We start from the raw sequence: 113,501 nt of genomic DNA on the forward strand, positions 1-113,501 counted from the left end.
GGTTTCACGGGCAATGCGGCGACGTTTGTCCGGGCGAAGTGAGCCCAGCGTGCGCATGTTGTGGGTACGGTCGGCGAGTTTGATGAGTATGACGCGGATATCCTGCACCATCGCCATAATCATCTTGCGGAAGTTTTCGGCTTGCGCCTCTTTCTTGTCGCGGAATTTCAGCTTATCAAGCTTAGACACCCCTTCTACCAGTTCGGCAACGCTTTTGCCAAACAGCTGTTCCATGTCCTGGTAGGTGGCGGGGGTATCTTCGATCACGTCATGCAGCAGCGCGGCCATCAGCGTTTCATAGTCGAGTTTCATCTCGGCCAGAATACAGGCCACCGCTACCGGGTGCGTGATATAGGGTTCACCGCTTGAACGTGTCTGGCCCTCGTGAGCGTCACGTGCAACGAGATACGCCTGCTGGAGACGCTTAATCTGGTCTTCCGGCAGGTAGTGTTGAATCAGTTGATTCAGGCTTTCAAACAGATACAAGGGCGACCCGCAGGTTTAATTAACGACGACCTTCAGCAATGGCGGTTACGGCCTGCAGTTCTGCGGCTTCCTGCTCTTGCTGCTCCTGGCGCTCACGCACGTCGAGGATCTGGTTGTTGATCAGACCTTCTTCGATTTCGCGAAGTGCAATAACGGTGGTTTTATCGTTTTCTTCCGGTACCAGCGGATCTTTGCCGCCTACCTGCATCTGACGAGCGCGACGCGCGGCGACCAGCACCAGGTCAAAACGGTTACCAATTTTCTCTACAGCGTCCTGAACAGTTACGCGTGCCATACTTAAAATGCTCCACAGGTGAAGAAATGACTGGGCATGATACTGAAAGTGGGTTCAGTCTGCCAACAGTTTGGTGATTAATGCGTCATGTCGCTGCTTCTGGCGGCTCATACGCAGACGTTCTGCGCGAAGAATGGTTTTGAGATCGCTCAGCGCGGCATCAAAATCATCATTCACAATAAGGTAATCATATTCCGCGTAATGGCTCATTTCTGCAACTGCCTGTGCCATACGCTTTGCGATCACTTCTTCGCTGTCCTGGCCACGGCCACGCAGGCGGCGATCCAGTTCATCTTTCGATGGCGGTAAAATAAAGATGCTGCGCGAATCAGGCATTTTCTTGCGGATTTGCGCTGCGCCCTGCCAGTCGATATCGAGGAACACATTCACGCCAGTCGCCAGAACCTGCTCAATAGTTTCACGCGACGTGCCGTAGTAGTTACCGAAAACTTCTGCATGTTCAAGAAACGCATCTCTGCCAATCATCGCTCTGAATTCGTCGTGATCTACAAAGAAATAGTGTTCACCGTGCACTTCACCCGGACGCGGTTGGCGTGTGGTGTGAGAAACAGAAACCTGTGTGTCGTACAACGGTTGGGTTTTTAACAGTGCCTGAATAAGGCTGGATTTACCCGCGCCACTAGGGGCAGAAACAATATAAAGCGTGCCTTGAGCCATGAGAGTCTTTTGTATGTGTTAGCGAAGAAGTCCTACATACGGGCTTATTATACACGTCACCGCCCTGTGACGTAGCCTTTGTCACACTTTTTCACCAGGTTTATTGAATTTTGCGTAACGATTTCCGGTTTTACATACGGTTTGCTGCAACGGCAATAAATCCTGGATAACGCCTCGCAGGTTGATGTTTTGACGTTAGTACCCTGACACGTATCGCGTTATACCTCTGATCATTCAATGGAGGGGTAGCGATGTGGCGATGGATAAGCGGGATGATGTTGTTGTGGTGCGGATATGGCGTGGCGGTATGCCCGGTTTGGCCGCCAGCAAAGGCAGACAAAGAAATAGCGACGCTCAGTGCGCAGCTTAAACGCTGGAACGATGCGTACTGGCAACAAGGCAGCAGCCCGGTCAGCGATGAAGTGTACGATCAGCTCACCGCACGGCTAAAACAGTGGCAGCGTTGTTTTGGCAGCGAGCCTGCGGACCTGGCGATCCCCGTGCTTGCGGGGAATATACAGCATCCAGTTTCCCATACTGGGGTGCAAAAAGTGGCGCACAAAGCGGCACTTCGGCAGTGGATGCAGTCGCGCGGCGATCTCTGGGTGCAGCCAAAAGTCGACGGAGTGGCGGTGACGCTGGTCTATCGCAACGGGGGGTTAACCCAGGCGATTAGCCGTGGGGACGGCAACAAAGGGGAAGACTGGACTGAGCAGGTTCGCGCAATACCCTCGGTTCCCGGTCACCTGCAAGGCGCACTGGCGAACAGCGTGTTGCAGGGCGAATTATTCCTTCTGAGCGACAGTCATATCCAGAAGCAGATGGGTGGTATGAATGCCCGAGCGAAGGTCGCGGGTGCACTGATGCGAAAAACGGACAAACTGCAATTAAGCCGCATTGGCGTGTTTGTCTGGGCCTGGCCGGATGGCCCGGCAACCATGCCGCAGCGTCTTGCGGCGTTAACAGAGGCCGGATTCCCCCTTACGGCACGCTATACGCTGCCCGTCCGCTCAGTGGATGAAGTCGAGAAGCAGCGTGCGCAGTGGCTCACTTCCCCGCTCCCGTTTGCCACTGATGGCATTGTCGTTCGTTCTGCGAATGAACCACCGGGTGAGCGCTGGCTACCCGGAGAAGGGCATTGGGTGGTTGCATGGAAATATGCACCGGTTTCGCAGGTTGCGGAGGTAAGGGATATCCGTTTCACCGTAGGAAGAACAGGCAAGATTTCGGTTATTGCCGCGCTGGAGCCTGTGCAACTGGATGACAAACGTGTTCAACGGGTTAACCTGGGCTCTGTTGCTCGCTGGCAGGAACTGGATATTGCGCCAGGGGATCAGATCCTCATAAGCCTTGCCGGGCAGGGCATTCCCCGGATTGATAAGGTCGTCTGGCGGGGCCCGCTTCGACAGAAACCCAATCCGCCACCCTCAAAATTCCATTCGCTGACCTGCTTCTACGCATCCCCGGAATGTATGGAACAGTTTATAGCCCGGCTGACGTGGTTAAGTTCGAAACCGGTGCTGGATATTGAAGGTGTAGGGGAGTCTGCCTGGAGAACGCTTTATCAGACCCACCATTTTGACCATATTTTTTCGTGGCTTTCATTAACCCAGCCAGAGTTGCAGGCGACGCCGGGGTTCTCTGCCGCGCGCGGGTTAGCGGTATGGCACCGGTTTAACCTGACACGCGAACGGTCATTTATTCGTTGGGTTATGGCGATGGGGGCTCCACTGCCTCAGGCGTCACTGAAAGCGGCCACAAGTGTGACGTGGCAGGAAATGAGTCTGCGGAATAGTTCAGAGTGGCGAGCTTTACCGGGGACGGGGGAAGAAAAAGCGCGGCAAATCGTTAACTGGCTGCACCAGCCCGATGTTGCTGCGCTGGCAAAGTGGCTTGCAGAGCAGCACATCAACGGGTTTTAAGTCAGTGTGCGTTGTGCTTGTAATGAAAAACGGGCAGGCCGAGTTTCAGGCGCAACGCCAGCATCCGGGCGGTAAAGCCAAACAGTAGTGTGGAGATAACCACCACGTCGTGATTAGAAACGTAATGCTGCAACGCAACATAGAGCACTGCTGCGGCAAAGGATATCCCGGCATACAGCTCTTTCTGGAACACTAACGGAATGCGTTTGCAGAACATATCGCGCAACACGCCGCCGAACACCCCCGTGACCACGGCAGCGATAATGGCAATAACCGGGCCTTCACCCATATCCAGCGCGATTTGTGCGCCGATAATAGAAAAGACGATAAGCCCAAGCGCATCCAGTACCAGAAACAGGCGGCGCAAATGAGGCATGACGGGGGCAACAATTGTGGTTAATACTGCGGCCGTTGCCACAATAATCACGTATTCAGGGTTTTTCACCCAGCCGAGCGGGTAATGGCCCAGCAGAATATCGCGCACGGAACCGCCGCCAAGTGCGGTTGCGGTGGCGATAATAATCACGCCGAAAGTGTCCATGCGGCGACGCCCCGCCGCGAGCGCGCCGGTCATGGCTTCTGCGGTGATCCCGATAAGATAAAGAATGTGAAGCAGCATATAACCTCCGGTGTGAAGGCGTGGAGGTTAGCGATTTGTGCGCAGGATCACGATTGAGATTTTCTAAGGTGAATCATTTTTGATAATTTTTAGTAATGATTGATTGCCGAATGTTAATAATTTAATTGTCTGTTTTATAAGAATTATATACCCATTATCAGCCTGATCTTACTGAGTGTTTATTTTATTTTTTACCTATAAAAACTAATCCTATAAAGTGATGCGCAGTACCAGTTATTCAGGTAAGCACTTTCCTGATTTTAGCTTCGTGGCTAATCAACCATTCTTTACGCGCAATACCCCCGCCGTAGCCGGTCATTGAGCCATCTTTTCCAATAATGCGATGACACGGGATAACAATCGCGACACGATTCGCGCCATTCGCTGAGGCAACAGCACGCACGGCAGTCGGTTTGCCAATCTCCGTCGCAAGGGCCTGATAATGTGCGGTATCACCAAACGAAATGCCCTGTAATCCCTGCCAGACGCTTCGCTGGAACTCGCTGCCGGGTGTATCAAGTGCCACATCGAATGATTGTCGCAGGCCGGCAAAGTATTCCCCAATTTCTTTCTCAGCCTGGCGGATATGGGCGTTTTCCCCTGCGATGATGTTCGCCCTGAACAGATGTTGCAGATCCCTGAATTCGGTTTCCAGCGCCCGACGGTCGACAAATTCCAGCAGACAAACCCCGCGCTCAGTGGCGCAAACAAACATTGGGCCTAATGGGGTGGTAAAGCGATGAATGAGGATTATCTCTTTGCGTGTACCGGGCGAGGAGCCCGTCAGTTTTTTGCAGGTGTAGCCAAATCCGCTCAGGGATCCGTAACCATTGTCGAACGCGACGTCGGTCGTTGAGCGGCCGGTTTTTAGCTCCTGTAGCGCCACGTTAACCCGCTGCATCCGCTGAAAGGCCTGAAACGTTATCCCGTGGTTTAGCAGGAACCAGCGCCGTACTCGCTCCGGGCTGATGCCGTTCTGACGCAGTTCAGTATCGCTGACGCGTTCTTTGGGTTGTTCGCGCAGAAGCCTTAGCGCGTGTTCAATGAAATCAGGCGCAGAACTGGCGTTCTCTGTTGGGCGACACACCTTGCACGGGCGGAACCCGGCATCCAGAGCGGATTTAAAGTCAGTATAAAATTCAACGTTCTCTCGTTTGGGTTTTCGCGCACGGCATACCGAAATGCAAAAAACGCCGGTGGTTTTAACGCCCACGAAAAAAACGCCGGTAAATTCTTCTGCGCGGTTGAGTAACGCCTGATACCAGATATCGCACTGGGTATTATCGGTTATTTTCATGGCCAAAAATGTCCGAGAAAGAGTGGGTTGCCTGAATCTTACAGAGTAAATCTGTGAGCCGCGCTTGCAGGGTAGCATGGATAAAATTACCCATCGAAATGCGCTTTACACCCAGCGTGGCCAGAGTATTGAAATCTGGCAGGGCAGGCATACACATCACGTTTAAGGGTACAGTTATTTTGCTGGCAAGGGCGGCAATAGCGGCGCTGGACGTACCCAGTGCGTGATATCCCGACTGTTCGGCGGCGAGAGCACTGCTGGCATCCCAGACGTTGGCGATAAGCAATGGCTGGGGCTGATGGTGAAGCGCGTTGAAGTCCATGATTTTCTCCTGTTGTGATGTGCAGTATGAATGTGCCGCGTCAGGCACAACTCTCACAACCGAAAATCGGACGAGCATTTTTTCGTGGGCGCAAAATGAAAAAAGCCACTGTTTCCAGTGGCCTTTTCTCACGGTACTGCGGGAGATTATTCGATGTTCTGGATCTGCTCGCGCATCTGCTCAATAAGCACTTTCAGCTCAATGGCAGAATTAGTCACGTCGGAATTGATGGATTTAGACGCCAGGGTGTTCGACTCGCGGTTAAACTCCTGCATCATAAAATCGAGGCGACGACCTACGGCTTCTTTTTTCTTCAGAATGTTGTAGGTTTCTTTCACGTGCGCTTCCAGACGGTCCAGCTCTTCTGCAACGTCCACACGCTGCGCCATCAGCACCAGCTCTTGTTCCAGACGGTTGTTTTCTAACTGAACTTCGGCTTCTTCCAGCTTCGCTACCAGGCGTTCGCGCTGCCATTGCAGCACTTCTGGCATATGGGCACGGACTTTGGTGACTTCGGTGCTGACACCTTCAAGGCGTTGCTCAATCAGGGCTTTCAGCGCCTGGCCTTCGGTTTCACGGGCAACGATAAAGTCATCCAGAGTGCCATCGAGGGCGGCAAGGATTTCCACAGCGATAGCATCCAGATCCTGTTCACCGGCGGCCATGACGCCAGGCCAGCGCAGAATATCAACCGGATTGATTTCGCCTTCATCGCTTTGCATTTTGACCCAGTTCGCCGCATTGACGAGCTGTTTGGCCAGTTTTTCGTTGAGGATCAGTTCACCCTGTGCGCTGGCATCAGGCTCAAAACGCAGGTTACATTCTACTTTACCGCGCGTCAGGCGAGAGCGGATACGCTCACGCACAACAGGCTCAAGGCTGCGGAACTGCTCCGGCATACGGAAATAAGTTTCCAGGTAGCGCTGGTTTACCGAGCGCATTTCCCAGGTCGCACTGCCCCAGCTGCCCTTGATTTCACGCCGGGCGTAGGCGGTCATACTGCGGATCATAGACATTCCCGTTTTTAAAGGAGAGATGGGGGGATTATAGCTTTCAGGACTTTGTCAGGATAGGAATAAGCGCGTTTAATCCGTATAATGCGCAGCCACATTCGTTTCAAGCCGGAGAATTCATCATGCGTCCAGCAGGTCGTAGCGCCAATCAGGTACGCCCCGTCACCCTGACCCGTAACTATACAAAACACGCTGAAGGCTCTGTGCTGGTTGAATTTGGTGATACCAAAGTTCTGTGCACCGCGTCCATCGAAGAAGGTGTACCGCGTTTCCTGAAAGGTCAGGGCCAGGGCTGGATCACCGCTGAATACGGCATGTTGCCGCGTTCAACCCATACCCGTAACGCGCGTGAAGCGGCGAAGGGCAAGCAAGGCGGCCGTACCATGGAAATTCAGCGTCTGATCGCACGTGCGCTGCGCGCCGCTGTTGATCTGAAAACGCTGGGCGAGTTCACCATCACCCTGGACTGCGATGTTATCCAGGCCGACGGCGGTACGCGTACGGCATCCATCACCGGCGCCTGTGTTGCTCTGGCTGATGCCCTGAATAATCTGGTTGCTGCGGGCAAACTGAAAACCAACCCACTGAAAGGGATGGTTGCCGCGGTTTCTGTGGGTATCGTGAATGGCGAAGCGCTCTGCGACCTGGAATATGTTGAAGATTCCGCCGCAGAAACCGATATGAACGTGGTAATGACCGAAGATGGTCGAATTATTGAAGTGCAGGGCACGGCAGAAGGCGAGCCGTTCACTCACGAAGAGCTTCTTACCTTGCTGGCTTTGGCCCGAGGGGGAATCGAATCCATTGTAACGACGCAGAAGGCGGCGTTAGAAAATTGATTTTAAAGGCGACTGATGAGTCGCCTTTTTTTTGTCCGTAGAAAAGCAAAAAGTCATTTGAGGAGTAAGCCCATGAAACCGTATCAGCGCCAGTTTATTGAGTTTGCGCTTAACAAGCAGGTACTTAAGTTTGGCGAATTTACGCTGAAATCCGGGCGTAAAAGCCCCTATTTCTTCAATGCCGGGCTGTTTAATACCGGGCGTGATCTGGCACTGCTAGGCCGTTTCTACGCAGAAGCGCTGGTGGATTCAGGGATTGATTTCGACCTGCTGTTTGGCCCGGCTTACAAAGGCATTCCGATTGCGACGACTACCGCGGTTGCGCTTGCGGAACACCACGACCGCGATGTGCCGTACTGTTTTAACCGTAAAGAGGCCAAAACCCACGGTGAAGGCGGTAACCTGGTAGGCAGTACGTTGCAAGGCCGCGTGATGCTGGTGGACGATGTGATCACTGCCGGTACGGCGATCCGCGAATCAATGGAAATCATCCAGGCTAACGGCGCAACGCTTGCGGGCGTGCTGATCTCTCTGGATCGTCAGGAGCGTGGACGCGGCGAAATTTCGGCGATTCAGGAAGTGGAGCGTGATTACGGCTGCAAAGTGACGTCAATCATCACCCTGAAAGACCTGATTGCGTATCTGGAAGAGAAACCAGAGATGGCGGACCACCTGGCATCGGTGCGTGCGTACCGGGAAGCGTTCGGCGTATAAATATATAGCCCGGTGGCGCAACGCTCACCGGGCCTGGATCCTACTGTAATTGTGCTGCCACTAACGGCCAGCGGGCGTCAAAATCGTCCGTTGGACAGTATTTGAATTCGCTACGCACAAAGCGAGAGAGCATACCCTCGCAAAACGCCAGGATCTGGCTTGCCAGCAGTGTTTCGTCAGTCACATACCCTTCGCCTTCACGCATTTTCTTCTCACGCAGTACCTGGCGCAGCTGCGCTTCGATGCGTTCAAAGAGCTGGTTAATGCGACCCTGGAGTCTGTCCTGTTCAAACATCAGCGCGTGGCCGGTCAGAATGCGGGTTAAGCCTGGGTTACGTTCGCCAAAACCCAGAATCAACAGCACGATCAGACGCAGGCGTGTGGTGGTGTCTTTCTCATCTTTCAGAATCAGGTTGATGCGTGTGATCAGGCTGTCTTCGATAAACTCGATCAGACTGTCAAACATCCGGGTTTTGCTGGGAAAATGACGGTATAGCGCTGCTTCTGACACGCCAACAGAGGCGGCCAGTTTTGCAGTGGTGATGCGTTGACTGCCATCGCTGGATTCAAGCATCAGAGCCAGAGATTGAAGTATTTCTTCGCGACGATTCCTTTTCGCAGTTTGTTTTTCTGCCATGTTACAAAATACCCCTGAAAATAATCACTTGCCAGGCTGGCATCCACGCAGCGACCGCAAACTGGCGTTTGCGGTTTTTTATTGCATTATGGCGCTGTGGGACGCGTATTTATTGGGCGATTATTTCCGCCCGGAATGGCCGAAGCCGCCTTCGCCGCGGTCGGTGGCGTCAAAGTCTTCCACCAGGTTAAATTCTGCCTGCACCACCGGTACAAATACCATCTGCGCGATGCGTTCGCCCGGTTCAATGGTGAAGCTGTCCTGACCACGGTTCCAGACGGAAACCATCAGTTGACCCTGATAGTCAGAGTCGATCAGACCGACCAGGTTACCCAGCACGATACCGTGCTTATGACCCAGGCCAGAGCGAGGCAGGATCACCGCTGCCAACGACGGGTCAGCAATGTGAATCGCCAGCCCGGTCGGGAGCAGGGTGGTGGCACCCGGCGCCAGCTCTACGGCGTCATCGAGACAGGCACGCAGGTCAAGACCGGCAGAGCCGGAGGTGGCATAGGTTGGCAGCGGGAATTGCTGACCAACACGCGGGTCCAGAATCTTAACGTCGATTTTTTTCATCATAACGGGTAACGATCTCGTCCAGTAATTGTTGGCCCAGGAGTTCCTTGCGCTCAAGCGGTAAGACTTTATCTCCATCCTGCCAGAAAAGGTGCAGTGCGTTGCTGTCGCTGTTAAATCCTTGAGTGGCCAGCGATACGTCGTTCGCGCAAATCAAATCGAGGTTTTTGCGGGTACGTTTTTGCCGGGCATATTCTTCCACATTATTCGTTTCTGCGGCAAACCCAACAACGTAAGGGCGAGGATTTTTCAGCGCGGCAACCCCGGCAACGATATCCGGGTTTTTCACCATTTTTATCGTTAATTCATCGCCTTGCTTTTTAATCTTCGCATCAGAAATGGTCTCTGCGCGGTAATCAGCCACCGCCGCACAGCCGATAAAAATCTGCTGGTTGTGCGCGTGAGCTTGCACGGCAGCTTCCATTTCCAGCGCCGTTGTTACATCAATACGCTGTACAAAAGGTGGCGTCGGCAGTGACACCGGGCCACTCACCAGCGTGACGTTTGCCCCGCGTTTTGCCGCGGCCTGAGCAATGGCAAAGCCCATCTTACCGGAGCTGCGATTGGTGATATAGCGCACCGGGTCCAGTGGCTCGCGCGTTGGGCCCGCGGTAATCATGATGTTGAGATGTTGCAGATCGTTGACAGGCGCAAAATGGGCTGCGGCCATATCCACAATCGTCAACGGGTCGAGCATTCGCCCGGGGCCAATATCGCCACAGGCCTGGCTGCCGCTGTCTGGCCCCCAAATCAGCAAACCACGCGCGGCCAGGGTCTCCAGATTATGCTGGGTGGCGGCATTACGGTACATCTGCTGGTTCATGGCGGGAACCACCGCAACAGGCGCAGGCGTTGCCAGGCAAATTGTCGATACCAGGTCGTTTGCCATGCCTGCTGCAACACGCGCAATTAAGTCGGCCGTTGCAGGGGCAAGAATAACCAGGTCTGCCCATTTGCCCAGCTCAATATGGCCCATAGCGGCTTCGGCAGCTGGGTCCAGCAGGCTGTCTGATACCGGGTATCCTGAAACGGCCTGAAGGCTCAGGGGAGTGATAAAGGCTTTACCGCCTTCAGTTATCGCGACCCGCACATCGGCCCCGCGCTCGCGCAAGCGGCGTACCAGCTCCGGCGCTTTATAGGCAGCAATACCGCCGCTCACGCCAAGAACGATTTTTTTACCGGCCAGGCTCATCATGATTCTTTCCTGTTGGGTTTCACCAGAGAGCAGGCATTTTATCACAATCCCAAAAGTGGGGTGCTTTTGTCCTTCGGTCACTTTGCGAGGCGATACGCAAGAATGAAAACTGTGCGTCGAACGCGGGACTGGCCTGTGGCAGCATTGACGGCAACCACAAGGAGACAGGGATATGGAACGTATTTCACCCATGCTACCGCGTGAAAAAATGCTGAATTACGGCATCACGTCGTTAACGGATGATGAACTGCTGGCGCTGTTTTTACGCACCGGCACACCTGGGAAAACAGTTTTTGCTCTGGCGCGAGAGCTGCTGCAACATTTTGGTTCGCTGCACGGCTTGCTCACGGCTGAGCTGGCAGAGTTTAAGGATGTTGAAGGTATTGGCGTGGCGAAATATGCCCAACTGAAAGGCATTGCAGAGCTTGCCCGGCGTTTTTACAGCGTGCGGATGCTGGAAGAAGATTCGCTCTTAACCCCTGACATGACGAGAGAATTCCTGCAAAGCCAGCTGACGGATGCCGAGCGCGAGATCTTTATGGCGATCTTCCTCGACAATAAAAATCGGGTGCTGAAGCACTGCCATCTGTTTTCGGGAACGCTGAACCACGTTGAGGTTCATCCGCGAGAAATTGTGCGGGAAGCGATAAAAGTGAATGCAGCCGCCGTGATCCTCGCGCATAATCACCCTTCAGGCTGTGCGCAACCGAGCAGAGCCGACAAAGAGATCACCGCGCGCATTATCAAATGCTGTCAATTCATGGACATTCGTGTGCTGGACCATCTGATAATTGGTCGCGGAGAGTACGTTTCTTTTGCAGAACATGGTTGGATTTAGACCATTTCACGCGATCCATCGGGATCTTTGTCTGTTCGGGACTTGAGCACATCGCCGAGTCAGCGTATACTACGCCACCTTTGAGAATCTCGGGTTTGGCAATTGGGCCTGGCAATCGAGAGTTCGCTTAGAACTGCGATGACCGGGCTGTAAAGCCTGACGAGGCGCCGATACCCCATACGAAGCTCGAGCTAATTTGATTTTTGGAGAATAGACATGTCCCGAGTCTGCCAAGTTACTGGCAAGCGTCCGGTGACCGGTAACAACCGTTCCCACGCACTGAACGCGACTAAACGCCGTTTCCTGCCGAACCTGCACTCTCACCGTTTCTGGGTTGAGAGCGAGAAGCGTTTTGTCACCCTGCGTGTATCTGCTAAAGGTATGCGTGTTATTGATAAGAAAGGCATCGATACAGTTCTGTCTGAACTGCGTGCCCGTGGCGAAAAGTACTAAGTACTTAACGAGGAACTAAATCATGGCTAAAGGTATTCGCGAGAAAATCAAGCTGGTTTCTTCTGCTGGTACAGGTCACTTCTACACCACCACGAAGAACAAACGTACTAAGCCGGAAAAACTGGAACTGAAAAAATTCGATCCAGTTGTACGCCAGCACGTACTGTACAAAGAAGCTAAAATTAAATAATTTTAGTCTCCTTGTATTGAAAAACCCCGCTCCTGCGGGGTTTTTTGCATTCTGACTCTCAACGGAGGAACCATGCCTGAATTACCTGAGGTAGAGACCAGCCGTCGCGGTATTGAACCCCATCTGGTTGGCGCGACTATTCTTCATGCTGTCGTTCGCAATGGCCGTCTGCGCTGGCCGGTTTCCGATGAGATCCATGCCCTGAGTGATAAACCGATTCTTAGCGTGCAGCGCCGCGCCAAGTATCTGCTGCTGGAGCTGCCGGATGGCTGGATAATCATCCATCTGGGGATGTCCGGGAGCCTGCGGATCTCAGTGAAGAGTTACCTGCCGAAAAACATGACCATGTTGATCTGGTGATGAGCAATGGCAAAGTACTGCGCTACACCGACCCGCGCCGCTTTGGGGCGTGGTTGTGGACCAAAGAGCTTGAAGGGCATAGCGTGCTGGCGCATCTGGGGCCTGAGCCGCTCTCTGACGCCTTTAACGCAGACTACCTGAAAGAGAAGTGCGCGAAGAAGAAAACCCCGATCAAACCCTGGCTGATGGATAACAAGCTGGTGGTGGGCGTGGGCAATATTTACGCCAGTGAATCCCTGTTTGCCGCGGGCATTCATCCCGACCGTCTGGCGTCGTCGCTGTCGGCTCAGGAGTGCGAACTGCTGGTCAGAGTGATTAAAGCGGTACTGCTACGCTCGATTGAGCAGGGTGGAACGACACTGAAGGACTTTCTGCAAAGCGACGGTAAGCCGGGCTATTTTGCGCAGGAGTTGCAGGTATATGGGCGTAAGGGTGAGCCGTGCAGAGTGTGCGGGACACCGATTATTGCCACGAAACACGCTCAGCGCGCCACGTTCTACTGCCGTCAGTGCCAGAAGTAATACAGTTTTAGGCCGGGCAAGCGCAACGCCGCCTGGCAATCAAAAGGGTTACTTCAGCTTCTCCATCAGCGCCTGATGGACATTCACCGGCAGGAAGTGGGTCACATCGCCGTGATGACGGGCGACCTCTTTCACCAGCGTGGAAGAGATAAACGACCACTCTTTTGACGGCATCAGGAATACGCTCTCCAGATCCGGCATCAGATGGCGGTTCATGTGTGCCAGCTGCATCTCATATTCGAAGTCAGCCACCGCGCGTAACCCACGGATCAGGATATTGGCCTGCTGGGTGCGGGCGAAGTTAGCCATCAGGTCACTGAACCCCACCACTTCAACGTTCGACAGGTGTGAAATCGCATCGGTGGCGAGCTGTACGCGCTCGGGCAGATCGAACATCGGCTTCTTACTGGGGCTGGCAGCAATCGCCAGAATCACCTTGTCGAACATGCTCGCTGCACGGGTGATGATATCAAGATGGCCGTTGGTGATCGGATCGAAGGTACCCGGATAAATCGCTTTTGTGCTCATGGCTCACGTTTTCTCTGAGTAGCCGCGGCTAAGCGCCCACAGCTCGGTGTATTTGTTAAATGTATACTGAGCATTCACGACCGCCAGTAACCAGCCCTGTTTTCCGTCCAGCACCCCGCCACGCAGCAGCAAGGTTTTCAGAAATGCTCCGATCGTATGGGTGAAAATACCGGTCAGCGTTGCCTTCTTGCCACGTTGATGGCGTTCCTGTGCCCATGCGGTAGCGTAGTTGAGCTGTTTACGCTGGAAGCTGGCGAAATCGCGGCAGGTCAGGTGCAGTAAATCACCGTTTAAGGCAACTACCGGAGCGTTATCGCAGGCCAGGGATTCATGCACCAGGTTATCGTTGTACTGGTAACGCTCGCGCTCATACAAACGCATCACACGGTCAGGGTACCAGCCGCTGTGGCGCATAAACCGGCCGAGAAAGTAGTTACGACGCGCGATGCTGTACACAGCACCTGGCTGAGGCACGGCGAGCACGCCATGAATCGCCTGCTGGAGCTCTGGCGTAATGCGCTCGTCGGTGTCGATCATCAGCACATAATCGCCGGTCGCGTAAGATTGCGCGCGTTGACGCTGCACGCCATAACCCTGCCAATCTGTATTGGTGTACACCTTCACGCCTGCTGCACGGGCTATCTCTGCCGTGTTGTCCTCACTGCCTGAATCGAGGAGGACAATTTCGTCAGCCCAGGCCACAGAGTCCAGGCAATCGGGAAGCAGGTCGGCGGCGTTTTTGGCGATCATGACGACCGACAGACGCTGAGACATTAATGGCTCCGCTGAGGCAGATAAGGTTGAAGAAGTTGCAGCAGACGGGTCAGTGCGCCCTGGTTCTGATGCAGCACCTCGACGGCATGGCGGCCATACCACAGACGGTAATCTTCGTCAGTCAGAAGGGTCGATACCTCTTTGACCACCGAGTCCGCATCGGTCACGGTAATTAAGCCATCGGCTTGCTGCAATTTAGCGCAGATATCTTTGAAATTAAATGTGTGTGGGCCCATCAGCACCGGAATCGCGTGCGCCGCAGGCTCCAGCGGGTTATGACCGCCGCGCTCGACCAGGCTACCGCCCACAAAGGCGAGGTCGGCAATTCCGTACAGCAGCATCAGTTCGCCCATCGTATCGCCAATCACCACCTGGGTGCTGCTGGACGGGATCTCGCCGCTGCTACGCAGGGTGAAACTGAAACCGCCTTTCTGCACCATCTCGCGGGCGTCTTTGAAACGTTCCGGGTGACGAGGGACCAGAATCAGCAGTAAGTCCGGGAATTTTTCCAGCAGCTTACGGTGCGCTTGCAGGATAATCTCTTCTTCGCCGTCGTGGGTACTGGTGGCAATCCAGACCTGGCGGCGCGGGGCCCACTGGCGACGCAATGTGACTGCGCGTGCGGCGAGCTCGGGCGTGACCGAAATATCGAATTTCAGGCTGCCGGTCACCGCCAGCTGGTTGCGCTTGAGGCCAAGAGAGATAAAGCGTGCGGCGTCTTCTTCGTTCTGTGCGGCAATCAGTGTGATCTTGCCCAGCAGACGACGCATAAATTTACCCAGCTTGCCGTAGCCTTTTGCCGAGCGCTCAGAGAGGCGCGCGTTGGCGATAACCAGCGGGATTTTACGGGCATGAAGGGCGGAAATCATATTCGGCCACAGTTCGGTTTCCATCACGATCACAAGCTTTGGGCGAACGGTATTCAGGAAACGATTCATGGCGCAGGGCAGATCGTAAGGCAGATAGACGTGATGCACGCCTTTGCCAAATGCGGACATAACGCGCTCTGAGCCGGTCGGGGTCATGGTGGTGACGGTTATCGGCAAAGAGGGGTAACGGTGGCGCAGGGCGCGTACCAGCGGAATAGCCGCCAGCGTTTCGCCAACAGAAACGGAATGCAGCAAAATACCGTCCGGGGCGACTTTATTGCGGCAATAGCCATAGCGTTCAGCCCAGCGTTTTCGGTACGCAGGCGCTTTACGGCTACGAAGCAACAGTCGCAGCCACACCAGTGGCTGAATGATGTAGAGCAGAGCGGTATACAACAATTCCAAGCGATTATCCGTTTTTTTTAGTTTCGGCGGGCAAATTCTAAGCATTTAAGCCAGGTAAAGCTATCTCTTATGCCAGATACCGCTTTAAACGGAAATAACGGCGGCCCAGGCGCCAGTGCTGGCGAAGCCCACGGGCGTTTTTCCAGATAAGTGCCCAGATCCCGCGATCGAACAGCTCCTGGATAATTTCACGCTTTTTGGCCGTATCGCCAATGTTGTTAATCGCGTGCAGGATCCCCAGACCCTCTTTCGCGATTTGCCACTGGCAGGCCGGCACGCGGCGCACGGCATCCGGGTAGCGCTGGTTGATAACGTCCAGCATCTCAAGGATTTTCATATAGTGGCGCGCGTTACGCATCCGCGAGTCATCCGTGCCCGGCGTGTGTGATACCGATGCGGAATGGATGAGATAGTCGTAGAAGGTTTCGTCTGTGTACTGAACGCGTTTGGCGGTCAGCAGCACTTCGGTCGTCCACGGGATATCCTGGTGGCGCAGTCCATGCTCGAACGTGAACCCTTGCGCTTTAATAAACGCGTGGCGATAAATATTAAGCCAGGTCACATGCAGGAATTTACGCGATGCCAGCGCGCGCTGAAGCCAGGTTGGGCCATCCAGCACGTCGGTGGATTGCAGTTTGTCGGACGGGAAGATTTTTTTCGCAGGTCTGCCATCATCGTAAATATAGGTGCCGTTACAGGTGGCGACGTCGAGATCGTTTTTCTTCGCCATCTCCAGCAGGCGTGGGTACATGCCCGGGTAAATCACATCGTCGATGTCCGGGAACGCGACATACTCGCCTGTGGCCTCAGCCAGACCGGTGTTACGAGCGGCAGAGACGCCCTGGTTGGTCTGTTCGATGACCTTGTAATACGGGAATTCACTGGCGTATTGCGCAATGATGGCCGCAGAGTTATCGCTTGACCCATCGTCCACAACGACAAGTTCCAGACTGTCCAGATGTTGAGCTTTGATGCTGTCGAAAAATGCACTCAGGAATTTTTCACCGTTATAGACGGCGACCACAAGGCTCAATAAAGGTGTGTCGGACATGCTTTCTCCGTTGTGTTCAGGGCAGGCCACCCATGTTGGTGGTACCATTCGTGCTGTATTATATCTGGTGGATACTAAAAACATATGCCTGGAGGGACAAAGATCCCGTCAGGCGGCAAATTAGCGTCACGCTGGCGAGATTCATAACAGGAAATGTATGCATATTGTTCACACTGAAGCAGACGGTGGTAAAGGCGGGCAGCCTTTGCGCATTATTAACGAATCGTTAGGCATGATTCAGCGTGGCCATCAGGTGACCATTCTTTGCCCGGAAACCGCGCCGCTGCACGCGATGGCGAAAAGCGCCGGGCTAACGGTTGTCACCATGCCGTTAAAGCGTAAGAACCTTAAAAATCTGCAATTGTTACGTCGCTGGCTGAGTGACAGCCGTAAATCGATTGATGTCATCAATAGCCATAACTCAGCTGATACCTGGCTGGTGGCACTGGCAAACCTGACGCTGTCGAACCCTGTGCCGCTGGTGCGCACGCGCCATGCCTCTGGTGTGCCGCGTAATAACTGGACGACCCGCTGGCTGTTCCGTAAAGCCTGTGCCCATATCGTCACAACCGGTGAAGCGCTGCGTCATCAGGTGGCGAATATTGGCGTACCCATGTCCCAGAGCACATCCGTGCCGAGCGGTGTGGATACGCAGCGCTTTCACCCGGCGGATAAACACGACGCCCGCGTGCACTGTGGATTGTCGCAGGAGGATTTCTGGCTGGGGGTGGTGTCGCATCTGCGTCCGAACAAAGGCCACAGTGTGCTGCTGCGCGCCCTGGCGCAAATCGATAACCCACACATCAAGCTGGCGATTGTCGGGGAAGGGCCGCACAAGGCCACGCTGGAGCAGGAAATCGTCGGCCTGGAATTGCAACAGCGCGTAGTGATGGCGGGGCATCAAAGCGACCCTGAGCGCTGGTTCCCGGCGTTTGATATTGCGCTGAGTCCTTCACACGATATGGAAGGTGTTCCTCAGGGCGTTCTGCAATCGCTGGCGTCTCGTATTGCCACCATCGCGACCGATGCTGGCGGGACGGCGGATGCGGTGATTGATGGTCAGACGGGGATTCTGATCGCCCAGCGTGATGAAAAAGCGCTGCACGATGCCATTGTGAAACTGTATGACGACGCAGCTCTTCGCGAAAAGCTGGCACAGCAGGGTTATGATTACCTGAGCACCCACTTTACCCGCGAATGTATGCTGGACGCGATGGAGAAAGTCTTCTCTGAAGCGGCTCAGCGCAGCAGGTCGCGATAAAGCGCCTGGAGCTCTTTTGCCATTCTGTCCAGGGTGTAGGGTTCAGCGGTTGCGCGCGCAGCCGCTGAATAATCAACGCCCTGACCACGGCCTTGCAGCCAGTGGGCGATAGCCTGCTGATAGCCTTCACTGTCGAGCGCGTCGCGCACCCAGCCGTTTTGACCTTCAGTTATCCATTCTGCCGCGCCGCAGCCGTGGCTGGTGAGCAGCGGCAGACCACAGGCCAGCGCTTCCACGCAGACATTCGGGAACGGATCGTAGAGCGTAGGCAGGATCAGCGCGTCCGCCGTGCCGTAAACTTCCCGCACATCTGCAACCGGCCCCAGGAAACGCACGCGTGATGCCACGCCGAGCGTCTGTGCCAGCTTTTCAAATTTGCGCGCGTGTTTATCGCGACCGGCAACCAGCAGCCAGACGTCAGAATGCGGGACAATGGCACGTAGCGCGGTGGCCACGCCTTTACGGCTAAAACCAGACCCGACATACGCCAGCACTGGCGCATCTTCGGGGATGCCGAGCGCAGCACGCTGCGACAACGCGCGGACATCCGGGCTAAAATGCGCCGTATCCACACCGTTGTAGATCACGGTCAGTTTGTCATCCGACAAAGCAAAGCGGCGGGCGATGTCATCACGCACCATCTTTGAGTTGCAGATAACGGTGCGCAGTTGCGGATGGGTAAACATCTGCGCTTCAGCCTGCAAAATATAGCGGTGATAACGGCTGAATGACTGCGCCCAGCGTGCCAGCGGCGATAAAATGCGGCCATACTGCTCAAGCCATGTGGCGTGTATGCCATCGCCTGCGCGGAAAATGGTTGCCCCCGGAATTCGCTCATGGCTTTGCACAATATCGAACTGAGCAAAATGCGAGGCTGCTTCCACCGCAAACCCGGACTCGCGGGCAATACGGTTACGGAACGGCGGGTTTACCGTCAGTGTTTTCCAGCCTGAAGCATCTTCCCACTGGCGGGCAATCAGCGTGACATCCAGGGTCGTGTCCTGAGCCAACACGTTCAGCGCGCGGGAAACAAAACGCTCCGCGCCGCCGTTGGGGTTGTAGGTCTGTCGGACGATCGCCAGCTTCATGCAGGATATTCCAGCAGCAGGGTATCAATAGCGCTCAACACCTGTTGCGGGGTAATGGCGGTGATGCAGTCGGAAACGCCACCGTCACCGCAGCCCGCCTTGCCGCAAGGCTGGCAGGTAAATCCGGCGGTGATCACGCGATAATTCACACCCCACGGTGCCCACTTGATTGCCCCGGTTGGGCCAAAGATAGCCACGGTCGGGGTCCCTACGGCACTGGCGAGGTGCATTGGCATGGAGTCAACGCCGAAGTAAATACGCGCGTGCTTCATCAGGGCACCCAGCTCTTTCAGGTTCAACTGACCGCTTAAATCAAACACCGGCTGGGTAAGCGCAGCACGCAGCTCATCCATATACGCGGTTTCTTCTTTTGACGGCGCGGCAGAGAGGATAATCGGCAGGCCACGAGCCGCCAGGTTATCGATTGTTGCCGCCAGCTTTTTGATATCCCAGGCTTTAAACATCCAGCGCGACGTCGGGTGCACCAGAATGTAGGATTTACTCTGTAGACCAAATCCGGCCAGTTTCTCAGCTATGGAGGTTTCCGCCGCGTCACCCGGTACAAACAGGGTATGTTTGTCTTCATCAGACTGCGGGTGGATCCCTACCCGACGCAGGGCGTCCAGATTCACTTCCACCATGTGGCGGCTGTTGTCCTGAATCGCCGGGTAGAGCGTGGTGAAGGATTTCACCCAACGACGACGTGCCAGTCCACCGCGTTTATCCGGTTTAAAGCCGACGGAGACACGCGGCTTCAGCCGACGCGCCAGACGCGCGCCGTGCCAGTGTTCGGTTAGGTTAATCAGCACATCGTACTGACGTCCTTTCAGCGTATTGACCAGAGCACGATACAGGCGGAACTGCTCGAACCAGCCCTTTTTGCGCCAGTTGCGACCAATGGTATGCACCTGATCGATATGCGGATGGCTGGTCAGCATCGCCTGCGTGTCGTCGTAGACCAGCGCGTCGACTTCAACATTCGGCCAGTTCTTTTTCAGCACGGTAAAGACCGGCGAGGTAAGCAGTACGTCACCGTGGTGACGCAGCTTAATGATCAGCACGCGCTTTGGTGGGCGCTCCGCTGAGAAAAAATCAGACATAGGCTCTCTCTGCTGCCAGCAAAGGCTCTAATTGCGCAAATACCGCAGCGGCGCTGAGGTCGCTCAGCTGCGATGAATGTTCCGGACGGCAGATATATTGATTTTTTCCGTAGCCGCCGATAAGACCCGGGTCCGTTGGGCCGTAAAGCGTAATATTAGGTCTATCCAGTGCGGCCGTCAGGTGGCTCAGGCCAGTATCTACCGATACCACTGCCGTCGCGCCCGCCAGCTCTTGTGCCACGCCATCGAGCTTCATGCGTGGCAAGACGTCCACGTAATCAAACCCTTCTGCCAGGCGTTTGGCGCGCGCCTCTTCATGCGGGGCACCCCACGGCAGTTTGATGCGCAAACCTGCGCTACCCAGTAAACCGATCAGCTCACGCCAGTGGGTTTCCGGCCAGTGTTTGTCATCCCGGGTGGTGGCATGGAGGAAAATCAGATAAGGCGCGCTAAGTTGCTGTGAATTATGAAGGAAATGCTGCGAAATGGCGTAATCGCCCTGCATTTCAGGTTTGGTATAACCCAGGCTTTTGGCGAACAGTTCACGGGTACGTTCCACCGCGTGCTGCTGTTTCGCAATATGATGGCGACGGTTAAAGAACAGGCTTGCCAGCGGTTCGCGGGCGCTTTGCCAGTCCATGCCGTGCTTTACGCCGTGCGCCAGTCGCGTCACCAGCGCGGCGCTTTTGACCAGCCCTTGTGCGTCGATGATGGCATCGTAATGCTGAGCCTGCACCGCATCGCGAAACGCTTTGCGCTCGGCTTTAATCGGTGCGGAGAACCACGCCTTACGCCAGCGGCGGATAGCCACCGGGATCACACGGTCGACCGCTTCATGCCAGGTGGGGATCTGCGCGAAACCTTCTTCCACCACCCAGTCAAAACGAATGCCGGGAATGGCTTGCATCGCGTCCGTAAGGGACGGCAGCGTATGCAGTACATCGCCCATCGAAGAGGTTTTAACGATCAATACCCGCATTCGTTATCCTTCTTCGCTCAACAGCAGTTCGTTAAGCTCTTCGAGCACGCGCTCTGGCGTAATGTCGATCAGGCTCTGATGATAGCCTTGTGCCGCATCGCCTTTACGCACTTTGTGGTAGCCGGTGATCAGGCGAATAACACGCGCCTTGTGTGACAGCGGCGGGGTGAAGTCCGGGCTGCTTGGGCCATAAAGGGCAACCAGCGGGCGGTTAAGCGCAGCAGCAACGTGCATCAGGCCAGAATCGTTGGTGACCACGGCTTTACAGGCGGCAATCAGAATAACCGCTTGCTCCAGCTGGGTTTCCCCGGCCAGGTTACGGCACCAGGCCTGCTGTTCTGTGCTCAGTGTGGCAAGGATTTCATTGCCCGCTTCGTGATCTTTCGCCGAGCCGAACAGGACAATCTGGTTGCCTTCGTCGATAAGCTGTTTTGCCAGTTCGGCGTAGTGATAGTGCGGCCAGCGTTTTGCCGGGCCGAACTCTGCGCCAGGGCAGAAACCGATCATTGGGCGTTCGTCCGAAATACCAAACGCGTTGCAGGTCTGGGATTTTTCGCCATCGTTAACCTGCAACTGCGGCCACAACAGCGGCTGCGGCAGGTCTTTCGCACTGCGCATCACGCCTTTGTCGTAGGCCAGCGCAACATAGCGCTCCACCATCAGTGGCCAGGCCGCTTTATCCAGCACGCGGGCGTCGTTCAGCAGGCCGTAACGCATTTCACCGCGCCAGCCGGTGCGATGAGGCACGCCAGCAAAGAAGGGTACTAAGGCGGATTTAAACGAGTTGGGCAGCACGTAAGCGCGATCGTAGCGCTTTTCGCGCAGGCTGTGGCCGAGCTTGCGGCGTTCACCGATTTCCAGCGCCCCGTGGCCCAGCGGCATCGGGATAGCGTCGTTTACTTCAGGCATCCGCGATAACAGCGGACGGCACCATGCAGGTGCCATCACGTCGATTATCGCCTGGGGATAGCGCGCCTTGAGCGTGCGATAGAGACTTTGCGACATCATCATGTCGCCCACCCATGACGGGCCGATCACCAGTATCTTCATGCTTACTTCTTACGCGTCGCGGTTCAGCCAGGCCATATATTCCGTTACGCCTTCGGCAACGGTCTTGAACGGCTTGTCGTAGCCCGCAGCACGCAGGTTGGTCATGTCAGCCTGAGTGAATGCCTGGTAGCGGCCTTTCAGCTTTTCCGGGAACGGAATGTACTCAATGCTGCCTTTTTTGTGATACGCCAGGGTTGCGTCCGCAACGGCCTGGAAGGATTCTGCACGGCCCGTACCCAGGTTGAAGATACCGGACACGCCGTTTTCCCAGAACCACAGGTTCACCGCGGCAACGTCGCCAACATAAACGAAGTCACGCTTGAAGCTATCGCTGCCTTCGAACAGTTTCGGACTTTCGCCATTATTCAGTTGGGTGTTCAGGTGGAACGCAACGCTCGCCATGCTGCCTTTGTGGCCTTCACGCGGCCCGTACACGTTGAAGTAGCGGAAGCCCACGATCTGGGAATTTGCTTCAGGCAGAACCTGACGCACGTATTCGTCGAACAGGAACTTAGAGTAGCCATATACGTTCAGCGGCTGCTCATATTCACGGGATTCGATGAAGTTTGACGTACGGCCGCCGTAGGTTGCCGCAGAAGAGGCATACAGGAACGGAATTTCACGCTCCAGGCAGTAGTGCAGAATCTCTTTGGAGTACTGATAGTTGTTGTCCATCATGTACTTGCCGTCCCACTCGGTGGTGGAAGAGCACGCACCCTCGTGGAAGATAGCTTCGATTTCGCCGAACTCTTCACCTGCCATAATCTGGATAAGGAAGTCTTCTTTATCCATATAGTCAGCAATGTTCAGATCCACCAGGTTTACAAATTTGGTGCCGTCTTTCAGGTTGTCCACCACCAGGATGTCGGTGATGCCTTTGTCATTGAGAGCCTTAACAATATTGCTGCCGATAAAGCCCGCGCCGCCGGTAACGATAATCATAACTGTAACCTTTGAAGTGTGGAGCCCGGGGACAATCCCGGACGCTAATGTTTCTATCATATCATTAGTATGGCGACCCTACAGCCATTCACCGACATCGCGCATGGGTACGCGTGATTTATGCTACAAAAACGAGAAGAGATAATGTGTCATCTCGTCATGAAGTATAGGTTTGGGTAATATGTGCCGAAATTTGCCGAGTCTGGAGAATTGCAATGCGTGGTGATTTTTACAAACAGTTAAACAGCGACCTGGACACCGCACGCGCGGAAGGGTTGTTCAAAGAAGAACGCATCATCACTTCTGCACAGCAGGCGGACATCACCGTCGCCGATGGCAGCCATGTGATCAATTTTTGTGCGAACAACTATTTAGGTCTTGCGAATCACCCTGAGCTGATTGCCGCTGCGAAAAACGGCATGGACACCCATGGTTTCGGTATGGCCTCCGTACGCTTTATCTGCGGTACGCAGGACAGCCACAAGCAGCTTGAGAAAAAGCTGGCGAGCTTCCTCGGAATGGAAGACGCGATCCTGTACTCCTCTTGCTTTGATGCTAACGGCGGCCTGTTTGAAACGCTGCTGGGCGCAGAAGATGCGATTATTTCCGATGCGCTGAACCACGCCTCCATCATCGATGGCGTGCGTCTGTGTAAAGCGAAGCGTTTCCGCTATGCCAACAACGATATGGCTGAACTGGAAGTACGCCTGAAGGAGGCGCGTGAAGCGGGCGCTCGCCATGTGCTGATCGCCACCGACGGCGTGTTCTCAATGGACGGCGTGATCGCCAACCTGAAGGGCGTGTGTGACCTGGCGGATAAATATGATGCGCTGGTGATGGTCGATGACTCTCATGCGGTGGGCTTTGTGGGCGAAAATGGTCGTGGTTCGCACGAATACTGCGACGTGATGGGCCGTGTGGACATCATCACCGGCACGCTCGGTAAAGCACTGGGCGGCGCGTCCGGCGGCTATACCGCAGCGCGTAAAGAAGTGGTCGAGTGGCTGCGTCAGCGTTCCCGTCCGTACCTGTTCTCCAACTCCCTGGCACCAGCCATTGTTTCAGCCTCCATCAAAGTGCTGGAGATGGTGGAATCAGGCGCGGAACTGCGTGACCGTCTGTGGTCCAATGCGCGTCTGTTCCGTGAAAAAATGAGTGCCGCAGGCTTTACCCTGGCCGGTGCTGACCACGCGATCATCCCGGTAATGCTGGGCGATGCGGTTGTGGCGCAGAACTTTGCCCGTGAACTGCAAAAAGAAGGGATTTACGTTACCGGGTTCTTCTTCCCGGTGGTGCCAAAAGGTCAGGCGCGTATTCGCACCCAGATGTCTGCGGCGCATTCGCCTGAACAAATTGAACGTGCGGTTGAAGCCTTTACCCGCATCGGCAAACAACTGGGCGTGATTGCCTGAGGACGTGAGATGAAAGCGTTATCCAAACTGAAAGCAGAAGAAGGGATTTGGATGACCGACGTGCCGGAGCCGGAAGTCGGTCATAACGATCTGCTGATCAAAATCCGTAAAACCGCCATCTGCGGTACTGACGTCCATATTTACAACTGGGACCAGTGGTCGCAGAAAACCATTCCGGTACCTATGGTGGTTGGCCACGAATATGTCGGCGAAGTGGTTGGCATTGGTCAGGAAGTGAAAGGCTTCAAAATTGGCGATCGCGTGTCTGGCGAAGGTCACATCACCTGCGGTCATTGCCGTAACTGCCGCGGTGGTCGTACGCACCTGTGCCGCAATACCGTGGGTGTGGGTGTCAACCGTCCTGGCTGTTTTGCGGAATATCTGGTGATCCCGGCATTCAACGCGTTCAAAATCCCGGACAACATTTCCGACGATCTGGCCTCCATCTTCGACCCGTTCGGTAATGCGGTGCATACGGCGCTGTCGTTCGATCTGGTGGGTGAAGACGTGCTGGTGTCTGGTGCTGGTCCGATCGGCATTATGGCTGCAGCAGTGGCGAAACACGTCGGCGCGCGTAACGTTGTTATCACTGACGTGAATGAATATCGTCTGTCGCTGGCACGCAAAATGGGCGTTACCCGTGCTGTGAATGTCTCTAAAGAGAGCCTGAACGACGTGATGGCTGAGCTGGGCATGACCGAAGGCTTCGACGTGGGCCTGGAGATGTCTGGCGCACCACCGGCGTTCCGTACCATGCTGGATACCATGAACCACGGTGGCCGTATCGCCATGCTGGGTATTCCGCCGTCAGACATGTCTATCGACTGGAACAAGGTGATCTTCAAGGGTTTGTTCATCAAAGGCATCTATGGCCGTGAGATGTTCGAAACCTGGTACAAGATGGCTGCACTGATCCAGTCTGGTCTGGATCTGTCGCCAATCATTACTCATCGCTTCTCCATCGATGAGTTCCAGCAGGGCTTTGACGCAATGCGTTCAGGCCAGTCCGGGAAAGTTATCCTGAACTGGGATTAAGCTGCTCTCAGGCACCCGTTTTACGGGTGCCTGTACACGTTTTAGCGGTTTGACTTTCCAGGGGTTACTTGTTAACTTCTGGCGAATTTTTCTCCACAGAGTCTTCTCCGCGCGTTCATTCTTGCAGTCATAATGATTACGTCAGGAAAGATTTTGCCAGGCTAATCAGGTCATTATGTCCACATTGTTTTCGCAAAAGTTGGTTGATACCCCTTCACGGCTTGCCGCTTTTTTAACTGTAGTTGTTTCCCTGCTAATAGTTATTGGCGTTAATATTGTAAATGCTAAATATAATGCGGTGATTAACCGAACGCTGGTTTTTGTACTGATATTGCTGACGTTAAAGTGCATAAATAACAAATTTATTAAAAACGTACTGGCGGTAGTTTTATTAATTCCAGTCGCGGCTGATCTTACCCTTCAGTTATATGCGTGGAATAACTTCAATTCAGCATTTAGCTATGGGTTTGCGCTCAGCGTATTAAATACCACGCCGGGTGAAGCCAGTTCGATGCTCGGGCTGTACTGGCGTGAATGCATTATCTTTGTGGCGTTTTCCGCGCTGTTTATCTATACCGCCAACACTGGCGGATGGCCTGTTGCACCACGTTTTCGTCGCTGGCCGGTTATTGCGCTGGCATTAACGCTCGCAGCCTTTATCGGCCAGGCCTGGCAGCATCAGCTCAGAAGAAGTAATGTCGAAAGCATGGCGCAGCGCGTTGTGCAAGCCACGCCAGTCAGTACTGCAAAAGTGTTTATGCAGGCGATAGAAGATAACGCGGTGGTCGCTAATATCGGCAATAACATTCCCGATTATAAACTCACGCTGTCGGACACCGGAATTGAAAACTATGTGCTGATCATTGGTGAGTCAGAGCGCACGGCAAACATGGGTATCTATGGTTATCAACGGGATACCACGCCAGAGCTGGAGAAACAAAAATCGCAGCTTTTGCTGTTCCGCAATGCTGTAACTCCCGCACCTGTCACCATTATGGCCGTGCCATTAGCAATGACAGCCGATACCGTGGGCAAGCGCGATCCGCATAAATACAGCGATAATGTCATTAATATCGCCAATAAAGCGGGGTATGACACCTACTGGTTTAGCCGTCAGGGCAAGGGCGGGGCGCATAATAATGTCATTACCGGCATCGCCATGAACACCAGGCAGCATCAGTGGGTAGAAGGGGGCTATGATGAAGACCTGCTTCCGTTACTGAATGATGCGCTGAAAAAACCGGGCAAAAAAATCATCGTTCTGCACCTGTACGGTAGCCACGAGCCAGCCTGTCGACGCTTCCCGGCAAGCCAGGCCGTTCTGAGTGGCGGCAGCGAAGCCGATGATTGTTACGATAACTCGGTGCGTTACACCGATACTCTGATGGGAAATGTATTCCGTACTCTGGAAAACTCGCGTTCATCGGTGATGTATTTTTCCGATCACGGTCTGATTCGTGATCCGCAGCGTTCGGTGGTTTACTCTCACGGCAACGTTAACCCTCCCAGAGAGGCCCTGCAGATCCCGATGTTTATCTGGTACGGGCAACAGGTTGATTCTAAAAATAAACTCATCGGCGACTATGATAAGCCCTGGTCCGCTGATGATGTAAACACGCTCGCGGAGTTGTGGTTAGGCATTCATCGTCAGGGAGAGCCTGAGCAGTCGGTACAGTCCTGGCTTGCCAGTTACGATAAGAATGTGACGGTGCTGGATACGACAGGTAAGTCGTATGAATGGCGCAATATTCGTTAACACAGGTACGTTCAACAAACGTAACGGGATGTGCTAGCCTGTTTTTTACTTTCAGTAAGTGGAATGATGATGAGTAACTTAACATTAGATAAGACCCAATATTATTTATTACAGCTATTATTCGGGCTATGTGCTGTTGCGTTTGGGTGCGTTATTGTTTCACCCAATTTTTCGATAAAAGTATTTAGTGTTGCCGGCATTGTTGCTCTGGTTGCATTTTTACTGGATATCAAAAATTTTAAAAAACATGATGCATTTTGGCTGTGCCTTGTGCTGCTGGTTATTGGTATTTGCGATCTCGTCTGGTATCGCATGTTTAAGGTAGAGAGTAGTCCTGCAATTAACTCTTACCGCGCGTATCTGGAAGTGGGTAAAATTTGCTTATTTGGTGCATTCTCGCTGTTCGTCTTCGCAAACAGAAGCCAGCTCAAAATCGGTAGCAATAAAATTCATGTGTTGCTGGCTGTTCTGCTCCAGGTGATGATTATTGTTTATGCAAGCTATCAGCACTTTTTCCTTGATAGCCAAAGGGTAACGCTTGCACTGAAGGGGGGAACCAATGCGACGGGTGCGGCGTATACCATCGCATTTATCTCCTTCTATACTATCATTGTGATGCAGCACAGCGCTTCCCGCTGGAAAGGATTGGGTATCCTTGGGCACTTCTTTATTACCTTCCTGATTCTGGTTTCTACAGAAACGCGTGCCGCTATTCTGGCGTATCCTGTTATCTTCTTCGGTCTGCTGGTGGTGAAGTTCTACAAAGAAAAGCATATCCCGTGGAAAGGCGTCGGTGTGCTTCTGGTCGCGTTGCTTGCGGGTATGTTTATGATGAAGCACAGCCTGATCCAGCGTTATAACGATTTAAACCACGATATTGTGGCCTATGATAAAGACAACAGCACCACGTCCGTTGGGGCGCGTTTCGCTATGTGGAAAACCGGGTTAATTGCGGCAGAAGATAACTATTTTTGGCAATCCACTGATGTGCGTAATGCCAAAATTACTGAAGTAGTGAAAAAAGATCCTAGCCTGGCAGGTGCGTTAGAACATATGCGTGGTCATTTGCATAATGAAGTGGTTGAGACGCTTTCTTTAAAAGGACCTTCAGGTTTAATACTTTATATTCTGTTTGTAATATCTCTTGCGTGGTATGCATTGCGGAAGCTGAAAAGCGTTATTCTTTGTGCCTTCCTGGTGTCATTAATTATGTTCGGTTTAAGCGGTGTAATGTTCTATTCTAAAACCACGCCGGTTGCCTGGATGCTGACACTTATAATGTCGGTTGTTTTCCTTGAGCAAAACAAGCATCGGGATATCATAAAGTAATCGTTTTGATTCTCCACCGGGAAAAAGGTATTCTCCCGGTGGAAAAATGTCATTTAACAGACGAGCACGCTATGAACGAACTGATTTCAGTAATCATCACCACCTACAACAGAGAGGATTTGCTGGAACGTGCCATTTGCTCAGTAATTGCTCAGACTTACCCTGCTGTAGAATTGATTATTGTTGATGACTGTTCGAACGAAAAAACGGCGCAACTCATTGAACGTATACGATCAGAATGTGACGCGCGTTTTGTGCATTTCACTTATGAACGTAACGAGAAGAACAGCGGCTCTAACTTCAGCCGCAACCGGGGTTACGCACTCTCGCACGGTGTGTTTGTCACCGGTCTGGATGACGACGACTATTTCCTCCCTGAGCGTTTATCAAAGCTGGTTTCGCGCTACGATGAAAACTATGCCTTTGTTACGGATACCCCTGCCCGGCTGGATAAAACTCACCGCACCTATCCAGATACCAACGATAAAAGAATAATTGGGTTACAGGATATCCTCTGTGAAAACGTGGTGGGTAATCAGGTACTGACAACGAAAGAGAAACTGTCAGGCGTGGGGGGGTTTTCCCCTGAGATTAAACAACAGCAGGATCGCGATGTCTGGATTAAATTAATCCTGAAATATGGTCCCGGTATTAAATACAGTTTTAGCACCGCCATGGTGGATGCTGAGCACGGCAGTAACCGAATTACATCGCAAATTAAAAAATACAATGCTTACCGGAAGCTCTATTTTAAATACCGTGAGCACATGTCCGAAGAAACCAAAAGCAATAACCTGTTCCAGCTGATGTCGTTCCGTGGGTTTAAATCTTCGCGCATGAACTGTTTATTACGCGGGCGTAAAAAAGATGCCAAGCTGAGAATGAAACTGCTGCGCCGTACGTTAAAAGAGATGTTCCAGGGTAGATAAGGGCGAAATGATGAATCTCAATCTAATCAATAAACTCATCAAAAAAGCACGGCGCTGGCAGAAGAAAACCGGTTTATCTCTTTTCCAGCGTGCGGCTGCGCATTTTGAGCAGAAGAAAAAAGAGACGCTGTTTGGCGTTATTGATGCGCTGAAAATTCAGCCAGAATCCGCGAGCAACACTGAACCCAGCCAGTCGCGCATTATCTGGATCTGCTGGTTTCAGGGGCTGGAAAGCGCGCCAGAGCTGGTTAAGCGTTGTATCGAATCCGTACAACGTAATACGCCTGACGCTCAGGTTGTTATCCTGACGGATGACAATATCCCTGATTACCTCTCATTACCGGAACACATTAAAACCAAGTATCAGGCCGGGCTTATCAGCAAAGCACAATATTCCGATATTGTTCGCTGCTCATTGCTGTATCAGTACGGCGGGATCTGGATGGATGCCACCGTCTTTATGACGAAAGCCGTGCCCGAGTCTTTCTATGAAAATAGCTTCTCTTCGCTGCGTTTTGACTCACGCGAAAATGCGACAAGCCAGGGATTCTGGACGGCCTATTTTCTTGCCTCGCAAAAGGGCAATACGCTGGTGAAACTGGTTCGGGATATCCTTTATCGTTACTGGCAACATCACGATACCCTGATCGAATATTTCCTGATTGATTACAGCTTCTTGTATGCCCGCGAACGTTATCCTCAGTTTCACGAGGTAATGAATGCGCAGCCGGTGACGGGAAATAATCGCTTTTTGATTCGCCAGTTTATCTCTGCTGCACCTGATGCAGCGGCGATTGATACCCTGAACCGCGATCCCGTGGGGATCTATAAACTCTCCCACAAGGAACAGTATCGTACTGCGGATAACGGGAAGCCGACGCTGTACAGCCAGATCCTCGACGATACCTTCCGTCTGTAATGACAAAAAAGCCACCCTCACAGGTGGCTTTTTGTTATCAGGATTTCTTACCCCATCCCTGCCACTGCTGCTGAACGTATTTCACCAGCGTGCTTTCACTAATGCTATCGCCAATCACTGTGAAGAAGCGGGTCGCGTAGACCGGCGCTGGCGGCTGTTTTGGTTTGCAGCTCTTCACGCCGCGGAACGGATTACGCGGCGCAGATGGCTTAGCGGGTTGTGAAAGATTTGGTGTCGACGTATCTGACTGCGGTTCATTCAGCAGGTCGCTCGGGCGCACCAGCGTGATATCGGAAGGCAAAGTCGGCAGCATCTGTTGCAGGACGCGCACGGTAGACGGATGCGGGTGACCAATGGCAATTGCCGATCCGTTGCGACGCGCCAGCTGCACCGCACGATTGAACTGTACGCGAATATCCGCTTCGTTTTGGGTGTCATCCAGGAACACCTTGCGCTTAATGACTTTCACCCCAGTGCCCTGGGCTGCACGCATGGCCTGGCTGTTGCCGATGGTCATGCTGTCCAGGAAGTAGAGATTGTAGCGCTCCAGCGCCTGCATCACTTTCAGCATGCCGTACAGGTTGGATGTCATCGCGCTGCCCATATGGTTGTTCAGGCCCACGGCAAACGGCACTTTGTTGTAAGCGTCGCGGATGATGCGATCGATCTCATCGCTGCTCATGTCCGGGCGTAGGGTGTCTTTTTCCAGCGGTTGTTTGCTGAGCGGTGCCATCGGCAAATGGATCAGAACCTGATGCCCGCTATTATGGGCTTTGGTTGCCATTTCGCGGGCGTGTGGCGCATTGGGCAGCACGGCGACGGAAATGGCCGACGGCATCGCCAGTACCTGGTTTTCGGTTTGCGGACGATAACCGAAGTCATCAATGACGATGGCAAGTTTGCCTGCGTATACCGGTGCTGCCAGCGCCAGTGCGCTGGCGACGGAGAGAACAATTCGACGAAATTGAAGCAAAACTTATCTTCCCAACCACGGCTGTGGATTGACCGCCTGACCCTGGCGACGAATTTCGAAATAGAGTGACGGGCGGCCCTGACCGCCACTGCTGCCCACAAGGGCGATGGGTTGACCCGCGCGCACCTGAGTGCCGACGCTGACCAGTGCGCTCTGGTTGTAGCCGTAAAGGCTCATATCGCCTTTGCCGTGTTCGACCACCACCACAAGCCCGTAACCCTGTAACCAGTCGGCAAGGATCACGCGGCCATCGGCAATTGCTTTTACTTCGCTACCTTCAGACGCACCGATGACTATCCCTTTCCAACGTAGCTCACCCTGCAACTGTTCGCCATAGCGATGCAGAATAGAGCCGCGAACAGGCCAGTAAGCCTGACCGCGAGGCGCACCCAGACCGCCAGTACGCGACATCAGTGAGCGTTCGCTCTCCGTGGGTTTGTAGGTTGTCCCTTTGCGTGACGCTTCTTGTTGCTTGTCGCGAACGGCCTGCGCATCGCGTGCTTCTTTCTCGGCGCGCGCTTTGGCGGCCGCTTCTGCACGGGCAATGCTGTTACGCAGTTTTGATTCGTTGGCGCGCATTTCGCTTAGCTGGCTCTGGCCTTCCTGAATGGACGACTCAAGACCAGAAAGGGTTTTTTGACGCTCATTACGCGCCTGCTCGAGCTTTGCCTGCTGCGCCTGCTGATCGTAGAGCAGCGTTTGCTGCTGACTCTGTTTCTCTTCCAGCTCGGCTTTTTGTGAGGTGACTTCTTCGCGGGTCTGTTTCAGCTGAGCGATAGTTTCCTGGCGCGCCTGGTTCAGGTAACCGAAGTAGGCCTGCAAACGCTGGCCGCGCTGGGTTTCTTCCCCGCTTAAAATCAGCTGAATGCCGGTATGCTCCCCCTGACGGAAGGCGGCATCAAGCTGAGCCGCGAGATTGCGCTCCTGGCTGGCGCGCTGGCGCTCCAGTTTGGCAATCGAGGCATTCATTTCGTCGATCTGTTTATTCAGCTGCGCGAGGGTGTTTTGTGTTTCACGTAGCTTGCGTGCGGCAGCGGAGATGGCTTCTTCCTGCTGCTTCAGTTGGGCAAGGAGTGATGAACGCTGCTGTTGCTGCTGGCGTACCGCACGCTCTTTGGCGGCGATATCGGCCTGAATAGATTTAAGCTGGTCGCGATCGTCCGCATGTGCGGATGCTGCGCACAGCAATACGCCAGCGCTGAGTGCGCTGGCGCAAAATAGGGCCCTGACTGATAACCGAAGCGGCTTCACGACCCATGTGATTGAAAAAATCGCCTTTCCCCTCATGGGGAGCGATTATTCCACGATGAACAGCGGCTTGCCAGTCATCTCTTTAGGGATTTCCATACCCATCAGCGTCAACATGGTTGGCGCGATGTCGGAAAGCTTGCCGCCTTCCACCGCTTTCAGTGGTTTATCACCGACATAGATCAGCGGAACAGGCAGGTTGGTGTGGGCAGTGTGAGCCTGGCCGGTAGATGGATCGCGCATCTGTTCTGCGTTACCGTGGTCGGCGGTGATCAGCATCTGGCCACCCACGGATTCAATCGCTTTTGTAACCTGCTCAACGCAGTGATCCAGTGCTTCAACGGCTTTGATTGCGGCTTCCATCACGCCGGTATGGCCAACCATGTCGCCATTCGGATAGTTACAGATGATGGTGTCGTACTTACCGCTTTCGATAGCCGCGACCAGTTTTTCAGTCAGCTCGGCAGAGCTCATTTCTGGTTGCAGATCGTAGGTAGCAACTTTCGGCGAGTTGATCAGGATACGGTCTTCGCCTTTGAACGGCTCTTCAACACCACCGTTAAAGAAGAAGGTCACGTGTGCGTATTTCTCTGTTTCAGAGATACGCAGCTGCGTTTTATCGTTTTTCGCCATCCACTCACCGAGGGTGTTTGCCAGTGAGGCCGGTGGGTAAGCGCAGGGTGCTTTGATGTCTGCGGCGTATTCGGTCAGCTGGATGAAATCAAGTTTCACCACTTTCTTACGGGCGAAGCCGTCGAAATCGCTGTTCACGAATGCACGGGTGATTTCACGCGCACGGTCAGCACGGAAGTTCATGAAAATCAACGCATCGCCGTCTTCCATCGCTGCATCGGCCTGGCCTTCAGCGCGGATAACCGTCGCTTTCACGAATTCGTCGTTTTCATCGCGGGCGTAAGCTGCTTCCAGACCTTCTACGGCAGTCGCAAACTGGAACTCGCCTTTTGCCAGGGTCATCAGGTCATAAGCTTGTTCAACGCGATCCCAACGGTTGTCGCGGTCCATTGCGTAGTAACGACCGATGATGGATGCCACACGGCCTTTACCCAGTGCGGCAAATTTGTCTTCGAAGGCTTTCAGGGAACCTTCAGCGCTGCGTGGTGGCGTATCGCGTCCATCAAGGAAAGCGTGCAGATAGATTTTCTCAGCACCGCGTTCTGCTGCCAGCTCAACCATAGCCATGATGTGATCTTCATGGCTATGAACGCCGCCCGCAGAGAGCAGCCCCATGATGTGTACAGCCTTGCCCGCGGCAACGGCTTTATCAACCGCGCCAGACAGCGTTGGGTTAGAGAAGAAAGTACGTTCCTTAATTTCAACGTCCAGACGGGTCAGGTCCTGATACACGATACGACCCGCGCCCAGGTTAACGTGACCGACTTCGGAGTTGCCCATCTGGCGATCCGGCAGACCCACTTCCAGGCCAGATGCATCAATCAGGGTATGGGGACGTTTTGCCCACAGTGCATCCATGACTGGGGTTTTGGCGTTGAAAATGGCGTTATCCTGCTGATCTTCACGGTAGCCATAACCATCCAGAATCACCAGTACCATAGGTTTTTTAGAAACCGACATTGCGACAACCTCATGCTCAAGAGACAAAAAATTTGCGTAATTTTACTACAGCTGAATCGATCAAATAGCCGCAGAAGATCAAAGAATGCGTAGGGGCAAGGCGCTTCCCAGGTCATTTTAAGGCTTTTTTTTCGTGGCATCCCGCAGAAAATGGATTAGCTTATTGTCGCTGGCTGTATTTGCCACAACGCACAGGTATACTCCTGTCCTGGTTTTTTTAATCACTTTTGACGGGAGTTGTTACCCCCCATGCAAGAAATTATGCAATTTGTTAGCCGCCACCCGGTACTGAGCATCGCGTGGATTGGTCTACTGGCCGCAGTGCTGTTCACTACCTTTAAGGGCCTGACGTCCAAAATTCGGGTTATTACCCGTGGTGAAGCGACGCGTCTTATCAATAAAGAAGATGCCGTCGTCGTCGACCTGCGCCAGCGCGATGATTTCCGTAAAGGCCACATTGCAGGTTCTGTTAACCTGCTGCCTGCTGAAATTAAAGCGAACAACGTTGGCGAGCTGGATAAGCATAAAGCCCAGCCTATTATCGTTGTAGACGGTACCGGGATGCAGGCGCAGGAATCTGCGAGCGCACTGCACAAAGCCGGTTTTGAAAACGTATCTGTGCTGAAAGAAGGCATTTCCGGCTGGAGCGGGGAAAACCTTCCTCTGGTTCGCGGTAAATAAGGAGCCCCGTCATGGCCAATATCGAGATCTACACCAAAGCAACCTGCCCGTTCTGCCACCGTGCGAAAGCGCTGCTGAACAGCAAAGGCGTCACCTTCCAGGAACTGCCTATTGATGGTGACGCGACAAAACGCGAAGAGATGATTCAACGTAGTGGCCGTACGACGGTTCCGCAGATTTTTATTGATGCGCAGCACATTGGCGGCTGTGATGACTTGTATGCGCTCGACGCACGTGGTGGACTCGATTCCCTGCTGCGCTAAGAGACTTTAGGACAATTAAAAAGGGTTTTTCCATGTCAGAACAAAACAACACCGAAATGACTTTCCAGATCCAGCGCATCTACACCAAGGATGTCTCTTTCGAAGCGCCAAATGCGCCACACGTTTTCCAGAAAGATTGGCAGCCAGAGGTTAAACTTGATCTTGATACCGCATCCACCCAACTGGCGGATGATGTGTATGAAGTTGTGCTGCGCGTAACCGTAACCGCTTCTCTGGGCGAAGAAACTGCATTCCTGTGCGAAGTACAGCAGGGTGGTATCTTCTCCGTCGGCGGTATCGAAGGTAACCAGATGGCGCATTGCCTGGGTGCATACTGCCCGAACATCCTGTTCCCGTATGCTCGTGAATGCATCACCAGCCTGGTTTCTCGCGGTACATTCCCGCAACTGAACCTTGCGCCAGTTAACTTTGATGCGCTGTTCATGAATTATCTGCAACAGCAGGCTGGCGAAGGTGCTGAACAACATCAGGATGCCTGATGAGCACTGTTAATGCGTCAATGACTGTGATCGGTGCCGGCTCTTACGGCACCGCTCTTGCTATCACGCTGGCAAGAAATGGTCACGATGTGGTTCTGTGGGGCCACGATCCAAAACATATCGCGACGTTGCAACACGACCGCTGCAATGTGGCGTTCCTCCCGGACGTTCCGTTTCCTGATTCCCTGCGCCTCGAAAGCGATCTCGCGACTGCACTCGCGGCCAGCCGCAATATTCTGATTGTGGTGCCAAGCCATGTCTTTGGCGAAGTGCTGCGTCAGATTAAGCCGCTGATGCGCGCAGATGCACGTATTGTGTGGGCGACGAAGGGGCTGGAAGCTGAAACCGGACGCCTGCTCCAGGATGTTGCCCGCGAAGCGCTGGGTGATGACATTCCTCTGGCTGTGATTTCCGGGCCGACGTTCGCGAAAGAGCTGGCCGCAGGTCTGCCAACGGCAATCTCTCTGGCTTCGACCGATGCGACCTTCTCTGACGATCTTCAGCATTTGCTGCACTGCGGCAAGAGCTTCCGTGTCTACAGCAACCCCGATTTTATCGGCGTGCAGCTGGGTGGTGCGGTGAAGAACGTGATTGCTATCGGCGCAGGTATGTCAGACGGCATTGGTTTCGGCGCGAATGCGCGCACGGCGCTTATCACCCGCGGGTTAACCGAAATGTCCCGTCTAGGCGCGGCGCTGGGCGCTGATCCTGCCACCTTTATGGGAATGGCGGGCCTGGGTGATCTGGTACTGACCTGTACCGACAACCAGTCGCGTAACCGCCGCTTTGGCATGATGCTTGGACAGGGCAGCGATGTGAAAGGCGCGCAGGAGAAGATTGGCCAGGTGGTTGAAGGCTATCGCAATACCAAAGAAGTCCGCGAGCTGGCACACCGTTTTGGTGTCGAAATGCCAATAACCGAGGAAATTTATCAGGTATTGTATTGCGGAAAAAATGCGCGCGAGGCAGCATTGACCTTATTAGGTCGTGCGCGCAAGGACGAGCGTAGCAGCAACTAATCGCAGGGAACTGTCGTCACTCAACGATCGGCCAGCAAAGACTGGCCGATCGTACTATTACGTCTGGAGTATGCAATGCCGTGTGAAGAACTGGATATCGTCTGGAATAATATTAAAGCCGAAGCCCGGGCTTTGGCCGACTGCGAGCCTATGCTGGCCAGCTTCTACCACGCGACGCTACTCAAGCACGAAAACCTCGGCAGCGCCCTGAGCTATATGCTCGCCAACAAACTGGCCTCCTCAATTATGCCTGCCATCGCCATTCGCGAAGTGGTGGAAGAGGCCTACGCCGCAGACCCGGAAATGATCGCCTCTGCCGCCTGTGATATCCAGGCTGTGCGCACGCGTGACCCGGCTGTTGATAAATACTCCACGCCACTGCTGTACCTGAAAGGCTTCCATGCGCTTCAGGCTTACCGCATTGGTCACTGGCTGTGGAACGAAGGCCGCCGTGCGCTGGCCATCTTCCTGCAAAACCAGGTGTCGGTCACCTTCCAGGTGGACATCCACCCGGCCGCGAAAATTGGCCGTGGGATCATGCTTGACCATGCCACGGGCATTGTCGTGGGTGAAACCGCGGTCATTGAAGATGATGTGTCGATTCTGCAATCGGTCACGTTGGGTGGTACGGGCAAAACCAGCGGCGATCGCCACCCGAAAATTCGCGAAGGGGTGATGATTGGCGCGGGTGCGAAGATCCTCGGTAATATCGAAGTCGGGCGTGGGGCGAAGATTGGTGCGGGTTCGGTTGTGTTGCAGCCCGTTCCGCCGCACACCACTGCAGCTGGCGTACCGGCGCGTATCGTCGGCAAGCCAGACAGCGATAAACCGTCAATGGATATGGATCAGCACTTCAACGGTATTCACCATACGTTTGAGTATGGAGACGGCATTTAACTTCTGAGAATGGCGCCAGGGTAACCCAGCTGGCGCCAGGCTTCATACACCACCACCGACACCGCATTAGACAGGTTCATGCTGCGGCTGTCCGGCATCATTGGAATACGGATTTTTTGTTCAGCGGGCAGGGCGTCCAGAATGGTTGCGGGCAGGCCACGGGTTTCCGGGCCAAACATCAGATAATCCCCGTCCTGATAGCTCACTGCACTGTGTGCAGGCGTTCCTTTGGTGGTCAGGGCAAACATGCGCTGCGGCTTTTCTGCCTCCAGAAACGCGGCATAGTCGTGATGGCGAACCACGGCAGTAAATTCATGATAATCCAGCCCTGCACGGCGCAGGCGTTTGTCGTCCCACGTGAAGCCCATTGGTTCAATGATATGCAGGCGAAAACCGGTGTTGGCGCACAGGCGGATGATGTTGCCGGTATTGGGTGGGATTTCTGGTTCGAATAAAACGATATTAAGCATGTTGCCCCCTTGAATAGCGGGGGCAGAATAGCACAGAACTAGGCCGCATTCCCCTGCGACAGCGGTGCCAGTGCCGTAGGCAGTTTACTCAGTTCCTGCACCAGAGAATCCTGGCTGATTTCGCTAATCGATTTCGCACCAGTCAGCGTCATCGCCACTTTCATCTCTTTCTCGACCAGGTTCAGCAGATTCGCCACGCCCGCCTGACCGTGGGTAGCCAGTGCATACAGGTAGGCACGACCCAGCAGCACGCTGTCTGCACCCAGTGCAATCATGCGCACCACGTCCAGCCCGCTGCGAATACCGCTGTCGGCCAGAATAGCGATATCGCCTTTTACTGCATCGGCAATGGCAGGCAGTGCGCGGGCAGAAGAGAGCACCCCGTCGAGCTGGCGCCCACCGTGGTTAGACACCACAATGCCGTCGGCACCAAAACGCACGGCGTCGCGCGCATCTTCCGGATCGAGAATGCCTTTGATCACCATCGGGCCGTCCCAGAATTCACGGATCCACTCCAGATCTTTCCAGGAAATTGACGGATCGAAGTTGTTCGCCAGCCAGCCGATGTAATCTTCCAGACCGGTGGGTTTACCGAGATAAGTCGAGATATTGCCCAGATCATGCGGACGACCGTTCAGACCAACGTCCCACGCCCACTGCGGGTGAGTGACAGCCTGCCAGTAGCGGCGCAGGGCGGCATTCGGGCCGCTCATGCCGGAATGGGCATCGCGGTAGCGCGCACCCGGTGTTGGCATATCGACGGTAAAGACCAGCGTCGAGCAGCCTGCGGCTTTGGCACGCTCCAGCGCATTACGCATAAACCCGCGATCGCGCAGGACATACAGCTGGAACCACATCGGGCGTTTAATGGTTGGGGCGACTTCTTCAATCGGGCAGACGGACACGGTGGACAGCGTAAACGGGATGCCTTTAGCATCTGCCGCTGCGGCCGCCTGTACTTCGCCGCGACGGGCGTACATGCCGCACAGGCCGACAGGGGCGAGCGCAACAGGCATTGAGAGCGTTTCATTAAACAGCTTCGTCTCAAGGCTCAGGTCAGACATATTTTTCAGCACGCGCTGGCGCAGGGCCACTTCTGACAGATCTGCCACGTTACGACGCAGTGTGTGCTCTGCATACGCTCCGCCGTCGATATAGTGGAACAGGAATGGCGGTAAAATGCGTTGCGCCGCGGCGCGATAGTCACTGGCTGCTGAAATAATCATGCTTTGTTCTCCCTGGAAATATCGTTGTCGCCAGGCAGACGGGTAATGCGCGCCTGTCGGGCCTGATCTTCATCGAATTGTTTAATGGTGGTGTGCACAAAGCCCAGATGCGCCATCATCGCTTTTCGCGCGGCATCGGCATCACCGGCCAGAATGGCGTTAAGCACCGCCTCGTGCTGCTCGGTCAGTTGAGCAAACACTGGCGGTACCAGATACATGCGCTGGCGGCTCTGCTTGACGGAAGATTGCAGCAGGTCGAAGAAACCGCGCATGGTCTGGAGCAGCACCACGTTATGTGAAGCCTCGGCAATCGCCAGATGAAAACGGACATCAGCCTGCGAAGCGATATCGGGGTCGCTGCTTTGAGTTGCCTCAAAACAGGCCCGCAGTTTCTCTTTATCGGCTTCTGTGGCCCGCATTGCCGCATGCCAGGCGGTGCTGGTTTCGATGGCGTGTCGGGCTTCGAGGATGTCAAAGCTGTAGTCAGGGTCGTTTGCCATCAGCGTTTTGAGGGGCTGAACAATGTTTTGCTCAGACCAGTCATCGTGCTGCCAGCGTACAAAGGTGCCGCCGCCACGACGGCTCAGTAGCACGCCGTCATTAACCAGCGTCGCCAGCGCTTCGCGCAGTGAATTACGCGATACCCCAAGCTGGGCGGCAAGCTGGCGCTCGGCGGGCAATTTCATGCCCGCTTCAAGCTGTTGTTCTTCAATCAGCGCCCGCACGCGAGAAGCAATCTCGTCGGACAGGCGTCTGGGCATCACTATCATGGAATCATCCAGGTTAAGACATAGGCCTGAAGGGTGGTTATCACACCGACCATGCAGGTAAATATCAGGCTGTGTTTGACGGTAAAGCGGAACAGATCCGACTCTTTGCCCACCAGGCCCACCGCAGCACAGGCAATAGCGATGGATTGCGGGGAGATCATCTTGCCGGTGACGCCGCCCGTTGTATTCGCTGCGACCAGCAGCACGTCCGAGACGCCGATTTGCTGCGCGGCAGTTGCCTGAAGCGCGGCGAAGAGGGCGTTAGACGACGTATCTGAACCTGTCAGGAATACCCCCAGCCAGCCAAGGAACGGCGAGAAGAAGGTGAAGGCGTGGCTGGTATGCGCCAGAGCCAGCGCCAGCGTGGATGACAGGCCGGAATAGTTCGAGATGAACGCGAATGCCAGCACCATACCAATGGAGTAAATCGGCAGCGCCAGCTCTTTAATGGTGGTTGCAAAGGTCTGTATAGCTGCGGATGGCTTCATACGCAGCCACACGACAGAAAGGATAGCCGCAAACAGGATGGCTGTGCCGGTCGCGGAGAACCAGTCGAACTTGTATACCGCAGCATAGGGTGTTGCGGCGTGAACAACCGGCGGCATCCGGGCGACCATTTTGTCGAGGAACGGTACGGAGATGTTAATCACCATGTCGTACAGCGCACCGCCTGGGGCAAACAATGCTTTAAACGGCGGCACGCTCCACAGTGTGACGGTTGCCGTCAGGAACAGGAACGGCGACCACGCGCGAATGACCTGACCCGCAGTATATCCGGTGCGCGCCAGTGTTTGATCAACCTGCGAGGCACCCATATCCGCAAAGCGGAAGATGCGTACCGGCTGCCAGCGTTTGAGGAACAGCGTCAGACAAACCAGCGAAACCAGGGAAGAGATAATGTCCGGCAGTTCCGGGCCGAGGAGGTTTGAGCTGAGGAACTGAGCAATGGCGAATGAACCACCTGCCACCATTACCGCAGGCCAGGTTTCTTTCACGCCGCGCCAGCCGTCCATAATCGCCATGATCCAGAACAGCACGATGATGGTCAGGAACGGCAGCTGGCGGCCAACCATCTGGCCGATTTCGAAGCTGTCCAGCCCGGTGACTTGCCCGGCAACCAGAATCGGGATACCCATCGCGCCAAACGCCACCGGCGCAGTGTTAACGATCAGGCACAGGCCCGCGGCATAAAGTGGATTAAAACCAAGACCAACCAGCAGTGCAGCCGTGATCGCAACAGGTGCGCCAAAACCGGCTGCCCCTTCAAGGAATGCGCCGAAGGAGAAACCGACAATCAGCATCTGCAAGCGCTGGTCCGGGGTGATGGAGAGGATTGACGAGCGAATAATGTCGAACTGCCCGGTTTTCACCGAGATTTTATAGACAAAGACCGCGGCAATAATGATCCACGCTATCGGCCACAGTCCGTAGAAGAAGCCGTACACCACAGAGGCCAGCGCATGATCGACCGGCATTTTGTAGAAAAGCAGCGCCACCATCAGGGCGATGGCAACGGTATACGTCGCGGCGAGGTAACCCTTCAGCTTGAGCTTAATCAGCGCAAAGAAGAAGAACAGAATCGGTAGCGATGCGATCAGGCTTGAAAGCCAGATATTCCCGGCCGGATCGTAGTTTTGTTGCCAGAGGCTCATGCAGGTCTCCTGAGGACCACACAGCTAGCAATGCGGGTGAGTCTCCGCTCATCTCTGCGTCACAATCTATGTAAAAGTGGTCCTGCCAATAGTGTGATGTAGGGTGAATGACAATGAATGGTTAATCAGATGTTATCGATGAGCAATGGTTTTGTGAGTAAAGATTATGGAATTGTGAACCAGGGAAGGGATGTTTGATTAATTGGTTGGGCCAATTATGGCTGGAGAGGGAAGTAGGCCGGGTAAGCGCAGCGCCACCCGGCATGAAATCAGAACGCGGTCTTACAAAAACCCGTCATCTCTTTCAGGCCCATTTCGCGGCCGAGTTCAGTCATCGGGTGTACGACGACCAGGCCACGCACGCTTTTCTTCAGCTTGCCCATATCGGCCTGTTCTTTTTTGGTGATCGCGCGACGGTGCGGCATGTCCATCAGCTTTTGCGCTTCTTTACTCAGCTTCTGGCCTTTGACTTCACGCAGACGTTCGATTTCGGTTTCCAGCGTGGCGATCTCTTTTTCCAGCTCAGCGTATTTCTCAGCGGCATCAACCAAAGAGAGATCGGCCTGCTGGTGGCGGATCAGATCCAGACGATCGCTAAGGCGTTTAATTTCGTTCTTTTCGACTTCTTTCATCACAAATGACTCTAAAAACGGGGGATTTACAGGGAAGGATACACCAATGTGCGCAGGCTTACTTCTGAAACGCTTTTTTTAAGCTGATTCGGGAAATCAGCTCAGTCAGGGAAAGCACCATTGTAGAACGGACAACCTGTTGATAACGAAGCTTTTGCATAGCATACAGCTCAGGATCACTGTTATCAAAATGAGGTGCCGGAGGCAACGCGGTGACGCAGTGCAACTCACCGAAGGGTCCCAGAATTTCATCATCGGTGAAGGTGTACTCGTTACCGTCATGATTGAGCTCTTCACGCAGCGCCATCAACAGCTCAGCGTCTTCATACTCTGGCCTGCTGAGCACGCCAAGACCGTAAATCAGCTTCAGGCGCACGGATAAATCGCCCAGCGGTCCGTCTCCGTCCAGTAACGGTTCTACAGCATATTTTACCGCGTAGTCGTCTTTGCGAAACACCTGAAGCACCAGGATATTCACCGCCTCGGTCAATAGCTCGACGGCGGCAATCAGGAAGCTTCGTACGGTTTTGCCAGCATTCAGACGCTCAAGCACACGATTTTCAAAGGCCTGGGTTTGTTCCATTATTGCCTGCATATCTGACAATCTGTTATCTGGGCGCAGGATAACCTGCGCCGCATTCTGCATCATTTGGTTGCGTTATAAGCGTTAATCGCCTCCACAACCACGTTGCTGTTGGCATCCAGGCCTGAAACCTGCGCCAGCGCAGCTTGCGGGCCTTCATCGCCAATCAATTTCGCCAGCTCAAGCGCCTGTGGATCTTGCTCGCTGCGGTAATGCATGGCAGCGGCAATCCCTTTCACCAGGTTGGCGTGCGGCAGACCGTATTCCAGCGTGCCCAGCAGTGGCTTAATCAGACGGTCGCCCGCGCTCAGCTTGCGCAGTGGCTGACGGCCAACGCGCTCAACGTCATCTTTCAAATACGGATTTTCAAAACGACCGAGGATTTTCTGGATGTATGCTGCATGTTTTTCAGCATCAAAACCGTAGCGTTTGATCAGCACCGCGCCGCTCTCTTCCATTGCACCTTTTACCACAGCGCGGATTTTCTCATCGAGAATCGCGTCACGGATGGTCTGATGACCGGCCAATTTTCCGAGGTACGCGGTTATAGCATGACCGGTGTTCAGCGTGAAGAGTTTACGTTCGACAAATGCCATCAGGTTATCAGTTAATTCCATCCCCGGGATGGTTGGCAGCGCGCCTTTAAACTGTGTTTTATCGACAATCCATTCGCTGAAGGTTTCAACGGTCACTTCCAGCGGGTCGTTGGTGGCGGATTCAGACGGCGGAACGATACGGTCGACGGCGGAATCGACAAAGCCGACGTGTGCTTCAACCCAGGCTTTATCTTCGTCGGCGACGGCAGCCAGGACGTGACCTTTCAGCTGGGTGGTGCCACGTACCATGTTTTCACAGGCGATGATGTTCAGCGGGGTATCAATGCCCTGCGCTTTACGTTTTGCCAGGCCTTTTGCCACCGCAGGGGCGATACGCTCAAGCACAACCGGGCCGACCGCCGTGGTCACCAGGTCAACGCTTGCGATCAGATCAACCACGTCATCACCGATGCTGCTTACCGCATTCACGCCAGAAACGGTTTCGACTTGCTCGTTTTCTCCCACTACGTGAACCTGATAGCTATGACGGGCATTCAGGGCGTCTAGTACCACCTGGTTCACATCGGCGAATGTCAGCGTAATGCCCGCGTCTGCCAGCAATTTGCCGATAAAGCCACGACCAATATTACCTGCGCCAAAATGTAATGCTTTCATAGTGTTAACCTTCATTAATGTTTTTACCCGAGAGGGCTGGGGTGAGGAACCGCATAACTTTCCCCTCACCCTAGCCCTCTCCCCAGTGGGGAGAGGGAATAGAACGATATTACTTATTCAGCAGCGCCAGTACTTCTTCCACGCTGGTGGTGCTGGCCAGACGCTCGATGACCGATTCGTCATCCAGGGCGTTGGTCAGGCTGGTAATCACCTGAATGTGCTCGTTGTTGCGAGCGGCGATACCAATCACCAGACGGGCAATGTCGTCTTCTTCTTCACCGAAGCGAACACCCTGTGGATACTGACAGAACACAACACCGGTTTTCAGCACGCGGTCTTTCGCTTCAACCGTACCGTGCGGAACCGCGATGGATTCACCCAGGTAGGTTGGGGTCAGTTTTTCACGTTCCAGCATTGCGTCAACATACTCAGGCTGAACGTAACCGCCTTTCACCAGTTGCTCACCCGCAAAGCGAATCGCTTCTTCTTTGTGGGTCGCAGTACGACCCAGGAAGATGTTTTCCGCACCCAGTTTGAACAGGTGGCTGTCGTTCGCATCGAAACTGTCTTTCAGGCTATCGCGAACTTTCACTTCGTTGTCTTCGTGGCGTTGCGCCGCAACCAGACGCTCAGTCAGGTTGGTGTACAGGCCGCTGTCGAGGAAGTTGGTCAGCGAAATGTGCTGTGCCTGTGGAACCTGACGCATAGCACGTTCGGTCAGATCGCGGTGCGTGATAACCAGGTCAACATCCGGTGGCAGGCTGTTAATCGCGCTGTTGGTCACAGAGATATTGCTCAGACCTGCATCCTGTACTTTCTTACGCAGCACGCCTGCACCCATTGCGCTGGAGCCCATACCGGCGTCGCAGGCAACGATGATTTTACGTACGTGGCTCAGGTCGTTAGACACATCACCTGCGGTCAGCGGCGTAGCGCCTTTGGATTCCGCTTTCATGTCGTGCATACGACGAGTTGCTGCTTCGATATCGTCTTCTTCTTTCACTTTGCTGGTTTTCAGCAGGATAGAAGAGACAACGAAGGAGACCGCCATTGCCGCACAGATAGCGGCGATGTTAGCGAAGTAAGCACCTTTTGGCGTCATCGCCAGCACGGCCAGGATAGAGCCCGGAGAGGCAGGAGAAACCAGACCACCGCCCAGCACGCTCAGAGTGAACACGCCAGTCATACCGCCGAGGATAACGGCCAGGATCAGACGTGGGTTCATCAGCACGTACGGGAAGTAAATTTCGTGGATACCACCCAGGAAGTGAATGATAGCTGCACCGCCCGCAGACTGTTTTGCACTGCCGCGACCAAAGAAGATGTATGCCAGCAGAACACCCATACCTGGGCCTGGGTTCGCTTCAATCAGGAAGAAGATGGACTTGCCAAGTTCATGAGACTGCTGAATACCCAGCGGTGAGAAGATACCGTGGTTGATGGCGTTGTTAAGGAACAGGATTTTCGCTGGTTCTACAAAGATAGACGCCAGCGGCAGCATGTCGTGCGCAACCATGAAGTTAACGCCTGCTGCCAGAATTTTGGACAGCACTTCAACAGCCGGGCCAATGCCGAGGAACGCCAGAATCGCCAGGATCATACCGATGATGCCAGCAGAGAAGTTGTTCACCAGCATTTCAAAGCCGGAACGAATCTTACCGTCAACCCAGTTATCAAAGTGCTTAATTGCCCAGCCGCCCAGAGGACCGGCAATCATCGCACCCAGGAACATCGGCATATCCGCACCGACAATCACACCCATTGTGGTAATGGCACCAACCACACCACCACGGTCACCGCCCACCAGACGACCACCGGTAAAACCGATGAGCAGCGGCAGCAGGTAAGTAATCATTGGGCCAACAAGTTTCGCCAGCGTTTCGTTAGGCAACCACCCTGTCGGAATGAACAATGCAGTGATGATACCCCACGCGATAAACGCGCCGATGTTTGGCATCACCATGTTGCTGAGGAAACGACCAAAGCTTTGTACTTTGATCTTGAAATCGGATGACATAAAACACCCCTTCTTATGTTTACGCTTAGGCTTGCGGCCCGAGGTTTATCGTTAATGTACGGCGGTAGAGGTAGCCGGGCCCTGTTCATGCTGTGAAATCTGGCACTGAATCGTTCAACTGTCCAGACGGTGAAATTTTGTGTGATCTGAGTCACGTAAATGTAGGGGGTGTGGTATTTAATGAGGTGATCTGCATCACAAAAGTGATGTGCAAAAAAAAGTCAACGCGGGTAAATGGCGTAAAAACCACGGTATTTTGTGACTCATATCACATTTGGTGGTCGCCTGTTTGTTTCTATAACGTGACTGAATTCACAAAAAATTTTCATGCAGATTTCTCTGGATGTGATCAACGACAAACTCTGTTTTGCAGTTCACAGCCAGGATGTAATCAAACAGCATCAAAAGCAAAAACTACACATGTGTGAGTGTGTTATGGCGAAAAGTGAAAACCTGGAGTACTCTCATATGTAAGGATAAGTCTATTATTATTCAGGATATATTTTGACACGCTTATAAACTTGCATGGAGATATAATAAAAAACCATACTCTGCGGCTCTGAAAAATAAGTGCACATTATTGCGCTTAAATTGAATTAATTTGGGTGCTTATTATTTTGTTTATTTAATGAGTTCTCGTTGTCTGAGTGAGGGAAATATGTTTCTCAACTACTTTGCGCTGGGTGTCTTAATTTTCGTGTTCCTGGTTCTGTTTTACGGGGTCATCGCCATTCATGATATTCCTTATAATATGGCTAAAAAACGCAACCACCCCCATGCTGATGCAATCCATACAGCCGGGTGGATAAGCCTGTTTACTCTCCATGCCATTTGGCCGTTTTTGTGGATTTGGGCAACGCTGTATCAGGAGGAGCGTGGCTGGGGTATGCAGAATCATATCACAAAGCCTGATGAGGTCCCCGGCATGGATGCTCTGTCCAAACGTGTGGCCGAACTAGAACAAAAACTGGCTGCTGCTCAAGTGCCAGCAGATAAGAATACGTCGGAGCACTGATCATGGATCTGTTGATTATTTTGACCTATGTGGCGTTTGCCTGGGCAATCTTTAAAATATTTCGTATTCCGGTAAACCAGTGGACACTCGCTACCGCGACATTAGGTGGAGTGTTTATTGTTGCGGGACTCATCTTATTAATGAACTATAACCACCCGTATACTTTTACGGCGCAAAAAGCGGTTATTTCGATTCCCATTACGCCGCAGGTTACAGGTGTGGTTAGTGAGGTTACAGATAAAGGTAACCAGCTTATTAAAAAAGGCGAAGTGTTATTTAAACTTGACCCCACCCGCTATCAGGCACGCGTCGACAGACTGCAAGCTGATCTGGTGACCGCCACGCATAATATCGATAATCTGAAAGCACAGCTTTCGGAAGCGGTAGCCAATACCACCCGTGTGTCCGCCGAACGCGACCGTCTGTATAAAGATTATCAGCGTTACCTGAAAGGTAGCCAGGCGAAGGTTAACCCGTTCTCTGAAAGCGATATCGACAACGCACGCCAGAACTATCTGGCACAGGATGCGCTGGTAAAAGGCTCCGTGGCCGAGCAGACGCAGATCCAGAGTCAGTTAGACAGCATGGTTAACGGTGAGCAATCTCAGGTGGCCTCTCTGCGCGCCCAGCTTGCTGAAGCCAGATACAACCTTGAGCAGACCATTGTTCGCGCACCGAGTAATGGTTATGCCACACAGGTGTTAATTCGCCCGGGGACCTATGCTGCGGCGCTGCCTCTGCGTCCGGTGATGGTGTTTATTCCGGAACAGAAACGCATGATTGTTGCTCAATTCCGTCAGAACTCGTTACTGCGTCTGAAACCGGGTGATGAAGCAGAAGTTGTGTTTAATGCACTGCCGGGCCAGGTGTTTTCAGGCAAGCTGCTTGGCATTCAGCCAGTCGTACCTGGGGGGACTTACCAGGCACAGGGTGCGGTGCAGGCACTGACCGTGACACCAGGAACGGATGGTGTTATTGCCAGCATCCTGCTGGATCCGAATGCTGATATCGATGCGCTGCCAGACGGTATTTATGCTCAGGTTGCGGTCTATTCCGACCACTTCTCGCACGTTTCCGTCATGCGTAAAGTGCTGTTGCGTATGACCAGTTGGATGCACTACCTCTACCTCGATCATTAATCCTTCCGGGGCAGGAATGCGATACGCATACCTGCCTTTTTTCATTGCTTGATCCATACTGACCTCTTTGTGGGCATTCAGGATCAGGCAATGAAACTTATCGGCAGCTATACCAGTCCCTTCGTGCGTAAAATCTCGGTTCTCCTGCTGGAGAAAGGGATTGAATTTGAATTCGTCAATGAACAGCCCTACAACGCCGAAAATGGCGTTGCCCGGTTCAACCCACTAGGGAAAGTCCCGGCGCTGGTAACCGATGATGGCGAATGCTGGTTTGATTCCCCTATTATTGCGCAATACATCGAACTGCTGGGCGTCGCACCGGCCATGCTCCCGGCCGATGCTAAAGCGGCACTGGCGGTGAAACAGATTGAAGCCCTGGCTGATGGCATTATGGACGCGGCACTGGCTTCCGTGCGCGAGCAGGCAAGACCCGCCGCGCAGCAATCGGAAACGGAGCTGGTGCGTCAGCGCGAAAAAATCAGCCGTAGCCTGGATATGTGCGAGCAGTTAATCCGGGATGGCATCATCCAGAGTGACAGCCTGAACCTGGCGACGATAGCCATTGCCTGCGCCATCGGTTATCTCAATTTTCGCCGGGTTTCTCCGGGCTGGTGTGTGGAGCGCCCGTTGCTGGTTAAGCTTGCCGAAACACTCTTCCAGCGCGAGAGTTTTGCCCAGACTGAACCGCCTAAGGCTTGATTCGGGTTATAACACTTCGGTTCGGGAGGTTGTACAATCCCTCTTCACATCGACTCCCTCTCCCGTCGGGAGGGGGGATGATAATCCATTGCCAGGCGCTTTCATGACTACTCAACGCTCTCTCTACAGCCACATCCCCGCAACCGATCGTCTGCTTCGTGATCCCCACTTCCTGGTCGTGCTGGAAACGTTCGGCCATCGCGCAACGGTAGATATGCTGCGCACGTTACAGGAAGAGGCCCGGGAACACATTCTGGCCGAAAATGCGTTGCCGGACTGGGCTGCACACTGGGGGCAGGAGGTTGAGCAGCGACTGGCAGCGAATACACAAAACACGTTGCGACCGGTCATTAATCTGACGGGGACGGTTTTGCATACCAATCTGGGGCGCGCCCAGCAGGCTGAAGAGGCCGTCAGTGCGGTGGCGCAGGCCATGCGTTCGCCCGTCACGCTGGAGTATGATCTCGACGGCGCCGGGCGTGGGCATCGGGACAGAGCGCTCGCGGACTTACTTTGCCAGCTCACCGGCGCGGAAGATGCCTGTATTGTGAATAACAACGCGGCGGCAGTGCTACTGATGCTGGCGGCGATAGCAAACGGTAAAGAGGTGGTCGTATCGCGCGGTGAACTGGTCGAGATTGGCGGTGCGTTCCGCATCCCGGATGTGATGCGTCAGGCCGGGTGTACATTGCATGAAGTGGGCACCACCAACCGTACCCACGCGAAGGACTATCGTGCGGCAGTGAATGAAAACACAGCGTTGCTGATGAAAGTGCATACCAGCAACTACCATATCGAAGGCTTTACCCACACAGTTGAAGAAGCCGAACTTGCGGAGATTGGGCGCGAGCTAAACGTGCCGGTGGTGGCGGATCTCGGCAGCGGTTCGCTGGTGGATTTGAGCCAGTACGGCCTGCCAAAAGAGCCGATGCCGCAGGAGATGATCGCCGCGGGCGTCAACCTGGTGAGTTTTTCCGGCGACAAATTGCTGGGCGGGCCGCAGGCGGGGATTATTGTTGGTCAGCGCGAACTGATTGCCCTTTTACAGCAACATCCGCTGAAACGGGCGCTGCGCGCGGATAAAATGACGCTCTCGGCGCTGGAAGCAACGCTGCGGCTCTACCTCCACCCGGAGAAGCTGGCCGAACGCCTGCCGACCCTGCGGATGCTGACGCGAGATGCTGCTTCGATTCGTGCTCAGGGAGAGCTGCTGCTGGCACACGTTGCGCAGCATTACACCGATTTTGACGTGCGTGTAGAATCCTGTCAGTCCCAGATTGGCAGTGGTTCGCTACCGGTAGACAGGTTGCCCAGCGCAGCGCTCACATTCACCCCACGCGACGGGAGAGGCAGCCAGCTTGAGGCGCTTTCTGCACGGTTACGCGCCTTACCTGTGCCGATAATTGGACGTATTTATGATGGCCGAATGTGGCTGGATCTACGCTGTCTTGAAGATGAAGAGCGGTTTCTGGAGATGATGTCGAAATGATTATTGCCACCGCCGGTCACGTTGACCACGGCAAAACCACCTTATTGCAGGCCATTACGGGCGTAAATGCCGATCGTCTGCCTGAAGAGAAAAAACGTGGGATGACCATCGATTTGGGTTATGCCTACTGGCCGCAACCCGATGGCCGAGTGCTGGGCTTTATTGATGTGCCTGGCCATGAAAAGTTTCTTTCCAACATGCTGGCGGGCGTGGGTGGTATTGACCATGCGCTGCTGGTGGTGGCGTGCGATGACGGCGTGATGGCACAAACGCGCGAACACCTGGCGATCCTGCAATTGACCGGAAACCCGCAACTGACGGTTGCGCTGACGAAAGCCGACCGCGTTGATGATGCACGCGTCGATGCTGTGCGCGAAGAAGTGCAGGCCACCCTGCGTGAATACGGTTTTGCCGATGCCTCGCTATTTGTGACGATCGCCACTCAGGGGCGCGGGATTGATGCTCTGCGTGACCACCTGCAACACCTCGCATCCCGCGAGCAGGCCAGCCATCACCGTTTTCGTCTGGCGCTCGACCGTGCATTCACCGTGAAAGGCGCGGGTCTGGTGGTGACGGGAACTGCGCTGAGCGGTGAAGTCAGCGTGGGTGATACCTTATGGCTGACAGGCGTTAACAAGCCAATGCGTGTGCGTGCTCTTCACGCGCAAAATCAACCGGTTGAACATGCTCATGCCGGGCAACGCATCGCACTGAATATCGCGGGTGATGCCGAAAAAGAACAGCTGAAACGTGGTGGCTGGCTGCTCTCTGATGCGCCGCCGGCACCGTCGGAACGCGTCATTGTCGCGCTTCAGACGCATTCACCGCTGACTCAGTGGCAACCGCTGCATATCCACCATGCGGCCAGCCACGTGACCGGGCGCGTATCACTACTGGAAAACGACCTGGCTGAACTGGTGTTTGATACTCCGTTGTGGCTGGCGGATAACGACAGGCTGGTGCTACGGGACATTTCTGCTAAAACCACGCTTGCCGGGGCGCGCGTGGTAACACTGAATCCGCCACGCCGTGGGAAACGTAAGCCAGAATATCTGCAATGGCTTGCAACACTGGCGCAAGCAAAAGGGGATGCTGACGCGCTGGCCGTGCATCTTGACCGTGGCGCCGTAAATCTGGCAGATTTTGCCTGGGCTCGCCAGCTTAGCGGCGAGGGGCTGCGTCAGCTGACGCAAGAGCCGGGCTTTATTCAGGCCGGAAACAGCTTGTTAAATGCGCCGATTGCGGCGCGCTGGCAACGTAAGGTGCTGAGCACGCTCGCCACGTATCATGAACAGCATCAGGACGAACCCGGCCCGGGCCGCGAGCGTTTACGGCGCATGGCGTTGCCAATGGAAGACGACGCGCTGGTGCTGTTACTGATTGAAAAAATGCGTGAAAGCGGAGTGATCAACAGTCATCATGGCTGGCTGCATCTGCCGGATCATAAAGCGGGCTTTACGGCCGAACAGCAGGCGGCGTGGCAGAAAGTTGCCCCACTGTTTGCAGATGAACCATGGTGGGTGCGCGATTTAGCCCATCACACTAATACCGATGAAACACTGATGCGCCAGGTATTGCGCCATGCGGCTCAGCAGGGGCTGATTGTGGCGATCGTGAAAGATCGTTATTACCGTAACGATCGCATTGTGGCGTTCGCGAATCTGATCCGCGAACTGGATCAGGAGCGAGGTTCAACCTGTGCGGCTGATTTCCGCGATCGGCTGAACGTGGGGCGCAAGCTGGCCATTCAGATCCTGGAATATTTCAACCGCATTGGTTTTACCCGTCGTCGTGGTAACGATCATTTATTACGTGATTCATTATTATTTCCTGAAACAAAACCAGGAATTAATACAGAAATAGAATAGATTGAAATAGATATATATATTAATTAACACATTCGCAGGTTTAAATTTATTAAACCTGCGAATGTGCACGCAAAACAGGTTATTGATCATGTTTTTCAAATAATCTTTTCCGTATGCTGCCGATACTTTTTATCTCTTCGAGGAAATATCATGGCTGCATCCGTATTTTATATTCCTTCTGTGAATATTATTGGTTCTGAATCATTGGGTAGCGCAATGGATACCATGCGCGACTACGGCTGGCGTCGCGCGTTGATTGTGACTGATGCCATGCTCAGCAAACTGGGTATGGCGGCGGATATTCAGAACGCGCTGAAAGAACGAAATATTGCCAGCGTAATTTATGACGGGACACACCCTAATCCCACCACGGGAAATGTGGCCGCTGGTCTTAAAGTATTAAAGGAAAATAACTGCGACTGCGTTATTTCTCTCGGTGGTGGCTCGCCGCACGACTGTGCAAAAGGTATTGCGCTGGTGGCCGCTAATGGCGGTGATATTCGCGATTATGAAGGCGTGGATCGTTCTGCAAAACCGCAATTGCCGATGGTGGCCATTAATACCACGGCGGGTACGGCCTCTGAAATGACGCGTTTTTGTATTATTACCGATGAGGCGCGCCATATTAAAATGGCGATTGTCGATAAACACGTTACCCCGGTGCTTTCTGTTAACGACTCATCGCTGATGGCGGGAATGCCTGCCCCACTGACGGCGGCGACAGGTATGGATGCCCTGACCCACGCGATTGAAGCTTATGTTTCCGTTGCCGCAACCCCCATCACAGATGCCTGCGCGTTGAAAGCGATCACCATGATCGCCGAAAACCTTGTTCATGCCGTTGAAGATGGCGGCAATACGGCGGCGCGTGAGGCGATGGCCTACGCGCAGTTCCTTGCTGGAATGGCCTTTAACAATGCCTCGCTGGGTTATGTACATGCGATGGCGCATCAGCTTGGTGGCTTCTACGATCTGCCGCACGGCGTCTGCAATGCGGTGTTATTGCCACACGTTCAGGTCTTTAACTCGCAGGTTGCGGCTGCCCGCCTGCGGGACTGCGCCAACGCAATGGGCGTGGATGTCAGCAAAATGACCGACAACCAGGGCGCGCAGGCCTGTATCGTGGAAATTCGCGCCCTGGCGCGTCAGGTGAAGATCCCGGCGGGTCTGCGTGAGCTAAACGTCAAAGAGGAGGATATTCCGGTGCTGGCAACTAATGCCCTGAAAGATGCCTGTGGGGTAACGAACCCTGTTCAGGCAACCCACGAAGAGATCATGGCGATTTACCGCGCCGCGATGTGACCCCTGTCGTAAACCCAACACTGACTGGCGAGAAAATCGCCAGCCAGAACTACCCTTGTTGTACACCAACAGCAAGGAGACGGTCATGACAAACAATCCTCCCTCATCGCGTATTCAGCCTGGCGAGTATGGTTTCCCCCTCAAGTTAAAGCCCCGTTATGACAACTTTATTGGCGGCGACTGGGTTGCGCCCGCCGACGGTGAGTACTATACGAATCTGACACCAGTTACTGGCCAGCCGCTGTGTGAAATCGCCAGTTCCGGGAAAAGAGATATCGATCTGGCGCTGGATGCGGCACACAAGGTGAAAGACAAATGGGGGCATACCTCTGTGCAGGACAGAGCCGCCATTTTGTTCAAAATAGCCGATCGAATGGAACAAAACCTGGAGCTGCTGGCAACGGCGGAAACCTGGGACAACGGTAAACCTATTCGTGAAACCATGGCGGCGGACGTCCCGCTGGCCATTGACCATTTCCGCTATTTTGCGTCCTGTATCCGTGCGCAGGAGGGGGGAATAAGCGAGGTGGATAGCGAAACGGTCGCTTACCATTTCCACGAGCCGCTGGGGGTGGTCGGGCAAATTATTCCGTGGAACTTCCCGCTGCTGATGGCCAGCTGGAAGATGGCTCCGGCACTGGCGGCAGGCAACTGCGTTGTGCTCAAACCTGCGCGCTTAACCCCGCTGTCGGTGCTGCTGCTGATGGAAGTGATTGGCGATCTGTTGCCACCGGGGGTGATCAACGTGGTGAATGGCGCCGGGGGCGAAATTGGTGAATATCTGGCGACGTCAAAACGTATCGCCAAAGTAGCCTTTACCGGGTCGACGGAAGTGGGTCAACAAATCATGCAATACGCGACCCAGAACATTATCCCGGTAACGCTGGAGCTGGGCGGTAAGTCCCCGAATATTTTCTTTGCCGATGTGATGGATGAAGAAGATGCCTTCTTCGACAAAGCGCTGGAAGGCTTCGCGCTGTTTGCCTTCAACCAGGGGGAAGTGTGCACCTGCCCGAGCCGGGCGCTGGTTCAGGAATCCATTTACGAACGCTTTATGGAGCGAGCGATCCGCCGTGTGGAGTCTATTCGCAGCGGTAACCCGCTGGATAGTGTCACCCAGATGGGCGCGCAGGTGTCGCATGGGCAGCTGGAAACCATCCTCAACTACATTGATATCGGTAAGAAAGAGGGAGCGGATGTCCTCACCGGTGGACGACGTAAGGTGTTGGGTGGCGAGCTGAATGAAGGCTATTACCTTGAGCCCACCATTCTGTTCGGCAAGAACAATATGCGTGTCTTCCAGGAAGAGATTTTTGGCCCTGTGCTGGCGGTGACGACCTTCAAAACAATGGAGGAGGCGCTGGAAATCGCCAACGACACGCAATATGGCTTAGGGGCGGGCGTCTGGAGCCGTAATGGCAATCTGGCCTATAAGATGGGGCGTGGCATTCAGGCTGGCCGCGTATGGACAAACTGTTATCACGCCTATCCGGCACATGCGGCGTTTGGCGGGTACAAACAATCGGGGATTGGCCGCGAAACGCACAAGATGATGCTGGAACATTACCAGCAAACGAAATGCCTGCTGGTCAGCTACTCTGATAAACCGCTCGGGCTGTTTTAATCACCCAGCTCAGGTCGCCCAGTGGCGGCCTGAGCAATTTGTTGGCGAAGGCAGTTCAGTACGCCGTCCAGGACGTATTGCACGCGCCAGGGCTGGTACTCGCGTTTGCGGAATATGGCGGTGAGATCGAGCCACCACTCCTCCTGATGCGGAAAACAGGGGACTAACATGCCATGAGTGAGCTCTTTTCTCAGGCTCTCTTTCGGGGCAAAAACAATGCCGAGATTATTTCTCGCAAGTTCCAGCGCAGTCTGGGTATTATCACAAATATAATTTCCGGTTACTTTATAGTCGCGCGCACCTTCACTGCCGTGAGCCCTGAAACGCCAGATGTTAGCATCGTCAACCAGCATCGAGTCTATTAATATACATGAGTGATTGATTAAATCATCGGGGCCGTTGATAGGGTGGAGTTTTAAATATTCTTTAGAAGCAAATGCCGTAACGGAATATTTTGTTAATATGCTTGCGACTAAACCTTCATCTTTCGGTTGGGCATAGGTGATTAAAATATCGCAATCGTCAGGGAACGAGACTCCCTCGGAAAATTCGTTGCTATCAAGGTTATAGGTTTTTAGCGAAATACGAATGTCGCCGGGATCTTCAATCTTGTGAATAACATAGCGAGCCAGATAGGTGACGATGCCCGTTGGGGCGTAGATCGTTACCTTCCCCCGTTTTTCATGCTTATAATCAGCAATAAAATTAATGAGTTGGCTATTTTTATCCAGTGAAGCATTAACGTAGGGTAACAACGCCTCTCCGAACTGTGTGAGTGACAGCTGGCGTGTGGTGCGCTCAAAAACTTTGAGTCCAACGCGGGTTTCAAAATCAGATAAATATTTACTCACATTGGCCTGCGCCATACCCAATAAGGCGGCAGCATCACCAATGCTGTGCGTTGCGGCGATGACAGAAATAATTTTCAACTCACGCGGCTTCAATTGCAGGTTACTCATCATGCGCACCCATCTATATGATTTTATATATAATATTATATAAACGGCAGCGTTGCATTGGCAAATTTGTAACCATTATTATTCGCCTCGCTTGTTTGGCGTTTAAATGGATTGCATGGAATGACTATTAATAAAAATTTACTCATCGCTGCCACGTTATTTGCATCATCATCCGCGATGGCCGGTGATTTTTCACTAGGGGCGGGGGCTGTATTTAATGAATCGCCTTACAAAGGGTATAACGAAAATACCACCGCAGTACCGTTAATTAGCTACGAAGGCGACCGGTTCTATGTGCGTCAGACCACGGGAGGATGGATCCTGTGGAAAGATGGTAAAAATGAACTGAGCCTGACGGCAACCTGGATGCCGCTGCATTTCGACCCGGATGATAACGACGACCATCAGATGAAACACCTTGATGAGCGTAAAGCATCGGCATTTCTGGGCGGCGCATACTATCGCCACGAAAGCTGGGGTAGCCTGAAATTCGCCGTTTCTGGTGATGCGATGGATGAAAGCGGTGGCGTGATGGGCGAAGTGTCCTATTTCCGCCCGATTCGTATGGAGCGCCTGACGCTGACGCCGTCAGTGGGCGTTTTCTATAGCGATGAAAGTTACAACGATTACTACTACGGCGTGTCCGGCAACGAATCTCGTCGCACCGGGCTGGATGAATACAAGGCTGGTGACAGCTGGACACCGTACGTTGGCCTTGCCGCAAAATACCAACTGACCCAAAGCCTGTTCCTGAATGCCAGCGCGGTGTACACCGTATTACCTGACGATGTGAAGAACAGCCCGATGATCGACCGTGATGACAGTTTCGCGCTGATGACGGGCGTGACCTGGCGTTTCTGATGGCTTAACACTGTCCCCACGGAAGGGGGCAGCCTCTCTGATTGCCTGGTGCTGTTGCGTTTATCTGGTTTGTCAGCCCTATGTTTTGCCGGGTGGCGGCTCCGCCTTACCCGGCCTACGATACGGCTTCAGGCCCGCGCAAGCGCAGCGCCGCCGGGCTTTTTATTGCCTTGATTATCTCCCTCTCCCGTGGGAGAGGGTTGGGGTGAGGGCAACGGGCAGCCAGGAATTAGGCCTCATCCACCCAAATTCGCATTTCCCCTTCACCGCGGTTCGCCCAGCTAAACCATGGAATAAAGGTTAATGTCTGAGGCTGACGCTGCACCGGTGAACGGTCGTATTGCCACAACGCATCTGAATCTGCTGCATGGCAACCGATGCCCTCTGCCTGAATCAGCATCTTATGAGCGAATATCCCTTTCCCTTCAAAGACCCGGAATGTGCTCTCCTCTGGCAGGGAGAGGTTATGCAGATTCGTACCGTTGTCGGCCTCTTCCAGGCAATATACCAACGGCCCGCGTTGCAGGGCGACTTTACCCGCCTGCTGGCGTACCTGTGGATTACCGTACAGACGGCGAACCGGCATGGGTAGCGTCAGCGTGAGGGTATCTCCCTCCTGCCAGCTGTGGGTGAGATAGAGATAACCTCGTGCCACTTCCCCTTTAATGACTTCGCCATTCAGGGCAACGTCCGGGGTCGCGCACCAGTCCGGCAGGCGCAGAGCCAGCGTGTGAGTCACCGGCACCGGAGAGGTAATGTCGATTTTTACCTGCTCATGCCACGGATAGTTACCGCTGATACGCAGCTGTAGCGTGCGATCGCCAACCGGGATAGTGACGTCGTTCCCCACATACAGGTTGATAAACAGCGCATCCTCACGAACGGTATAGATGTAATGACCGAGCGAAGTCAGCACACGAGCGATGTTTGGTGGGCAACACGCGCAGCCAAACCAGCGCTGGCGAACCGGCTTCACGTGATCGTAGATATGGTTGAACGACAACGTCCTGGGATGCACCTCAAGTGGATTCACATAGAAGAAATGCTTCCCGTCCAGCGCCATACCGCCTAATACTGTGTTGTATAACGCCCGCTCCATTACCTCGGCGTACTGGCTGTCTGCCTCCATCTCCAGCATCCGGCGGGCAAACATCATCAGGCCAATCGAGGCGCAGCTTTCGGCATACACCGTGTCATTAGGCAGATCGTAATCACTGCTGAAGGCTTCGCCGCTGCTCTGCGAGCCAATCCCACCGGTAATGTAGAGCTGACGCTGGGCCATATTTTTCCACAACCGCAAACAATCCTGGCGCTTGCCTTCGTCATGACTCAGGCGCGCCAGATGTGCCATACCTGCCATCAGATAGACAAAACGCACCGCATGACCAATTGCCGTTTGTTGCTCCGCAAGCGGCTGATGCGCCTGGCTATAGGCTTTGTCTTTCACCATCCACGCCGGGCCGTGGGTGTTCCAGTGTGACGTTTTGCCGCGCTTCTCGTATTCGATATCGTAAAAATGTGGCTGTGCCCCGCGCTCTTCGATGAAGTATTTCACCAGCGCCAGGTAGCGTGGCTCCTGCGTGACGTCGTACAACCGCATCAACGCCAGTTCAATTTCCGGGTGACCGGGGTAACCGTGCAGTTGGTTAACGCCTGGGCCAAACACAGTGTCGATGTGATCGGCAAGCTTGCACACCACCTCCAGCAAACGGCGTTTCCCCGTTTCCTGGAAATACGCCACGCCAGCTTCAATCATATGTCCGGCGCAGTAAAGCTCGTGGCACTCAGCCAGATTCGACCAGCGCGCTTCGGGGGCTTTCACCGTGAAATAGGTGTTGAGATAGCCATCTTCGCATTGCGCCGCCGCGACCAGCTCAATCACCTCATCGGCTGTTTTTTCCAGTTCTGCGTCGGGCTTCTGGCACAGTGACCACGCCACGGCTTCGAGCCATTTCGCCACGTCGCTGTCCTGAAACACCATGCCGTAGAATTCGCCTTTCTCCAGACCTGCCGCAATGCGGAAGTTAGTGATGGCATGGCTTGGCTCGGCTTCCGTCACGCGATCGTTGAGCGCATCCCACTGGTAAGGAATGACCACATCGCGCACCAGCTGCTGATACTGGCCAAGAAAGGGATCGTTAATTTTAAGCGTGTGCAGGTCGGCTTCCATTATGGACATCTCGTTCTCCTCAGGACTGTACGTGACGCTGACGCAAATCGGTGGAAATGCGCGACATCATTGGATTGTTGAGTCTGCACCAGCGGATAGAGACAGCCAGCAGCAGATGGAAAAGGGCAGGGAGCAACGTCTCCATGGCGGTGATGCCCTGCAGGGACGCCGGTGTCTGGTTACCGGCACCAGGCTGATAGGCCACGGCGATAAACACCAGGCTGATGATCCCGGCGCTGGAGGCCCACGCCAGCTTGATGAAAAACAGGTTGAAGGCGAAGTTCATGCCAGAGGAGCGCACGCCGGTTTTCCATTCACCGTAGTCGTCGGCGAAGGCCATCAGCGAAAAGTGCAGCGGCAGCGTAAAGCCCAGGATGACGCCGTTGCTCAGGATCACAATCAGCCACAGCGTCTGGTCATTCGGCCCACCGGGCAGGAACCACATTCCCGCCGCGAGTACGGCCAGCACCAGGTTGGTGTAATAGTAGAGTTTGACCGTATCAATACGACGGGACAGCGGGTTAACGATCACTGCCCCGAGAATGGCTGCAAAGGTCACCATGGTGAAAAACAGTGAGGTGTAGGCGGTGCTGCCCTGGAGCACGTAGGTGATGAAATACATATATCCGCCGCCGCGAATATTGAACACGTTAATCAGCAGGAAGGACATCACCAGCATCAGCAGCAACTGGTCATTATTACGCAGGCCAGCCAGATGCTCGCGGAGGGTGAATTTGCCCATCAGTGCCAGCGGTACTCGCTCACGCACCCAGAAGAAACAGCACAGGAACATCACCACGGCGATGGCACACAGCACGCCCACTCCAAGCTGATAACCCTTTGCGGCATTGCCCTGGCCTAATGCAGATACCAGCCACGGCAGGCCGACGGACACTAAAAACCCGGCAACGCCGCACAACACAAAGCGCCAGGACTGGCAGGAGATCACCTCGTTGTGGCGCGTTGTCATGGTGTTAATCAGCGCGCAGTAGGGCACGTTGATGGCGGTATAACCCACCGACAGGAGCAAGTATGTTCCGAATGCCCAGGCGATTTTCACCCCCATGCTGGCTTCCGGGACGGTGAAGGTCAGTACGCCGATGATCCCAATCGGTAATGCCACCCACAGCTGCCAGGGGCGAAAGCGTCCCCACCGGCTTTGCGTACGGTCAGCAATCACGCCCATCACTGGGTCGGAGATGGCGTCAAACACGCGAAGTGCAATAAACAGCGTGCCGACGAGAGCAGGCGTCAGACCAAAGATATCGGTATAGAAAAAGGTGAGAAAGTTCATGATAAGACAGGTAATTACCGTGCCGCCCGCGTCACCCAGGCCATAGCCTATTTTTTCGCGAACTGACAGGCGGTCATCCATTACCTGTTGTGCAACGTCAGATTGTGTAATCGGTGTGGAAGTCATGAGGTAACTCCTCGGTAATCGATTTTTATCGTATTTGTGCAAGGTACCCCATTCATTCTGCACTGAACGGAAAGACCAACAAGGGAAGGGAAAAGTATAAAAAGATGACGATTCCGACCTGATGCCAAAAATGTGAGTTGGATCGGGCGGAGAAGTTAATATTTATTAATAATCAATAAATAAACTCAATTTTCACGACGATAAAAGCGGGATAGTGAATACCGATGCTTGAATTATCCATAGCGCTTCCGATTAAAGTACAAAATGGCGGGTTATTCATTTCCCGGGGTGTGGGTCGCCATCCGGCGAGAAAATTGACGTCGTGGGAGATTATTTTTGTCGAAAAAGGGACGTTAACGATCCTCGAGGAAAATACCCTTTTTGAGGTGAAGGCCGGAGAGAGCTTATTGCTTTGGCCGAATCGGCGACACGTTGGCGTGGAGGATTTCCCGGCAGACCTCAAATTCTACTGGCTGCACTTTGAAGTGGAAAACGTTGAAGTGGAAAACGCCGCGCAGAACGCCCCGCCGCTGGCAATAGAACAACATTGCAGCGTCAGGGATGCGCAATATGTCATTTCACTGTTCCGCCAGTTTCTGAGCGAGCAGGAAAAATTACAGCGCAGCATTGCGCTGGAACTCTTGTTGCTCCTGATTTTACAACAGGTTTCGCTCTCTTCCGGATATGAAGACAAAATGGATGAGGCCGGCGCTTCGATGGCCTGGAAGGCGAAACAGCTCATTCGCACACAATTTCATTTACCCCTCTCCACTTCGCAACTTGCCAGGGAATTGCACTGTAATGCCGACTATCTGGGGCGGGTGTTTCGTCGCACCTTCCATTTAACCCTGACAGAGGCGATTCATCGCCAGCGTGTCAGGGCGGCAGAAAAACTGTTACTGAACGACTCCGCATCACTCACCGAAGTGGCAACCCGCTGCGGGTTTAATGACGTGGGCTATTTCCGGCAGATATTCACTAAGCACACGGGCTTAACACCCGCCGTCTGGAAACGGCGGTATTGTAAGGAACATATTAATTCCGGGTAATTACTGCCCGTAATACGCATTCGCCCCGTGCTTGCGCAGGTAGTGTTTGTCCAGCAGATCTTGCTGCATCACCGGTAGCTGGGGGGCCAGCTGGCGCGAGAACAAACCCATATAGGCGCACTCTTCCAGGACCACGGCGTTATGTACGGCATCGGCCGCATCTTTGCCCCAGGCAAACGGGCCGTGGGAATGCACCAGCACCGCCGGGATCTGCATCGGGCTAAGGTCACGCTCCTCGAAGGTTTTGATGATCACTTCACCGGTCTGATACTCATATTCCCCGGCAATTTCTGCTGTGGTCATCAGACGCGTGCAGGGGATTGCCCCGTAGAAGTAGTCTGCGTGAGTGGTTCCCCAGGCTGGTAGATCTTGCCCCGCCTGCGACCAGATGGTTGCGTGGCGGGAATGGGTATGCACGATGCCGCCAATCTCAGGATAACGGCGGTACAACGCAAGATGCGTTGGCGTGTCTGACGAGGGTTTTTTGCTCCCTTCGACAACCGCGCCGGTGGCGATATCTACCACCACCATATCCTTTGCGGTCATCACGTCATACTCCACGCCGGAAGGTTTGATCACCATCAGGCCGCTTTCACGATCGACTGCGCTAACGTTGCCCCAGGTAAATGTCACCAGCTGGTGGGCGGGAAGCGCCAGGTTTGCCGCCAGCACTTCGGCTTTGAGTTGTTCTAACATGCCATGCCTCCTTCCTGCATACGGGCTTCAATCCAGCGACGTGCCTGGATAATTTCAAGTACGGGTTCTTTTGCTTTTTCGGTCCACATTTCAATGAGAAATGCCCCGCGATAGTTCAGCTGATTCAGCGTGTTAAACACGCCAACAAAGTCAACGCACCCTTCGCCAAACGGCACATCGCGGAACTGACCCGGGCTTTGTTCGGTGACGGGTTGGGTATCTTTCAGGTGGATTGCGGCAATACGGTCAATGCCCAGCGTCAGCTCGGCGGTGACATCGTTACCCCACGCGCTCAGGTTGCCGACATCCGGGTAAACGCTAAACCACGGCGAGGCGAGCATGTCGTCCCACTTTTTCCACTTGCTGATGGAGTTCATAAAGGCGGTGTCCATGATCTCCACTGCCAGCATCACCTGAGCGGCAGCGGCTTGTTCAACTGCCCAGGCCAGCCCTTCGGCGAAGCGCTGTTGCGTGCCCTCGTCATGCTCTTCGTAATAAACGTCATAACCTGCAAGCTGAATGGTGCGGATACCCAGGTCACGCGCCAGCCTGATGGCTTTGGTCATGATCTCGCGAGCGCGTTCACGCGCGGTTTCATCGCGGCTGCCAAACGGGAAGCGGCGGTGGGCGGACAAACACATCGACGGGATCGATACACCTGTTTCCAGCATGGCTTCTACCAGAGATGCGCGCTGCGCGGTGCTCCACTCCAGGCGGGATAAACGTTCATCGGTTTCATCGACCGACATTTCAACAAAATCGAACCCGCAGCTTTTTGCCAGAACCAGGCGCTCTGGCCAGGAGAGTGTTTTTGGCAGCGCTTTTTCATAAATACCTAACGGATGCTGACGCATGGTTACTCTCCCCAGATGTCGCGGATTTGCGAATGGAATGCCTGTGCCACCTGCGGTGGATTTTCTGCACCTGCCAGCGCTCGCCCAGCGATAAAGGCTTTAACGTTGATCTGCTTAAACAGCGGCAGGTCGGCAGGGGTGATCCCACCGGTGATTGAAAGCTGCAAACCGATATCGGACAGCGCTTTCATTTTGGCGAGATCCGCTTCGCCCCACTGTTGACCGCTGGCCTGGGCATCACGTCCACGGTGGTAGATGGCTTGCTGTACGCCAGTGCGATACCACGCACGGGCATCGTCCAGTGTCCAGTTACCAAACAGCTCCATCTGGATTTCACCGCCGCAATGTTGTGCAACCTCATGGCCTTTTTCAACAGTTGCCAGCGGCGCGGCGCAGATGATGGTCATCCAGTTGGCTCCTGCGCCAAATGCCTGTTGTGCCAGTGTTTCCCCGGCATCTGCCACCTTCCAGTCGGCCACGATGATTTTATCCGGGCACTGTTCGCGAAGCGCGCGCACGGCGTGTAAACCCTCGGTCAGGCACAGAATGGTGCCCGCTTCGACGATGTCGACATGATCCGCAAGCAAAGCGACATCGCGCTGCGCGGCCTGAAGTGAGGTATGGTCGAGCGCCAGTTGCAGTAATGGACGGCTCATAGGTCAAACTCCTTAACGCGGGCGTGATAGCCCTGTAGTGCGGTAATCAGTAACTGGTATCGGTGGTATTTGCGCTGGTAGGCCGCATGGGCGCGCATGTCGGGTTCAATAATCCGGATGTCATGTCTCAGGGCACGCTGCGCAGCGTGAAAATCGGCATAGATACCCATACCGACGAGTGCCGCAAGCGCGGCGCCGGAACACCCCGTCTCTTCAACCTGCGGCAGCTCTATTGCCAGGCCGCTGACATCTGCCAGCATTTGCATCCACACATCCGAATGGGTTGGGCCACCCGTGACACGCAGTGACGTCACCTGCGTAAAGCGTTCGAGCATCCGGTTCAGGTGGGTCATGTGGCTAAAGACCACGCCTTCATAAACCGCCTGCAACAGATGGGCTCGGGTGTGGAGCGCCTGCATTCCGTAAAAACCACTGCTCATCTCCAGGCCAGCGTTGCTGCCATAGAGAAAAGGCAGGAAAAACACATCGCTTTCCGCTTTCGGTAAGCTTGCGACGGCGTGGTTAATCTCACTGAACGACACGTCACCCCACTGCGCGGTCAGCCATTCCAGGTTGCCGGATGAGGTAGGGCTGGCTTCATGCACGATGTACTGCTGCGGGTGAATATAGCGGCCATACACATAAGGAAAGGGTTCGTTATCGCGAATGCCGTTGGCGATCCCGCTGGTCACGGCCCAGGTTCCCATCACCGCGTTAAGCGTATATTCGTCATGTAATCCGGCGCAGATCGCGGTGGAAACCACATCAAACAGCCCGCCAACGACGGGAGTACCCGCCGCCAGACCGGTAAGCGAGGCTGCCTGAGCGGTGATTTCCCCGCAAATTTCTGCTGACCCGACAATGGGCGGAAGCGCGCCATCAATTTCGCTAATCCCGAGCCAGCGAGTCAGCTGCGGGTCGTACTGGCCGGTGTTCATGTTGTAGAGGTTGGATTCTGAGATGTTGCTCTCTTCGCAGCCTTTTACCCCCGTCAGGCACCAGCGCAGGTAGTCGTGCGCCATCATCACGCAGCCAATCTGCTGATAACGCTGCGGTTCGTTCTCTTTGACCCAGCGCAGGAGCGATGCCGGATGCCCTGTCCACAGCGTCTGGCGCGTGTGCGGGTAGAGTTTTTCGGGGATGCCGTCCTGCTGCCAGCGTTGCACAATCTCCAGTGCCCGACGGTCAGAGGAGAGCATGGCGTTGCCCAGCGGTTGATCCTGTTTATCAAGAAGAAACAGCCCTTTGCCCTGAGCAGAAATACCGATACCTTTGATCTGCTCGCCGTCGACACGGGCGTTTTTCAGCAGCAGCGCGACGGTTGTGTGGCAGTGTTGCCAGAGCTGGTGCATATCCCGTTCGGCATAGCCAGGGCGCGGGCTGAGGGTGGAAACCGAGCGGCGCTCAATACAGACTTCTTTACCCTGGCTGTTGTATAAACCGGCTTTCAGATAAGTACCGCCACAATCGATACCCAGCCAGAAGGGCTCTTTTTCACTCATCTTCATCTCACTTATGCGCCGGGTGGCGCTGCGCTTACCCGGCCTACGGTTTGGTTTAGTGGGTCAGGTGAGGGCATCAGGCCGCACGTTTATGCGGATTCACCGTGGGATTCGTTTCCGATCCGGCATCGCATTTCGCCGGTAACAGCAGGGCCAGCAACGATGCCAGCGCCAGAGATACCGCCAGGCAGTAAACCCCTGCGTCTTTGCTGTACAGCGTGATAAGCACGCCTACCGCATAAGGGCCGCAGAAACCACCGAGGTTGCCCAGGGCGTTAATGACACCGCGCGCACCGCCTGCCATTTCGGCACTGAACAGACGCGCCGGAATGGTCCAGAACACGCCAGCAGCGGATTGCAGGAAGAAGCCGCAGCCGACCAGAGCGGAGTAGGCCAGCCAGGTGTTCTCTTTTAGCGCCACAGAAAGGAACATGCAGAGCGCGAAGCCAATCAGCGGCAGGGAGACAAACAGTTTGCGTTTGCCGGTACGGTCAGAGAGTGAAGAGAACAGGAACATGCCCGCAATAGCACCGATGTAAGGCAGAACGGCGAGCATCCCCACCTGGCCGATGCTGGTGTGTGTCAGCTCTTTCAGGATGGTGGGCAGCCAGAGGGTGTAACCGTAAATCCCGGTCTGGTAGAAGAAGTTCAGGGCGATTAACTGCCACATGGTTTTGTCGGAAAGCACGGCGCTCAGTGAGGCGTTTTTCACCTCTTTACCGGCGATCGCTTGTTGCTCTGCCGCCAGGGTTTGTACCAGGTAGTTTTTTTCAGCCTCGGAAATCCAGCGTGCTTCCTGCGGACGGTCGTAGACGGTGAGCGCCCACAGCACCAGAACCACAATCGACAGCAGGCCTTCAATGATGAACAGCCAGCGCCAGTCGAGTGCAGTGATTATCCAGCCCGACAGCGGCGCGGTGATAATCCCGGCGATGGGTACAAACATGATAACAATGGCGTTTGCCCGACCACGTTCGGCATCCGGGAACCAGTTACTGATCATCGTGAGCACAACAGGCAGCATCCCGCCCTCAGCCACACCGAGTAAGAAGCGCAGCGCCAGCAACTGATACTGGTTCGTGACGAGACCCGTCAGTACTGAGAGCACCGCCCAGGCGACCAGCGACCAGCCGATGAATTTCTTACCACTGCCGTGAACGGCAATTTTGCCGCCAGGCACCTGGAGGAATAGATAGCCAAGGAAGAAGATGCCACCCGCCAGGCCTGCCATGGTGGCAGAAATGCCCAGCTCCTCGTCCATGCCGCCAGGCATCGCAAATGCAATATTCACACGGTCCATATATGAAATAATGCAGGCGATAAGAATGGGAGGGATAATTCTTAGCCAGCGCTGGTGCGGAATATCCGCATGTAGAGCATTAGAAGAAGTGTTCATATTTAATGTCTCAGTTAATGTAACCGATATAGGGATGTTATTTTTATTGTTATTGCGTTGCTTTATTCATAGCGCTAATGCCGTCACGCAAAATGGCAATGCGATGGCTGACGTTAGCATTAGCATTTATTTCCAGTAATTTAATACCGGAGAATTTCAATGTTGCGGTGCTCGCCGCAGTAAACAGTGATTTTGCGTGTTCAGCCGTCATTAAACTTTCGGCGCAGAACGAAGAAAACGGCGCATGGAGATCCTGCCAGTCACCGTACTCGCCGGTTGCTGTTGTGCCGGAGAACATCAGTGCCCCGAGCTTACCGGTCTTGAGTGCCGCCTGAACATGCTCAACAGGTCGCGTGGTATTTCGTCCTTCAATGGCCGAACGCGCCCAGTTAATGCACACGCTGATATCGGTGTCTTTCACGACGTCCAGCACCTGCTCCAGGGGTAAAAACCCCTTACGTGGTGCGCTGCCGGTCATGGCATCGCAGTGTTCCAGAACCAGATCGCATGACCAGTCCCATCCGGCGATTTCGCGGATGGAACGGGCGAAGGCGTCAGTGGCCTGCTCAACCGAGGCGTTGCCTGCCTGTGGGGCGGCCTGCATTTCCAGCGCGATCACTTTGCCCGGGAAACGCGTATTGACGGCATCAATCTTTTGGCGCAAATAACGGTAAAAATTGATGCTGGCTTTTCGCTGATCTTCGTCTGCGGAGGCCAGGCCAAAGGCACCGTTTGTGCCACGCCGGCGCATGGTTTCCATCACTGCTGTGACCACGATTTGCCAGTCGCCAGGCGTATGACGGAACAACCATTCATCGCCATAAGGATGAAGGTCTTCAAGGCAGGGTTGTTCCAGCCCGCGAATGTACGGCGTGTCGGAAAGTTCTCGCCAGAAGGTGTGTTCTTCTTGTTCCCCTTTCTGGTGAAACGAGGGTGCGCAGGGGTACGCACCAATAATAAAACCGGTGTTGGTCATTTCGCGTTCCTGTATTTATCAGAAAATTACGGTAATTCGCTGATTGCCACTTTCACTACAATTTTACGAATTGCAGTTTCCTTGTTTTTAATACAGGCAGGACGATGAACATCCTGCGGGAAAAATATGGCGTAATTGCCTGGAGTCATTTCAATAAACGATTCGTTTTCACTGCCGTGATAAAAAATAATATCCCGTTGTTCCAGCAACGATTCACTTATTTCGTTATTACCTGTATCAATAGCGATACCTATTTTTTCTTCACCCCAGGCGAGAAACTGGATATCCAGGTAACGGCGATGCACTTCAGGACGGTTTTGGTGTTGTTCCTTCGTTTTAAGGTCGAGCACCTGGGCGAAGATGTTCCGTCCGTCAATTTCCACGACGCCAGGCTCCAGGGCGGTGAAGTCTGTGGTGCGCAGAAAATCGAGTGCTTTTTCAATTGCCTGCGGCAGGCGGCACGGGTTTGGCTGTGAAATATGTCCGAATATCATGGCGTCACTCCTTACAGCGACTGGATCTTCGCCCAAACGCTGTCATCAACGGTGATACCGTTACGACGGTTCTCTTCCAGCAGGCGCGTGAATTCATGCCCTGGCAGGCGAACAGCAACGTTTTCGTCTGAGCGCTCGGCCTGGGTGATGAAATCCATAATGCGCTGAAGTTTGGCATCGCGGGTTGGGCCATCGATCAGTTTATCGACCTCAATGGCGATAAAGATCTGCGACACGCCGTACTCGTCGCTGTTGTCCTGGGTGACTTCCGCCACAGAGGAGCCGTTAGAGAGCAGGGTCGCAATCATATCCAGCACGATAGACAGGCCAGAACCTTTCCAATAGCCCATTGGCAGAATGCGGCGGTTTTTCTCAATCACACCCGGCTCTTTGGTCAGATTGCCTTCGTCGTCAAACCCTCCGTCAACCGGCAGTGTGCGCCCGGCCAGGCGGTTCACTTCCAGCATCCCGTAAGAGAACATCGACATCGACATATCCACCATGGTGATGGGGCTGGACGGGATTGCGACGATCAATGGGTTTGTCCCGATGCAGCACTCTTTCGATCCCCACGCAGGCATCACGGCGATGGAGTTAGTCCAGCAAATGCCAATATAGCCTTTCTCCGCAGCCTGCCATCCGTAGCTGCCACCGCGCATCCAGTGGTTAGCGTTCCGCAATGCTACCAGACCGATACCGTGGTCGGAGGCCAGCTCTGTGGCGCGATCCATCATCTTTTTCGCCGTCAGGTTACCAATAGAACGCTGGGCGTCCCACTGTTCGATAGCACCCAGCGTGGTCACGCGCTTTGGCAGCGCATCAGGAATGATGTCGCCCGCGTCAAGCTGCTGGATAAAACGTGGGAAGCGATTCACGCCATGTGAATAGACGCCTGATTCTGTGGTGCGGGCAAACATCTCCGCACATGCCTCTGCGGTATCGGCTTTAATGCCGCGATTGAGCAGAACGCGATTAAATGCCGCTTTCAACTCTTCGAATGTCACTTTCATCCCTGTTCTCCTGTTCTTTTTAGGGGGCGCTATGAGTGCTTTTTTATCTCTAAATTTCACTATGCGAAATCTGATTTCAAATATAGCGATCAATTTTTGCCAGATCAACGACATTCATGATTTTCAAAATCGATTAAAATCAATTGGTTGTGTTTTTTCTGTTGAGATCGTGAACTGAGCCACACTTTGCGCTACCATCAGGGCGCGATAAAAAGGAGCCATTTGATGAGCATGAAAGAGAGCGAAATGACGCAAGAAAAAGAGAGGCCAGCAGGTAGCCAGAGCTTGTTTCGCGGCCTGATGCTAATTGAGATCCTCAGTAACTACCCGAACGGGTGTCCGCTGGCGCATTTATCAGAACTTGCGGGGCTGAATAAGAGCACCGTGCATCGGCTGTTACAGGGTTTACAGTCGTGCGGCTATGTCACACCAGCCCCGGCCGCGGGCAGCTATCGCCTGACTACCAAATTTATTGCCGTCGGACAAAAGGCGCTGTCGTCGCTGAACATCATCCACGTGGCGGCGCCACATCTTGAGACGCTGAACATTGCCACGGGTGAGACGGTGAACTTCTCCAGCCGGGAAGATGACCATGCCATTCTGATTTACAAGCTGGAACCGACGACAGGGATGTTGCGTACGCGCGCCTATATTGGCCAGCATATGCCGCTCTACTGTTCCGCAATGGGTAAGATTTACATGGCGTTTGGCCACCAGGATTATGTGGCGAGCTACTGGGACAGCCATCAGGAGCAGATCCAGCCCCTGACGCGAAACACCATTACTGAACTCAGCGCCATGTACGATGAGCTGGCGGACATTCGCGAACACAGCCTGGCGATGGATAAAGAAGAGAATGAACTGGGCGTGTCGTGTATTGCCGTGCCGGTCTTTGATATTCATGGCCGCGTGCCGTATGCCATCTCCATATCGCTTTCTACCTCGCGTATGAAGCAAGTGGGCGAGAAGAACCTGTTAAAACCCCTGCGTGAAACCGCAGAGGCGATTTCCCGCGAGCTGGGTTTTACCGTGCGCAACTAAACGTCTGGCAAAAAGCCAGATCGGGTGGCAAATGCCACAAATCTGGCTCCTTTCCCCTGTTTGATCAAAGCGCTGTCGCGCACCTCTCTGGCACTCTGCGGTTTTAAGCGCGCAGGCGGAGTGAAGAGATGAACCGGTTTATTGTTGCTGATTCGGCAAAGTGCATTGGCTGTCGTACCTGCGAAGTGGCCTGCGTGGTTTCGCATCAGGACACGCAGGATTGCGCAGCTGTTACTGCCGTGGCGTTTTCTTCGCGTATCCGGGTGATAAAAGGCGGCGCATTTACTACTGCGGTAGCGTGTCATCAGTGCGAAGACGCACCCTGCGCGAATGTGTGCCCAACCCAGGCAATTCGTTCTGAGGCGGGAGTCTGGCGGGTGGAGCAGTCTCGCTGCATTGGCTGCAAGAGCTGTATGGTGGCTTGCCCGTTTGGGGCGATGCAGGTTGCCGTGGTCGCGGAACACGCCCAGGCGCTGAAATGCGATTTGTGCGCGCATCGCGCGGACGGGCCAGCCTGCGTTGCTGCTTGCCCGACTCACGCGCTGAGCTGTGTTGATCCCGCCAGATTACGCGCCGAACGTCTGCGTTATCTGGCATAGGGCGTTACTGGCCGCCTTCGCGCCAGGCGATTTCAATCTCTTCTGCGAGAATTTTCACGCCAGCTTCAATTTTGTCCGGATCGGGAACGTAGTTCATACGCATACACTGGTGCGTGTGCGGCCACGGCTTATCCAGACCCGGGAAGAAGTAGTCCCCTGGCACCATCAGGACGCCGCGTTTTTTCAGGCGCTGATAAAGCAGCTCCGTCGAAATTGGCAGATCCTTAAACCACAGCCAGAGGAATATTGCCCCTTCCGGTTTATGGATCAGGCAGCGTTCTTCCGGTAAATAGCGGCGAAGGATGGCAATCGTGTCCTGAACGCGCTGGTAATAGAACGGTTTAATCACGTCGTTTGACAGACGCAGCAGGTCGTTGCGTTTGATCATTTCGCACATCATCGCCGGGCCGATACCACCAGGTGAAAGGCTAATAATGCCGTTCATATTGGTGATGGCGGTGATGATTTTTTCGTTGGCAACGATGATACCGCAGCGGCTACCCGGCAGGCCGAGCTTGGAAAGGCTCATGCACAGCACAATGTTCGGGTTCCACAGCGGGCGCGCTTCGCTGAAAATGATGCCAGGGAAAGGCACGCCGTAGGCATTATCAATGACCAGCGGGATGCCGTGTTGATTCGCCAGCGCATCGAGCTTCATCAGTTCGTCATCGGTAATCACGTTGCCCGTTGGGTTGGTAGGGCGCGACACGCAGATCATGCCCGTCTCTTCACCAATGTGCAGGTGTTCAAAATCGACGTGATACTTGAACTGGCCTTCCGGCAGCAGCTCGATATTCGGACGTGCAGAAACAAACAGGTCTTCTTCGAGGCCGGAATCGGCGTAGCCGATGTATTCCGGGGCCAGCGGGAACAGCACTTTTTTGGTGGTGCCGTCGGCGCGACGTCCTGCAAAGAGGTTAAACAAGTAGAAAAATGCACTCTGACTGCCGTTTGTCAGTGCAATATTCTGTGGCTCGATATCCCAACCCAGCTCTTCACGCAGCATATCGGCAAGGAGGGTGAGCAGCTCTGTTTTACCCTGAGGGCCATCGTAATTGCAAAGCGCATCAGTCGCTTTACCGTTTTCCAGCATGTTGGCAAGCAGCGTCTGGAAATACTCATTCATCTCCGGAATTTGAGCCGGGTTTCCGCCGCCGAGCATGATTGCGCCCGGTGTGCGCAGCCCGTCGTTGAGATCCTCCATCAGGCGTGTAATGCCTGAATGGCGGGTAAATTTGTCGCCGAAAAGTGAAAACGTCATAGCAGGTGTTCTGTCGGGCTTATTATGAAAGTGGGTAACCATAACGCTAGCATCGGGCGGGTGCAAATCGAGTGAAACGACAGGGTTTATTGTTTTATCCGGCGTGGGCGTATTTATGTGGTGGATTGTTCTGCTGGTTTAACCCCCACCCTTTCGGGAGAGGGTTAAGGAGAGGGTTACTGATTTCCTGCCCACACGACCATGGCTTTATCGCCATTATGCTCACGCACAAAACCGTACCCTTCTTTTAGCGACAGCGTGGTTTGTTTACCTTCGCCAATGGCCGGGTGGCGGGCGCGGAACTGCCCCAGGATCTGCCAGTGAGCAACGGTTAACGCCTCTTTGCCCGTGACATCCTGCCAGTTCATATCCGAACGTGTTCCCTGAAGTGGATCAGATCCTGTCGGGCCAAATGGGCGTTCGGATTCATCCCCGTAGTAGATTTGTACACTTCCTGGTGCCAGCAGGAGCAGCTCTGCGGCACGCTGCCCTCCTTCGCGGAACAGACGGGTATCGTGTGAAGAGAGGTAGCTCAGAACGTTGAATCCCTGGAGCTTTTCGGCCATTTGCTGCCAGGTTAAGTCGATATCGGCCAGGCAATCCACCGCTTTCGCCGCCTGCTCCTGGTAGTCGAAGTTGATCATTGCATCGAAACCGTGGCGGTAATAGTCGCTCTGCATAACCCCGTGCCCCCAGGATTCACCGGTCATCCAGAACGGGGCATCATCGAGCTTTTTGGTGGGGTTTTCTGCTTTCCACGCCTTTAACGCTGCGCTTGTCTGGTCTTTCAGCTGCTGCCATGCGGCAAGTTCGACATGTTTAGCCGTGTCGACACGAAAACCGTCGATGCCGTAATCACGTACCCACTGGCTGAGCCAGTGAGTCAGGTAATCGCGTGGCGTGTAGCCGGCAATCTCTTTGGCGTGGGTGTCTGGCTTGTGTTGATAAAAGTTTGGCAGGCCGGAAGGGACGGTTGATTCTGTTTTCAGGTCAGGTAAAAACGCCAGCGACATGGTTAAGTCGTCATAACCCGGACTGTCGTAATCACCGATATCGGTGCGTATCCATTTTTTACCCCACCATTTTTCCCACGCGGCTTTGTCACTGAAATTAATGTAGTCGTTAAAACTATGCCAGCTCTGGCCAGCGCCCGGTTTCCAGTCGGTCCAGTGTTCGCCCAGGGTCTTTTTCAGCTCGTCGCCTTGCAGATACAATGCGCCAAATTGGCATTCCTGCATATCGGCGAGCGTGGCATAACCCGTGTGGTTCATCACGATATCGAACAGGATGCGGATACCGCGCTTGTGGGCTTCATCAATCAGATGACGTAAGTCGTCTTCCGAGCCCATATTGGCATCAAGCTTTGTCCAGTCCTGCGTGTAGTAGCCGTGGTATGCGTAGTGAGGGAAATCGCCTTTCGTACCGCCGCCCACCCAGCCGTGGATCTGTTCCAGCGGGGAGCTTATCCAGAGCGCGTTAACACCCAGTTGCTGTAAGTAATCGAGTTTACTGGCGAGGCCTTTGAGGTCACCGCCGTGGAACGTGCCAATCTCCTGCATTCCGTCTTTATGGCGACCGTAGCTGTTGTCATTCGTCGGATCGCCATTAACGTAGCGATCGGTCAGTACGAAGTAGACGGCAGCATTTTGCCAGCTAAAAGGGGCAGGTTTGTCGGTTTCGGCACGCTCCAGCAGCAACAAACCGTTGCTGTTAGCTGCGGGCTGAAGTGTGATTTTTCCCTGCTGCACGGTCGCGGTTTGCTTGCTGTAGAAATCGCGCACCACTGAGCCTTCAGGGAAGGTGCTGCTCACGTCGAGGGTTAGCGGTTTTCCGTCCCATTTTGGACACTGACGGATTACGTTTGCCACCGGCTGTTCCGTCACGCTTTGAATCGCCAGCATCAGGGTTGGCGTGCCAGAACGGGTATCGACACGCATCTGGTAGTCGCCATCACGGAACAGACGCCACTGCGGTGGAGTACCTTCGCAGGGTTTAAGCGACAACATCTCGTTGAGTTTTATGGCATCTGTTGGCTGCCAGCACGTGTTGTCAAAACTCAACGTCAAAGGACGAGTACCCTTCGCGAGCTTTGCATGGCTGGTGAATATTCCGGTGCCTTCGGCACTGAACGCGCCAAAACCCGGTGATGTCCAGTCCGCGTGTGCCAGTGCGGGTAACATCAGAAAAGCTAATGCAGTGCGTTTCATTCCATTTTCCTGTCGCGGCATTTTTGACCAGTGTGCCACCAGGTAAAGTCGAGAAACTCATCCCTTTGCGCTTTCTGAGAGGGTGATGCGAAAGGATGAGTGATCCCGCGCAAAATTAAGTAGTTATCTGCGATAACGCACACAATTTTTCAGGAATGATGTTTTAGTGAGCAACTTTTAGGTGACATAGTTTCGGAATTGGACTATTTCTTTAGGTGCTCTGGAAGTCTATTTTTGTTATGATTTGAGATTCCGCTCTCAAATTTGTGAAAAAAATAAGGTGTTGGAATGTCTAAATCCGACCAGGAGACCTAATGATATCGACTCCCATTCGACGATTTGGGGCTACGATACTCATGTTACTCACCGTGTCATTTTCAGGTGAGGTGCTTGCGAAAACGCACACGGATACATCGAGTCATAAAGCCCACGTCATAAAGACGACGAGTAAAAGTAAGGTTAGCAGTAAACAAGAGTATTCTCGCAATAGTGCAAAGAGTAGTTCACTTCCTGATTTGCGAAAATACCCTTCCGGAACACCAAGGAAAAAAGCGTTTCTCCGGACGGTAATGCCTTATATTACAAGTCAAAATTCCGCGATTACTGCGGATCGTAACTGGCTGACATCAAAGCAGTACGATAGCCGCTGGTCGCCATCTGAACGCACGCGTCTGAAAGATATCGCGCAACGCTACAAGATAAGCTGGAACGGTAACACGCGTCGTGTGCCGTGGAATGCGTTGTTAGAGCGTGTGGATATCATCCCAGGCAGCATGGTAGCGACAATGGCCGCAGCCGAAAGTGGCTGGGGTACGTCGAAACTGGCGCGTAGCAACAATAATCTCTTCGGTATGAAGTGTGTCAAAGGCCGTTGTAACAATGCGCCAGGAACGGTGAAAGGGTATTCGCAGTTTGAGTCTGTGAAAGACTCTGTGAACGCCTATGTGGTGAACCTGAACACGCATCCGGCATACTCCTCATTCCGTAAGTCACGCGCTCAGCTGCGTAAAGCGGATCAGGAAGTGACGGCAAGCACGATGATCCACAAGCTGAAAGGTTATTCCACCCAGGGACAGAGTTATAACAACTATCTGTTCGCGATGTACCAGGATAACCAGCGCTTAATTGCCGCACATATGTAATCCTCAAAAAAACGCCTTCCACTGGAAGGCGTTTTTCTTTTCTGCATCAGACTATATCAGCACTTCACTGTGACGCTCCCGATACTCCTTCGGCGTGGTGTCGTATTCTTTCTTGAATACCGAGTAGAAGTATTGCAGCGACGGGTAACCACACATCTGCGATATCTCGTTGATAGATAGCGAGGTAGAGACCAGCAGGCTACGCGCTTTCTCCAGTTTCTCGGCGTGGATGACGGCATGAATGGTTTCGCCAACCTCTTCCTTGAAGCGTTTCTCCAGGTTGGAGCGCGAGATGCCAACTGAATCCAGCACCTGATCGACCTTGATTCCTTTGCAGGCATGGTTGCGAATGTAGTGCATGGCCTGGATTACGGCCGGGTCGTTCAGGGAACGGTAATCGGTTGAACGGCGTTCCACCACACGAACGGGAGGAACCAGCAAACGCTGGAGTGGCAAGGCTTCGTTATCCAGCAACCGGTGGAGTAATTTCGCCGCCTGATATCCCATCTGGCGTGTTCCCTGCGCAACCGACGACAGCGCCACGCGTGACAGATAACGGGTAAGCTCTTCGTTATCGATACCGATGACGCACAGTTTTTCGGGAACAGGAATGTGTAAATGCTCGCAGACCTGTAGCACATGGCGGGCACGCGCATCGGTTACTGCGATAATGCCGGTTTGCGGAGGCAATGTTTGCAGCCAGTCTGCAAGGCGGTTTTGCGCGTGCTGCCAGTTTTCTGGTGCGGTTTCCAGCCCCTGATACACCACCCCGCGATACTTCTCCTGCGCAACCAGTTGGCAGAAGGCGTATTCACGCTCCATTGCCCAGCGTTTACCGCTTGAGGCGGGCAGGCCATAAAATGCAAAGCGGTGAACGCCTTTCTCTTTTAAATGCAAAAAGGCACTTTCGACCAGCGCATGATTATCGGTCGCGATGTAGTTAACCGGCGGGTAATGTTCGGGTGAATGGTAAGAGCCGCCGACACCCACAATCGGGACGTCGACGTCGGTAAGCAACTGTTCGATGACGGGATCGTCATAATCTGCGATCACGCCATCGCCAAGCCAGTCTTTGATATTTTCTATGCGAGCCCGGAAATCTTCTTCGATGAAAATATCCCACTCCGATTGCGACGCCTGCAAATATTCACCTACACCTTCAACCACCTGACGGTCGTAGGCTTTGTTGGCATTGAATAACAACGTAATGCGGTGACGCTTCTCAAACATGGCTTACTTCCCAAATAAGTAACAATGCTGTTATCAGGCCCGTCGCTTGGTTGCAGAGTCCATCCAGACTGCCAACAACAGAATGGCCCCCTTGACGATATACTGCCAAAAGGTCGGGACGTCCATCATGCTCATTCCGTTATCCAGCGAAGCCATAATAAATGCGCCCATCACCGCACCCGCCACGCTGCCGACACCCCCGGCGAGACTGGTGCCACCAATGACGCAGGCCGCGATGGCATCCAGTTCGGCGATGTTCCCTGCAGATGGCGAACCGGCACCCAGACGTGAACTGAGAATCAGCCCGGCGATCGCGACCATCAGGCCGTTGATAGCAAAGACGGCGAGCTTAGTACGTTCTACATTAATGCCCGACAGTCGTGCCGCCTCCAGGTTGCCGCCAATCGCATAAATACGGCGACCAAATGCGGTGCGCGTGGCCATAAACATGCCCGCCAGCAGCAGAAGGGCTAACAGCAACACCGGGGTCGGTACGCCGCGATAGTCGTTCAGAAGCCAAATTGCGCCCAGCACGATCACCGCCGTCAGCGCCTGACGCCCGACAACCGATGTCGATGGGGCAGAGGCCAGCCCCAGCGCCTGACGACGCATACGCCCGCGCCACTGCCAGGCAACGAACGCCATTAACCCTACCACACCGAGCGTGAAGCCTAAGCCACCAGAGAGATAGCTCTGCCCAATTTGTGACATAGATGCGCTGGTAGGCGACACCGTTGTGCCGTTGGTAATACCAATCAAGATGCCCCGGAAGGCCAACATGCCGGCAAGCGTGACAATAAACGAGGGCACTTTGCGATAGGCAACCCACCATCCATTCCATGCGCCGAGCACCAGGCCCATGATCAGCGTGACGGCAACAGTGAGCGGCAGCGGCCAGCCGAACCAGACGTCGAAAATGGCGGCCACACCGCCAAGCAGGCCCATCATTGAGCCAACGGAGAGGTCTATCTCGGCGGAGATAATCACAAATACCATGCCCACGGCCAGGATGCCTGTGATGGCCGTCTGGCGCAGCAGGTTGGAGACGTTACGTGCGCTCAGGTATGAGCCATCGGTCATCCAGGTAAAAAACAGCATGATGACGATAATCGCGGCAATCATGACAAAGACTTGCAGGTTAAGTACCTTAAGTCCCGCGAACGCGCCAGGCGTCGGTGCAGCGACTTTAAGATCAGACGGATTGCTTTTCGACATGGCGTTCGCTCCTTAATGCGGCTTCCATCACCTGTTCTTGCGTCAGGCCTTGGTTAATCAGGTTGGCTTTTAATTTCCCTTCATGCATGACCAGCACGCGGTCGCTCAGACCAAGCACTTCAGGGAGCTCAGAGGAGATGACAATGACGGCAATCCCTTGCTGCACAAGCTGATTAATCAGTTTGTAGATTTCGTATTTTGCACCGATGTCGATCCCGCGCGTCGGCTCATCCAGAATTAATATGCGGGGATTGAGCAGCAGGCAGCGCGCCAGTATCGCTTTTTGTTGATTACCCCCACTCAGACGACCAATGGCCAGTTCCGGGGAGGAGGTTTTTACTTTAAGCCGGGCGAGCGACTGGAGAATGCACTGCTGCTCGGCGGCATCGTCCAGGCTGCTGAGTGCGCCAGAAAACTGGTTGAGGGCGGCAAGTGTGATGTTTTTACCCACGGCCATTACCGGAACGATGCCGTCTTTTTTACGGTCTTCCGGCACCATGGCGATGCCCTGAGCAATGGCCTGCTGGCAGTTTTCGATATGGATTGGCTGGCCATCGATATAAATGCTGCCTTCCCAGCGCCCTGGCCAGACGCCGAACAGACATTGTACGGCTTCGGTGCGTCCGGCGCCGACCAGCCCGGCGATGCCGAGGATCTCACCACGATGAAGTGAGAAGGAGACATTGTTAACCCGCTTAATGTGGCGATTAACGGGGTGCCATGCGGTCAGGTTTTCAACGCGTAAAACTTCATCCCCAATCGTGTGGGGTTCGTTCGGATACAGCGCAGTAAGCTCGCGCCCGACCATCATGGTAATGATGTCGTCTTCGCTCATGCCTGCCGCTTCGCGCGTGCCGATGTGCTGACCATCGCGGATCACGCAGATGGTGTCCGAAATGGCTTTCACTTCATTGAGTTTGTGCGAAATGTAGATACAGGCGATGCCGTGGTGTTGCAGGTCGCGGATGATGTTGAGCAGAACGGCCGTTTCCTGTTCGGTGAGCGATGCCGTCGGTTCATCGAGTATTAACAGCCGTACCTGTTTGTTCAGCGCTTTGGCAATCTCAACCAGCTGCTGTTGGCCCAGCCCTAAATCCCCCACGCGGGTATTGGGTGAAATTGCGAGGCTCACCTGCGCCAGCAGCTTTTCACAGCGCAGCGTCATGGTGTCGTAATCCAGCACGCCGTGACGTGAAATCTCAGCGCCCAGGAAGATATTTTCCAGCACGGTGAGATGCTTAACCAGTGCCAGCTCCTGATGAATGATAGCGATGCCTTTGCGTTCGGTATCGCGGATGTGTGTGGCCTGAATCACCTCTCCGGCAAAGACAATTTCGCCGTCGTAGCTGCCGTGAGGGTAGATCCCGCACAACACTTTCATCAGCGTTGATTTACCCGAACCGTTTTCACCACACAGTGAAACCACCTCTCCGGCGTTGAGCCGCAGGCTGACGTTATCGACGGCTTTCACCGCGCCGAAAGCTTTGGTGATGCTTTTCATTTCTAGTAAATAAGGCATAACTGCTCCACATGACCCGAAGTAAGAACAGCACAAGTCGATGCGCCCCCGCAGGGCAGGGGCAGCGCTGGATTACAGTTCACTCTTTTTGTGGAAACCGTCTTTAATCACGGTGGCGTCAATGTTCTCTTTATTGACTTCGATTGGGGTAAGCAGGCGAGACGGAACATCTTTCAGGCCGTTGTTCAGGCTAGTGTCTGCTTTGGGTTGTTGGTTATTACCTAGCTCAACGGCAATTTCAGCTGCCGTGTTGGCGAGTTCGGTGATGGGTTTGTAGACGGTCATGGTTTGCGTGCCGGCGATAATACGTTTAACGCCCGCGAGATCGGCATCCTGACCTGAAATCGCGACTTTACCGGCAAGGCCCTGTGCACTGAGCGCCTGAATGGCACCGCCAGCTGTCGCATCATTGGATGCAACAACAGCGTCAATTTTGTTGTTATTGGCGGTTAAGGCGTTTTCCATAATTTTCAGCGCATTTTCTGGAAGCCAGCCATCTGCCCATTGATCGCCAACTACTTTAATCTTGCCATCTTCAATATATGGCTTAAGCACTTTCATTTGTCCTTCACGGAACAGTTTGGCGTTGTTATCGACCGGCGAGCCGCCCATCAGGAAATAATTCCCCTGAGGCACTTTATCAACCAGACTTTTTGCCTGTAACTCACCGACTTTTTCATTATCGAATGAAATATAAAAATCAATATCCGCATTATTAATCATGCGATCATAGGCTAAAACTTTTATACCTTCTTGCTTTGCTTCTTTAACTACGTTACTTAACACCTGGCCGTTATAGGGGATAATGACCAGAACATCTACGCCACGGTTAATCATATTTTCGATCTGCGACATTTGGGTTTCTTCGTTGCCGTTAGCCGACTGAACAAACACCTGGGCGCCAAGCGATTCCGCTTTTTTCACAAAAATATCGCGATCTTTTTGCCAGCGTTCAAGGCGCAAATCGTCAATAGCCATGCCGATTTTTACCTCTTTTGCATGGCCAGCAAAGCTTGCAAGCAGGAGAGTAGTGCAGAGAGTAAGGGACAGGTTCTTTATCTTCATAATTATAGGGCCTTTTTGTAGGTGATGTGCTGCTGAGATAAAAGAAACATTCACTGCTGTAGACGCAGCAAATTTTTAACGTGGAATGGCTGGCTGGCAATTACAGATTTTTATCTTCTCGTTATGATATTTGGTTTATTTCTGAATTTATGACCGCGATCTGATTTTAAAAGGTGTAACTTATTAATTACACACAAATCTGGAATAAGCGCCGAAAAAATAGTTTGCCTGCGCATTATTTTGCGAGCCAGCGCACAGTTGTGTATTCTCTCAATAGCAGTGTGAAATAACGTAATTGAGCAAGTGCGAATGTCTATTCACTATTACTCCAGTATCGACTACTCGCCGCATCCCTTGATTATGGAGCTCAATATGCAAGCTTATTTCGACCAACTCGATCGCGTTCGTTACGAAGGCCCGAAAACGTCCAATCCTTTAGCATTTCGTCACTACAACCCGGATGAGCTGGTGCTGGGTAAGCGCATGGAAGACCATCTGCGCTTTGCCGCCTGTTACTGGCACACCTTCTGCTGGAATGGCGCTGATATGTTCGGCGTGGGTTCCTTCGATCGCCCGTGGCAGCAACCCGGCGAGGCCATTGAGCTGGCTAAGCGTAAAGCGGATGTCGCGTTTGAATTCTTCCACAAGCTGAATGTGCCGTATTACTGCTTCCACGATGTGGATGTGTCACCAGAAGGCGCATCGCTGAAAGAGTATCTGAACAACTTTGCACAAATGGTTGACGTGCTGGCGGCAAAACAGCAGCAAAGTGGCGTGAAACTGCTGTGGGGCACAGCAAACTGTTTCACTAACCCGCGTTATGGCGCAGGTGCGGCAACAAACCCTGATCCAGAAGTGTTCAGCTGGGCCGCCACCCAGGTGGTGACAGCAATGAACGCTACCCATCAGCTTGGTGGCGAAAACTATGTTCTCTGGGGTGGCCGCGAGGGTTATGAAACCCTGCTGAACACCGATTTGCGCCAGGAACGTGAGCAGATTGGTCGCTTTATGCAGATGGTTGTCGAGCATAAACACAAAATCGGTTTCCATGGCACGCTGCTGATTGAGCCGAAACCGCAAGAGCCAACCAAACATCAGTACGATTATGACGTTGCCACCGTGTACGGCTTCCTGAAGCAGTTTGGTCTGGAAAAAGAGATCAAAGTGAATATCGAAGCAAACCACGCCACGCTGGCGGGTCACTCTTTCCATCACGAAATCGCTTCTGCCATTGCGCTCGGCATCTTTGGTTCTGTTGATGCGAACCGTGGCGATGCACAGCTGGGCTGGGATACAGACCAGTTCCCGAACAGCGTGGAAGAAAATGCGCTGGTGATGTACGAAATCATCAAAGCGGGCGGCTTCACTACGGGTGGCCTGAACTTCGATGCCAAAGTGCGCCGTCAGAGTACTGACAAATATGACCTGTTCTACGGCCACATTGGCGCGATGGACACCATGGCGCTGGCGCTGAAAATCGCGGCACGTATGATTGAAGACGGTGAGCTGGATAAACGCGTTGCGAAGCGTTATAGCGGCTGGAACAGTGAGCTGGGCCAGCAAATTTTGAAAGGCCAGTTATCGCTTGCCGACATCGCGAAGTACGCTGAACAGCATCATCTGGCGCCGCAGCATCAAAGCGGACATCAGGAATTGCTGGAAAACCTGGTGAATCACTACCTGTTCGATAAGTAACCCCGAGCTGAAGACGTTCATGGGCCCGGTAAGCGTAACGCCACCGGGCATTTCTGTTAAAGGAGTCACCGCAATGTATATCGGGATCGATCTTGGCACATCGGGTGTGAAAGCCATCCTGCTCAGCGAGCAGGGCGAGGTGTTAGCAACACAGACTGAAAAGCTTCAGGTTTCACGCCCGCATCCGCTGTGGTCGGAACAGGACCCGGAGCAATGGTGGCAGGCGACGGATCGTGCAATGAAGGCGCTGGGTGAACAACACAGCTTACGTGATGTAAAAGCGCTCGGCATTGCCGGGCAAATGCATGGCGCCACGCTGCTTGATAGCGAGCACCGTGTGTTGCGCCCGGCTATTCTCTGGAACGATGGCCGTTGCGGTGAAGAGTGCGCCATTCTTGAAGGCCGCGTGCCCACTTCCCGGGTGATAACGGGCAACCTGATGATGCCAGGCTTTACCGCACCAAAACTGCTGTGGGTGCAACGCCATGAACCTGAGGTCTTCCGTCAGGTCGCCAAAGTACTGCTGCCGAAAGATTATCTGCGTTTTCGTATGACGGGTGATTTCGCCAGCGATATGTCTGATGCGGCGGGCACCATGTGGCTCGATGTGGCTAAACGCGACTGGAGCGAGGCAATGCTCGATGCCTGTCATCTGACCCGCGATCATATGCCGGCGCTTTTCGAAGGCAGTGAGATCACGGGGACATTACAGCCCGGCGTAGCCAAAAGCTGGAACATGCCGGCCGTGCCGGTAGTTGCCGGTGGTGGCGATAATGCAGCTGGCGCTGTGGGTGTCGGGATGGTTGACGCGGGGCAGGCTATGCTCTCGCTGGGGACATCCGGCGTCTATTTTGCGGTTAGCGATGGTTATCGCAGCAACCCTGAAAATGCCGTGCACAGTTTCTGTCATGCCCTTCCGGGTAAGTGGCATCTGATGTCGGTGATGTTGAGTGCGGCATCCTGCCTTGACTGGGCGGCAAAACTGACCGGAATGGCAGATGTTCCGACGTTGATTGCGGCTGCGCAACAGGCGGATGAAAATGCGGGTACCGTCTGGTTTTTACCTTATCTTTCCGGCGAGCGTACGCCGCATAACAACCCTGAAGCCAAAGGCGTCTTTTTTGGGCTGACACATCAGCACGGCCCGGCAGAGCTGGCGCGTGCGGTGCTCGAAGGGGTAGGTTATGCACTGGCCGACGGAATGGATGTCGTACACGACTGCGGGCTAAAACCCGGCAGTATCACCCTGATTGGCGGAGGCGCCCGGAGCAGCTACTGGCGACAGATGCTGTCTGATATCAGCGGGTTGCAGCTGGACTACCGGACAGGTGGCGATGTGGGCCCTGCGTTGGGGGCGGCGCGTCTGGCGCAGATTGCCCTGAACCCGAATACTCCGCTTGCACAGCTGTTACCGCAGCTTGCACTTGAACAGGCGCATGTGCCTGATGCTAAACGCCATTTACAGTACGCTGAAAGGCGCGATGTATTCCGCAAAATCTACCAGCAACTGCTGCCGTTAATGTCATAAAAACGGTTGTCTGAAACAGGCATGAGGATGTCCTTTTTTGGTCTGTTCGTGCTCCCATTTCCTCGCCAGAATAAGGATACACCCACTGGCGAGGAGAACTATCATGTCACGTATTGCTTTACTCAATATCGATACCCAACAGTCTTTCCATCATCGGGATTACTGGCAGGAGAAGGATATTCCCGCTTTTCAGCAGGCGATGCTTGGGCTGATTGAAGGCTGCGAATCGCGCAATATTCCCGTTGTTGATATCTTTCATGTAGACGAGGAAGGCCCCTTCTCACTGCAAAGTGGCTCTGTCAAACCGATGGCTTTTTTACGTCATCATCCTGCTGTTGTATTCCAAAAACACGTCCACAATGCATTTACCGATACCGGCCTTGACCATTGGTTGCGAGAGCGCGATATCAACCAGTTGATCATCTGCGGCATTCGTACCGAGCAGTGCTGCGAAACAACCGCCCGGGTGGCCTCCGATCTGGGCTATGCTGTGACCTTTGTTAGCGAGGCAACGCTCACGTTTCCGATGACGCATAAGGGGATCACCCTCAGCGCAGACGAACTGCGCCATCGCACCGAGACGGTGCTGGCCGGGCGATTTGCCGATATTAAAACCGTCGCGCAGGCGCTGGAGTCACTTTAATGAGCATCGATGTCTGGTTCGTCATGCTGTCAGGGGTGTTGTCATTAGACATGACCGGTCCGGCAGAAACCTTCGTGCTGGCAGGCGATGTATTTCGCCTGCATTACATCGGCCCGGAGCCAGAAGTACCAACGTCGATTGGCCTGACGATGGGGGGCATCCAGCCATTACCGGATACCCTGCCTGCGGGGAGTTTGCTGGTGCTGCCCGGCGTCAGTGACTCCCGCTATCAGTTTTCAACGCCGCAAGCGAAGCGTATTCAGAACTGGTTGATGCGCCTGCAACCGCAAATTCACCATCAGGACATCACTGTCATGTGCGTCTGTTCAGGGGCTCTGCTGGCGGCGAAATCCGGTTTGCTGAATGGCAGGCAGTGCACAACGCACCACGATGTTATCGAGCGTTTGCGCAGTGCAGCACCTACGGCGATGATCAAAGAGAATCGCATATTCGTTCAGGATGGGAGTATCTGGACCAGTGCCGGGATCACGTCGGGTATCGATCTGGCACTGCATATGATCAATCGTCTTTGCGGGCCGGAAAAGGCACTGGCGGTGGCGCGTGAGATGGTGGTCTGGTTCCGTCGCTCTGGCGACGACCCGCAGTTATCCCCCTGGTTACGCTATCGCAACCATCTTCACCCGGCCATCCATCGCGCGCAGGATGCGCTCACCGCAGAACCGCAAAAAGCGTGGAGCCTGTCGGACATCGCCGCGCTGGCGCACGTCAGCCCGCGTCATTTGACCCGACTTTTTCAGGTGCATTTAGGCATAAGTGTTCGGGATTACCTGGAACAATTGCGTCTTGCTGTGGCTGAGCAGTGGTTGTTGCAGGGGCGTGGCGTGGAGCACGCGTCACTGGCGGCAGGGTTTTCTTCCCCGCGCCAGTATCACCGCGCCAGACAGCGTATCGTTAACTGACGAAACGGCGAGTATCTATCTTCTGTAGCAGCATCGACAGCAACAAACTCACGGCCAGTGTGGCGGCAAAAATCCAGACAATATCCAGCAGCGGCCAGCTTTTCAGCTCAACTCCTCGGGTTCGCAGGGCGTGGATCACCAGCGCGTGAAACCCGTAAATCCCCAGAGAATGCCGCGAGATAAAGCCAAGCCAGGGAAGGGGACGAGCGTTCAGCGTATTTTTGACCAGCGTCAGCAGGGATACGGCACAGATAAAGACCATCGGCCCGCAGTACAGGTACCACGTATCAGCGAAGTTACCGCGCCATTGCAGTTCGTACAGCGTCCCGCGGGAAATAATTACCACGCCGATGATAAAAACGGCGGCGCATAACCCATTAAGCCCGCGCTTTTGCGTGTCCATCATGCCAATGGCACGCCCTAACATGCCGTAGAGAATGTAGTAGAACGTATCGCCGCTGATATAGAGGTTAACTGGCAACCATTCAAATCCCCCTATTTTTTGCGACACCGTATTGGGGTTGGCCACTACGCCAATCACCACCATCAGCGCCAGCAGCATTTTTCCGCTCACATTTTTTACCTGAATCAGCGGAGAAACCAGATAGATAACGATAATCGCGAAGAAGAACCACAGATGGTAGAACACCGGTTTTTGCAGCAGATACTTGAATGAAAGCCCGGCGTTAATAGGGGTAAAGAGCGTGATATAGAGCAGCGCAATGGCGCTGTAAAACAGCAGGCATGATGCGATGCGCATGAAATGCTTTGGCTGCGCGCTTCGTTCGCCAAAAAAGAGAAAGCCGGAAATCATAAAGAACAGCGGCACGCTGACGCGGGACGCGGAGTTCAGAATATTGGCGATATCCCAGTTAACGTGGCTGATACTGTGGGCGTTAGTGACATACCAGGTGGTGGTATGGATCATCACCACCATCAGACAGGCTATTCCTCGCAGGTTATCAACCCAGTTAATTTTTGACTGCATCAGTTCCTCTGTTGTCCTGTTAAAAAGAGTGTGACTGCCAATATGTGAAAGCCTCTCGTTGGAAAATTCTGAGTTTTATTATGCGGGCTTGTGTGCAAGCCGCGAGATTCGCAGAATGCCAAACCTTAATCTATAAAAGCTTTGATACTAAAAATAACAGCCACAGACCAGGCCGGTAATAAAAATGATGATGAAGCGCGTGGCGTCACTCTTTCTGCTGCTTATGCTGGCAGGATGCAGTTCTTCGCAAGATGCCCCTGTGCAAAAAGCGCAGCAGGGTAAAATGAGCCCTGAACGCTCTCTGAATATGGAGCACCTGTGCAAGGATCAGGCTGCCCACCGCTATAACACGGGCATGGATAAAATCGACGTCACTCGCTTTGAACGGTTTCAGGGCAGTTTCGAGCTGCGGGGACATACCTCACGTAAAGAGGGCTTTGTCTGCTCTTTTGACGCAGACGGCCAGTTTTTACACCTCTCGATGCGCTAACCTGTGCGGATAATCAGTCGCCAGACCGGGCAAGTCTTCTGGCTGAAAGGCTTATTTCCCAATTTTCCCTAAACAAACCCGTTTCGTACTGTATATCTTGCAGTCAGCGGGTATACTGATCCCTTCCATTAAAAACCACACGTATCCAGCACGACATACTATGCAAAAGTTTGATACCAAGACCTTCCAGGGCCTGATCCTGACCTTACAGGATTACTGGGCTCGTCAGGGCTGTACCATTGTTCAACCTTTGGACATGGAAGTAGGCGCAGGCACTTCACACCCGATGACCAGCTTACGCGCGTTGGGGCCAGAACCAATGGCGACGGCATATGTGCAGCCATCCCGCCGCCCTACTGATGGCCGTTACGGCGAAAACCCGAACCGTTTACAGCACTACTATCAGTTCCAGGTTGTGATTAAGCCATCACCGGATAACATTCAGGAGCTGTACCTCGGGTCACTGAAAGAGCTGGGTATGGATCCAACCATCCACGACATTCGTTTCGTGGAAGATAACTGGGAAAACCCAACGCTGGGTGCCTGGGGTCTGGGCTGGGAAGTGTGGCTGAACGGTATGGAAGTGACACAGTTCACTTATTTCCAGCAGGTTGGCGGTCTGGAATGTAAACCGATTACCGGTGAAATCACCTACGGTCTGGAACGTCTGGCTATGTACATTCAGGGCGTAGACAGCGTTTACGACCTGGTCTGGAGCGACGGCCCACTGGGTAAAACGACCTACGGCGACGTGTTCCATCAGAACGAAGTGGAGCAATCCACCTATAACTTCGAATACGCAGATGTGGACTTCCTGTTCACTTGCTTCGAGCAGTATGAGAAAGAAGCCCAGCAGCTGCTGGCGCTGGAGACTCCGCTGCCACTGCCTGCTTACGAGCGTATTCTGAAGGCCGCCCACAGCTTCAACCTGCTGGACGCCCGCAAGGCTATCTCCGTGACTGAACGTCAGCGCTACATTCTGCGAATTCGTACCCTGACCAAAGCCGTTGCAGAAGCTTACTATGCGTCCCGTGAAGCCCTTGGCTTCCCGATGTGCAACCGAAACAAATAAGAGGCGGCCATGTCTGAGAAAACTTTCCTGGTGGAAATCGGCACCGAAGAGCTGCCACCAAAAGCCCTGCGCAGCCTGGCTGAATCTTTTGCTGCGAACGTGACCGCCGAGCTGGATAACGCTGGCCTGGCGCACGGTAAAATTGAATGGTTTGCTGCACCGCGCCGCCTGGCGCTGAAAGTGGCAAATCTGGCGGCGTCTCAGCCCGATCGTGAAGTGGAAAAACGTGGCCCGGCGATTGCTCAGGCGTTCGACGCTGAAGGTAAACCAAGCAAGGCGGCAGAAGGCTGGGCGCGTGGTTGTGGTATCACCGTTGACCAGGCTGAACGCCTTGCCACTGACAAAGGCGAGTGGCTGCTGTATCGCGCCCATGTAAAAGGCGAAAGTGCAGAAGCACTGCTGCCAGACATGATTGCGACTTCCCTGGCTAAACTGCCGATTCCAAAACTGATGCGCTGGGGCGCGTCTGACGTGCACTTCGTGCGTCCGGTTCACACCGTAACTCTGCTGCTGGGCGATACCGTTATTCCTGCCACCATTCTGGGTGTGGCATCCGATCGCGTGATCCGCGGCCACCGCTTTATGGGCGAGCCGGAGTTCACCATCGATAACGCCGATCAGTATCCTCAGATCCTGCTGGAGCGCGGTAAAGTCATTGCTGACTACGAGCTGCGTAAAGCGAAGATCAAAGCTGATGCAGAAGAAGCCGCGCGCAAGATTGGCGGTAACGCTGATCTGAGCGAAAGCCTGCTGGAAGAAGTCACCTCTCTGGTCGAGTGGCCAGTTGTGCTGACGGCGAAATTTGAAGAGAAGTTCCTGGCTGTTCCGGCGGAAGCGCTGGTGTACACCATGAAAGGTGACCAGAAGTACTTCCCGGTCTACGCCAACGACGGCAAACTGCTGCCAAACTTCATCTTCGTTGCGAACATCGAATCTAAAGATCCGATCCAGATTATTTCCGGTAACGAGAAAGTGGTGCGTCCACGTCTGGCGGATGCGGAGTTCTTCTTTAACACCGACCGCAAAAAACGCCTGGAAGACCACCTGCCGCGCCTGCAGACCGTACTGTTCCAGCAACAGCTGGGCACGCTGCGTGACAAAACCGACCGTATTGCAGAGCTGTCCGGCTGGATCGCTCGTGAAATCGGTGCTGACGTGAACCACGCGACCCGCGCGGGCCTGCTGTCTAAATGCGACCTGATGACCAACATGGTGTTCGAATTTACCGACACCCAGGGCGTGATGGGGATGCACTACGCGCGTCACGATGGCGAAGCAGAAGATGTGGCCGTTGCCCTGAACGAGCAGTATCAGCCGCGCTTTGCAGGTGATGACCTGCCGTCTAACCCGGTGGCCTGCGCGGTAGCGATTGCCGACAAAATGGACACCCTGGCGGGTATCTTTGGTATCGGTCAGTATCCGAAAGGTGACAAAGACCCGTTTGCGCTGCGTCGTGCCGCTCTGGGTGTGCTGCGTATCATCGTTGAGAAGAACCTGAACCTTGATCTGCAAACCCTGACCGAAGAAGCTGTTCGTCTGTACGGTGACAAGCTGACCAACGCGAAAGTGGTGGATGACGTTATCGACTTTATGCTCGGCCGTTTCCGCGCCTGGTATCAGGACGAAGGTTATACCGTCGACACCATTCAGGCGGTACTGGCACGTCGTCCGACCCGTCCGGCGGACTTCGATGCGCGTATGAAGGCGGTATCTCACTTCCGTACTCTGGAAGCGGCATCTGCGCTGGCTGCGGCTAATAAACGTGTATCCAACATCCTGGCGAAATCCGACGAAACGCTGAACGAGCGTGTGAACGCCGCGACGCTGAAAGAACCAGAAGAGATCGCCCTGGCGATGCAGGTTGTGGTGCTGCGTGACAAGCTGGAGCCGTTCTTCGCGGAAGGCCGCTACCAGGAAGCACTGGTCGAACTGGCTGAACTGCGTGAAGTGATCGACGCCTTCTTCGAGAAAGTGATGGTGAACGTAGAAGATAAAGATCTGCGTATTAACCGTCTGTCTATGCTCGAAAAACTGCGTGAGCTGTTCCTGCGCGTGGCGGATATTTCGCTGCTCCAGTAACGTGCTGTTGCCCGGTAGTCGGGCCTGGAAATGCTAAAAACCCGCTTCGGCGGGTTTTTTTATGGCGCAGAGTTGTGTTAGCCGATTGCGATCATGCCTTCACTGGTTTTCAGCCAGCGTGGCAGGGAACCGTTCATCAGCATCGGACTACCCCCTCTCCTCTTTGGGGAGAGGGCTGGGGTGAGGGGGAACATACAGCTGAGGCGGTCATTCCGTTCACTTTATGTTCCTTGCTACTCTGTTACTGCATTACCGGTGAACGTGCCAGGGTGGCTCACCGCCACCACCCTGGCGACCCGGGCTCCCGGCAAGAAAATCGCCGCTTCGCGGATTGTTCGCCCCATCCCTGGGGCTCACCCCTTCGGGGCCAGCGCAAGCGCTGTCCAAAATTGCTCCCAGCAATTTTGTCTTCGGCTTATTCCTTACGGCTTATCGGGGACGGGCGGAGGTAACGTCCCTGTAAATACGCCCTCTCGGCGCATCCATGCGCCTCGCCCCGGCCTACAGGAAACGCCTCAGCGATTTTCAGCGGACCATGGAGCCGCGGTAAGTCTTTTATTTCCATGGCGTAATATCATCGCTGAATAAAGACAAAAATTACCGGGGAACCCTCACCCCAAAGAGAGCGTAAGCCTCTTTCGACCAAAAATTAACCTTGAAACGGTCAACAAATTACCGTTATCCTTATGCCGTTAACTTCCTCCCTCTGGAACGCATCCCGAAAATGAACAAACACGACTGATGAATTTCGATCCTTGCTAAACGCGACCGCGTCGGCAGGGGATGTTTTGATTTCATTCAGGAGTGCTTATGGCTCATTTTGCGCAGTCCCCTTCTTTTATTTTGCATCAGGTCACCTGTCAGTTTGCGACGGGCGATACGCTTTTTGGTCCGCTGGATCTCTCTCTTGAGCCGTCGCTGTGCGCACTGGTTGGCCGTAACGGCAGTGGTAAAACGCGCCTGCTGCGTCTGCTGGCCGGGTTTGATGAACCCGCGAGCGGGCATATCGAGCGTTTCGGCACGCACGCCTATGTGGCGCAACAACATGATATTTCCCCACAGACTCTGCTTGCTGAATTGCTCGGGTATGGCGATATTTTTGCAGCCCGCAAGCGTATCGAAAGCGGTGATTACCAGCCAGACTGTCTGGAAACACTCGACGGATACTGGGATTTAACGGAACGGCTGAGCGGGGCGTTTAGCCATGCGAAACTCCCGCCATTTGATCCTGATAAACCTGCCGCAGAGCTTAGCGGTGGCGAACGTATTCGCGCTCTGTTGTGCGCAGCATTTACTGCCGGTGCAGATTATCTTCTGCTGGATGAACCCACCAACCATCTCGACAAGCAAGGCCGTGAGTGGTTTTACGAACAGCTTTCCCGCTATCAGGGGGGCGTGCTGGTGGCCTCTCATGACCGTGAACTCCTGGCGCAGGTTCCGCGTATTCTGGAACTGAGCGCGTCTGGTTTGCGTAGTTACGGCGGGGATTATGCTGATTACCAGCGTCAACGTGATGCCGAGCAGCAATCAGCCCGCGCAGCGTTTGAACATGCCACAACAGAACGTAAGCGTACACGTACGCGGATGAAAAAAGAGCATGACGACAGCCAGCGGCGTTCGGCAAAGACGCTGCGCACTGTCGACAGTCTTAATATCGCCTCGTTCGAGCGGATCAAATATAAAATGGCGGCGAAAGAGCGTATTGGATCGTGGCGAAAACAGCATAACGATCAAAATGATGCGCTGAATATTGCTGTCCACAAAGCGCGTGAACGGGTGGAAGACGATAACCCGGTGATGTTCACCCTGCCGGGAAGCCAGATTGCCGAAGGGAAACAGGTGCTGGTACTCGAGGATCTGGTGCTGGCGTATGTGGATATCCCGCCGACAAACTGGCGGATGGATGGCCCGATGCGCGTGGCGCTGCGTGGGCCAAACGGCTGTGGGAAATCGACACTCCTAAAGACCATACTTGGGGAAACATTACCGCACGCGGGCAGTTGCCGAGTGTCAGTAACCTGCGCTTATCTCGACCAACACCTGTCGCAGCTGGATCTTACGCTGTCGGTGATGGCGCATCTCAACCTGAGCAATACACCTCTGGAAGAAGGAGGGCTACGTACCCGTTTAGCCCAGCTTCAGCTTGGCGCAGATAAGGTCATGCTTCCGCTGGCGGAACTGAGCGGCGGCGAACGTCTGAAAGCCGCGCTGGCCTGTGTGCTCTGGCGAGAAGAGGCCACACAGCTTCTGCTACTTGATGAGCCGACCAACCATCTGGATTTGGCCTCCGTTCAGGCGATTGAAGCGGCGCTGGCGGCTTTCCCCGGCGCGTTGCTGGTGGTATCGCACGATGAAGCATTCCTGAACGGACTGAACCTGACGCATGAAATGGTGTGGCAGAAAGAGGGATGGCGCTGTGAGAGGCTTTAAAACACAAGCCCCCGCAAGGGCGGGGGCTGTCACAATCTGGTATTACGCTATCTGTTTGCTGAGTGCAGTGTTTGCCTGAATCAGGCGCATCAGCTTTATTTCGGTGGCTGTGGGTCTTTCACGTTTTGATTCCCACTCCAGCACCATTGCTACGCTGACACCCATTGCTCTGGCGAATTCATCAGTTTTCAGCCCTGTCCCTTTGCGCAATTGCTCATATTCTGTAAAGGGATTGGATTTTTGTTGCAGGGTAATCGTCTGCGGTACATCTTTAAAAACAATCTGTTCCAGGCTGCTCAGCAGCTCAAACTCAGGATCTTTATATTCCATTGAGAACTCCTCTTAAATCACACAGCGGGATCGTGAACATCAGAGAGCCAATTAAGAATAGTCCCTAAAACAGACGCATGATCACCAGGGTTGTGATTAATCGTGCGGTAGTCGGGGCTTTACGCGTTTCAGCAGAAGGCTTACCCGCGCTAATTGACTGATTATTCATAAACAGCGCGACAGCGTATTTTTTTGTAAATCGTCAGCAAGAAAACGGCAATAGTCGTTTTGTATGAAAAGAGTATCTTGCAAGGCTGACCTGGACTATCCTTGTCAGCGTCGGGCACGCGTGTGCCGGTGTGCGCTTTTTTGGGTGAAAGGAGTAATGAAATGGCGACAGGAAAGTCCTGCTCTCGCTGGTTTGCGCCTGTTGCGGCGTTATTGATGGTAGTTAGCCTGAGTGGGTGTTTCGATAAAGAAGGCGATCAGCGCAAAGCGTTTATCGATTTTCTACAGAATACGGTGATGCGCAGTGGCGAACGTTTACCAACGCTGACTGCGGATCAGAAAAAACAGTTTGGTCCCTTCGTGTCCGATTATGCCATTCTTTATGGTTATTCACAGCAGGTGAGCCAGGCAATGGACTCAGGTCTTCGTCCTGTGCTGGATAGCGTTAACGCGATCCGTGTACCACAGGACTATATGACCCAGCGTGAACCACTGCGCCAGTCTAATGGTGCTCTGGGTGTGCTGAGCCAGCAATTGCAGAATGCAAAAATGCAGGCCGATGCTTCCCATTCTTCGCTCAAGCAAGGCGACGATCTTAAACCTGTCTTTGACAAGGTTTACGAGAAAGTGGTGACCAAACCCGCTGACGCTATGCAACCGCTGATCCCGGCTGCGCAGATTTTCACTCAGCAACTGGTACAGGTTGGGGATTACATCTCCCAGCAGGGAACCCAGGTGAGCTTTGTCTCTAACGGTATCCAGTTCCCGACCTCTCAGCAGGCCAGCCAGTATAACTCGCTGATTGGGCCGCTGGCGTCCCAGCACCAGGCCTTTAGTCAGGCGTGGAGCACGGCAGTCACAGCCACTGAATAAGACAAAAAAACCCCGCGAGAAACGGGGTTTTTTTATCGGCGATGAAAATATTGCTTGTCATTCATGTACCACATAGGTATAACAGTGACGTCGGTTTGTTACACAGACCTAAAGCAGTTTAGTAAAGCAGTCCAGATTGTTATCCATAGATACCCTTCGTAGTGACCCTTCCTTCATCGCTTAAAAATCTGTAACGCAACCTATCGCGCCGGAAGGCACAATATATTTGTTAATAAGGTAATTTCTATGTCTGCTAAAATGACTGGTCTGGTAAAATGGTTCAACGCTGATAAAGGTTTCGGTTTCATCACTCCTGATGATGGCTCTAAAGACGTGTTCGTACACTTCTCTGCTATCCAGAACGATGGCTACAAATCTCTGGACGAAGGTCAGAAAGTTTCCTTCACCATCGAAAGCGGCGCTAAAGGCCCAGCAGCTGGTAACGTTGTAAGCCTGTAAGCTTCCAACCCAGTAGCAAAGAATTTAAAAACCCGCCTTCTGGCGGGTTTTTTCGTTTCTACTGTTGTACCTGCGGGTTAACGCAGTTTTTCTCAACCCTTCCGCCCAGTGCGGCGATAAGGTTGTCCACTGCGGTGGCCGCCATGTTGTAGCGGGTTTCGTGAGTTGCCGATCCAATGTGGGGCAGGGCGACGACGTTTGGCAATGTCAGTAGTGGTGAACTGACCGGCAGTGGCTCTTGCTCAAACACATCAAGACCCGCAGCATGGATCTCACCGTTTTGCAGTGCTTCAATCAGCGCCTTTTCGTCCACCACCGGGCCGCGACCCGCGTTGATGAAGATGGCTGATTTCTTCATTCTCGCGAACTCAGCTTTGCCTATCAGATGATGTGTTTCTTCCGACAGCGGCAGGATCAGGCAGACGTAATCGGCTTCCTGAAGCAAGGTATCCAGTTCGCAGTAGCGCGCGTTAAAGCGCTCTTCAGCTTCCGTGTGATGACGACGCGCGTTGTACAGCACCGGCATGTTAAAGCCGAAATGCGCACGTTGCGCCAGCGCCAGGCCAATACGACCCATGCCGACAATCCCCAGCGTTTTGCCGTGAACATCCACACCGAACCAGTCCGGGCCAATGCTCTTTGTCCATTCGCCCGCTTTCACGCGTTCGGCCACTTCCACCACCCGGCGGGCGGTGCTGAGCACCAGCGCCATCAGCGTGTCGGCCACGGTTTCTGTCAGGGCATACGGGGTATGCATCAGCACAATTTTGCGGGTGTTCAGGGCCTCGACGTCGAAGTTGTCATACCCCACGGAAATCGTAGAGGTAGCACGAAGCTTCGGCATTTTCTCCAGCAATGCGACATCCACTTTTTCGCTTGAACCCAGCAGCCCTTCTGCGCGGGCAAACGCATCAGCGTGCTGCGCGACGGTGTCCGGGCTTAGGTTCTTCACCTGAGTCACGGTGAAGTGTTCTTCCAGGCGCTTTTGCAGATCTTCAGGCAGTGCTTTATACAAAATGACGGACGGCTTCATGCTAATCTCCGTTGATTTTAAAGGGGTCAGGCGTGACGTGCGCCGACGGGAAGCTGTTGATTATTAGCAGGCTTAACAATCAAAGTAAGCCACACTGAGGCAAAAAGTGCTACCCCCATAAATATGTACGAGGTTGACGGGCTGCCGGTTGCGCCGTTCAGATAGCCCACAAACCAGGAGCCGCAGAACGAGCCCAGAGCACCCATGCTGTTGATGAGCGCCATCGCGCCGCCTGCCACATTACGCGGCAGCATCTCCGGGATGATGGCGAAGAACGGGCCATACGGGGCATACATCGCTGCACCGGCAATCACCAGCAGGGTGTAAGATGCCCAGAAGTGGTTGGTACCCACGGCCCAGGAGCCGATAAAGGCAAAGGCAGCAATCAGCAGCAGCGGCCAGACAAACAGTTTACGGTTTTGCAGTTTGTCCGAGGCCCAGGAGGCGATAACCATGGCAATGGTTGCCGCCAGATAAGGCACGGATGACAGCCAGCCCACTTCCACCATGCCGAGGTTTTCGCCGCCGCTGCGGATAATCGATGGCAGCCACAGCACAAAGCCGTACACGCCAATGCTCCAGGTAAAATACTGCGCGCACAGCAAAATGACGTTGCGGGAACGGAAGGCTTCGCCGTAGTTACGTACCGCTTTCAGGCCTTGTTGCTCTTTATCCAGCTGCGCCTGCAAAGCCGCTTTTTCATCCTCAGAGAGCCATTTCGCCTGCGAAGGTTTATCTTTTACCAGCATCCACCAGCAAAATGCCCAGATGACCGCTGGAACCCCTTCGATGATAAACATCTCGCGCCAGCCGAATGACTGGATCAGATAGCCAGATACCACCGACATCCAGAGTACCGTGACCGGGTTACCGAGGATCAAAAAGGTGTTGGCGCGGGAACGCTCAGATTTAGTGAACCAGTTGCTGATATAGATAAGCATTGCTGGCATCACTGCTGCCTCGACCACGCCAAGAATAAAGCGAATGGCGGCCAGGGCAGGAATGTTGTTCACCACGCCGGTCAGCGAAGCGCAGCCGCCCCAGAGGATCAGGCAGATAAAGATAAGCTTACGAACGCTGCGACGTTCGGCGTAGATAGCGCCAGGGATCTGGAAGAAGAAATAGCCGAGGAAGAAAAGGGCACCTAACAGGGAAGAGATACCTTTGGTGATCCCCAGGTCCTCAGTGATGCCCGCGGCGGATGCGAAACTGAAGTTGGCACGATCAAGATACGCCAGGCTGTACGTGATAAACACGATTGGCATGATGTACCACCAGCGTTTTACTGCATTGGTCGAACTGTTCATAGGCTTGCCTCTGTTGTTGAGGTTTGTACCGCCGTTGTATGTAGGGTACACGGTGGTTTGTTTGTTGAGTGCGTTTTCCCCCTCACCCTAAGTGAGGGGGAATGTTTATTCGTTAAGCTGCGCGCGTGTCGGTAGGCCTTCGCTGTCGCCCTGCACCTGAATTGCCAGCGATCCAATTTTATTGCCGCGCGACACCGCCTGATGCAGCGTTTTTCCTTCCAGCAGGGCGCTAATCACCCCCACGGCAAACCCGTCGCCAGCCCCAACGGTGTCGACAACGTTGTCGACTTTTACCGCGGCAACCGCGCCTTGTTCACCTTCGGCAGTTTTAAACCAGGCACCGTCGGCACCGGTTTTCAGCACCACGGCTTTTACCCCTTTGTTCAGATAAAAATCGGCGATCCCTTCCGGCGTTTTTTGGCCGGTGAGGATGATCCCCTCTTTCACACCCGGCAATACCCAGTCAGCCTGGAAAGCCAGATGGTTAAGCTTTTCAACCATTTCGGCTTCACTTTTCCATAGCACCGGACGCAGGTTAGGATCGAAAGAGATCGTTTTCCCCTGCGCTTTCATGGCCGCAGCCGCGTGATCCAGAAGCTCATAAGAGCTGGCGGAGAGCGCTGCCGCCACGCCGCTCAGGTGCAGATGGCGTGAGGAGGCGAAATAGTGGGCGTGATAGTCGTTTACCGACAGATGACTTGCCGCCGAGCCTTTGCGGAAATACTCCACAATGGGATCGGTTCCATTTTCGACTTTAGATTTCAGCTGAAAGCCGGTAGCGAAGCGTGCATCGAGGGTGACACCCGCGGCATCAATCCCCTCTTTCTTCAGCGTATCCAGAACGAAATGGCCAAAACTGTCATCACCCACGCGGCTTACCCAGCCGACGTTCAATCCCAGGCGCGCCAGGCCGGTCGCGACGTTCAGCTCTGCCCCTGCCACGCGTTTGAAAAAGTGCTCTACCGCGCTAAGCTCGCCCGTTTGCGTGGCAACGAACATTGCCATGGCCTCGCCGATGGTGATCACATCCAGCGTCTTGTGCATGATTTACTCCTCGCGCAGCAGATTAACGTAATGACGGGTGACGGCAGCCAGGTCTGGCCCTTCCAGCGGAAACTCGATCCCGCGTGGTGCGTCAGAGGGCAGTTGATTAAGCAATTCCAGCCAGCGTGCGTCGGCGTGGTCCGGCGCAATGGCGCGGAACTGCTGATGATGCGGGACGGCGGCTTTGACATGGATATAACTCACGGCAGGCGCCAGATGGCGGGCGGCTTCTTCTGGCGAATCGCCCACCCACAGCCAGTTGCCCATATCAAATGTCAGCGTCACGGGCAACGACAGCACCCGGCAGGCCGCCTTAAAGCGCTGCATTGGCGCGAGCTGGCCGCAGTCGGTCTGATCGTTTTCGACCACCAGCGCCATGCCACTTTCGTTCAGCAATGTACGCAGCTCCTCAAGCGGCTGCTTATCGCGGAAATGACCCAGTGAAACTTTCAGCCACAAGGCATTGAGCGTGGTGGCCTCGGCGAGATACCGCGAAAGGTCGGGGTTGAGGATCCCGTCAGGCGTGAACAGGGGCGCTGGCGCGGAGTAACAGGCCAGTAAACCCAGCAGCTCAATGGACTCGCCCAGTGCGGGCAGCGCCAGTAATTCTTCGCTGCTGAAAAGCTCACGGCGGACCTCAACGCCGTCGGCACCTGCAGCGGCAATCACCGGAAGCATCGCCCGTTGGCCACCCGCCTGTCGTACCTGATCCGCGCCATATGCGGCGGTGACCACCATTATTTTCCTGCCCATTGCCTGACTCCGTTACAACTCACATCGATAGTATTACGCTAGATGGAACCGGTTCCAAAGAAAAGGGCAGGATGTTGAATTTATGATCGGCATCACGAAGGGGAAATTAACGGGCGGTAGAGCCCCTAATAATCAGCTCGCCAGAGAAGACCTGCTCGTGAATGGCATCGCTAATGCCTTCAATACGGCGGACAACCTGCTCAACCGCGGCATAACCGATTTGCCACGTGGGCTGTTTGAGTGTGGTAATGCCCACGCCAGCCAGCTCAGCCCACTCCAGCTCATCGAACCCCAGCAGGCCAATATCGCTGCCCCAGTGCAGGCCGATACGTTTGAGCGAGCGGGCGACCTGTAGCGTCAGCGCCCCGTTGGCGGAAATCACGGCTTTTCGCATCCCGCGATGGCGGGTGTGGAACTGGCGCAGGATGTTGTCGATCTGTTCGGCTTCGTGCAACGGTGTTTCGGCATTCTCGGCAATCACGCCGGGATAGCGTGCCAGGGTCGCGCGAAATGCCGCCAGCCGATCGCGGCGGGTGTTGACTGTGCCCAGCGGTTCGCTCAGAAACAGAATGGCCTCGAAGCCCTGTTCGACCAGATGCTCGGTAGCTGTGGTGGCTGCCTGAGTGTTATCCAGGCCGACGACATCACAGGCGAATTCCGGGATTTTTCTGTCGATAAGTACCATTGGCAGGGAGGATTGTTGCAGGCGATTGAGGCCTTCTTCACGCATTCCCACGGCATTCACCACAATTCCCTCCACCTGGTAACTGCGCAGCAGATCGAGGTAATGCAGCTCCTGGTCGACTTCGTTATTGGTGTTACACACCAGCGGGGTAAACCCTTTTTCACGGCAGGCCGCTTCAATACCGCTTAACACATTCACGGAGTAGGGGTTGGTGATGTCGGCGATGATAAGCCCGATAAGACGAGTACGGCCATGCTTCAGGCCGCGAGCCATCAGGCTTGGGCGATAATCCAGATCGGCAATGGCTTGCTCAATACGGGCCAGCAGGGCATCAGACAGCAGATGTTTCTCGCCGTTGAGATAGCGTGAAATACTGGTTTTACCGGTTTTGGCGGCTTTTGCTACGTCGCTGATAGTGGCCCGTGCTGATTTGCTCATCGCTGATTTCCCTGAATTGAGTGAGAACACCTTAGCGGGAAAATCTGACGAATCAAGTGATTTGCCCGGTGGCGCTACGCTTACCGGGCCTACATGTCGAACGTAGGCTGGGTAAGGCGAAGCCGCCACCCGGCGCAATGATTACTGCACAGGACTCAGGGTGATCTCTACGCGACGGTTCTGCGCTTTGCCTTCCGCGGTGCTGTTGCTGGCGATAGGATTGGCAGGGCCCATACCTTTGCTGCTGATACGGCTAGCTTCAACGCCCTGGGTAATCAGCGAGCTGGAAACGGCATCGGCACGCTGCTGCGACAGACGGTTGTTGAGATCCAGGCTACCCGTGTTGTCGGTGAAGCCGAACACGTTCACCGCTGTCTTGTTGTACTCTTTCAGCACCATCGCCACGCCGGTCAGGGTGTTTGTACCTGCTGGTTTTAACGTGGAGCTGTTGGAGTCAAAAGTCACGTTGTTTGGCATGTTCAGGATGATGTTATCGCCATTACGCGTCACGCTCACACCGGTTCCCTTCATTTTTTCGCGCAGTTTTGATTCCTGCACATCCATGTAGTAACCCGCGCCGCCACCCAGCGCTGCACCGGCCGCTGCGCCAATCAGCGCACCTTTGCCGCGATCTTTCTTGGATGAGGAGAGTGCGCCAATGCCCGCACCTACCAGCGAACCGAGACCTGCGCCGATGCCCGCTTTTCCTGCTTCGCTTTCACCGGTATAAGGGTTTGTTGTGCAGCCTGAAACAGCCATTGCGCCGCTCACCAGAGCAGCAATTACGAGTACGCGTTTTTTCATCTTATTTCCTTAATCCTTTTTATTCTTTGCCACGACGAGCGTGGCGGTTGATTATGACGTCCAGATACGGAGAAAATTCCGGGTATTACTCTGAAATTTGTGTCAAACCATAAACAGCCTCAATAAGAAGGCCGTAAAACCTGCACGCAACCAGGAGCGCACGCTTGAGCACCTCAACAAAAACGATTCTGACCGCCGCCCACTGGGGCCCGATGCTGGTCGAAACCGATGGCGAAAACGTCTTGTCATCCCGCGGGGCACTGCCTTCGCAACATCCGAACTCGCTTCAGACGGTCGTTCGCGATCAGGTACACAGTAAAACCCGCGTGCGCTGGCCGATGGTCCGCAAAGGGTTTTTGATGTCACCGGATAAACCGCAAGGTATCCGTGGGCAGGATGAGTTTGTGCGTGTGAGCTGGGATGACGCGCTTGCACTGATTCATGCGCAGCATAAACGTATCCGTGAGAGCTATGGTCCATCGTCCATTTTTGCAGGCTCTTATGGCTGGCGTTCGAACGGGGTACTGCACAAAGCCGCTACACTTCTCCAGCGTTATATGAGCCTGGCCGGGGGCTATACCGGGCATCTTGGCGATTATTCGACCGGTGCGGCGCAGGCCATCATGCCGTACGTGGTGGGCGGGAATGAAGTTTACCAGCAGCAGACCAGCTGGCCGCTGGTGCTGGAGCACACCGATGTGGTGGTGCTGTGGAGCGCTAACCCGCTCAATACACTCAAGATTGCGTGGAATGCCACTGACGAGCAGGGCATTCCCTACTTTGATGCGCTGCGTAAAAGCGGTAAGCGCATTATTTGCATCGATCCGATGCGCTCTGAAACCATGGATTTCCTGGGCGACAGCGCCGAATGGATTGCCCCGCACATGGGAACCGATGTGGCGATGATGCTGGGTATTGCGCACACGCTGGTGGAAAACGGCTGGCAGGATGAGGCGTTTCTGGCGCGTTGTACCACCGGTTACGACAAATTCGCAGACTACCTGACGGGCAAAACCGACGGGATCGCCAAAACGGCTGAATGGGCGGCAGATATCTGCGGTGTAAATTCAGAAAAAATCCGCGAGCTTGCGATGTTGTTCCACGAAAATACCACCATGCTGATGTCCGGCTGGGGGATGCAGCGCCAGCAATACGGTGAGCAAAAACACTGGATGCTGGTGACACTCGCCGCAATGCTTGGCCAGATTGGTACGCCGGGTGGCGGTTTTGGGCTCTCTTATCACTTTGCGAACGGCGGAAACCCCACGCGTAAAGCTGCTGTGCTGGCGTCCATGCAGGGTACCGTTCACAACGGCACAGATGCCGTGGATAAAATCCCGGTGGCGCGCATTGTCGAGGCGCTGGAAAACCCAGGCGGGTTTTATCAGCACAACGGCATGGACCGGCACTTCCCGGATATTCGCTTTGTCTGGTGGGCGGGTGGTGCGAACTTTACCCATCATCAGGATACCAACCGTCTTATCCGCGCCTGGCAGAAACCGGAACTGGTGGTGATTTCAGAATGCTTCTGGACTGCTGCCGCCAGGCACGCAGATATCGTTCTGCCTGCCACGACCTCGTTTGAACGTAACGACCTCACCATGACCGGCGATTACAGCAATCAGCATATGGTGCCGATGAAGCGTGTTGTGGCGCCGCGTGATGAAGCGCGCGACGACCTGGATGTCTTTGCCGACCTGAGTGAACTCTGGGAAGAGGGGGGGCGCGAGCGATTCACTGAGGGTAAAACCGATCTGGAATGGCTGGAAACGTTCTACCAGATAGCCAGTCAACGTGGTGCTGCGCAGGGTGTCACATTGCCACCGTTTGCCCGTTTCTGGGAAGCAAATGACATTTTCGAAATGCCGGAGAGCGAGCAGAACGCGCAATTTGTCCGTTTTGCCGATTTCCGTCGTGATCCGCAAAATCATCCGCTTAAGACCGAAAGCGGGAAAATTGAAATCTACAGCCAGCGGATCGCCAGCTTTAATTACGCCGACTGCCCGCCGCATCCTGCATGGCTTGAGCCAGACGAATGGCACGGAAATGCGCAGCCGCAGCAGCTTCAGATACTGTCTGCTCACCCGGCACACCGCTTACACAGCCAGCTTAACTATACCTCGCTGCGTGAACAGTATGCTGTAGCAGGACGCGAGCCGATCACCTTGCATAAAGATGATGCGCAGGCCCGCGGGATTGCGGATGGCGATGTGGTGCGTGTCTGGAATCAGCGCGGGCAAGTGCTGGCGGGTGCCGTGGTAAGTGACGGGATTAGACCTGGTGTTATCTGTATTCACCAGGGAGCCTGGCCAGACCTTGATCTGACCGAAGGCGGTATCTGTAAAAACGGAGCCGTCAACGTGCTCACCAAAGATCTCCCCAGCTCAAAGCTGGGGAATGGGTGCGCCGGAAACACGGCGCTGGCATGGGTTGAGAAATATCAGGGGCCCGAACTTACACTAACGGCGTTTGATCCGCCTGCCAGCTCATGATCCACGTCGGGTGTTGAGTGTCATCCTGCCAGGCGCTGTCTTCAATGCGAAAGCCCTGGGAATGGTAGAAATTCACCGCCCGGACGTTTTTTTGATACACCTCCAGGCTTAGATGCGGGTAGCGCTGCTGAACATAGTTCAGCAGCGCGCGCCCGATGCCTTTCCCGATGAACGCCGGGGCGACAAACAGCGCGCCGACAAACTGCGTCTGCATCACGCTAATGAATCCGCACGGCTGCCCGTCTTCTTCCCAGACCCAGGTTTCTGCCGACGGGAGATAGACGTCACGCACCAGAATTTCATTCTCTTTCCAGTAACCTGGATCAATAAACGGATGCGCCTCGGTGGTGCTTTCAAGCCATAAGCTCAGTAACGGATCTGCATTTTCACTTTGCCATTTGCGGATCATCAACGCCCCCAGGGTGACAGATACAGCCTGTAATATGGTCGTTCACCAGCCCACAGGCCTGCATAAAGGAATAACAGATAGTGGTGCCCACAAATTTAAACCCTCTTTTTTTCAGTGCCTTAGACAGTGCATCTGAAGCGGGGGTCGACGTGGGGATCTCGCCAAGCGTTGCGGCCAGCGTCACTTTTGGGGTGTTGTCCACAAATGACCAGACAAAATCTGAGAACGGCTCGCCGTTTTGCGCCATGGCCAGGTACGCGCGCGCGTTACCGATGATGGCCTGTATTTTGCCGCGATGACGGATAATACCGGCGTCCAGAACCAGCCTTTCTACATCCCCGTCGGTCATTGCCGCGACCTTAACGGGATCAAACTGATGGAAGGCTGCGCGGTAGTTTTCACGCTTCTTCAGAACGGTTATCCAGGAAAGACCGGCTTGCTGGCCTTCCAGACAGATCATCTCAAAGAGTTTTTTGCCGTCTTTTTCCGGCACACCCCATTCCTGATCGTGATAGTCGATATAGAGCTGATCCTGGCTTACCCAGCCGCAACGTTGCATAGGTTATCTCCCTTATTGATACTGAAATCGCAAAAATTTCAATCTTTCAGGCTTGACGTGTCTGCTAAAGAGACAATAGTTAATACAGGGCTTCGCCCTAATACCTCTTCTTAAACAATGATAAATATCGCCGAATTCGGCTCTGTCTGGAGTCGCTTTGATGATGATAAAAAAAATCAGTGGCTGCCGTGCTTTTTTTGGCCTGGCAGGTGTCTCAGCCTGTTTATTTTCCTGTAACACCGTGTTGGCCTGGCAACAGGAATATATCGTTTCAGATACACAAAGCAATACGGCGGAACGCTATACATGGGACGCCGATCACCAACCACGTTATGACGATATTCTCGCTGAGCGTATTAAGACGTCGCAGAATGTGCCTGGGCTCGCCCTGACTCTCCCATCTGACTCGACGTCCGAACCCCCTGGCTCTATGAGCCTGGGATGGCATTTCCCTGTCACCAACCATATCACCACCGGGCCTGTTGTGGCATGGCGTTACGATGGTTCGGCACCCAACATGTACAACGAGTTTGGTGATAGCGCCACAACGCAATCGCTGACCGACCCACTCTGGCACGCAAGCGTCAGCTCGCTTGGCTGGCGAGTGGATACGCAATATGGCGATCTGCGCCCCTGGGCACAGATTAGCTATAACCAGCAGTTTGGTGAAAATCAGTGGAAATCGCAGTTTGGCATGTCTCAGACGCCTGCGCCGATGCAGTACGGCAACTGGGTGGATGTGACTGTCGGTGCCGATGTACTGCTTAACCCGCATATGGCAGCGTATGCCTCGTTATCCCAGGCGGATAACACCACTGCCGGCGAAGACTTTTTGTATACCCTGGGTGTGAGTGCAAAATTTTAGGGTTGTTACTTTTTTCAACGATGCGATAACATCTTTGGCACAATAACGGTCGGGGTTGCAGCGATAGTATGTACTAACACGCTTTCGCTCCAGACCCCGGCAAGGTCATTCATTCCTGATTCCAGGCATTTCATTCCGTCTCTCCTGCATTTCATGCCGTTTTCCCCCAGGTGTTTTAAGGTTTTGTTTATCGTTGTCCCAAGCGTTTTCCCTTAATTTCTCTTGCAGGACAACTGCCATGAACACATCAACATACAACCGCACTCGCTGGCTGACCTTATTTGGCACCATCGTGACTCAGTTTGCGCTGGGTTCGGTCTATACCTGGAGCCTGTTTAACAGTGCTCTTTCCGATAAGCTCGGCGCGCCGGTGAGCCAGGTGGCGTTTTCCTTTGGCTTATTGAGCCTCGGCCTGGCGCTTTCCTCCTCGGTGGCGGGCAAGTTGCAGGAACGTTTTGGTGTTAAGCGTGTCACCATGGCCTCCGGCATTCTGTTAGGCGTGGGCTTTTTCCTGACGGCACACTCCAGCAACCTGATGATGCTGTGGCTGAGCGCCGGGGTGTTGGTGGGGCTGGCAGACGGTGCGGGTTATCTGCTGACGCTGTCAAACTGTGTGAAATGGTTCCCGGAACGCAAGGGGTTAATTTCTGCCTTTGCTATCGGCTCTTATGGCCTGGGCAGCCTCGGCTTCAAGTTTATCGATTCGCATCTGCTGGCCTCTGTGGGTCTTGAGAAAACCTTCATGATCTGGGGCGTTATCGTGCTGGTTATGATTCTGTTCGGGGCAACCCTGATGAAAGATGCGCCTCAGCAGGAAGTGAAATCCGTCAATGGGGTGATGGAAAATGACTTCACCCTGGTACAATCCATGCGTAAACCACAGTACTGGATGCTGGCCGTCATGTTCCTGACGGCCTGTATGAGCGGTCTGTATGTGATTGGCGTGGCGAAAGATATTGCTCAGGGGATGGTGAAACTCGATGCGCTCACCGCCGCTAACGCGGTAACTGTTATCTCTATCGCTAACCTGTCCGGCCGTCTGGTGCTGGGTATTCTGTCCGATAAAATTGCCCGTATCCGCGTGATCACCATTGGTCAGGTGGTATCGCTGGTGGGAATGGCGGCGCTGCTCTTTGCGCCACTGAATGAAGCCACGTTCTTTGCAGCGATTGCCTGTGTTGCGTTCAACTTTGGCGGCACCATCACCGTATTCCCGTCACTGGTGAGTGAGTTCTTTGGCCTGAATAACCTGGCGAAAAACTACGGTGTGATTTACTTAGGGTTTGGTATCGGCAGCATTTGTGGCTCGCTGATTGCCTCACTGTTTGGCGGGTTCTATGTGACCTTCTGTGTCATTTTCGCATTACTGATTATTTCGCTGGCGCTGTCGACAACGATTCGTCAGCCGCAACGCGAAGTATTTACCGAAGCACATGCGTAATGCATAAGAAAAAAGGCCGGTGTTCCGGCCTTTTTATTGCCTGTAAAACCGCGACTTAGACGAAAATGTCTACATTCGTATTTGATTTTTTGTAAATAACTGTTCCGATCACATTCTCTGCTGCCACTTTTTCCTTTCCCTGTGGTCTACTGACCACGCTTGTAGGCGTTTCTGATAACGATTCCCTGAGCGAATATTTAATCTGTTCACATTTAGTTCAAAGGCGGACGGCTTTACTGTCCCTTTTTCCGGGTAGGTTGCATGAAATACATTAAATCGATGGCGCAACAAAAGCTGAGCTTTTTGCTGGCGTTGTACATCGGCCTGTTTATGAATGGCGCAGTGTTTTTCCGTCGGTTTGACGGTTACGCGCAGGATTTTACCGCCTGGAAAGGAATTGCAGCGGTTGTTGAACTGGTCGCTGCTGTACTGGCTACGTTTTGTTTGCTGCGCGTGCTCTCACTGTTTGGGCGGCGTGTGTGGCGGGTTCTGGCATCGTTTGTTGTGCTGTGTTCGGCGGGTGCCAGCTATTACATGACCTTTATGAACGTGGTGATTGGCTACGGCATTATTGCCTCGGTCATGACCACGGACATCGACCTGTCGAAAGAAGTGGTTGGCCTGCACTTTGTGCTCTGGCTGCTGGCGGTTAGTGCATTGCCGTTGCTGCTTATCTGGAGCAACCGCTGCCGCTACACCTTAATACACCAAATTCGCACACCGGGGCAGCGTATCCGTAGCGTCGCGCTGGTGCTGCTGGCGGGGCTGATGGTCTGGGGACCGATTCGCCTGCTGGAAGTGAAACAGAAGTATGACGAGCGTACCTCTGGCGTGGATATGCCAAGCTACGGCGGCGTTGTCGCGAACTCTTATCTGCCTTCTAACTGGATCTCTGCGCTGGGGCTGTATGCCTGGGCACAGGTGGATGAATCCTCCGATAATAAATCGCTGATGAACCCGGCGAAGAAGTTCTCCTATGTAGCGCCGAAAGATATTGATGACACTTATGTCGTCTTTATTATTGGTGAAACGACCCGCTGGGATCATATGGGTCTCCTCGGTTATGACCGCGATACCACGCCGAAACTGGCTCAGGAGAAAAACCTGGTTGCGTATCGTGGCTACTCTTGCGATACGGCGACAAAGCTTTCCCTGCGCTGCATGTTTGTGCGTGAGGGTGGGGCAAGTGATAACCCGCAGCGTACGCTCAAGGAACAGAACGTTTTCTCGGTGCTTCGCCAGCTTGGGTTCTCGTCCGATCTTTATGCGATGCAAAGCGAGATGTGGTTCTACAGCAACACGATGGCGCAGAACATTGCCTACCGTGAGCAGATTGGTGCAGAGCCGCGTAACCGTGGCAAGAATGTCGATGACATGCTGCTGATCGACGAGATGAAAAACTCGCTGAACGGTAATCCTGATGGCAAGCACATGATTATTCTGCATACCAAAGGCTCGCACTTTAACTACACCCAGCGTTATCCGCGTAGCTTTGCGAAGTGGACGCCAGAGTGTGTCGGAGTGGATAAAGACTGTACCAAAGAGCAGTTGATTAACTCCTTCGATAACTCGGTGACCTACGTTGACCACTTTATTGATACCGTGATTGACCAGGTGCGTGATAAGAAAGCGATTGTGTTCTATGCCTCTGACCATGGTGAGTCGATCAATGAGTTCGAGCACCTGCACGGTACGCCGCGCAAGATGGCGCCACCGGAGCAGTTCCGCGTGCCAATGATGGTGTGGATGTCGGATAAGTATCTGGAAGACCCGGAAAAAGCGAAGATGTTTGCGCACCTGAAAACAGAGGCGGAAATGAAAGTGCCGCGTCGTCACGTTGAGCTGTACGACACCATTTTGGGTTGCCTGGGGTATACCTCACCCGACGGTGGCATTAACGAAAATAACAACTGGTGTAAACTCCCCAATAACACCACAAAAGCCGCGCAATAGCTCGACTGGCGAGTTTATCGCCAGTTGAATGGCTTTTTTAATTTAGGGGATTGACGGGGGCGCACCTCAGCAGTAAGATGCGCTCCGCATTCGGCGAGTAGCGCAGCTTGGTAGCGCAACTGGTTTGGGACCAGTGGGTCGGAGGTTCGAATCCTCTCTCGCCGACCACATTCGAAACCCTGCTCTTTGAGCAGGGTTTTTTGCATCTGAAGCTTGTGAGGATGAGAATCTCCGGGGAAGGAGGTTCGACCCGAGCGGGGCGAGGGAACGTTGCTTTAGCAACGGCCCGAAGGGCGAGCCACGCAGTGGCGAGTCATCCTCTCTCGCCGACCACATTCTGAAAAGGGCTAACCGCAAGGTTAGCCCTTTTTGCATTAGCGGGTTATTCATCCCGATTGTCTAAAACGCCCCTTATCCTTGCTTCAACCTGCCTGTTAACGATTTTGTGACATAATCCATTGTATTTTTTTATATATAGATTGATCTTTTTTCGCGTTGCTTATGGATAACCTCAGCATTTTTCGCTGTGCGTTTTAACGTTCGCGGTATTTAGTGCTCAGATAATCACCATTCTGCAAGAAAATTTACCCAATCTGAATAAAAGTTAATCACTGCATGTTGCAGAATATGAAGATATTTGTGCTGCAACATAGCGAGTAGCATAAATTTCCCTGCTGAAAACTGGCGCCTAAAGTTTTTTTAATCTTTGTTTGCGGTTTCGCACACTCAGCGTAAATCCCCGTCACCTGTATTGACGTTTTCACATTCTGTTGACAGATTGTAGGGCACGAGGGGCATTTCAGGGAGGATCTGCGCTGCAACTCAAAGGCTCTTCTGAAAGGATTCTCCATCCCTTTAACGCCTTCGGGCATCACCGACCGGACCGGGTAAAAAATAAATAAAGGTCAGGCGGCGTAACACAACAAAGCAAAACATCACATTGGAGCAGAATAATGAGTATTTCCTTGAAGAAGTCAGGGATGCTGAAGCTTGGTCTGAGCCTGGTGGCTCTGACCGTCGCAGCAAGCGTACAGGCAAAAACCCTGGTTTATTGTTCTGAAGGCTCGCCGGAAGGCTTTAACCCACAGCTCTTTACCTCTGGTACAACGTACGACGCAAGCTCTGTACCTATCTATAACCGTCTGGTTGAATTCAAAACCGGGACTACGGAAGTGATTCCAGGTCTGGCCGAGAAGTGGGAAGTCAGCGAAGACGGCAAAACCTATACCTTCCATTTACGCCAGGGCGTGAAGTGGCAGGACAGCAAAGAATTCAAACCAACGCGCGACTTTAACGCCGATGACGTTGTGTTCTCCTTCGACCGTCAGAAAAACGCTCAGAACCCGTACCACAAAGTGTCTGGCGGCAGCTATGAATACTTCGAAGGGATGGGTCTGCCAGATCTGATCTCTGAAGTGAAAAAAGTTGACGACAAAACTGTTCAGTTCGTGCTGACTCGCCCGGAAGCACCATTCCTGGCTGACCTGGCAATGGACTTCGCATCTATTCTGTCTAAAGAATATGCGGACAACATGCTGAAAGCGGGTACCCCGGAAAAAGTGGACCTGGATCCAATCGGTACTGGCCCATTCCAGCTGCTGCAATACCAGAAAGATTCTCGCATTCTGTATAAAGCGTTCCCTGGATACTGGGGTACTAAACCTCAGATCGACCGCCTGGTGTTCTCCATCACACCTGACGCCTCTGTGCGTTATGCAAAACTGCAGAAAAACGAGTGCCAGGTTATGCCATACCCGAACCCGGCTGATATCGCACGTATGAAGCAGGACAAAAACATCAATCTGCTGGAGCAGGCTGGCCTGAACGTGGGCTATCTCTCCTTCAACACCGAGAAGAAACCGTTTGATGATGTGAAAGTCCGTCAGGCGCTGACTTACGCGGTGAACAAAGAAGCGATCATCAAAGCGGTTTATCAGGGTGCAGGCGTTGCCGCTAAGAACCTGATCCCACCAACAATGTGGGGCTACAATGACGACGTTAAAGACTACACCTACGATCCTGAGAAAGCGAAAGCGCTGCTGAAAGAAGCAGGCCATGAAAAAGGCTTCACCGTTGAGTTGTGGGCGATGCCAGTACAGCGTCCTTACAACCCGAACGCACGCCGTATGGCTGAAATGGTTCAGGCTGACTGGGCTAAGATCGGCGTTCAGGCCAAGATTGTGACCTACGAGTGGGGCGAGTATCTGAAACGCGCCAAAGCAGGCGAGCATCAGGCTGTGATGATGGGCTGGACCGGTGACAATGGGGATCCAGACAACTTCTTCGCAACCCTGTTCAGCTGTGCTGCTGCGAAAGACGGTTCCAACTACTCTCGCTGGTGCTACAAGCCGTTTGAAGATCTGATTCAGCCGGCACGTGCGACCGACGATCACAACAAGCGTATTGAACTGTACAAGCAAGCTCAGGTTGTCATGCACGATCAGGCTCCAGCGCTGATTGTTGCTCACTCCACCGTGTACGAGCCAGTGCGTAAAGAAGTTAAAGGCTACGTGGTTGATCCACTGGGCAAACACCACTTCGAAAACGTATCTGTTGAATAATTAAAAGCAACGCCAGGCGGCGCTGCGCTTGCACTGGCCTACGGTATGTAGGCCGGGTAAGCGTAGCGCCACCCGGCAGCAGTGCTTTATTCCCTCTCTGAAAGGGGAGGGAATAAGATTTGTGAGCAATACAGACGTCACGCTGTTTGTCGTGCGTCATCAGAGAGAATCCGGGTTATGTTGCAGTTCATCCTCCGACGTCTGGGACTTGTTATCCCCACGTTTATCGGTATCACCCTTCTCACTTTTGCCTTCGTTCATATGATCCCCGGCGACCCGGTAATGATTATGGCGGGCGAGCGTGGTATTTCCCCTGAGCGCCATGCACAGTTGCTGGCTGAGCTTGGTCTGAACAAGCCGCTGTGGCAGCAATACCTCAACTATATCTGGGGTGTGTTGCACGGTGACTTAGGTATTTCCCTGAAAAGCCGTCTTCCGGTGTGGGACGAGTTCGTGCCGCGTTTTAAAGCGACGCTGGAACTTGGTGTCTGCGCCATGATTTTTGCCACCGCGGTGGGTATTCCGGTCGGTGTACTGGCTGCCGTTAAGCGTGGTTCTATTTTCGATCATACTGCTGTTGGTCTGGCGCTGACCGGCTACTCCATGCCTATCTTCTGGTGGGGCATGATGCTGATTATGCTGGTGTCGGTGCAGTGGAACCTGACGCCGGTTTCCGGGCGCGTCAGCGATATGGTTTTCCTTGATGACTCCAATCCGTTGACCGGCTTTATGCTGATCGACACGGCCATCTGGGGTGAGCCGGGTAACTTTATCGATGCAGTGGCCCACATGATCCTGCCTGCAATGGTGCTGGGCACTATTCCTCTGGCTGTTATCGTGCGTATGACCCGCTCATCCATGCTGGAAGTGCTGGGCGAGGACTACATCCGTACTGCCCGCGCGAAAGGCCTGACCCGGATGCGCGTCATCATCGTTCACGCGCTGCGTAACGCCATGCTGCCGGTTGTTACCGTTATCGGTTTGCAGGTGGGGACGTTGCTGGCAGGGGCGATCCTGACCGAGACTATCTTCTCCTGGCCGGGGCTTGGACGTTGGCTGATTGATGCGCTACAACGCCGTGACTATCCGGTGGTGCAGGGCGGTGTGCTGCTGGTTGCGACGATGATCATCCTCGTCAACCTGCTGGTCGATTTGCTGTACGGCGTGGTGAACCCGCGTATTCGTCATAAGAAGTAAGGGGCCATCATGTCACAGGTTTCTGAAAACAAAGTTGTCACTGCACCGGTTCCAATGACCCCGTTGCAGGAGTTTTGGCACTACTTCAAGCGCAATAAAGGCGCTGTCGTCGGGCTGGTCTATGTCACCATCATGATCCTGATTGCGGTGTTTGCGAACGTGCTTGCACCGTTTAACCCTGCGGATCAGTTCCGCGATACGCTGCTTGCTCCTCCTGCCTGGCAGGATGGCGGTACCTTGACGCACCTGTTGGGCACTGACGATGTGGGCCGTGATGTGCTGTCGCGTCTGATGTACGGCGCGCGCCTGTCGCTGCTGGTCGGTTGTCTGGTGGTGGTGCTGTCACTGGTCATGGGTGTTGTGCTCGGCCTGGTTGCCGGTTACTTCGGCGGCATCGTCGATAACATCATCATGCGTATTGTCGACATCATGCTGGCACTGCCGAGCCTGCTTCTGGCACTGGTTCTGGTTGCGATATTCGGCCCGTCGATAGGTAACGCAGCGCTTGCGCTGACCTTCGTGGCACTGCCTCACTACGTGCGATTAACGCGCGCGGCGGTGCTGGTGGAAGTGCATCGCGACTACGTGACCGCTTCTCGTGTGGCGGGTGCCGGCGCAATGCGTCAGATGTTCGTTAACATTTTCCCGAACTGCCTTGCGCCGCTGATCGTTCAGGCGTCGCTCGGTTTCTCTAACGCCATTCTCGATATGGCCGCTCTTGGCTTCCTTGGCATGGGTGCGCAGCCGCCTACACCGGAGTGGGGCACTATGCTCTCCGACGTGTTGCAGTTCGCACAAAGCGCCTGGTGGGTCGTCACCTTCCCGGGTCTGGCGATTCTGCTGACGGTGCTGGCATTTAACCTGATGGGTGATGGTCTGCGTGATGCACTTGATCCCAAACTGAAGCAGTAAGAGGCACGAGATGGCGTTATTAAATGTAGATAAATTATCGGTGCACTTCGGCGATGAAGGCACACCGTTTCGCGCCGTGGACCGCATCAGCTACAGCGTAAATCAGGGCGAAGTGGTCGGCATCGTTGGGGAGTCAGGTTCCGGTAAATCGGTCAGCTCGCTGGCGATTATGGGGCTGATTGACTATCCGGGCCGCGTGATGGCCGAAAGTCTGGAGTTTAACGGTCAGGATCTGAAGCGCATTTCCGAAAAACAGCGCCGCCAGTTGGTAGGTGCAGAAGTGGCGATGATCTTCCAGGACCCGATGACCAGCCTTAACCCATGTTACACCGTGGGTTTCCAGATTATGGAAGCGATTAAGGTGCATCAGGGTGGTAACAAGAAAACCCGTCGTCAGCGGGCAATCGACCTGTTAACCCAGGTGGGTATCCCCGATCCGGGTTCACGTCTGGATGTTTATCCGCACCAGCTTTCCGGCGGTATGAGCCAGCGTGTCATGATTGCGATGGCCATTGCCTGTCGACCAAAACTGCTGATTGCCGATGAACCGACAACGGCGCTGGACGTGACCATCCAGGCGCAAATCATCGAACTGCTGTTGGAGTTACAGCAGAAAGAGAACATGGCGCTGGTACTGATCACTCACGACCTGGCGCTGGTGGCTGAAGCTGCACACAAAATTATTGTGATGTATGCCGGGCAGGTTGTGGAAACGGGCGCAGCGAACGACATCTTCCGCGCGCCGCGTCATCCGTATACTCAGGCACTGCTGCGTGCGCTTCCGGAGTTTGCACAGGA

105 protein-coding genes, 1 tRNA gene, 1 other RNA gene and 2 pseudogenes (2 of these 109 only partly in view) are annotated in these 113,501 nt (G+C 53.9%); 52 read left to right on the top strand and 57 right to left on the bottom strand.

Annotated features, from left to right (window positions below):
• The 3 genes in view from spoT to gmk are tightly spaced (at most 54 nt apart) and all read right to left on the bottom strand, a layout consistent with a single transcriptional unit that may run on beyond the window.
• Positions 1-486, bottom strand: partial view of a bifunctional GTP diphosphokinase/guanosine-3',5'-bis pyrophosphate 3'-pyrophosphohydrolase gene (gene spoT, locus ACT9TW_RS05795; protein WP_182063158.1) — the 5' portion only. It extends 1,629 nt beyond the left edge of the window; 486 of the gene's 2,115 nt are visible here — the first part of the coding sequence; its start codon is at positions 484-486; its stop codon lies beyond the left edge, outside the window.
• A 19-nt stretch (positions 487-505) separates the two neighbouring features.
• Positions 506-781, bottom strand: a complete 276-nt coding sequence (rpoZ, locus tag ACT9TW_RS05800) for a DNA-directed RNA polymerase subunit omega (RefSeq protein ID WP_000135058.1) — start codon at positions 779-781, stop codon at positions 506-508.
• 54 nt (positions 782-835) lie between these two features.
• Entirely contained in the window at positions 836-1,459 is a 624-nt protein-coding gene (gene gmk / locus ACT9TW_RS05805) for a guanylate kinase (protein ID WP_182063159.1), read from the bottom strand.
• A gap of 251 nt (positions 1,460-1,710) precedes the next feature.
• On the opposite strand from gmk, the gene ligB reads away from it, so the two are divergent.
• On the top strand, positions 1,711-3,381 hold the full coding sequence (gene ligB, locus ACT9TW_RS05810) for an NAD-dependent DNA ligase LigB (protein ID WP_446491865.1): 1,671 nt from the start codon (positions 1,711-1,713) through the stop codon (positions 3,379-3,381).
• Position 3,382: 1 nt separating this feature from the next.
• On the opposite strand, the gene ACT9TW_RS05815 is transcribed toward ligB, so the two are convergent.
• The 4 genes from ACT9TW_RS05815 to ACT9TW_RS05830 form a co-directional block, all read right to left on the bottom strand.
• Positions 3,383-4,000, bottom strand: coding sequence for a trimeric intracellular cation channel family protein (locus tag ACT9TW_RS05815; protein WP_014068340.1), 618 nt, complete (start codon positions 3,998-4,000; stop codon positions 3,383-3,385).
• Positions 4,001-4,238: 238 nt separating this feature from the next.
• Positions 4,239-5,297: a bifunctional transcriptional activator/DNA repair enzyme AdaA gene (locus ACT9TW_RS05820; RefSeq protein WP_446491866.1), complete on the bottom strand. Its 1,059-nt coding sequence runs from the start codon at positions 5,295-5,297 to the stop codon at positions 4,239-4,241.
• Positions 5,281-5,619 (bottom strand): isocitrate lyase/phosphoenolpyruvate mutase family protein, encoded by a 339-nt coding sequence (locus ACT9TW_RS05825; protein WP_315687479.1) that lies wholly within the window; start codon positions 5,617-5,619, stop codon positions 5,281-5,283. Before ACT9TW_RS05825 ends, ACT9TW_RS05820 begins: the two co-directional genes overlap by 17 nt.
• 146 nt (positions 5,620-5,765) lie before the next feature.
• Positions 5,766-6,629: a YicC/YloC family endoribonuclease gene (locus ACT9TW_RS05830; protein WP_446491867.1), complete on the bottom strand. Its 864-nt coding sequence runs from the start codon at positions 6,627-6,629 to the stop codon at positions 5,766-5,768.
• Positions 6,630-6,754: 125 nt separating this feature from the next.
• On the opposite strand from ACT9TW_RS05830, the gene rph reads away from it, so the two are divergent.
• Positions 6,755-7,471 carry a ribonuclease PH gene (gene rph, locus ACT9TW_RS05835; protein WP_014068346.1) on the top strand — a complete coding sequence of 239 codons (717 nt, stop codon included), beginning with the start codon at positions 6,755-6,757 and terminating at the stop codon, positions 7,469-7,471.
• Positions 7,472-7,543: 72 nt separating this feature from the next.
• Positions 7,544-8,185 (top strand): orotate phosphoribosyltransferase, encoded by a 642-nt coding sequence (gene pyrE, locus ACT9TW_RS05840; protein WP_182063164.1) that lies wholly within the window; start codon positions 7,544-7,546, stop codon positions 8,183-8,185.
• Positions 8,186-8,225: 40 nt separating this feature from the next.
• On the opposite strand, the gene slmA is transcribed toward pyrE, so the two are convergent.
• From slmA to coaBC, 3 genes are all read right to left on the bottom strand, one after another.
• Complete coding sequence (gene slmA / locus ACT9TW_RS05845) at positions 8,226-8,822, bottom strand: nucleoid occlusion factor SlmA (protein WP_446491868.1); 597 nt, start codon at positions 8,820-8,822, stop codon at positions 8,226-8,228.
• 120 nt (positions 8,823-8,942) lie between these two features.
• Positions 8,943-9,401, bottom strand: a complete 459-nt coding sequence (gene dut / locus ACT9TW_RS05850; protein ID WP_014068349.1) for a dUTP diphosphatase — start codon at positions 9,399-9,401, stop codon at positions 8,943-8,945.
• A complete protein-coding gene (gene coaBC / locus ACT9TW_RS05855) occupies positions 9,379-10,590 on the bottom strand; it encodes a bifunctional phosphopantothenoylcysteine decarboxylase/phosphopantothenate--cysteine ligase CoaBC (protein ID WP_446492685.1) in 1,212 nt (403 codons plus the stop codon). The genes dut and coaBC overlap by 23 nt, the downstream gene beginning before the upstream one ends.
• Positions 10,591-10,765: 175 nt before the next feature.
• On the opposite strand from coaBC, the gene radC reads away from it, so the two are divergent.
• The 4 genes and pseudogenes from radC to mutM all read left to right on the top strand — a co-directional run bounded on the left by radC (position 10,766) and on the right by mutM (position 12,955).
• On the top strand, positions 10,766-11,431 hold the full coding sequence (radC, locus tag ACT9TW_RS05860; RefSeq protein ID WP_446491869.1) for a RadC family protein: 666 nt from the start codon (positions 10,766-10,768) through the stop codon (positions 11,429-11,431).
• 216 nt (positions 11,432-11,647) lie between these two features.
• Complete coding sequence (gene rpmB, locus ACT9TW_RS05865) at positions 11,648-11,884, top strand: 50S ribosomal protein L28 (protein ID WP_002436699.1); 237 nt, start codon at positions 11,648-11,650, stop codon at positions 11,882-11,884.
• A 22-nt stretch (positions 11,885-11,906) separates the two neighbouring features.
• Positions 11,907-12,074, top strand: a complete 168-nt coding sequence (gene rpmG / locus ACT9TW_RS05870) for a 50S ribosomal protein L33 (RefSeq protein ID WP_003024094.1) — start codon at positions 11,907-11,909, stop codon at positions 12,072-12,074.
• Positions 12,075-12,146: 72 nt separating this feature from the next.
• Positions 12,147-12,955: pseudogene (gene mutM / locus ACT9TW_RS05875) on the top strand (bifunctional DNA-formamidopyrimidine glycosylase/DNA-(apurinic or apyrimidinic site) lyase).
• Between the two features lie 48 nt (positions 12,956-13,003).
• Here the strand turns inward: mutM and coaD are convergent.
• The 4 genes from coaD to ACT9TW_RS05895 form a co-directional block, all read right to left on the bottom strand.
• A complete protein-coding gene (gene coaD, locus ACT9TW_RS05880) occupies positions 13,004-13,483 on the bottom strand; it encodes a pantetheine-phosphate adenylyltransferase (RefSeq protein ID WP_166718142.1) in 480 nt (159 codons plus the stop codon).
• 3 nt (positions 13,484-13,486) lie between these two features.
• Positions 13,487-14,257, bottom strand: coding sequence for a glycosyltransferase family 2 protein (locus ACT9TW_RS05885; RefSeq protein WP_446491870.1), 771 nt, complete (start codon positions 14,255-14,257; stop codon positions 13,487-13,489).
• Positions 14,257-15,531 carry a lipid IV(A) 3-deoxy-D-manno-octulosonic acid transferase gene (gene waaA / locus ACT9TW_RS05890; protein ID WP_446491871.1) on the bottom strand — a complete coding sequence of 425 codons (1,275 nt, stop codon included), beginning with the start codon at positions 15,529-15,531 and terminating at the stop codon, positions 14,257-14,259. The genes ACT9TW_RS05885 and waaA overlap by 1 nt, the downstream gene beginning before the upstream one ends.
• 67 nt (positions 15,532-15,598) lie before the next feature.
• Positions 15,599-16,582 (bottom strand): glycosyltransferase, encoded by a 984-nt coding sequence (locus ACT9TW_RS05895; RefSeq protein WP_446491872.1) that lies wholly within the window; start codon positions 16,580-16,582, stop codon positions 15,599-15,601.
• A gap of 157 nt (positions 16,583-16,739) precedes the next feature.
• Here ACT9TW_RS05895 and ACT9TW_RS05900 point away from each other — a divergent pair, with 157 nt between their 5' ends.
• Positions 16,740-17,843, top strand: a complete 1,104-nt coding sequence (locus ACT9TW_RS05900; RefSeq protein ID WP_446491873.1) for a glycosyltransferase family 4 protein — start codon at positions 16,740-16,742, stop codon at positions 17,841-17,843.
• Here the strand turns inward: ACT9TW_RS05900 and ACT9TW_RS05905 are convergent.
• The 5 genes from ACT9TW_RS05905 to rfaD are packed head-to-tail and all read right to left on the bottom strand — an operon-like array spanning position 17,822 to position 23,002.
• Positions 17,822-18,931: a glycosyltransferase family 4 protein gene (locus ACT9TW_RS05905; protein WP_446491874.1), complete on the bottom strand. Its 1,110-nt coding sequence runs from the start codon at positions 18,929-18,931 to the stop codon at positions 17,822-17,824. The genes ACT9TW_RS05900 and ACT9TW_RS05905 overlap by 22 nt on opposite strands.
• The gene (gene rfaQ / locus ACT9TW_RS05910; RefSeq protein ID WP_182063173.1) at positions 18,928-20,031 is read right to left on the bottom strand and encodes a putative lipopolysaccharide heptosyltransferase III; all 1,104 of its coding nucleotides are present in this window, start codon (positions 20,029-20,031) and stop codon (positions 18,928-18,930) included. The genes ACT9TW_RS05905 and rfaQ overlap by 4 nt, the downstream gene beginning before the upstream one ends.
• Positions 20,024-21,010 (bottom strand): lipopolysaccharide heptosyltransferase RfaC, encoded by a 987-nt coding sequence (gene rfaC, locus ACT9TW_RS05915; protein ID WP_446491875.1) that lies wholly within the window; start codon positions 21,008-21,010, stop codon positions 20,024-20,026. Before rfaC ends, rfaQ begins: the two co-directional genes overlap by 8 nt.
• Before the next feature lie 3 nt (positions 21,011-21,013).
• On the bottom strand, positions 21,014-22,060 hold the full coding sequence (gene rfaF, locus ACT9TW_RS05920; RefSeq protein WP_182063175.1) for an ADP-heptose--LPS heptosyltransferase RfaF: 1,047 nt from the start codon (positions 22,058-22,060) through the stop codon (positions 21,014-21,016).
• Positions 22,061-22,069: 9 nt separating this feature from the next.
• Complete coding sequence (rfaD, locus tag ACT9TW_RS05925) at positions 22,070-23,002, bottom strand: ADP-glyceromanno-heptose 6-epimerase (RefSeq protein WP_182063176.1); 933 nt, start codon at positions 23,000-23,002, stop codon at positions 22,070-22,072.
• Between the two features lie 215 nt (positions 23,003-23,217).
• On the opposite strand from rfaD, the gene kbl reads away from it, so the two are divergent.
• From kbl to ACT9TW_RS05955, 6 genes are all read left to right on the top strand, one after another.
• On the top strand, positions 23,218-24,414 hold the full coding sequence (gene kbl / locus ACT9TW_RS05930) for a glycine C-acetyltransferase (protein WP_446491876.1): 1,197 nt from the start codon (positions 23,218-23,220) through the stop codon (positions 24,412-24,414).
• 9 nt (positions 24,415-24,423) lie between these two features.
• Entirely contained in the window at positions 24,424-25,449 is a 1,026-nt protein-coding gene (gene tdh, locus ACT9TW_RS05935; protein ID WP_446491877.1) for an L-threonine 3-dehydrogenase, read from the top strand.
• A gap of 175 nt (positions 25,450-25,624) precedes the next feature.
• A complete protein-coding gene (locus ACT9TW_RS05940) occupies positions 25,625-27,205 on the top strand; it encodes a phosphoethanolamine transferase (protein ID WP_182063179.1) in 1,581 nt (526 codons plus the stop codon).
• A gap of 63 nt (positions 27,206-27,268) precedes the next feature.
• The gene (locus ACT9TW_RS05945; protein WP_446491878.1) at positions 27,269-28,534 is read left to right on the top strand and encodes an O-antigen ligase family protein; all 1,266 of its coding nucleotides are present in this window, start codon (positions 27,269-27,271) and stop codon (positions 28,532-28,534) included.
• 71 nt (positions 28,535-28,605) lie between these two features.
• Positions 28,606-29,463 carry a glycosyltransferase gene (locus ACT9TW_RS05950; protein WP_446491879.1) on the top strand — a complete coding sequence of 286 codons (858 nt, stop codon included), beginning with the start codon at positions 28,606-28,608 and terminating at the stop codon, positions 29,461-29,463.
• 7 nt (positions 29,464-29,470) lie between these two features.
• Complete coding sequence (locus ACT9TW_RS05955; RefSeq protein WP_259349693.1) at positions 29,471-30,382, top strand: capsular polysaccharide synthesis protein; 912 nt, start codon at positions 29,471-29,473, stop codon at positions 30,380-30,382.
• A gap of 37 nt (positions 30,383-30,419) precedes the next feature.
• On the opposite strand, the gene ACT9TW_RS05960 is transcribed toward ACT9TW_RS05955, so the two are convergent.
• From ACT9TW_RS05960 to gpmM, 3 genes are read right to left on the bottom strand one after another with little or no spacing between them, the layout of a single operon-like run.
• Positions 30,420-31,355: a divergent polysaccharide deacetylase family protein gene (locus tag ACT9TW_RS05960; protein WP_446491880.1), complete on the bottom strand. Its 936-nt coding sequence runs from the start codon at positions 31,353-31,355 to the stop codon at positions 30,420-30,422.
• Positions 31,356-31,358: 3 nt separating this feature from the next.
• On the bottom strand, positions 31,359-32,618 hold the full coding sequence (gene envC / locus ACT9TW_RS05965) for a murein hydrolase activator EnvC (RefSeq protein WP_315688730.1): 1,260 nt from the start codon (positions 32,616-32,618) through the stop codon (positions 31,359-31,361).
• A 33-nt stretch (positions 32,619-32,651) separates the two neighbouring features.
• Positions 32,652-34,196 (bottom strand): 2,3-bisphosphoglycerate-independent phosphoglycerate mutase, encoded by a 1,545-nt coding sequence (gpmM, locus tag ACT9TW_RS05970; protein WP_446491881.1) that lies wholly within the window; start codon positions 34,194-34,196, stop codon positions 32,652-32,654.
• 249 nt (positions 34,197-34,445) lie between these two features.
• On the opposite strand from gpmM, the gene ACT9TW_RS05975 reads away from it, so the two are divergent.
• From ACT9TW_RS05975 to cysE, 5 genes are all read left to right on the top strand, one after another.
• Entirely contained in the window at positions 34,446-34,877 is a 432-nt protein-coding gene (locus tag ACT9TW_RS05975) for a rhodanese-like domain-containing protein (RefSeq protein WP_182063184.1), read from the top strand.
• 11 nt (positions 34,878-34,888) lie between these two features.
• Positions 34,889-35,140 (top strand): glutaredoxin 3, encoded by a 252-nt coding sequence (gene grxC, locus ACT9TW_RS05980; protein ID WP_129324327.1) that lies wholly within the window; start codon positions 34,889-34,891, stop codon positions 35,138-35,140.
• A 32-nt stretch (positions 35,141-35,172) separates the two neighbouring features.
• Complete coding sequence (secB, locus tag ACT9TW_RS05985; RefSeq protein WP_014068374.1) at positions 35,173-35,640, top strand: protein-export chaperone SecB; 468 nt, start codon at positions 35,173-35,175, stop codon at positions 35,638-35,640.
• Positions 35,640-36,659: an NAD(P)H-dependent glycerol-3-phosphate dehydrogenase gene (gene gpsA / locus ACT9TW_RS05990; protein ID WP_446491882.1), complete on the top strand. Its 1,020-nt coding sequence runs from the start codon at positions 35,640-35,642 to the stop codon at positions 36,657-36,659. The genes secB and gpsA overlap by 1 nt, the downstream gene beginning before the upstream one ends.
• 75 nt (positions 36,660-36,734) lie before the next feature.
• Complete coding sequence (gene cysE, locus ACT9TW_RS05995) at positions 36,735-37,556, top strand: serine O-acetyltransferase (RefSeq protein WP_008502718.1); 822 nt, start codon at positions 36,735-36,737, stop codon at positions 37,554-37,556.
• Here the strand turns inward: cysE and trmL are convergent.
• The 8 genes from trmL to ACT9TW_RS06035 all read right to left on the bottom strand — a co-directional run bounded on the left by trmL (position 37,553) and on the right by ACT9TW_RS06035 (position 46,117).
• A complete protein-coding gene (trmL, locus tag ACT9TW_RS06000; RefSeq protein WP_006808633.1) occupies positions 37,553-38,026 on the bottom strand; it encodes a tRNA (uridine(34)/cytosine(34)/5-carboxymethylaminomethyluridine(34)-2'-O)-methyltransferase TrmL in 474 nt (157 codons plus the stop codon). The two genes, cysE and trmL, sit on opposite strands and share 4 nt — an antisense overlap.
• 38 nt (positions 38,027-38,064) lie before the next feature.
• The gene (gene lldD, locus ACT9TW_RS06005) at positions 38,065-39,252 is read right to left on the bottom strand and encodes an FMN-dependent L-lactate dehydrogenase LldD (protein WP_446491883.1); all 1,188 of its coding nucleotides are present in this window, start codon (positions 39,250-39,252) and stop codon (positions 38,065-38,067) included.
• On the bottom strand, positions 39,249-40,022 hold the full coding sequence (gene lldR / locus ACT9TW_RS06010; RefSeq protein WP_182063188.1) for a transcriptional regulator LldR: 774 nt from the start codon (positions 40,020-40,022) through the stop codon (positions 39,249-39,251). Before lldR ends, lldD begins: the two co-directional genes overlap by 4 nt.
• Positions 40,019-41,674 carry an L-lactate permease gene (gene lldP, locus ACT9TW_RS06015; protein ID WP_446491884.1) on the bottom strand — a complete coding sequence of 552 codons (1,656 nt, stop codon included), beginning with the start codon at positions 41,672-41,674 and terminating at the stop codon, positions 40,019-40,021. The genes lldR and lldP overlap by 4 nt, the downstream gene beginning before the upstream one ends.
• 269 nt (positions 41,675-41,943) lie before the next feature.
• Complete coding sequence (locus ACT9TW_RS06020) at positions 41,944-42,306, bottom strand: YibL family ribosome-associated protein (RefSeq protein WP_182063190.1); 363 nt, start codon at positions 42,304-42,306, stop codon at positions 41,944-41,946.
• Positions 42,307-42,364: 58 nt separating this feature from the next.
• Positions 42,365-42,955, bottom strand: coding sequence for a mannitol operon repressor MtlR (gene mtlR / locus ACT9TW_RS06025; RefSeq protein ID WP_182063191.1), 591 nt, complete (start codon positions 42,953-42,955; stop codon positions 42,365-42,367).
• Positions 42,952-44,100: a mannitol-1-phosphate 5-dehydrogenase gene (gene mtlD / locus ACT9TW_RS06030; RefSeq protein WP_315687506.1), complete on the bottom strand. Its 1,149-nt coding sequence runs from the start codon at positions 44,098-44,100 to the stop codon at positions 42,952-42,954. The genes mtlR and mtlD overlap by 4 nt, the downstream gene beginning before the upstream one ends.
• A gap of 109 nt (positions 44,101-44,209) precedes the next feature.
• Positions 44,210-46,117, bottom strand: a complete 1,908-nt coding sequence (locus ACT9TW_RS06035) for a PTS mannitol transporter subunit IICBA (RefSeq protein WP_446491885.1) — start codon at positions 46,115-46,117, stop codon at positions 44,210-44,212.
• Positions 46,118-46,775: 658 nt separating this feature from the next.
• On the opposite strand from ACT9TW_RS06035, the gene ACT9TW_RS06040 reads away from it, so the two are divergent.
• From ACT9TW_RS06040 to aldB, 7 genes are all read left to right on the top strand, one after another.
• Positions 46,776-47,132: a DUF3302 domain-containing protein gene (locus ACT9TW_RS06040; RefSeq protein ID WP_446491886.1), complete on the top strand. Its 357-nt coding sequence runs from the start codon at positions 46,776-46,778 to the stop codon at positions 47,130-47,132.
• Positions 47,133-47,134: 2 nt separating this feature from the next.
• Complete coding sequence (locus tag ACT9TW_RS06045) at positions 47,135-48,271, top strand: HlyD family secretion protein (RefSeq protein ID WP_446491887.1); 1,137 nt, start codon at positions 47,135-47,137, stop codon at positions 48,269-48,271.
• Positions 48,272-48,361: 90 nt separating this feature from the next.
• Positions 48,362-48,970, top strand: coding sequence for a glutathione S-transferase (locus ACT9TW_RS06050; protein WP_446491888.1), 609 nt, complete (start codon positions 48,362-48,364; stop codon positions 48,968-48,970).
• Between the two features lie 103 nt (positions 48,971-49,073).
• The gene (gene selA, locus ACT9TW_RS06055) at positions 49,074-50,459 is read left to right on the top strand and encodes an L-seryl-tRNA(Sec) selenium transferase (RefSeq protein ID WP_446491889.1); all 1,386 of its coding nucleotides are present in this window, start codon (positions 49,074-49,076) and stop codon (positions 50,457-50,459) included.
• The gene (gene selB, locus ACT9TW_RS06060; protein ID WP_446491890.1) at positions 50,456-52,327 is read left to right on the top strand and encodes a selenocysteine-specific translation elongation factor; all 1,872 of its coding nucleotides are present in this window, start codon (positions 50,456-50,458) and stop codon (positions 52,325-52,327) included. Before selA ends, selB begins: the two co-directional genes overlap by 4 nt.
• Positions 52,328-52,477: 150 nt before the next feature.
• Positions 52,478-53,629 carry an L-threonine dehydrogenase gene (gene yiaY / locus ACT9TW_RS06065; RefSeq protein WP_446491891.1) on the top strand — a complete coding sequence of 384 codons (1,152 nt, stop codon included), beginning with the start codon at positions 52,478-52,480 and terminating at the stop codon, positions 53,627-53,629.
• An 85-nt stretch (positions 53,630-53,714) separates the two neighbouring features.
• Positions 53,715-55,253, top strand: coding sequence for an aldehyde dehydrogenase AldB (gene aldB, locus ACT9TW_RS06070; protein WP_446491892.1), 1,539 nt, complete (start codon positions 53,715-53,717; stop codon positions 55,251-55,253).
• On the opposite strand, the gene ACT9TW_RS06075 is transcribed toward aldB, so the two are convergent.
• Positions 55,250-56,215: a LysR family transcriptional regulator gene (locus tag ACT9TW_RS06075; protein ID WP_446491893.1), complete on the bottom strand. Its 966-nt coding sequence runs from the start codon at positions 56,213-56,215 to the stop codon at positions 55,250-55,252. The genes aldB and ACT9TW_RS06075 overlap by 4 nt on opposite strands.
• Positions 56,216-56,332: 117 nt before the next feature.
• Between ACT9TW_RS06075 and ACT9TW_RS06080 the strand changes: the two genes are divergently transcribed.
• Positions 56,333-57,073 (top strand): MipA/OmpV family protein, encoded by a 741-nt coding sequence (locus ACT9TW_RS06080; protein WP_182063201.1) that lies wholly within the window; start codon positions 56,333-56,335, stop codon positions 57,071-57,073.
• A 229-nt stretch (positions 57,074-57,302) separates the two neighbouring features.
• On the opposite strand, the gene ACT9TW_RS06085 is transcribed toward ACT9TW_RS06080, so the two are convergent.
• Positions 57,303-59,252: a glycoside hydrolase family 127 protein gene (locus tag ACT9TW_RS06085; RefSeq protein WP_446491894.1), complete on the bottom strand. Its 1,950-nt coding sequence runs from the start codon at positions 59,250-59,252 to the stop codon at positions 57,303-57,305.
• A 10-nt stretch (positions 59,253-59,262) separates the two neighbouring features.
• The gene (locus ACT9TW_RS06090; RefSeq protein WP_182063203.1) at positions 59,263-60,663 is read right to left on the bottom strand and encodes an MFS transporter; all 1,401 of its coding nucleotides are present in this window, start codon (positions 60,661-60,663) and stop codon (positions 59,263-59,265) included.
• Between the two features lie 224 nt (positions 60,664-60,887).
• Here ACT9TW_RS06090 and ACT9TW_RS06095 point away from each other — a divergent pair, with 224 nt between their 5' ends.
• Entirely contained in the window at positions 60,888-61,712 is an 825-nt protein-coding gene (locus ACT9TW_RS06095) for an AraC family transcriptional regulator (RefSeq protein WP_182063204.1), read from the top strand.
• On the opposite strand, the gene araD is transcribed toward ACT9TW_RS06095, so the two are convergent.
• The 8 genes from araD to yiaK form a co-directional block, all read right to left on the bottom strand.
• Positions 61,713-62,408 carry an L-ribulose-5-phosphate 4-epimerase gene (araD, locus tag ACT9TW_RS06100; protein ID WP_182063205.1) on the bottom strand — a complete coding sequence of 232 codons (696 nt, stop codon included), beginning with the start codon at positions 62,406-62,408 and terminating at the stop codon, positions 61,713-61,715.
• Positions 62,402-63,262 (bottom strand): L-ribulose-5-phosphate 3-epimerase, encoded by an 861-nt coding sequence (locus ACT9TW_RS06105; RefSeq protein ID WP_182063206.1) that lies wholly within the window; start codon positions 63,260-63,262, stop codon positions 62,402-62,404. The genes araD and ACT9TW_RS06105 overlap by 7 nt, the downstream gene beginning before the upstream one ends.
• A 2-nt stretch (positions 63,263-63,264) precedes the next feature.
• On the bottom strand, positions 63,265-63,918 hold the full coding sequence (ulaD, locus tag ACT9TW_RS06110; protein WP_182063207.1) for a 3-keto-L-gulonate-6-phosphate decarboxylase UlaD: 654 nt from the start codon (positions 63,916-63,918) through the stop codon (positions 63,265-63,267).
• Positions 63,915-65,420, bottom strand: a complete 1,506-nt coding sequence (locus tag ACT9TW_RS06115; RefSeq protein ID WP_446491895.1) for an FGGY-family carbohydrate kinase — start codon at positions 65,418-65,420, stop codon at positions 63,915-63,917. Before ACT9TW_RS06115 ends, ulaD begins: the two co-directional genes overlap by 4 nt.
• A gap of 76 nt (positions 65,421-65,496) precedes the next feature.
• Positions 65,497-66,816 carry an MFS transporter gene (locus tag ACT9TW_RS06120; RefSeq protein ID WP_182063209.1) on the bottom strand — a complete coding sequence of 440 codons (1,320 nt, stop codon included), beginning with the start codon at positions 66,814-66,816 and terminating at the stop codon, positions 65,497-65,499.
• 49 nt (positions 66,817-66,865) lie between these two features.
• Positions 66,866-67,792 (bottom strand): DUF4862 family protein, encoded by a 927-nt coding sequence (locus ACT9TW_RS06125; RefSeq protein ID WP_446491896.1) that lies wholly within the window; start codon positions 67,790-67,792, stop codon positions 66,866-66,868.
• 26 nt (positions 67,793-67,818) lie between these two features.
• The gene (locus tag ACT9TW_RS06130) at positions 67,819-68,286 is read right to left on the bottom strand and encodes a YhcH/YjgK/YiaL family protein (RefSeq protein ID WP_315688731.1); all 468 of its coding nucleotides are present in this window, start codon (positions 68,284-68,286) and stop codon (positions 67,819-67,821) included.
• An 11-nt stretch (positions 68,287-68,297) separates the two neighbouring features.
• The gene (gene yiaK, locus ACT9TW_RS06135; protein ID WP_182063211.1) at positions 68,298-69,296 is read right to left on the bottom strand and encodes a 3-dehydro-L-gulonate 2-dehydrogenase; all 999 of its coding nucleotides are present in this window, start codon (positions 69,294-69,296) and stop codon (positions 68,298-68,300) included.
• 225 nt (positions 69,297-69,521) lie between these two features.
• On the opposite strand from yiaK, the gene yiaJ reads away from it, so the two are divergent.
• Both yiaJ and ACT9TW_RS06145 read left to right on the top strand, forming a co-directional pair.
• Entirely contained in the window at positions 69,522-70,337 is an 816-nt protein-coding gene (gene yiaJ / locus ACT9TW_RS06140) for an IclR family transcriptional regulator YiaJ (RefSeq protein WP_446491897.1), read from the top strand.
• Positions 70,338-70,465: 128 nt separating this feature from the next.
• Positions 70,466-70,936, top strand: a complete 471-nt coding sequence (locus tag ACT9TW_RS06145; RefSeq protein WP_259833803.1) for a 4Fe-4S binding protein — start codon at positions 70,466-70,468, stop codon at positions 70,934-70,936.
• 4 nt (positions 70,937-70,940) lie between these two features.
• Here ACT9TW_RS06145 and avtA read toward each other — a convergent pair whose 3' ends face one another.
• Together avtA and ACT9TW_RS06155 are read right to left on the bottom strand one after the other, a co-directional pair.
• Positions 70,941-72,197, bottom strand: a complete 1,257-nt coding sequence (avtA, locus tag ACT9TW_RS06150) for a valine--pyruvate transaminase (protein WP_182063214.1) — start codon at positions 72,195-72,197, stop codon at positions 70,941-70,943.
• Positions 72,198-72,373: 176 nt separating this feature from the next.
• On the bottom strand, positions 72,374-74,404 hold the full coding sequence (locus tag ACT9TW_RS06155; RefSeq protein ID WP_446491898.1) for an alpha-amylase: 2,031 nt from the start codon (positions 74,402-74,404) through the stop codon (positions 72,374-72,376).
• Between the two features lie 314 nt (positions 74,405-74,718).
• On the opposite strand from ACT9TW_RS06155, the gene ACT9TW_RS06160 reads away from it, so the two are divergent.
• Positions 74,719-75,546: a protein bax gene (locus ACT9TW_RS06160; RefSeq protein ID WP_182063216.1), complete on the top strand. Its 828-nt coding sequence runs from the start codon at positions 74,719-74,721 to the stop codon at positions 75,544-75,546.
• 51 nt (positions 75,547-75,597) lie between these two features.
• On the opposite strand, the gene xylR is transcribed toward ACT9TW_RS06160, so the two are convergent.
• The 4 genes from xylR to xylF form a co-directional block, all read right to left on the bottom strand.
• The gene (gene xylR, locus ACT9TW_RS06165) at positions 75,598-76,776 is read right to left on the bottom strand and encodes a D-xylose utilization transcriptional activator XylR (protein WP_182063217.1); all 1,179 of its coding nucleotides are present in this window, start codon (positions 76,774-76,776) and stop codon (positions 75,598-75,600) included.
• Between the two features lie 33 nt (positions 76,777-76,809).
• Positions 76,810-77,991, bottom strand: a complete 1,182-nt coding sequence (gene xylH, locus ACT9TW_RS06170; protein ID WP_182063218.1) for a xylose ABC transporter permease XylH — start codon at positions 77,989-77,991, stop codon at positions 76,810-76,812.
• Positions 77,969-79,510 carry a xylose ABC transporter ATP-binding protein gene (locus ACT9TW_RS06175; RefSeq protein ID WP_446491899.1) on the bottom strand — a complete coding sequence of 514 codons (1,542 nt, stop codon included), beginning with the start codon at positions 79,508-79,510 and terminating at the stop codon, positions 77,969-77,971. Before ACT9TW_RS06175 ends, xylH begins: the two co-directional genes overlap by 23 nt.
• Positions 79,511-79,582: 72 nt before the next feature.
• Positions 79,583-80,575 carry a D-xylose ABC transporter substrate-binding protein gene (gene xylF / locus ACT9TW_RS06180; RefSeq protein ID WP_446492686.1) on the bottom strand — a complete coding sequence of 331 codons (993 nt, stop codon included), beginning with the start codon at positions 80,573-80,575 and terminating at the stop codon, positions 79,583-79,585.
• 372 nt (positions 80,576-80,947) lie between these two features.
• On the opposite strand from xylF, the gene xylA reads away from it, so the two are divergent.
• From xylA to ACT9TW_RS06200, 4 genes are all read left to right on the top strand, one after another.
• Positions 80,948-82,270, top strand: coding sequence for a xylose isomerase (gene xylA, locus ACT9TW_RS06185; protein WP_182063504.1), 1,323 nt, complete (start codon positions 80,948-80,950; stop codon positions 82,268-82,270).
• Between the two features lie 73 nt (positions 82,271-82,343).
• Positions 82,344-83,798, top strand: a complete 1,455-nt coding sequence (gene xylB, locus ACT9TW_RS06190; RefSeq protein WP_446492687.1) for a xylulokinase — start codon at positions 82,344-82,346, stop codon at positions 83,796-83,798.
• Between the two features lie 103 nt (positions 83,799-83,901).
• Positions 83,902-84,441, top strand: coding sequence for an isochorismatase family protein (locus ACT9TW_RS06195; RefSeq protein ID WP_182063220.1), 540 nt, complete (start codon positions 83,902-83,904; stop codon positions 84,439-84,441).
• The gene (locus ACT9TW_RS06200) at positions 84,441-85,361 is read left to right on the top strand and encodes a GlxA family transcriptional regulator (RefSeq protein WP_446491900.1); all 921 of its coding nucleotides are present in this window, start codon (positions 84,441-84,443) and stop codon (positions 85,359-85,361) included. The genes ACT9TW_RS06195 and ACT9TW_RS06200 overlap by 1 nt, the downstream gene beginning before the upstream one ends.
• On the opposite strand, the gene ACT9TW_RS06205 is transcribed toward ACT9TW_RS06200, so the two are convergent.
• Positions 85,354-86,349: an acyltransferase gene (locus ACT9TW_RS06205; RefSeq protein ID WP_446491901.1), complete on the bottom strand. Its 996-nt coding sequence runs from the start codon at positions 86,347-86,349 to the stop codon at positions 85,354-85,356. The genes ACT9TW_RS06200 and ACT9TW_RS06205 overlap by 8 nt on opposite strands.
• A gap of 184 nt (positions 86,350-86,533) precedes the next feature.
• Here ACT9TW_RS06205 and ACT9TW_RS06210 point away from each other — a divergent pair, with 184 nt between their 5' ends.
• The 5 genes and pseudogenes from ACT9TW_RS06210 to ACT9TW_RS06230 all read left to right on the top strand — a co-directional run bounded on the left by ACT9TW_RS06210 (position 86,534) and on the right by ACT9TW_RS06230 (position 92,420).
• On the top strand, positions 86,534-86,839 hold the full coding sequence (locus tag ACT9TW_RS06210; RefSeq protein ID WP_446491902.1) for a YsaB family lipoprotein: 306 nt from the start codon (positions 86,534-86,536) through the stop codon (positions 86,837-86,839).
• A 160-nt stretch (positions 86,840-86,999) separates the two neighbouring features.
• The gene (glyQ, locus tag ACT9TW_RS06215) at positions 87,000-87,911 is read left to right on the top strand and encodes a glycine--tRNA ligase subunit alpha (RefSeq protein ID WP_003860141.1); all 912 of its coding nucleotides are present in this window, start codon (positions 87,000-87,002) and stop codon (positions 87,909-87,911) included.
• A 9-nt stretch (positions 87,912-87,920) separates the two neighbouring features.
• Complete coding sequence (glyS, locus tag ACT9TW_RS06220) at positions 87,921-89,990, top strand: glycine--tRNA ligase subunit beta (RefSeq protein ID WP_446491903.1); 2,070 nt, start codon at positions 87,921-87,923, stop codon at positions 89,988-89,990.
• A gap of 810 nt (positions 89,991-90,800) precedes the next feature.
• Positions 90,801-91,313: pseudogene (locus ACT9TW_RS06225) on the top strand (ATP-binding cassette domain-containing protein); the annotation flags it as partial.
• A gap of 588 nt (positions 91,314-91,901) precedes the next feature.
• Positions 91,902-92,420 carry an ATP-binding cassette domain-containing protein gene (locus ACT9TW_RS06230; protein ID WP_446492688.1) on the top strand — a complete coding sequence of 173 codons (519 nt, stop codon included), beginning with the start codon at positions 91,902-91,904 and terminating at the stop codon, positions 92,418-92,420.
• A 42-nt stretch (positions 92,421-92,462) separates the two neighbouring features.
• On the opposite strand, the gene ACT9TW_RS06235 is transcribed toward ACT9TW_RS06230, so the two are convergent.
• Complete coding sequence (locus ACT9TW_RS06235) at positions 92,463-92,750, bottom strand: HTH-type transcriptional regulator (RefSeq protein WP_182063227.1); 288 nt, start codon at positions 92,748-92,750, stop codon at positions 92,463-92,465.
• A gap of 330 nt (positions 92,751-93,080) precedes the next feature.
• Here ACT9TW_RS06235 and ACT9TW_RS06240 point away from each other — a divergent pair, with 330 nt between their 5' ends.
• Complete coding sequence (locus ACT9TW_RS06240; RefSeq protein WP_182063228.1) at positions 93,081-93,791, top strand: DUF3053 domain-containing protein; 711 nt, start codon at positions 93,081-93,083, stop codon at positions 93,789-93,791.
• Between the two features lie 246 nt (positions 93,792-94,037).
• Positions 94,038-94,250 carry a transcription antiterminator/RNA stability regulator CspE gene (gene cspE / locus ACT9TW_RS06245; RefSeq protein ID WP_003860775.1) on the top strand — a complete coding sequence of 71 codons (213 nt, stop codon included), beginning with the start codon at positions 94,038-94,040 and terminating at the stop codon, positions 94,248-94,250.
• A gap of 58 nt (positions 94,251-94,308) precedes the next feature.
• Here the strand turns inward: cspE and ghrB are convergent, their stop codons facing one another.
• The 6 genes from ghrB to ACT9TW_RS06275 form a co-directional block, all read right to left on the bottom strand.
• Positions 94,309-95,283: a glyoxylate/hydroxypyruvate reductase GhrB gene (gene ghrB, locus ACT9TW_RS06250; protein WP_446491904.1), complete on the bottom strand. Its 975-nt coding sequence runs from the start codon at positions 95,281-95,283 to the stop codon at positions 94,309-94,311.
• 26 nt (positions 95,284-95,309) lie between these two features.
• Entirely contained in the window at positions 95,310-96,590 is a 1,281-nt protein-coding gene (locus ACT9TW_RS06255; protein WP_182063230.1) for an MFS transporter, read from the bottom strand.
• A gap of 105 nt (positions 96,591-96,695) precedes the next feature.
• Entirely contained in the window at positions 96,696-97,634 is a 939-nt protein-coding gene (locus tag ACT9TW_RS06260) for a sugar kinase (protein WP_446491905.1), read from the bottom strand.
• A 3-nt stretch (positions 97,635-97,637) separates the two neighbouring features.
• The gene (locus tag ACT9TW_RS06265) at positions 97,638-98,387 is read right to left on the bottom strand and encodes a sugar phosphate isomerase/epimerase family protein (protein ID WP_446491906.1); all 750 of its coding nucleotides are present in this window, start codon (positions 98,385-98,387) and stop codon (positions 97,638-97,640) included.
• A 106-nt stretch (positions 98,388-98,493) separates the two neighbouring features.
• A complete protein-coding gene (locus ACT9TW_RS06270; RefSeq protein WP_182063233.1) occupies positions 98,494-99,510 on the bottom strand; it encodes a LacI family DNA-binding transcriptional regulator in 1,017 nt (338 codons plus the stop codon).
• 141 nt (positions 99,511-99,651) lie between these two features.
• Positions 99,652-100,314: an OmpA family lipoprotein gene (locus tag ACT9TW_RS06275; protein ID WP_446491907.1), complete on the bottom strand. Its 663-nt coding sequence runs from the start codon at positions 100,312-100,314 to the stop codon at positions 99,652-99,654.
• 212 nt (positions 100,315-100,526) lie between these two features.
• Between ACT9TW_RS06275 and ACT9TW_RS06280 the strand changes: the two genes are divergently transcribed.
• Complete coding sequence (locus ACT9TW_RS06280) at positions 100,527-102,806, top strand: molybdopterin guanine dinucleotide-containing S/N-oxide reductase (protein ID WP_446492689.1); 2,280 nt, start codon at positions 100,527-100,529, stop codon at positions 102,804-102,806.
• Here ACT9TW_RS06280 and ACT9TW_RS06285 read toward each other — a convergent pair.
• Complete coding sequence (locus ACT9TW_RS06285) at positions 102,769-103,215, bottom strand: N-acetyltransferase (RefSeq protein ID WP_446491908.1); 447 nt, start codon at positions 103,213-103,215, stop codon at positions 102,769-102,771. The genes ACT9TW_RS06280 and ACT9TW_RS06285 overlap by 38 nt on opposite strands.
• Positions 103,193-103,774 carry a DNA-3-methyladenine glycosylase I gene (gene tag, locus ACT9TW_RS06290; protein ID WP_446491909.1) on the bottom strand — a complete coding sequence of 194 codons (582 nt, stop codon included), beginning with the start codon at positions 103,772-103,774 and terminating at the stop codon, positions 103,193-103,195. The genes ACT9TW_RS06285 and tag overlap by 23 nt, the downstream gene beginning before the upstream one ends.
• A 160-nt stretch (positions 103,775-103,934) precedes the next feature.
• On the opposite strand from tag, the gene ACT9TW_RS06295 reads away from it, so the two are divergent.
• The 9 genes from ACT9TW_RS06295 to dppD form a co-directional block, all read left to right on the top strand.
• A complete protein-coding gene (locus ACT9TW_RS06295; RefSeq protein WP_446491910.1) occupies positions 103,935-104,639 on the top strand; it encodes an autotransporter domain-containing protein in 705 nt (234 codons plus the stop codon).
• 238 nt (positions 104,640-104,877) lie between these two features.
• Complete coding sequence (locus tag ACT9TW_RS06300; RefSeq protein ID WP_446491911.1) at positions 104,878-106,080, top strand: L-lactate MFS transporter; 1,203 nt, start codon at positions 104,878-104,880, stop codon at positions 106,078-106,080.
• A 261-nt stretch (positions 106,081-106,341) separates the two neighbouring features.
• Positions 106,342-108,033 (top strand): kdo(2)-lipid A phosphoethanolamine 7''-transferase, encoded by a 1,692-nt coding sequence (gene eptB / locus ACT9TW_RS06305; RefSeq protein ID WP_446491912.1) that lies wholly within the window; start codon positions 106,342-106,344, stop codon positions 108,031-108,033.
• A gap of 91 nt (positions 108,034-108,124) precedes the next feature.
• A tRNA-Pro gene (locus tag ACT9TW_RS06310) sits at positions 108,125-108,201 on the top strand.
• Between the two features lie 32 nt (positions 108,202-108,233).
• Positions 108,234-108,366: non-coding RNA, RtT sRNA (locus ACT9TW_RS06315), on the top strand.
• A gap of 620 nt (positions 108,367-108,986) precedes the next feature.
• Positions 108,987-110,594 (top strand): dipeptide ABC transporter periplasmic-binding protein DppA, encoded by a 1,608-nt coding sequence (dppA, locus tag ACT9TW_RS06320; RefSeq protein ID WP_182063241.1) that lies wholly within the window; start codon positions 108,987-108,989, stop codon positions 110,592-110,594.
• Between the two features lie 177 nt (positions 110,595-110,771).
• The gene (gene dppB, locus ACT9TW_RS06325) at positions 110,772-111,791 is read left to right on the top strand and encodes a dipeptide ABC transporter permease DppB (RefSeq protein WP_014068443.1); all 1,020 of its coding nucleotides are present in this window, start codon (positions 110,772-110,774) and stop codon (positions 111,789-111,791) included.
• A gap of 9 nt (positions 111,792-111,800) precedes the next feature.
• Positions 111,801-112,703 carry a dipeptide ABC transporter permease DppC gene (dppC, locus tag ACT9TW_RS06330; protein WP_315687542.1) on the top strand — a complete coding sequence of 301 codons (903 nt, stop codon included), beginning with the start codon at positions 111,801-111,803 and terminating at the stop codon, positions 112,701-112,703.
• 10 nt (positions 112,704-112,713) lie between these two features.
• Positions 112,714-113,501: the 5' portion of a dipeptide ABC transporter ATP-binding protein gene (gene dppD / locus ACT9TW_RS06335; RefSeq protein ID WP_182063244.1), read on the top strand. It continues 196 nt past the right edge of the window; only the first 788 of its 984 coding nucleotides appear in the window; its start codon is at positions 112,714-112,716; its stop codon lies beyond the right edge, outside the window.

The organism is Enterobacter sp. C4G1 (assembly GCF_052886895.1).

What these genes read in the sequence shown, in the direction of transcription:
- mtlR (WP_182063191.1), bottom strand. Translation starts at nt 42,955, where the DNA reads ATGATGCAGAATGCGGCGCAGGTTATCCTGCGCCCAGATAACAGATTG.
- tdh (WP_446491877.1), top strand. Translation starts at nt 24,424, where the DNA reads ATGAAAGCGTTATCCAAACTGAAAGCAGAAGAAGGGATTTGGATGACC.
- coaBC (WP_446492685.1), bottom strand. Translation starts at nt 10,590, where the DNA reads ATGAGCCTGGCCGGTAAAAAAATCGTTCTTGGCGTGAGCGGCGGTATT.
- gpmM (WP_446491881.1), bottom strand. Translation starts at nt 34,196, where the DNA reads ATGTCGGTTTCTAAAAAACCTATGGTACTGGTGATTCTGGATGGTTAT.
- yiaJ (WP_446491897.1), top strand. Translation starts at nt 69,522, where the DNA reads ATGAGCATGAAAGAGAGCGAAATGACGCAAGAAAAAGAGAGGCCAGCA.
- ACT9TW_RS06090 (WP_182063203.1), bottom strand. Translation starts at nt 60,663, where the DNA reads ATGACTTCCACACCGATTACACAATCTGACGTTGCACAACAGGTAATG.
- xylR (WP_182063217.1), bottom strand. Translation starts at nt 76,776, where the DNA reads ATGTTTGAGAAGCGTCACCGCATTACGTTGTTATTCAATGCCAACAAA.
- yiaY (WP_446491891.1), top strand. Translation starts at nt 52,478, where the DNA reads ATGGCTGCATCCGTATTTTATATTCCTTCTGTGAATATTATTGGTTCT.
- ACT9TW_RS06205 (WP_446491901.1), bottom strand. Translation starts at nt 86,349, where the DNA reads ATGCAGTCAAAAATTAACTGGGTTGATAACCTGCGAGGAATAGCCTGT.
- ACT9TW_RS05900 (WP_446491873.1), top strand. Translation starts at nt 16,740, where the DNA reads ATGCATATTGTTCACACTGAAGCAGACGGTGGTAAAGGCGGGCAGCCT.
- ACT9TW_RS06275 (WP_446491907.1), bottom strand. Translation starts at nt 100,314, where the DNA reads ATGAAAAAACGCGTACTCGTAATTGCTGCTCTGGTGAGCGGCGCAATG.
- dppA (WP_182063241.1), top strand. Translation starts at nt 108,987, where the DNA reads ATGAGTATTTCCTTGAAGAAGTCAGGGATGCTGAAGCTTGGTCTGAGC.
- ACT9TW_RS05955 (WP_259349693.1), top strand. Translation starts at nt 29,471, where the DNA reads ATGATGAATCTCAATCTAATCAATAAACTCATCAAAAAAGCACGGCGC.
- ACT9TW_RS06080 (WP_182063201.1), top strand. Translation starts at nt 56,333, where the DNA reads ATGACTATTAATAAAAATTTACTCATCGCTGCCACGTTATTTGCATCA.
- glyS (WP_446491903.1), top strand. Translation starts at nt 87,921, where the DNA reads ATGTCTGAGAAAACTTTCCTGGTGGAAATCGGCACCGAAGAGCTGCCA.
- lldR (WP_182063188.1), bottom strand. Translation starts at nt 40,022, where the DNA reads ATGATAGTGATGCCCAGACGCCTGTCCGACGAGATTGCTTCTCGCGTG.
- lldP (WP_446491884.1), bottom strand. Translation starts at nt 41,674, where the DNA reads ATGAGCCTCTGGCAACAAAACTACGATCCGGCCGGGAATATCTGGCTT.
- rfaF (WP_182063175.1), bottom strand. Translation starts at nt 22,060, where the DNA reads ATGAAGATACTGGTGATCGGCCCGTCATGGGTGGGCGACATGATGATG.
- araD (WP_182063205.1), bottom strand. Translation starts at nt 62,408, where the DNA reads ATGTTAGAACAACTCAAAGCCGAAGTGCTGGCGGCAAACCTGGCGCTT.
- ghrB (WP_446491904.1), bottom strand. Translation starts at nt 95,283, where the DNA reads ATGAAGCCGTCCGTCATTTTGTATAAAGCACTGCCTGAAGATCTGCAA.
- ACT9TW_RS05820 (WP_446491866.1), bottom strand. Translation starts at nt 5,297, where the DNA reads ATGAAAATAACCGATAATACCCAGTGCGATATCTGGTATCAGGCGTTA.
- slmA (WP_446491868.1), bottom strand. Translation starts at nt 8,822, where the DNA reads ATGGCAGAAAAACAAACTGCGAAAAGGAATCGTCGCGAAGAAATACTT.
- ACT9TW_RS06160 (WP_182063216.1), top strand. Translation starts at nt 74,719, where the DNA reads ATGATATCGACTCCCATTCGACGATTTGGGGCTACGATACTCATGTTA.
- kbl (WP_446491876.1), top strand. Translation starts at nt 23,218, where the DNA reads ATGCGTGGTGATTTTTACAAACAGTTAAACAGCGACCTGGACACCGCA.
- ACT9TW_RS06280 (WP_446492689.1), top strand. Translation starts at nt 100,527, where the DNA reads ATGCTGGTCGAAACCGATGGCGAAAACGTCTTGTCATCCCGCGGGGCA.
- ACT9TW_RS06105 (WP_182063206.1), bottom strand. Translation starts at nt 63,262, where the DNA reads ATGCGTCAGCATCCGTTAGGTATTTATGAAAAAGCGCTGCCAAAAACA.
- ACT9TW_RS06095 (WP_182063204.1), top strand. Translation starts at nt 60,888, where the DNA reads ATGCTTGAATTATCCATAGCGCTTCCGATTAAAGTACAAAATGGCGGG.
- ACT9TW_RS05975 (WP_182063184.1), top strand. Translation starts at nt 34,446, where the DNA reads ATGCAAGAAATTATGCAATTTGTTAGCCGCCACCCGGTACTGAGCATC.
- ACT9TW_RS05885 (WP_446491870.1), bottom strand. Translation starts at nt 14,257, where the DNA reads ATGTCTCAGCGTCTGTCGGTCGTCATGATCGCCAAAAACGCCGCCGAC.
- ACT9TW_RS05895 (WP_446491872.1), bottom strand. Translation starts at nt 16,582, where the DNA reads ATGTCCGACACACCTTTATTGAGCCTTGTGGTCGCCGTCTATAACGGT.
- ACT9TW_RS06200 (WP_446491900.1), top strand. Translation starts at nt 84,441, where the DNA reads ATGAGCATCGATGTCTGGTTCGTCATGCTGTCAGGGGTGTTGTCATTA.
- selB (WP_446491890.1), top strand. Translation starts at nt 50,456, where the DNA reads ATGATTATTGCCACCGCCGGTCACGTTGACCACGGCAAAACCACCTTA.
- ACT9TW_RS06115 (WP_446491895.1), bottom strand. Translation starts at nt 65,420, where the DNA reads ATGAGTGAAAAAGAGCCCTTCTGGCTGGGTATCGATTGTGGCGGTACT.
- ACT9TW_RS06050 (WP_446491888.1), top strand. Translation starts at nt 48,362, where the DNA reads ATGAAACTTATCGGCAGCTATACCAGTCCCTTCGTGCGTAAAATCTCG.
- gmk (WP_182063159.1), bottom strand. Translation starts at nt 1,459, where the DNA reads ATGGCTCAAGGCACGCTTTATATTGTTTCTGCCCCTAGTGGCGCGGGT.
- ACT9TW_RS06040 (WP_446491886.1), top strand. Translation starts at nt 46,776, where the DNA reads ATGTTTCTCAACTACTTTGCGCTGGGTGTCTTAATTTTCGTGTTCCTG.
- xylF (WP_446492686.1), bottom strand. Translation starts at nt 80,575, where the DNA reads ATGAAGATAAAGAACCTGTCCCTTACTCTCTGCACTACTCTCCTGCTT.
- ACT9TW_RS05825 (WP_315687479.1), bottom strand. Translation starts at nt 5,619, where the DNA reads ATGGACTTCAACGCGCTTCACCATCAGCCCCAGCCATTGCTTATCGCC.
- ACT9TW_RS05815 (WP_014068340.1), bottom strand. Translation starts at nt 4,000, where the DNA reads ATGCTGCTTCACATTCTTTATCTTATCGGGATCACCGCAGAAGCCATG.
- ACT9TW_RS06240 (WP_182063228.1), top strand. Translation starts at nt 93,081, where the DNA reads ATGGCGACAGGAAAGTCCTGCTCTCGCTGGTTTGCGCCTGTTGCGGCG.
- rpoZ (WP_000135058.1), bottom strand. Translation starts at nt 781, where the DNA reads ATGGCACGCGTAACTGTTCAGGACGCTGTAGAGAAAATTGGTAACCGT.
- rfaQ (WP_182063173.1), bottom strand. Translation starts at nt 20,031, where the DNA reads ATGTCTGATTTTTTCTCAGCGGAGCGCCCACCAAAGCGCGTGCTGATC.
- cspE (WP_003860775.1), top strand. Translation starts at nt 94,038, where the DNA reads ATGTCTGCTAAAATGACTGGTCTGGTAAAATGGTTCAACGCTGATAAA.
- rpmB (WP_002436699.1), top strand. Translation starts at nt 11,648, where the DNA reads ATGTCCCGAGTCTGCCAAGTTACTGGCAAGCGTCCGGTGACCGGTAAC.
- ACT9TW_RS06155 (WP_446491898.1), bottom strand. Translation starts at nt 74,404, where the DNA reads ATGAAACGCACTGCATTAGCTTTTCTGATGTTACCCGCACTGGCACAC.
- dppB (WP_014068443.1), top strand. Translation starts at nt 110,772, where the DNA reads ATGTTGCAGTTCATCCTCCGACGTCTGGGACTTGTTATCCCCACGTTT.
- selA (WP_446491889.1), top strand. Translation starts at nt 49,074, where the DNA reads ATGACTACTCAACGCTCTCTCTACAGCCACATCCCCGCAACCGATCGT.
- ulaD (WP_182063207.1), bottom strand. Translation starts at nt 63,918, where the DNA reads ATGAGCCGTCCATTACTGCAACTGGCGCTCGACCATACCTCACTTCAG.
- ACT9TW_RS06255 (WP_182063230.1), bottom strand. Translation starts at nt 96,590, where the DNA reads ATGAACAGTTCGACCAATGCAGTAAAACGCTGGTGGTACATCATGCCA.
- ACT9TW_RS06085 (WP_446491894.1), bottom strand. Translation starts at nt 59,252, where the DNA reads ATGTCCATAATGGAAGCCGACCTGCACACGCTTAAAATTAACGATCCC.
- ACT9TW_RS06075 (WP_446491893.1), bottom strand. Translation starts at nt 56,215, where the DNA reads ATGATGAGTAACCTGCAATTGAAGCCGCGTGAGTTGAAAATTATTTCT.
- ACT9TW_RS06260 (WP_446491905.1), bottom strand. Translation starts at nt 97,634, where the DNA reads ATGCACAAGACGCTGGATGTGATCACCATCGGCGAGGCCATGGCAATG.
- tag (WP_446491909.1), bottom strand. Translation starts at nt 103,774, where the DNA reads ATGCAACGTTGCGGCTGGGTAAGCCAGGATCAGCTCTATATCGACTAT.
- ACT9TW_RS06125 (WP_446491896.1), bottom strand. Translation starts at nt 67,792, where the DNA reads ATGACCAACACCGGTTTTATTATTGGTGCGTACCCCTGCGCACCCTCG.
- eptB (WP_446491912.1), top strand. Translation starts at nt 106,342, where the DNA reads ATGAAATACATTAAATCGATGGCGCAACAAAAGCTGAGCTTTTTGCTG.
- ACT9TW_RS05830 (WP_446491867.1), bottom strand. Translation starts at nt 6,629, where the DNA reads ATGATCCGCAGTATGACCGCCTACGCCCGGCGTGAAATCAAGGGCAGC.
- ACT9TW_RS06265 (WP_446491906.1), bottom strand. Translation starts at nt 98,387, where the DNA reads ATGGGCAGGAAAATAATGGTGGTCACCGCCGCATATGGCGCGGATCAG.
- pyrE (WP_182063164.1), top strand. Translation starts at nt 7,544, where the DNA reads ATGAAACCGTATCAGCGCCAGTTTATTGAGTTTGCGCTTAACAAGCAG.
- yiaK (WP_182063211.1), bottom strand. Translation starts at nt 69,296, where the DNA reads ATGAAAGTGACATTCGAAGAGTTGAAAGCGGCATTTAATCGCGTTCTG.
- ACT9TW_RS06295 (WP_446491910.1), top strand. Translation starts at nt 103,935, where the DNA reads ATGATGATAAAAAAAATCAGTGGCTGCCGTGCTTTTTTTGGCCTGGCA.
- xylH (WP_182063218.1), bottom strand. Translation starts at nt 77,991, where the DNA reads ATGTCGAAAAGCAATCCGTCTGATCTTAAAGTCGCTGCACCGACGCCT.
- lldD (WP_446491883.1), bottom strand. Translation starts at nt 39,252, where the DNA reads ATGATTATTTCAGCAGCCAGTGACTATCGCGCCGCGGCGCAACGCATT.
- ACT9TW_RS06130 (WP_315688731.1), bottom strand. Translation starts at nt 68,286, where the DNA reads ATGATATTCGGACATATTTCACAGCCAAACCCGTGCCGCCTGCCGCAG.
- ACT9TW_RS06235 (WP_182063227.1), bottom strand. Translation starts at nt 92,750, where the DNA reads ATGGAATATAAAGATCCTGAGTTTGAGCTGCTGAGCAGCCTGGAACAG.
- grxC (WP_129324327.1), top strand. Translation starts at nt 34,889, where the DNA reads ATGGCCAATATCGAGATCTACACCAAAGCAACCTGCCCGTTCTGCCAC.
- ACT9TW_RS05945 (WP_446491878.1), top strand. Translation starts at nt 27,269, where the DNA reads ATGATGATGAGTAACTTAACATTAGATAAGACCCAATATTATTTATTA.
- aldB (WP_446491892.1), top strand. Translation starts at nt 53,715, where the DNA reads ATGACAAACAATCCTCCCTCATCGCGTATTCAGCCTGGCGAGTATGGT.
- ACT9TW_RS06270 (WP_182063233.1), bottom strand. Translation starts at nt 99,510, where the DNA reads ATGAGCAAATCAGCACGGGCCACTATCAGCGACGTAGCAAAAGCCGCC.
- rpmG (WP_003024094.1), top strand. Translation starts at nt 11,907, where the DNA reads ATGGCTAAAGGTATTCGCGAGAAAATCAAGCTGGTTTCTTCTGCTGGT.
- ligB (WP_446491865.1), top strand. Translation starts at nt 1,711, where the DNA reads ATGTGGCGATGGATAAGCGGGATGATGTTGTTGTGGTGCGGATATGGC.
- ACT9TW_RS05940 (WP_182063179.1), top strand. Translation starts at nt 25,625, where the DNA reads ATGTCCACATTGTTTTCGCAAAAGTTGGTTGATACCCCTTCACGGCTT.
- ACT9TW_RS06230 (WP_446492688.1), top strand. Translation starts at nt 91,902, where the DNA reads ATGCGCGTGGCGCTGCGTGGGCCAAACGGCTGTGGGAAATCGACACTC.
- cysE (WP_008502718.1), top strand. Translation starts at nt 36,735, where the DNA reads ATGCCGTGTGAAGAACTGGATATCGTCTGGAATAATATTAAAGCCGAA.
- ACT9TW_RS06145 (WP_259833803.1), top strand. Translation starts at nt 70,466, where the DNA reads ATGAACCGGTTTATTGTTGCTGATTCGGCAAAGTGCATTGGCTGTCGT.
- rfaC (WP_446491875.1), bottom strand. Translation starts at nt 21,010, where the DNA reads ATGCGGGTATTGATCGTTAAAACCTCTTCGATGGGCGATGTACTGCAT.
- dut (WP_014068349.1), bottom strand. Translation starts at nt 9,401, where the DNA reads ATGATGAAAAAAATCGACGTTAAGATTCTGGACCCGCGTGTTGGTCAG.
- xylB (WP_446492687.1), top strand. Translation starts at nt 82,344, where the DNA reads ATGTATATCGGGATCGATCTTGGCACATCGGGTGTGAAAGCCATCCTG.
- trmL (WP_006808633.1), bottom strand. Translation starts at nt 38,026, where the DNA reads ATGCTTAATATCGTTTTATTCGAACCAGAAATCCCACCCAATACCGGC.
- xylA (WP_182063504.1), top strand. Translation starts at nt 80,948, where the DNA reads ATGCAAGCTTATTTCGACCAACTCGATCGCGTTCGTTACGAAGGCCCG.
- ACT9TW_RS05905 (WP_446491874.1), bottom strand. Translation starts at nt 18,931, where the DNA reads ATGAAGCTGGCGATCGTCCGACAGACCTACAACCCCAACGGCGGCGCG.
- gpsA (WP_446491882.1), top strand. Translation starts at nt 35,640, where the DNA reads ATGAGCACTGTTAATGCGTCAATGACTGTGATCGGTGCCGGCTCTTAC.
- ACT9TW_RS06035 (WP_446491885.1), bottom strand. Translation starts at nt 46,117, where the DNA reads ATGTCATCCGATTTCAAGATCAAAGTACAAAGCTTTGGTCGTTTCCTC.
- rfaD (WP_182063176.1), bottom strand. Translation starts at nt 23,002, where the DNA reads ATGATTATCGTTACCGGCGGCGCGGGCTTTATCGGCAGCAATATTGTT.
- rph (WP_014068346.1), top strand. Translation starts at nt 6,755, where the DNA reads ATGCGTCCAGCAGGTCGTAGCGCCAATCAGGTACGCCCCGTCACCCTG.
- ACT9TW_RS06210 (WP_446491902.1), top strand. Translation starts at nt 86,534, where the DNA reads ATGATGATGAAGCGCGTGGCGTCACTCTTTCTGCTGCTTATGCTGGCA.
- ACT9TW_RS06045 (WP_446491887.1), top strand. Translation starts at nt 47,135, where the DNA reads ATGGATCTGTTGATTATTTTGACCTATGTGGCGTTTGCCTGGGCAATC.
- ACT9TW_RS06300 (WP_446491911.1), top strand. Translation starts at nt 104,878, where the DNA reads ATGAACACATCAACATACAACCGCACTCGCTGGCTGACCTTATTTGGC.
- ACT9TW_RS06175 (WP_446491899.1), bottom strand. Translation starts at nt 79,510, where the DNA reads ATGCCTTATTTACTAGAAATGAAAAGCATCACCAAAGCTTTCGGCGCG.
- ACT9TW_RS06020 (WP_182063190.1), bottom strand. Translation starts at nt 42,306, where the DNA reads ATGAAAGAAGTCGAAAAGAACGAAATTAAACGCCTTAGCGATCGTCTG.
- secB (WP_014068374.1), top strand. Translation starts at nt 35,173, where the DNA reads ATGTCAGAACAAAACAACACCGAAATGACTTTCCAGATCCAGCGCATC.
- glyQ (WP_003860141.1), top strand. Translation starts at nt 87,000, where the DNA reads ATGCAAAAGTTTGATACCAAGACCTTCCAGGGCCTGATCCTGACCTTA.
- dppC (WP_315687542.1), top strand. Translation starts at nt 111,801, where the DNA reads ATGTCACAGGTTTCTGAAAACAAAGTTGTCACTGCACCGGTTCCAATG.
- mtlD (WP_315687506.1), bottom strand. Translation starts at nt 44,100, where the DNA reads ATGAAAGCATTACATTTTGGCGCAGGTAATATTGGTCGTGGCTTTATC.
- coaD (WP_166718142.1), bottom strand. Translation starts at nt 13,483, where the DNA reads ATGAGCACAAAAGCGATTTATCCGGGTACCTTCGATCCGATCACCAAC.
- avtA (WP_182063214.1), bottom strand. Translation starts at nt 72,197, where the DNA reads ATGACGTTTTCACTTTTCGGCGACAAATTTACCCGCCATTCAGGCATT.
- ACT9TW_RS06120 (WP_182063209.1), bottom strand. Translation starts at nt 66,816, where the DNA reads ATGAACACTTCTTCTAATGCTCTACATGCGGATATTCCGCACCAGCGC.
- ACT9TW_RS05950 (WP_446491879.1), top strand. Translation starts at nt 28,606, where the DNA reads ATGAACGAACTGATTTCAGTAATCATCACCACCTACAACAGAGAGGAT.
- ACT9TW_RS06195 (WP_182063220.1), top strand. Translation starts at nt 83,902, where the DNA reads ATGTCACGTATTGCTTTACTCAATATCGATACCCAACAGTCTTTCCAT.
- ACT9TW_RS06285 (WP_446491908.1), bottom strand. Translation starts at nt 103,215, where the DNA reads ATGATCCGCAAATGGCAAAGTGAAAATGCAGATCCGTTACTGAGCTTA.
- radC (WP_446491869.1), top strand. Translation starts at nt 10,766, where the DNA reads ATGGAACGTATTTCACCCATGCTACCGCGTGAAAAAATGCTGAATTAC.